The following is a 115,343-nucleotide window of genomic DNA, read 5'->3' as shown; positions in this document are numbered from 1 at the left end:
TTATTTGCGATAATGATATCGGCAGCAGCGAGTTGATCGCGGAAATTATCATTATTGACTGCCCGCTCATCAAGCAACTGGCGTGGGTCAAGCAGACACAGAGTGGCGTTGAGTACAATCCATGGCTGGTAAACTTCGGCAGTCAACATATCGAGGATTTGTTTTGGGTGACCAAGTCCTGTGGGTTCGATGAGCAGACGATCAGGTTTACCCTGACGAAGTAAAGTATTGAGCCCTACCTGCATCGGCAGTCCGTTTACACAACACATACAGCCACCGGGGATTTCTTTCAGCAAAGCACCGCTGTCGGCTAATAACGAGCCGTCGATTCCGACTTCACCGAATTCGTTGACCAGCACAGCCCATTTTTCATGCTCGGGCTTATTGGCAAGTAAATGCAGAATGGTAGTGGTCTTGCCGCTACCGAGGAAACCGGTAATCAGGTTGGTTTTAGTCACAAGTGCTCCGGACGGGTTAAGTGAACCTTACGTAATGTTCAATTATCACTATCCTGAACAACAATTACCAAAAAATGAAGTCCGAACGACTCCACATCCTTGTGAAGCGGGGTTAAAGGCATTGATTGTTAAATTAAGCGACCAAATCTGCGACCGCGGCTTTCGCACCTTTGCTGCATAAGTCATTCCACGCAGCGGTAATGCGCGCGACGAATTGTTCATCAGCAGGCAGGTCGGTTCCAAAGATTTCACGCAGACTGAGCAGGGCATGAACTCGCTCATTAATAGAGCTGTTTGCAACCAGCGTTTTAATCTTTTCTGCTAACGGGTCGCGAATATCAATTTCATGACCCGCATCGTCTGTGCCACTGACATAACGCATCCAGGCGGCAATTCCCAAAGCCAGGCATGGCCACTCATCGCCTTGTTGCAGATGCCAGCGCACACTTTCTAGCATACGCTGTGGAAGTTTCTGGCTACCGTCCATTGCGATTTGCCAGGTGCGATGTTTCAGTGCCGGGTTGTCAAAACGCTCAAGCAGGTTATGGGCATATTGCTGTAGATTTACACCTGTAACGCGCAGTGTTGGCGCTTGCTCTTGCATCATCAAACGGTGTGCCGCCTTACGGAAATGCTCATCTGCCATGCAGTCATTGATATGCGCATAGCCTGCGAGGTAGCCGAGCCAGGCGAGGAATGAGTGGCTGCCGTTCAACATACGTAATTTCATTTGTTCCCATGGCATCACGTCGTCAACCATTTCGACGCCTACTTCTTCCCACGCTGGGCGGCCTGCAACAAAGTTATCTTCAATGACCCACTGGATAAATGGCTCGCCCGCAATGGCACAGGGATCTTCCACGCCCAGCGTGTCAGTGACTTCTTGCAATGATTCAGGTGTCGCCGCAGGGACAATTCGATCAACCATGGTGCCAGGGAAGGTGACATGCTCGCGAATCCAGTCCGCTAATTCCTGGCTGCGCGTTTCCGCCATGCCAATGACCGCATTGCGTACGACGCGGCCGTTGTCGGGAATGTTGTCGCAAGAAAGTACGGTAAATGGGCGTAGCCCACGTTCGCGGCGGCGATTCAGAGCTTCCACCAAAATGCCCGGAGCTGAGTGCGGTTCTTCAGGGTTTTGCAGGTCGTGAATAATGCGCTCGTTATTGCTATCAAGCTTGCCGGTTGCCGGGTCAATGCAATATCCCTTTTCAGTCACGGTAAGAGACACAATCGCGACCTGGGGTTCGCAGAACTTCTCAATAATCGCATCCAGCCCATCAAGTTTTGCATTCAGGCATTCGTTAACCGCGCCGACAATAATCGCCTGGTTGCCATCGCGACCTTTTTCCAGCACGGTGTATAAATGATCCTGCGCACGTAACGCGCTCATCAGCTTATCACCGCTAAACAGGCTAATTTCGCAGATGCCCCAGTCACCCCCTAATTTATTGAGTACTCGATCCGTCAACAGCGCCTGGTGTGCGCGATGAAACGCACCAAAACCAAAATGAACAATGCGGGTTTTTAAAGCCTTGCGGTCATAAAGAGGCTGTTGAATATCGACAGGTAACGTGGCTGAAGCAATTGTGTTCATAAAATGCAAATCCTGGTTAACTAATTAGTAACATTGCCCAGTCTAAAGTTATATGACAACAAATCAAATTGGTGTGCTGTCTTTATCCCTTTAATGTGAGCTGGATCAACCAATATCACCGCAAAATTTGACCAGAAAGAAGAATCCGGTATGGTAGTAGTCAATACAGCATTATAGAATTGGTATGACAACTTAACTGAGGAACTGTCGATGGAACAAACATGGCGTTGGTATGGCCCGAAAGACCCGGTATCTCTGGATGATGTGCGTCAGGCGGGCGCGACCGGTGTCGTTACTGCTCTGCATCACATCCCAAATGGTGAAGTCTGGCCGGTTGCTGACATTAAAGAACGTCAGGCGGTGTTGGCAGCAAAAGGGCTGACCTGGTCAGTGGTAGAAAGTATTCCGGTGCACGAGGAAATTAAAACGCATACCGGTGACTACGATAAACATATCGCAAACTACCAACAAAGCATTCGTAACCTGGCAGAATGTGGCATCGACACCGTGTGCTACAACTTCATGCCGATTCTGGACTGGACACGTACCGATCTGGAATATGAATTGCCAGATGGTTCGCGCGCACTGCGTTTTGACCAAATTGCTTTTGGAGCATTTGAACTGCATATCCTCAAGCGCAAAGGTGCTGAAGCGGATTACAGTGAAGACGAACAGCGTCAGGCGCTGGACTACTTCAACAATATGTCTGATGCCGAAAAAGAAAAGCTGACCCGCAATATCATTGCTGGTTTACCCGGTGCGGAAGAGGGATACACCCTTGACCAGTTCCGTGCACGTCTTGCTGAATATGACGGCATCAGTAAAGAACAGCTGCGTGAAAACATGGCGTACTTCCTGCGTGCAATTGTTGCGGTAGCCGAAGAGGCCGGTGTGCGCCTGGCAGTTCACCCGGATGATCCACCGCGTCCAATCCTGGGCCTGCCGCGTATCGTTTCTACTATTGAAGATATGCAGTGGCTGAAAGAAACTGTCGACAGCATTTATAATGGCTTCACCATGTGTACCGGTTCTTACGGCGTTCGTGCTGACAACGACCTGGTGCGGATGATTGAAACTTTTGGTGATCGCATTCACTTTACCCATCTGCGCGCAACCTGCCGCGAAGATAACCCGAAAACCTTCCATGAAGGCGCACACCTGCAAGGTGATGTGAACATGGTTGCAGTGGTGAAAGCGATTCTGACTGAAGAACAACGTCGTAAAAACGCCGGCGATCTGCGTCCGATCCCGATGCGTCCGGATCATGGCCACCAGATGCTTGACGATCTGCACAAGAAAACTAACCCAGGTTATTCAGCGATTGGTCGTCTGAAAGGCCTGGCTGAAGTTCGCGGTGTGGAACTGGCGTTGAAACAAACCATGTTCCCGGATTTGCTGAAGTAAGCTGAACATTGATGTAAAAAACGCGCCTTCTGGCGCGTTTTTTTATGGTTGCTACAGGAATCTATTTATACAGACCCAGGTTACCCGTGAGTCTGGTGATTTTTTTCTTCGGCCCAATTAACCCAATAGCTACCAGTTCAATATGATTGCTGGGTACCGGGGATTAAAGAAATGCAGAGTAAGTTTGTGCTAAAGGAGATTAAACCTTTGGTAAGCTATCCTATTAAGAAATAACAGAAATAATTTTTCCCAAAATACAAACCCGCCGAAGCGGGTCTGAGATCTTGTCGGTTAAACCGCAAAACACTTATTAGTCTGCACGACCCATAGAACGCTTTTCAGCGATATGAATGCGGATCTTCTCACCCGTCACCATATATTCTGGAACCTGAATAACCAGGCCAGTAGACATTGTTGCAGGCTTGGTACGGGAGCTTGCTGACGCGCCTTTAATACCTGGAGCGGTTTCGATAATTTCCAGATCCACAGTTTGTGGCAGTTCAAGGGCGAGCAATTGACCATCCCAGGTAAGAACCTGCATGTCCGGCATACCGCCTTCTGGAATAAATTGCAGCTCTTCTTCAATCTGATCTTTGGTGAAGATATACGGTGTGTAATCTTCTTTATCCATGAACACGTATTCGTTGCCATCAATATAAGAGAAGTCAACGTAACGACGGGTCAGAGTGATGGTGTCGACAATATCGTCACCTTTGAAGCGCTCTTCAACTTTCTGGCCAGTGCGGACATCAGAAAAACGCATTTTATAAAGCGTTGCTGCGCCACGTGCGCTGGGTGCCTGGATATCGATATCTTTAACAATCAGCAGCTTGCCGTTGTAATTCAGTACCATACCCTTTTTGATTTCGTTAGCTCTTGGCATCGATGTTTCCTGTAAAAAATTGAGGAGCGAAAATATTGCGTCAAATTACTCGGGAGGCGTCTTTCAGGCAAGCGGATTTCATTGCAGATAGTGCATAAATCTACGTAGTAAAGCCGCGCTCCTGCTGCTACAGTCCTGATTCTTGTCAGCCCACCGGAGTATTGTTGATGGACTGTCGTCCCGATTGCGGCGCGTGTTGCATCGCACCTTCTGTATCAAGTCCTATTCCCGGCATGCCAGGTGGCAAAGCTAATAGTCAATTATTCACAGTATAAAAGTCATTGATTGTGATTGGTGAGGAGCTTCCTGGCTTTCTGTGTCCTGGATACGGTAGATAGCGGCTTTAGCGCCCTGTTGCTGTCGTTTACTAATTAGAGTGCACTGGTAGAGGTGTTTGATGGAATGCCGTATTGACTGCGGAGCTTGCTGTATCGCTCCGTCGATTTCAAGTCCGATCCCAGGAATGCCGCAGGGAAAACCAGCTAATGTGAGATGTGTCCAGCTTGCGGATAATTTCATGTGCAAGATCTTCACTTCACCGTTGCGCCCGAAGGTTTGCGCGAGCTTACAGGCTAGTCGCGAAATGTGTTTCACTCATCGTGATGATGCTATGACCTACTTGATTAATCTGGAAGCAGATACATCACCTTAATCTCGGTAACTTTTTGTGGTCAAAATACGAACGATTGTTGATACCGACAACGAGAGTAAAAGCTTCAGTTGAAAATTCTTCGGCAAAATTCTTAATTTACGGCTCCTTAAATATCCCTTATGGAAGAGGGGGTAAAATCGTGTAACTATTCGGCAGTTTGCGTTAAGTGCATCATGATTTTTATCATGAAACCATCAGTCTGATGGCTAAGGAAGGCATGTTGACAACTCAATTTGAAACACTGGTCGGTTACTCGCTGGGTATCTGGAATGGCGATTTCTCGGCGGATGTGTTGCGCTTTCGTGGACGCGAAGCGTTAAGCGAGCCGTTTCGCTGGGTGATTGAATTCACATCGCCCCAGGCCAACATCAGGCCCGAACAGGCGCTGATGAAGTTTGCCAGTTTCAGGATGCGTGACGGGAAGAATGTTCATGGCATCATTACCCGGCTGGAATGGCTGTCCACAAATGCCGATGAATCCCACTACCGCATCACCCTCGAATCCCGACTCGCTTTATTTTCCCGTACTCGTCGTAGTGCCATTTATTCCGAACAGTCTGTGCCGCAGGTCGTTGAACAGGTGCTTCGTGCGCATGGGCTTGAAGGGCCGGATTTTGAATTTCGCCTTTCGTGTGAATATCCAACACGCGAACTGATAACCCAGTGGCGTGAAACAGACCTGGAATTTATCCAGCGTATTCTTGCGGAAGTGGGGATCTGGTTCCGTTTTGAAATGAATGCCGCAACGGAAATGGAAATCGTCATTTTTGGTGATAGCCAGTTGCAGTATGTGTTTGATATGAAACTGCCTTATGGTGAGCTGTCCGGGCTTTTTGACGGTGCGCGTGATTCGGTCTGGGGTGTGCGTAGCTGGCATAACGTAGTGAGTGGAACGGTGCAGACGAAACACTATAACTACCGCACTGCTTCAACACCGATGGATGCCACCGTTTCTGTACGTAATGATGCTGTCACGACAGGTTCACAGTACCGCTACGGTGAACCGTATCTGGACGCGGGTGATGATACCGACCCGGAACCAGCCACTGAAAGCGGTGCTTTCTACGCGCGTCTCGGTCATGAGCGTGAGCTGAATAAATCGGCCCGTATCCACCTGTTCAGCAACGCTTCCCAGCTCAGCCCCGGCCAGGTGCTGGAGCCGCAGGGTGACGTCGTCCCGGCGCTGAAAGAAGGCGTGATAATGACGCTGGTGACGTTTATCGGCTCCCGCGATTCACGGCTGCATGTCTCTGTCTGGGGCCAGCCTTACACCGAACGTTACTGTTTCCGCCCGGTGTGCCCTGAGCGCCCGGAAATCCACGGCACACTCCCGGCCAGAATCGAGAGCCGTGAGAAGGGGGATATCTACGCTCACCTGGATGAGACAGGTCGCTACCGGGTGAAACTGGATGTGGACCGGGAAGGGACTGAACGGGGCTACAGCTACCTGTGGCTGAGGATGGCAAAGCCGTATGCCGGTGACACGCTCGGCTGGCACACGCCGCTGACCGACGGCACGGAAGTGGCGATAGCCTACAGCAACGGGGATATAGACCTGCCGTACATTGCGTATGCGCTGCACGACTCCGCCCACCCGGACCATGTGACCCGCGATAACCATACGCGCAACATTCTTCGAACCCCGGCGAACAATAAGCTACGCATGGAAGACAAGCGCGGCGAAGAGCATATCAAGCTGGCGACGGAGTCGGAGAAAACCCAGCTCAACACCGGGCACCTCGTGGATGCACAGGGCAAACCCCGTGGCACCGGCACCGAACTGCGCACGGACGGCTACGGTACGCTGCGCGCGGCAAAGGGGCTGTTTATCAGTGCAGACGGGCAGGCCAACACGCAGGGCCAGGTGCTGGATATGGACGCGGCGCTGAAGACCATCGACCTGCTGCAACAGCAACTGGCACAACTGGCCGCCGCCGCAGAGCAGGCCGAAGCGCTGAAGGCGGACATCGACAGCCAGATACAGATGTTTGAACAACGCCTGAAACCGCTGAATAAGATCCTGCACTTCTCGGCACCGCAAGGGGTGGCGGTGACCAGTGGACAACACCTGCAAATGACGGCCAGCAAAAACGTGGCTGTCAGTGCCGGGGGCGATATCAGCGTGGGCGTGATGGGTAACCTGACGGCCCTGACAGGGGAAAAGCTGGGGATGTTTGCGCGCAGCGGGGCGATGAGCCTGAAAGCGAGCGAAGGCCCGGTAGAGGTGCAGGCCCAGAACGGCAACCTGCGGCTGCTTGCGGAGAAGAAACTGACGCTGAGCAGCACCGAAGACATTCTGTTTGCGGGTAAGAAGCGCATCACGCTGATTGGCGGGGGCGGCAGTTACCTGAAGATAGAGGCGGGGAAGGTGGAATACGGCACGACAACCCAGTACCTGCGCAAGGTGAAGCGGACGGTGAAGGGGGCGAAAAATGACATGCCGTTTGAAGCTGTTGCCGGGAATGGTATTTGCCTTAGCTGCCTGATGAAGGCGGTGATGAATGGTGACACTTTTGTCGTAAGAGGGGAGTCATGAGCAGTCTTAGTTTTCGCCTCGCAGCACAACACCTGATTCATTCCACAAAATTGACATTATTTTCCCTGGTGGACGGTCTGCAATACGAGCGGCATTTTGGTGAAGAACTGTCTGCACAACACGCTGCCATACCCTTGTTTGATACCTGGCCTGATTCACGCATCGCGTTTGCCGGACCGTGGATTATTCAACTGTGTGAATCGATGGAAATCAGAGAAAAATTGTGCACTCTGGAGGTGGCGTTGCCTTCTGTGTCATGGATATTGTCGCCTTTGAGACTGAGTGACCTGGCTTCGCATTTTAAGAAAAATATGAACATCGGGCTGCCTAATGGACGTACTGCTTTATTGCGTTTCCAGGACCCCCGTGTACAGGTTCGTTTAGGCGAAATGCTGGATAGCCTGCAACACCAAGAACTCACAGATTCAGTGCAGGAATGGCTGACGACAGTGGGCGACCGCGTCTGGTCATTTAAACAAAGGGAATTCATATGCTGAAACTGTCTGAAGAACAGTGCGCCAGTGTTGACAGAATGGAAGATGATGATTTTGTCAGAGATACGGCGCAAAAGATAAAGAAAAGATTCCCGATGATTAACGAACCGGATGAGACTTTCCATGCTCGTCTGGGTAACGCGTTGGATTACGCAAACACGCTGCCGCTGAAAGAAAAAAATGTAAGACGTGATTTTTTAATGCTGGAAGCGTTCTATCCGGGCTTTTACCAGAAACCCGAGGTGGATAAATGGCTTAGAACCCCGAACGGTTATTCGGTTGACCAGCGAGTGGAAGATTTTAAGCATGTGATGATAAACAGGGAAAGGAGAGGACTTTAATGGTCTGGGTTGGTGTGGGTACAGGAGCGGCGGCAGGGAGTGTCGGGGTCGCAGGTGGTGCAGTGGGTTCATCCTCTCATCCCGGGAAGGGAAATGATGGGGGCTGGGATGATTATATGTCTTATCCTGATTCAGGCAGTACGCAGTATCAGCATAACGGAGGGTTTGATTATCAGGGAAAACTTTACGATCCGATCCTGGACGAACCCATGGTAGTCAGTGCAGAGACGCACGGTGATTATTGGGAAGACGATATGGATTACTCTGAATCCGTGAGCTATGAAGGCGTCGATACCAAAATAGGGGCACATACAAAGACAGATGAGAAAACTTGTGAGGGCTGCCCCCCGGAAGGAAAAGTGTTGCCTATGGTGAGGCGTTGTTCCCGCTAGAGTGTGGTGACTATCAGTTACCAGACACGGGTCTGCGGTACATTTTATAATCCAGAAACGAAGCAGATCCAGGAGTTTAAGTACTGCGGTGTCTCATTTGATGGCTGGAAGGATAAGTTGTGCCAGTTCTGGGAGGCTAAGGCGCGGTATGATCAGTTTTTCAGGGCTGATGGACGAAAAAAAGAATGGTGGACTGGTGACACCAGTGCGATTAAACAAGCTGCTCGACATCAGGCAGTTGCAACCGTCAATCCCCCTTTGAAAGTTATGTGGATTTTCATGCAACCCATAAGTGCTAAATACTTTACAGTCATTTTCCAAAGTATGCATGACATTATAGTTCGTTGGGAACCATAATTATGAATATTGATATGTCAGTTAATTATTCTTTTAGAGTTGGTTCAGGGAACATTACTTTTGAAAAAATCATTGAACAGTTTTCATTTTTGGTAATAGAATCAAATGGTTTACTTGGTAAATGCTATGAATGGTATGAAACTGGGTATTCGAAAAAACAAGCTTTGTCACGCATAGCATTTGAGAAAAATAGAATTAGTGAAAATACATATTTGAAATGGGAAAGAAAATATAAAAAGGATTCTCCTCTTTTTGTTGAAAGTATCTGGGATGGTAAAGGTGATTTCAGTAGTTCAATAAATTATCGGAAAATGTTTTTTGATCAAATTAATCGGGCTGATGTTGAATTGCATTTGGTGTCTCAAAACGAAAACATTGATGTGGAACGTTTTATTGAACTAATCACAAATATTGCATGTTATTTAGATTGCTCATATATTAATGCTGATAGCAAAGGTTATCGTTTCTTTGATAAAAATGTTTTCCCAGATCGGTTAAGTGTAGGATGGATGCTATATATCCCTCATGTGCTCTTGCCTGAATTAATTCCCGAGGCTGCCAGAGTTGTCCCAGTTATGGATGGTGAAAAACAAAAAGGAACAATTATTGTTTCAACCGAAGAAATATTCGATGGGAATAATAAAGAACATATAGGTAAAGCTAACGACATAGAAATAAAACTTTTGGATCTTGGGTTATTACCGTTGATGACAGAACTTTAATCGAAGCTTATCACCCGGTGGCGGGAAACGGATCTTGAGTTTGTCCAGCGCCTGCTGGCGGAAGTGGGTATCTGGTTCCGCTCAGAGATGCAGGCGGCGACGGAGCAGGAGACGCTTATTTTTGCCGACAGCCAACTGGGTTACCGGTTTGATGTGCGCCTGCCGTACAGCGAGCCGTCGGGCCTGTTTGACGGGGCGGCAGAATCGGTGTAGGACGTGCGCACCTGGCACAATGTGGTGAGCGGCAGTGCCGCGATGCGCGATTACAACTACCGCACCGCCACCACGCCGCTGGATGTCAACGTGTCGGTGCACAGTGACGCGGTGACAACGGGTGAACAATATCATTACAGCGCTCCGTATCGGGAAGCCGGGGATGACAGCGACCAGGAGCGGAAAGCAGTGCGTTCTACGCCCGCATCCACCTGTTCAGTAACGCTTCGCAGCTCAGCCCCGGCCAGGTGCTGGAGCCGCAGGGTAAGGTGATTCCGACGCTCGAAGCTGGATTTCGATCGTAATAACAGCGAGCCGGGTTATGCGTACCTGTGGTTGAGGATGGCAAAACCGTATGCCGGTGACACTCTCGGCTGGCACACACCGCTGATCGATGGCACCGAAGTGGCGATACGCGCACAGGTAACATAGACGACAGTCGGCGTAATGACTCGAGTGGGCGGGATGCTGGCTGCGAACCCGATGGTTGTCTGGGTTTGAGTACTGTATTCCGCCCTCTACATTCCGGCAACGGGTGCGCGCAAACTGGTGGTGCGGCTCCGGCCCTTGATCAGCCACCATACTGGTCAACCCGATCCCGGAAAACCAGGCGAGAGCACCATGCCACCGTTCCCGGATGAGAAGAATTTCAACGACTATATACTGGTGTTTCCTGCGGATTCATGGGTTAAACCGATTTATGTTTATCTCAAGTCTGCGAGGGATGAGCCGGGAACAGCGGCCGGGAAAGGTGAGGTGTTATCGGGAACAGGTAAATGGCTGGAAGCTGCCAGTACAGATCTGGGAGCTCCCGTACCAGCGCAGGTTGCAGATAAATTGCGGGGTAAAAAACTCAGTAACTTTGACCGGTTCAGGGAAGCATTTTGGCTTGCTGTGGCAGAAGTTCCCGAGCTAATGAGTCAATTTAAGAGAGCAAACCAGACCATTATTAGAGGAGGTAACGTGCCGATATCTATCCCATCTGAGCATGTTGGTAATAGATTCAAAATACACTACAGGGCTGATACTCCATGTGTTCAGCTTGGGCGCAGATATGCGTTGTAAAATCTTTCTGTCGCCACTAAGGCCTAAGGTTTGCGCGAGTCTGCAAGCCTCCATGGAAATGTGCGGCACGACGCGCCAGCAGGCCATGGATTATTTGATTTATTTTGAAGCCGCGACAGCCCCTTAAACGTCTTTAATTTTCACCATGCAATAAGCGGTGATAGCAATCATGCCAAGCGCGATATAAAACACGGTGTGGTAGTTCCAGATTTCGGCGACTACTCCTGCCATCGATCCAGCAATAATCCAGCCAACACGCGTCGTATTGGTATATAGCGTGGTAGCCGCTCCCGCCTGTCCTGGCATTAAATCCTGAAAATACAACATCCCAATACCCGCAAGAATGCCGATGAAAATAGCGTTCAGCAGTTGCAGGCCCAGCAGCATGAATTCGTTATGCAACGTCAGCATGCCAATGTAGAACATCAGGCCTGCGACTCCTGCAATGCGCATTAGAAAACGCTTACCGAAACGTTTGGCGTAATAGCCCGCGATAAGCATTGTTGGGATCTCAAGCCCGGCAGCTGTTCCCATCATCACTCCCGCCAGCTTCTCTGGCAGATGCAATTCATTAATGATGTAAAGCGGCATATTAATGATGTAGAGACTGTTACAGCCCCACATCATGGTGCAGGCAACGAACAGCAGCAGGGCATCACGGCGGTTACGACGCGGAGCTTCAAGTGTGGTGGATTTAGTTACTACCTCTTTACGCATTGATGGCAGGAGCAGCCGTACCATCACGCTGCAAACCACAAATGCAAAGGCCGCGCTCAGATACATGGTGGTAAAACCAAAACCCAAAGCCAGTGCGTAAGCGATAGGTGGGCCAATCACCCATGCAAGCGAGACCTGCGCCCGCAAAATTGAGCTGAACATCACCGCTTCACGGCCCGTGCGGTCAGCGTGTTCGCGCGCCAGGGCAAACATCTGCGGGTTAGCAGTGGAACCAAAGCTGCTGAGGAAAACACCGACAAACAGCAACACAAAATAGTTACGGTTCCACGCAAACAGCACACAGGCTAACGCGCCTAACAAACAGCAGACAAAAATAAGCGATTTACGATCGCCTTTTCTATCAGAGCGCCCTGCAAGAAACTGGCTGACCAAAATACCGATGACAGCGCTGCCGGTAAAAAAGAAACCTACCATCGCAGGACGAACATGTACCTCTTCCGTTAAAAACAGGCTCAAAGTTGGGGTTTGTAACGCCCCCGCAATTCCGGTTAAAAAAGCTACAATCAAAAAGGCGGAAGAAGTTAAGTCAAGGGGCTTGCGTGTTGCTGCTATGGGGGAGTTTTGCATGCTCTCAGTGTCGGGTGGTCAATGAACGCGCGGAGTTTACGCGCCTTGCCTGGAAATAAACAGTTGTTCAAATCAAAAGCGACACGAAAAGTTAAAACGCTGTTCCTGGTTATGTTCAGCAAAAGCTGACGCTTTTAAATTTTGTGCTGAACGTAACGTGATGCTGCTCACTTTTTCGATTTGGATGGGAGAAAAAATGTGCGTAACCTCTAAATTCCGGTAACGAAAATACAACATATCTTGCCTGAATCGCGGAGGTTCTCCACACTACTTGAAACGTTTCAGCGTCGTCTTATTTAGTTTCAGGAGTGGGATGGCGCATTTTTTCTCATTGCAGCTGAATCGTTTCAATTCAGCAGGAGAGGAGAACCATGTTCCAGTTATCTGTGCAGGATATTCATCCGGGTGTAAGTGCCGGAAATAAAGAAGAAGCCATACGTCTGGTTGCCGCTGCGCTCGCGCAGGCAGGGAACGTGAGTATTGGCTATGTAGAAGGTATGCTGGCTCGCGAGCTGCAAACCTCCACTTACTTGGGTAATGGTATTGCCATCCCACATGGCACTACCGATACCCGCGATCTGGTACTGAAAACCGGCGTGAAGGTATTCCAGTTCCCACAAGGAATTGAATGGGGTGAAGGCCAAAAAGCTTACGTTGTGATTGGCATTGCCGCTCGTTCTGACGAACACCTTGGTTTGCTGCGCCAGCTGACACATGTGCTCAGTGATGACGAAGTTGCTGAACAACTCAAAACCGCTACTTCAGCAGAAGAGCTTCGCGCATTGCTGATGGGCGAAAAACAATCTGCATCTTTGCTGTTTGATAACTCATTATTGGCGTTAGATGTGACCGCCACCGACCTGATGACGCTTCAGGCTTTAAATGCCGGGCGCATTAAACAGGCGGGTGCTGCCAACTCAGCTTTTGTAAGCCACGTAGTTTCCAGCAAACCACTCTATCTCGGGCAGGGAATCTGGCTTAACGACAGCACCGAAGGCAACCTTGCCAGTGCTGTGGCAATCAGCCGCCCAGTATCAGCTTTTGAAGCTGACGGCCAACCGGTATCGCTGTTGATGACGGTTGCAGTGGCCGACGACCAGCCCTTGCAAGTTCTCAATCGCCTGAGTGATATGTTGATAAACAACAATGCTGACCGTTTGCTGAATGCTGATGCGCCTGGGTTGCTGACGCTGCTGACCACTGATGTCCCAGCGGAACAAAATAGCCTGAGTGCAGATTTCCAGATTCGCAATGAACATGGTCTACACGCCCGTCCTGGTACGGTGCTGGTGAATACCATTAAACAATTTAATAGCGAGATTACCGTGACAAACCTTGATGGAACCGGGAAGCCAGCCAATGGTCGCAGCCTGATGAAAGTCGTCGCTCTGGGCGTGAAAAAAGGCCACCACCTGCGCTTTACGGCAACTGGTGACGATGCTGAACTTGCGCTGAAAGCCATTGGTGAAGCGGTTGCTGCCGGTCTTGGTGAGGGGGCAGCATGAGTCGTCGTGTCGCAACAATTACGTTAAACCCGGCTTACGATCTGGTTGGTTACACCCCGGAAGTTGAACGTGGTGAAGTTAACCTCGTACGCACTACGGGCCTGCATGCCGCGGGTAAAGGGATTAACGTTGCTAAAGTTCTTAAGGACCTTGGCATCGATGTCACGGTAGGTGGGTTCCTTGGTAAAGATAACCAGGATGGTTTCCAGCAACTGTTCAGCGAATTGGGTATTGCCAACCGTTTTCAGGTGGTGCAAGGCCGTACTCGCATCAATGTAAAACTGACTGAGAAAGATGGCGAAGTTACCGACTTTAATTTCTCAGGATTTGATGTGACTCCTGCAGATTGGGAGCGTTTTGTTGCTGACTCCCTGAGCTGGCTTGGTCAGTTTGACATGGTGTGTGTCAGTGGCAGTTTGCCTGCGGGCGTTTCACCTGATGCTTTCACTGACTGGATGAAGCGTCTACGTAGCCAGTGCCCTTGCATCATTTTCGACAGCAGCCGCGAAGCATTGGTCGCAGGTCTGAAAGCCGCACCATGGCTGGTTAAACCAAACCGCCGCGAGCTGGAAATTTGGGCTGGTCGCAAATTGCCAGAAATGAAAGATGTGATTGAAGCCGCCCACGCGCTGCGTGAGCAAGGAATTGCTCATGTGGTGATTTCGCTGGGTGCCGAAGGTGCACTTTGGGTTAACGCATCGGGTGAGTGGATAGCGAAACCGCCAGTATGCGAAGTCGTCAGTACCGTTGGTGCGGGGGATTCTATGGTCGGCGGGCTTATCTACGGCCTGTTAATGCGTGAATCCAGCGAACATACCCTGCGTTTAGCGACGGCAGTGGCAGCGCTGGCGGTAAGCCAGAGCAATGTCGGAATTACAGATCGTACTCAACTGGCGGCCATGATGGCTCGTGTTGATCTGAAACCATTTAACTGACAGCAGGAGAGGAACTATGAAAACGCTGCTGATTATCGAACCAGGTCTTGGGCAAGCTCGTGCGTACCTTGCGAAAACATTGCTGGGTTCAGCCGCGCAAAAAGCGCGCTTGCAGATTATCGACAATCCTAACGATGCCGAAATGGCGATCGTTGTGGGAACTGCTATTCCTGCCGATAGTTCGCTGAATGGCAAAAAGGTCTATCTGGGTGATATTGACCGTGCAGTTCAGCATCCGGAACTGTTTTTAGGTGAAGCGAAAGATAAAGCGAAGCCTTATACCGCTCCAGCGAGTGCTGCACCGGTCGAGTTGGCTAAAGGGCCGAAACGCGTTGTAGCGGTAACCGCTTGCCCAACGGGTGTGGCGCATACCTTTATGGCTGCTGAAGCGATTGAAACCGAAGCGAAAAAACGCGGCTGGTGGGTTAAAGTTGAAACCCGTGGTTCCGTTGGCGCAGGTAATGCGATTACACCAGAGGAAGTCGCGGAAGCCGACCTGGTTATTGTTGCGGCCGATATCGAAGTTGACCTGGCAAAATTTGCGGGCAAACCGATGTATCGCACTTCAACAGGCCTGGCACTGAAGAAAACAGCGCAAGAACTGGATAAAGCAGTTGTTGAGGCTAAACCTTTCGAAGCGACAGGGCAGAGTGCTGCCAGCGCCAAAGAAGGGAAGAAAGAAGGGGCAGGCGCTTATCGTCACCTGTTAACCGGTGTTTCTTTCATGCTGCCGATGGTGGTCGCGGGCGGTCTATGTATCGCGCTGTCGTTCGCTTTTGGTATCGAAGCATTTAAAGAGCCAGGTACGCTGGCCGCAGCATTGATGCAAATCGGTGGTGGTTCAGCCTTTGCGTTGATGGTGCCGGTTCTGGCGGGTTACATCGCGTTTTCTATCGCTGACCGACCAGGGCTGACGCCGGGTCTTATCGGCGGTATGTTAGCCGTGAGTACGGGTTCTGGTTTTATCGGCGGGATTATTGCGGGCTTCCTCGCAGGCTACATTGCTAAGATGATTAGCACTAAGCTGAAACTGCCACCAAGCATGGAAGCACTGAAACCAATCCTTATCATTCCATTGTTCTCAAGCCTGATTGTGGGTCTGGCGATGATTTATCTGATCGGTACGCCGGTTTCGAAAATCCTTGAAGGTCTGACTCACTGGCTGCAAACCATGGGCACTGCGAATGCGGTACTGTTGGGCGCAATCCTTGGCGGTATGATGTGTACTGATATGGGCGGGCCGGTTAACAAAGCGGCTTACGCATTTGGTGTCGGGTTACTCAGCACTCAAACTTACGCACCGATGGCTGCCATTATGGCTGCAGGTATGGTGCCGCCGTTGGCGATGGGTCTGGCAACATTTATTGCGCGTCGTAAATTCGACAAAGCTCAGCAAGAAGGCGGTAAAGCAGCGATGGTTCTGGGTCTGTGCTTTATTACCGAAGGGGCTATCCCGTTTGCAGCGCGTGACCCAATGCGCGTTCTTCCTTGCTGTATCATTGGCGGCGCGGTGACTGGCGCAATCTCCATGGCAGTAGGCGCTAAACTGATGGCTCCCCATGGCGGATTGTTTGTTCTGTTAATCCCAGGTGCGATTACCCCGGTTGTGGGTTACCTGATTGCGATAATTGCAGGAACATTGCTGGCGGGTCTGTCTTATGCCTTCCTGAAACGTCCGGAAGCAGAGTTAGCAGCTAAAACGGCCTAAAATTTTGTCATCACTCTAAAGCTCCCTGCATTTGCTGGGAGCTTTTTTTTGTCTATGCCTCGGCAGTTTCACGCTGCTGAGCTTTCAACCAGGCTATCTCTTCAGCCCAGATATCCGGGTTCGTCGTTTCCAGGATTAGCGGAATCCCATCGAAACGGTTATCACGCATAATCCAGGCAAACGGCGTGTGGCCAATATTGCCTTCACCCAGACTGTTATGGCGGTCGACACGGCTCCCAAAAGCACTTTTCGCGTCATTAAGGTGCATGCCACATAAATACTCGAACCCAACAATTCTTTCGAATTCAGCAAAGGTATTTTCGCAGTCTGCTTCGGTGCGCAGGTCATAACCCGCTGCAAAGGCGTGGCAGGTATCAATACACACACCGACACGGGATTTGTCTTCTACGCCATCAATAATCGCGGCCAGATGCTCGAAACGAAAACCGAGATTGCTGCCCTGGCCTGCTGTGTTTTCAATCACCGCAGTCACACCTTCGGTTTTATCCAGCGCGATGTTTATCGACTGAGCAATGCGGGCAAGGCACTCTTCTTCAGGGATTTGCATCAAGTGGCTGCCAGGGTGGAAGTTCAACAGCGTTAAACCCAGCTGCATGCAACGTTCCATCTCATCAATGAAGGCTTCACGGGATTTTTCCAGCGCTTCCTCAACCGGATGACCAAGGTTAATGAGATAGCTGTCGTGGGGGAGGATTTGTCCAGGCCCGTAATGATACTTTTCACAGGCCCGTTTGAAATTGCTGATAACTTCGTCAGTGAGCGGAGCTGCACGCCACTGGCGTTGGTTTTTGGTGAACAGGGCAAAAGCAGTGGCTTCGAGTTCGTGCGCGCGAATTGCGGCATTTTCCAGACCACCTGCAGCACTGACATGTGCGCCAATAAACTTCATCATTCTTACTCCTGTCAAAACCCGCTATCGGGAAACGGACAATGATAGCGGGTTAGACAGTAATTTTCCGTACCTCTTTATGCCATCAGGTGATGGATACCAAGGTTAATCGCGCCACCGCCAACAATCAGCCAGATAAATAGCACCAGAGCCATCAGCAGCGGGCGTACACCGGCTTTTTTCAGCGCGCTGAAATGAGTGGTTAAACCCAGAGCCGCCATCGCCATTGCTAGCAAGAAAGTATCCAGTGTTATCAAAGCATTGACCGCCCAGGCTGGCAGTAAGTGCAGTGAGTTAAACATCGCAACCACTATAAACAGCACCGCAAACCATGGAATGGTGATTTTGCTTTTCTGCGCCTGACCCGCCGGAGCCAGTTGTTTGACACGAGCTGCCAGGAAAATCAGGAATGGAGCCAGCATCATTACGCGCAGCATTTTCGCAATGACTGCGGCATTTTCAGTTTCAGGGCTGATTGCATGCCCTGCAGCCACTACTTGTGCAACTTCATGCATGGTTGAACCGGTGTAGATACCAAAAGCCTCCGGTGTGAACCATTGTGTAACATACGGATAAATCATTGGATAAATAAAGATTGCCAGCGTACCGAAAATCACCACCGTTGCGACCGCTACGGTGACTTTACTGGCTTCCGCTTTTACAACCGGCTCGGTTGCCAGAATCGCCGCAGCACCGCAAATACTGCTGCCGGCACCAATTAACCAACTGGTTTGTTTATCCAGGCCAAACACTTTCTGACCCAACCAGCAGGCGAGGGCGAAGGTGCTGGTGAGTGTCAGAACATCAATGATGACACCGCTGGCGCCGACATCCGCAATCTGCGAAAACGTCAGTCGAAAGCCATATAAAATGATCCCAAGGCGCAACAGATGTTGTTTGGCAAACAATACACCGCCATCACAGTGTTGCCAGATTTTCGGGTAAAGCGTGTTGCCAATCACCATCCCGCACAGAATCGCGAGCGTTAAGGCACCGAGCCCAAGACCTGCAACGGAAGGAATATTCCCCAACCAAAGCGCCAGTGCAGTAATTGCACCTGCAAGCAGCAGTCCTGGCAGGAAATGCCACAATGTATGTCGATGAGTGGGAATTGATAACGTAGCCATAACCTTCTCCTTTGTGTTGGCAAAAGAGTAAGTCCTGGTGGCTTAAAAATAAAATTGATTATATATTTATAACCAATCTGAATAAGTGTTAAGGCGTGTCCACTATGCATATCACACTGCGGCAACTTGAAGTCTTCGCTGAAGTCCTCAAAAGCGGCTCTACTACTCAGGCTTCGCAAATGCTGGCGTTGTCTCAGTCTGCGGTAAGTGCGGCGCTGTCCGACCTCGAAGGGCAGTTAGGCGTGCAATTATTCGATAGGGTAGGTAAGCGCCTGGTTGTCAATGAACATGGCCGTTTGCTGTATCCGCGCGTGGTGGGGTTGCTGGAACAGGCAACAGAAGTCGAACAACTGTTTAAAGAGGATAATGGTGCTATTCGCGTTTATGCCAGCAGCACGATAGGCAATTACATTCTGCCGGAAATGATTGCTCATTATCGCCGCGATTTTCCAAATCTCCCGCTGGAAATGAGCGTTGGCAATAGCCAGGATGTGATTAACGCAGTTGCCGACTTCCGGGTTGATATTGGTCTGATTGAAGGGCCGAGCCATATGACCGAATTGGTGACCGAGCCGTGGCTGGAAGATGAGCTGGTCGTGTTTGCGCCGCCAGACGCGCCGTTATTACAGAAACCCGTCACGCTGGAAAGCCTGGCTGAACAGCCGTGGATCTTACGTGAAAAAGGCTCTGGTACGCGCGAAATCGTCGATTATCTGCTGCTTTCACATCTGCCGCAGTTTCATCTTGGGATGGAGCTGGGGAATTCAGAGGCGATTAAACATGCGGTGCGCCATGGTCTTGGCATCAGCTGCTTGTCGCGTAGGGTGATTGCCGAGCAGCTTGAGTCCGGCACGCTGGTGGAAGTTGCGGTGCCGTTGCCCCGGTTAACGCGCACGCTGTACCGTATCCATCACCGTCAAAAGCATATTTCTAACGCGTTGCAGCGCTTTTTACGCTACTGCGAGGAATGAAGCGGCGCAAGGCCATGCTCCCGGCAAACTTCTGGCGCGCGGGCGTAGGTCCTGGTCTGTGGGAGAAAAGAATAAAATGTGCCTTCGTAGCGCAGTCCCAACGCTGCGGTCATTTATCATGTCTCAGCCAGTCCGGGCTGCTCATCGTAGGTTTTGCTAATAATCGAGTGCCGATCATGAAGCTCTCTTATAACGCGGCATTTCTGCTAGATGAACAAGGATGATTTGTTACAATCGCGCCTCATTTTTACGAAGGACCGCAATTTTCTATGGTTTCTCAAGATAAGACAACACAAGTGCCAGGCTTACGCCGTGAGTTAAAAGCGCGCCACTTAACGATGATCGCCATCGGCGGTTCTATCGGAACCGGGCTATTTGTTGCCTCTGGTGCAACCATTTCTCAAGCGGGCCCTGGCGGCGCGTTGCTCTCCTATATGCTGATTGGTCTGATGGTGTACTTCCTGATGACAAGCCTCGGCGAACTTGCTGCGTACATGCCGGTTTCAGGCTCCTTTGCCACTTACGGGCAACAATACGTTGAAGAAGGCTTCGGTTTCGCACTGGGCTGGAACTACTGGTACAACTGGGCGGTAACTATCGCTGTTGACTTGGTCGCATCACAATTGGTGATGAACTACTGGTTCCCTGATACCCCGGGCTGGATCTGGAGTGCATTGTTCCTTGGCATCATGTTCTTGCTGAACTACATCTCTGTTAAAGGCTTTGGTGAAGCAGAATACTGGTTCTCACTGATTAAAGTGACCACGGTTATCATCTTTATCATTGTCGGCTTGATGATGATCCTCGGCATCTTTAAAGGTGCGCAACCTGCTGGCTGGAGCAACTGGGCAATTGGTGATGCGCCGTTTGCTGGTGGATTCTCCGCAATGATTGGTGTCGCGATGATAGTCGGCTTCTCGTTCCAGGGGACTGAGCTGATTGGTGTTGCTGCAGGTGAATCTGAAGACCCTGGCAAGAACATTCCACGTGCTGTGCGTCAGGTGTTCTGGCGTATCCTGCTGTTCTATGTGTTCGCGATTCTGATTATCAGCCTGATCATTCCTTACACCGATCCGAGCCTGCTGCGTAACGATGTAAAAGATATCGGCGTGAGCCCATTCACACTGGTATTCCAACATGCTGGTCTGCTGTCTGCAGCGGCGGTAATGAATGCCGTTATTCTGACTGCGGTACTGTCTGCGGGTAACTCCGGGATGTATGCATCCACTCGTATGCTCTACACCCTGGCTTGCGATGGCAAAGCACCACGCATTTTCTCTAAGCTCTCCAGAGGCGGTGTGCCACGTAACGCACTGTATGCAACTACTGTTGTAGCGGGCTTGTGCTTCCTGACTTCTATGTTCGGTAACCAGACAGTTTATCTGTGGTTGCTTAACACCTCAGGTATGACTGGCTTCATCGCCTGGTTAGGTATTGCGATCAGCCACTACCGTTTCCGTCGTGGTTATGTGAAACAAGGTCTTAGTCTTAACGATTTGCCGTATGTTTCTGGCTTCTTCCCGCTGGGGCCAATCTTTGCCTTCGTACTGTGCCTGATCATCACGCTCGGCCAGAACTACGAAGCATTTCTTGCCGATAAAATCGATTGGGCAGGCGTAACGGCTACCTATATTGGTATCCCATTGTTCCTGGCAATCTGGTGGGGCTACAAGATTACGAAAGGCACTCGTTTCGTGAAGTATGAAGAAATGACGTTCCCGAAAACGTTTAAAAAGTAACTTTGAAGGGCGCGATTATCGCGCCCTTTTTTATCCCTTCTCGCATCATCCTTCTGCATTAATCCCTTTCGAGACATTACAAACATTAACAATTTGATTGATAACCATTCTCGTTTAATTTATGGTGTCGCCACGCTTTACCACGGCTGGATGTCGATGAGTACAGCGCGCAGTTGTTTGCCAAAGTAGCCAGCAACGCATTAAGGAATGTGAGCGCAATCCATCGTTTTTGTTTGCCATTCACCTCATGGAGAAAGGAATGTTAAGGTTGAATCCCATCGTCCGGGGAGGACTTTGCGCGTCGATAATCAGTGTTGCGTTTCCGGTTATTGCCGAAGAACGCGAAGACACCATGGTTGTTACTGCTTCTGCGACTGAGCAAAACCTCAAAGATGCTCCTGCCAGTATTAGCGTCATCACCCAGGAAGACCTGAAAAAGAAACCGATCCAGAATTTGAAAGATGTCTTGCAGGAAGTCCCGGGCGTGCAGCTCACTAATGAAGGGGATAACCGCCAGGGCGTCAGTATTCGTGGTCTGGACAGCAGCTACACACTGATTCTGGTTGATGGCAAGCGGGTGAACTCGCGCAACGCAGTATTCCGCCACAATGATTTTGACCTTAACTGGATACCGGTTGATGCCATCGAGCGTATCGAAGTGGTGCGCGGGCCAATGTCTTCGCTCTATGGTTCGGATGCGTTAGGCGGTGTGGTGAACATTATTACGCGCAAAGTTGGCAAAGCCTGGCATGGCACCGTAACGGCGGATACCACCATTCAGGAAAAACGCGATCGCGGTGATTCCTATAACAGTAACTTTTTTGCCAGTGGCCCAATCATTGACGATCTGCTTGGGGTGAAAGTTTACGGCAACCTCGGCAAGCGCGAGAAAGATAAACAAGAGACTTCCAGCACTAGCGCAACAGGTGAAACTCCGCGTATTGAAGGTTTTACCACCCGTAGCGGCAGCGCTGAATTTGCCCTGACACCAACAGAAAACCAGGACATGAGCTTTGGTTATGGTTTTGACCGCCAGGACCGTGATTCGGATTCGCTGAACAAAAACCGCATGGAGCGCCAGGATTACTCGATTTCCCATAATGGACGTTGGGATTACGGCAACACCGAACTGCGTTTCTATGGCGATAAGATTGATAACCTCAACCCAGGCAATAGCTCGCCAATTACCTCGCGCAATAACAGTCTCGACGGCAAACTGGTTCTGCCATTGGGCGAAATTAACCAGTTACTGACCTTCGGCGGGGAATGGCGACACGATAAGCTGTCAGACCCGGTAAACCTCACGGGTGGCAATAGCTCTGAAACGTCTGCCAGCCAGTATGCATTGTTCTTAGAAGACGAGTGGCGAATTTTTGAACCGCTGGCGTTGACTACCGGCGTGCGTATGGATGATCACGAAACCTACGGCGATCACTGGAGCCCACGCGCATACCTCGTGTACAGCGCGACAGATACCATCACCATGAAAGGTGGCTGGGCAACGGCATTTAAAGCACCATCGTTACTACAACTTAGCCCGGACTGGACCAGTAACTCTTGCCGTGGCTCTTGTAAGATTGTCGGCAGCCCGGATCTGAAACCTGAAACCAGTGAAAGCTTCGAATTAGGGTTGTACTACTCAGGTGATGAAGGCTTGCTGGACGGGATTTCAGGCAGCATCACTACCTTCCAGAACAACCTTGACGATATGATTGATATCAATCGCACACCGAACCGTGCACAGGCACCGTCGTATCCAAACTTTGTTGGTTTTGACAGTGCGGGCCGCCCAATCTTCAAATACTACAACGTTAATAAAGCACGCGTTCGTGGTGTTGAAACCGAGTTGAAAGTGCCGTTCAGCGAGCAGTGGAAACTTACACTGAACTACACCTATAACGATGGCCGTGATTTGAGTGGTGGTGGTAACAAACCGCTGGCATCTCTGCCATTCCACACTGCTAACGGAACGGTGGATTGGGCACCATTAGATGACTGGTCATTCTATGTTTCCGCGAACTATACCGGTGAGCAACGTGCTACAACCGACGGCTCACCAACACCTGGTGGTTATGTAGTGTGGAACACAGGTGCCGCGTGGAAGGCGACGAAAAGCATCAAGCTACGTGCAGGGGTGATGAACCTCGGTGATAAAGATCTGAGTCGTGACGATTACAGTTACAACGAAGATGGTCGTCGTTATTTTGCTGCGGTGGATTACACGTTCTGATTTTACCCTAACCCTCTCCTCAGGGAGAGGGCCGGGGTGAGGGCATTAATTACGCCAAATGCTCTGCATGGAAACGCAGATGGTCTTCAACAAACGATGCAATAAAGTAGTAACTGTGATCGTAACCCGGCTGCACACGCAGCGTTAACGGCCAGTTTTTCTGGCGTGCTACTTCAGCAAATTGTGCCGGTTGTAGTTGATCTGCAAGGAACTGATCCGCATCACCTTGATCGATAAGCACTGGAATGGCGTTGGTACTATCAGCCTGCATCAACAAGCAGCAGCTATCCCATTCGCGCCATTTCTCTTCGTCTGCACCTAAATAAGCATTAAAGGCTTTTTGGCCCCACGGCACGCGCGTTGGGTTTACGATCGGCGCAAAGGCCGAAACGGAGCAATAACGACCTGGGTTTTTCAATGCGATGCTTAATGCACCGTGGCCACCCATTGAATGCCCAAAGATAGAGGCTTTCTCGCTGATGCTGAAGTTATTGGCAATCAGCGTTGGCAGCTCATCATTAATGTAGTCGTACATCCGAAAATGGTCAGCCCACGGCTGTTCAGTGGCATTGAGGTAAAAACCTGCACCCTGACCAAGATCGTAGCTTTCATTATTCGGCACATTTTCACCACGTGGGCTGGTATCTGGCATTACCAACACAATCCCTAATTCAGAAGCGACACGCTGCGCTCCTGCTTTGGTGGTGAAGTTCTCATCATTGCAGGTCAAACCGGACAACCAGTACAGAACCGGTGGAGGTGTGGTGCGAGGAGTTGGCAGAAAAATACTGAATGTCATTGGACATTTCAGTACCGCAGAATCATGGCGCCAGCGCTGTTGCCAGCCTTCAAAACATCGGTGTTCTTCGAGGAGTTCCATCCAGAGGCCCTTAATTATATTCAAGATCAATGAATAACTTTCACTTCTCCCCAGTCTAGCCATGCGGCATCATGCTGGCAACGAAATCGCAACATTTGGGGTGATAGTGGCGGCACGTATCGCGTTGACTGGGTTTCTGGTGTTGGTGGTTGCAATGGGCATTGGCCGATTTGCATTCACACCGCAAGTCCCATTAATGATAACTGAAGGGCAACTTACCTTAACCAGTGTGGGTTTGGTAGCAGCGATTAACTACCTCGGTTATCTTGCTGGCGCATGGGATGCCATGCGCGCACACCGGCGGGTAGAGTTGCGTTTGCACGCTGGCGTCTGGGGAGCGGTCATCCTGACGCTGCTTTCTGCTACCGTGGATGCAGCCTTGTGGCATGCGTTGATTCGTTTTCTGATTGGTTGCGCCAGCGGCTGGGCGATGGTGTTAATCGCCGCCTGGTGCAATGAGCAGCTGGCGCATTTAGGTAAGCCAGGGTTAAGTGCTGCGGTGTTCGCAGGCCCTGGCGCTGGAATATTTATCAGCGGTTTGATGGCGGTGGCAATCCATAGTTATGGCTTATCAGCAAGCTATGCCTGGCTTGTTTATGGCGCTTTGGCGCTGCTGTTTATTGCATTAATTGCCCGCAACCTGCCGGGCAAAGGGGAGCTGCACCGCCCGGAAACGGCACCTGAGCCATTGGTATTAACGCCGCAACTTAAACGCCTGGTGTGGAGCTATAGTCTGGCTGGATTTGGTTATATTCTGCCAGCCACATTTTTATCGCAGATGGCCAGCGCACGTTTTCCTGGCAGCGCGTTTGCGCAGTTTGTTTGGCCGATATTTGGCGGAGCGGCAGTGTGCGGTATTTTGCTCGGCATTGCCGCGCGTCAAAAATTGCAAAGCTATCAACGCCTGGCACTTGTTTTGTGGTTACAAGCGCTTGGGGTATTCGCCTCAGATATGATTCCCGGTATGACCGGGTTGGTTTTAGGTTCGCTGCTGGTGGGTGGTGGCTTCTTATGTGCGGTGCAATTATCGCTACTTTATGGACGCGAACTGGCACCTGAACACACCCGTTATATGGCGGGATTACTGACTACCGGTTATGCGATGGGGCAGTTAGTTGGGCCAATGCTCTCGGCATTATCGACCTCGCTCACCGGACAGCTTGAGCCTGCGCTATATGTTGCGGGCTTGGCCTTATTAGTCGCAGGCGGTTTGGTCTGGCGAAGGTATTGACGATTTCAATAATTATTTAGGGCAATTAACGTTCACACTACTGGATTATGCGACTGTGCTCACGCACAATGAGCACACACTTTGCCCCATGTAGGGCCGAGGTCAGCCACACCTGCAGGAGAAAATAACATGTCATCACTAAGACCAGAAGCCGCATTGGTTCATGAAGCATTGGTTGCACGCGGCCTGGAAACGCCACTGCGCCCACAACTGCGTGAGCTCGATAACGAAACCCGCAAACGCGAGATTGCCGGGCATATGACGGAAATCATGCAGTTGCTGAATCTTGATCTCAGCGACGATAGCTTGATGGAAACCCCGCATCGCATCGCTAAAATGTATGTCGATGAGATTTTCTCCGGCCTTGATTACGCTAACTTCCCGAAGATCACCGTCATTGAGAATAAGATGAAGGTTGATGAGATGGTCACCGTGCGCAACATTACGCTCACCAGCACCTGTGAACACCATTTCGTGACTATCGACGGTAAAGCGACAGTGTCATATCTGCCGAAAGACACCGTGATTGGCTTGTCGAAAATTAACCGCATTGTGCAATTCTTTGCGCAGCGTCCGCAGGTTCAGGAACGCTTAACACAGCAAATCCTGATTGCACTGCAAACCCTGCTTGGCACCAACAATGTGGCGGTATCTATTGATGCAGTCCATTATTGTGTGAAAGCGCGTGGTGTGCAGGATGCTACTAGTGCGACGACAACCACGTCTTTGGGTGGATTGTTTAAATCCAGCCAGAATACTCGCCAGGAATTCCTGCGCGCAGTGCGCCATAACTAACATTAACCAGGTAGGATGTATGAGTAGAAACGTTACGCTGGATTTTGTCCGTGGCGTCGCTATTCTCGGCATCCTGATGCTTAATATCGTGGCCTTCGGTTTACCGAAGGCGGCGTACCTTAATCCAGCCTGGTCCGGCTCTGCTACTGCCCACGATGCCTGGACCTGGGCGATTTTAGATCTTTTTGCCCAGGTAAAATTCCTTACTCTGTTTGCTCTGTTGTTTGGTGCTGGTTTGCAGATGTTATTACATCGCGGCAAGCGCTGGATTCAGTCACGTCTGACGTTATTAGTTCTGCTCGGTTTCATGCACGCTATTTTCCTTTGGGATGGCGATATTTTGCTGGCCTACGGTTTAGTGGGGTTAGTGTGCTGGCGTCTGATTCGTGATGCGCCGGGTAATCGTTCATTATTTAATACTGGCGTTATCTTATATCTCACCGGTATTGGCGTGCTGTTATTGCTAGGATTTATTTCCGGTGATGCACCAAATCGCTCATGGATCCCCGATGCCGCAAATTTGCAGTATGAGCAGTGGTGGAAGCTTAACGGCGGGACTGAGGCCATTAGCAATCGCATTGATTTGCTCTCATCAAACCTCGTTGCTCTGGGCGCGCAGTACGGTTGGCAACTGGCGGGGATGATGCTGATTGGCGCGTCATTAATGCGCAGTGGCTGGCTGCGAGGGGAATTTAGCCTGCATCATTATCGCCGCATTGGCGTGTGGCTGATTGTGGTTGGGATGCTAATTAACATTCCTGCGATTTATGCCCAGTGGCACCTTGGCTGGATGTATCGCTGGTGCGCTTTCTTGCTGCAAGCACCGCGGGAATTGAGTGCACCTTTTCAAACGATTGGCTATGCAGCACTCGCATTTGGCTACTGGCCACAGTTGTCGCGCTTGCGTCTGGTGAATGCGATAGCGCATGTCGGGCGAATGGCATTGTCGAACTACTTACTGCAAACAGTTATTTGCACCACCTTCTTCTTCCGCATGGGCTGGTTCATGAAGTTTGACCGTCTGAGCCTGTTGGGGATTGTGCCTTTTGTCTGGGCAATCAATATCTTATTCTCTATGCTCTGGCTGCGTTACTTCCGTCAAGGGCCGGTTGAGTGGCTCTGGAGACAACTAACCGCACGTGCTGCAGGGGTATCACTGAAGCATCCAGCAAGATAATGATATACATCACAAACGTTAACGATATGTATGTAAGCGTTTTCATTGATGTGATCATCCTCACGTAGTCATTCCCAAGTCGCTGCCAGAATAGCCACCTTGCCATATACAGGGTGCATTCATGAGACTAATTCCTCCTTCGCCTGGTGATAAATATGATCACCATTCGTGACGTTGCCCGAATCGCCGGCGTCTCCGTGGCGACCGTATCCCGTGTACTCAATAACAGCGCGCTGGTCAGTGCTGATACCCGTGAAAGTGTGATGCAGGCAGTGGCGCAATTGGGCTATCGCCCGAATGCTAACGCTCAGGCTCTGGCAACGCAGGTCAGCGATACTATCGGTGTAGTAGTGATGGATGTCTCCGATCCATTTTTTGGCGCATTGGTCAAAGCGGTGGATGTTGTGGCACAGGAGCACAACAAATATGTGCTCATTGGCAACAGCTACCATCAGGAAGAAAAAGAGCGTCATGCTATTGAAGTATTGATCCGTCAACGATGTAACGCATTGATTGTTCATGCTAAAGCACTTGGTGATAAAGAGTTGGCCGAGTTCCTCGATCACATTCCAGGCATGGTGCTGGTTAACCGCATTGTTCCGGGGTACGAACATCGATGTGTCGGGCTGGATAATGTCAGCGGTGCTTTGATGGCAACAAGAATGCTGTTTAATCAAGGCCATCAGCGCATCGGTTATCTGGCATCGAGCCATGCAATTGAAGATAACGCGCAGCGTCGGGAAGGATGGCTGCGAGGCATGAGTGAGCAGGGGATCGTACCGCCCGAAAGCTGGGTAGGTGTGGGTTCACCCGATATGCAAGGTGGTGAAGCGGCAATGGTCGAGTTATTAGGCCGCAATCTGCAACTTAGTGCGGTATTTGCCTATAACGACAGCATGGCTGCAGGTGCGTTAACTGCGTTGAAAGACAATGGCATTGTCGTGCCACATCATGTCTCTGTGATTGGCTTTGATGATATTCCTATTGCGCGTTACACCGATCCGCAACTCACAACGGTGCGCTATCCCATTGTTTCAATGGCAAGACTGGCCACTGAACTGGCATTACAGGGTGCGGCAGGAACGCTCGATCATGGTGCAACACACTGTTTTATGCCGACTTTAGTTCGCCGCCATTCTGTTGCTCCACGGCAAATTGCGGCACCGATCACTCTCTGAAAAAAGTCTTTTATGTAACCGGTTTCAATTTGTGAGTAAATTCACAGTTAATTAACAATGCGATGACTATGATGTCAGCGTCTTATCAGCTGAAACTATATGTAACGGTGAATAATCAGTTTACGTATAGGTATTCGGCAAAAAACTATCAATAAAAGCTGTTATGGAACGTTATTGAACACGGAAGAGTTTTTTAGAACAGAAAAATTTTCGGCATTCAGTAACGTTTTTGTAACAACGCTGCCTGCCTGAATACCCCTAAGAACTACCCTGCAAAAAAACCGGAGATACCATGAATAAGAAGGTTTTGACCCTGTCCGCCGTTATGTCTTGCATGTTGTTTGGCGCAGCCGCTCATGCAGCTGATACCCGTATTGGCGTGACCATTTACAAATATGACGATAACTTTATGTCAGTGGTTCGCAAAGCGATTGAGAAAGATGCAAAAGCTTCGCCAGACGTAGAACTGCTGATGAACGACTCTCAGAATGACCAGTCCAAGCAGAACGATCAGATTGACGTGCTGTTGGCAAAAGGCGTGAAAGCACTGGCAATCAACCTGGTTGACCCGGCTGCTGCTGGCACTGTTATCGAAAAAGCACGCGGCCAGAACATTCCAATCGTGTTCTACAACAAAGAACCTTCTCGTAAAGCGCTCGATAGCTACGACAAAGCTTACTACGTCGGTACTGACTCTAAAGAATCAGGCATCATTCAGGGCGACCTGATTGCAAAACATTGGGCAGCTAACCCGGCCTGGGACCTGAACAAAGATGGTCAGATTCAGTTCGTACTGCTCAAAGGTGAACCAGGTCACCCGGATGCTGAAGCGCGTACTACCTACGTTATCAAAGAGTTGAATAATAAAGGTCTGAAAACCCAACAGCTGCAGTTAGATACTGCAATGTGGGATACCGCTCAGGCGAAAGATAAGATGGACGCATGGTTGTCTGGCCCGAACGCTAACAAAATCGAAGTGGTTATCGCCAACAACGATGCGATGGCAATGGGTGCAGTTGAAGCGCTCAAAGCGCACAACAAATCTTCTATTCCAGTATTTGGTGTAGATGCCCTGCCAGAAGCGCTGGCACTGGTTAAATCTGGCGCAATGGCCGGTACCGTTTTGAACGATGCTAACAACCAGGCAAAAGCAACCTTCGACCTGGCTAAAAACCTGGCTGCTGGTAAGCCTGCCGCTGATGGCACTAAGTGGAAAATCGAAGACAAAATCGTTCGTATCCCATATGTCGGCGTTGATCAAAGCAACCTGGCTGAATTTACGGGTAAATAAGTATTCTTCATACTTCGAGCCGCTGATGCGTTAACTGCATTCGCTCACCCCGGTCACTTACTTGAGTAAGTTTCCGGGGATTCACGAGCTTGTCGCCTATGCGCAATTCGAATTATTTTGGATATTGTTTTAACGGTGTCGAGTCGGACGTAATTTGCGTTCGGCTCAATCCACTCAGTGACACTATTGGAACCGTAATTATGGTCGACAATATTACAAATCAGTCGTCGGAATATTTGTTGGAAATGACCAACATTAATAAATCATTCCCCGGCGTTAAGGCATTGGATAATGTTAATTTAAAAGTCCGTCCTCATTCTATTCACGCATTAATGGGTGAAAACGGGGCTGGTAAATCAACGTTATTAAAATGTCTTTTTGGGATCTATGCCAAAGATTCCGGCAGCATCCTTTTTCAGGGAAATGAAGTTAATTTTTCCAGCACCAAAGAAGCGCTGGAAAATGGTATCTCCATGGTGCACCAGGAACTTAACCTGGTTTTACAACGTACCGTAATGGATAACATGTGGCTGGGGCGTTACCCAACTAAAGGTGTATTTGTTGATCAAGACAAAATGTACCGTGATACCAAACATATCTTTGATGAACTGGATATTGATATTGACCCACGTGCCCGCGTTGGTACGTTGTCAGTTTCACAAATGCAGATGATCGAAATCGCTAAAGCGTTCTCTTACAATGCCAAAATCGTCATTATGGATGAGCCAACATCCTCACTGACAGAAAAGGAAGTTAACCACCTTTTCAAAATCATTCGTAAATTAAAAGAACGTGGTTGCGGCATTGTTTATATCTCTCACAAAATGGAAGAGATCTTCCAGTTGTGTGATGAAATAACCATCTTGCGTGACGGACAATGGATTGCCACCCAGCCATTAGAAGGGCTGGATATGGACAAAATCATTTCCATGATGGTTGGGCGCTCTCTGAACCAACGCTTCCCGACAAAAGAGAACGTGCCGGGTGACGTGATTTTGGAGGTGCGTAATTTGACTTCGTTGCGTCAGCCTTCGATTCGTGATGTCTCCTTCGATTTGCATAAAGGGGAGATCCTCGGTATTGCCGGCCTGGTTGGTGCAAAGCGTACTGATATCGTTGAAACGTTATTTGGTATCCGCGAGAAATCTGCCGGAACCATTAACCTGCACGGTAAAAAAATTAATAACCATTCGGCGAATGAAGCGATTAACCATGGTTTTGCGTTAGTGACTGAAGAGCGTCGCTCGACGGGGATTTACGCTTATCTGGATATCGGTTTTAACTCGCTGATTTCTAATATTCGCAATTATAAAAATAAAGTTGGCTTATTAGATAATTCACGCATGAAAAGTGATACCCAATGGGTAATTGACTCAATGCGTGTAAAAACACCTGGTCACCGTACTTCCATTGGTTCGCTATCTGGTGGTAACCAACAGAAAGTTATTATCGGGCGTTGGTTATTAACACAGCCTGAAATCTTAATGCTGGATGAGCCAACTCGTGGAATCGATGTTGGTGCTAAGTTTGAAATTTATCAGCTGATTGCTGAACTTGCTAAGAAAGGGAAAGGAATCATTATTATTTCGTCCGAAATGCCGGAGTTGTTAGGGATTACAGATCGTATTTTGGTAATGAGTAATGGCCTTGTTGCCGGAATTGTAGACACTAAAACAACCACGCAGAACGAAATATTACGTCTTGCGTCAGTGCATCTTTGATAATTTAGGGGCTATTGAAAATGAGTGCGTTAAATAAGAAAAGTTTTCTAACTTATCTGAAAGAAGGCGGCATTTATGTCGTTTTGCTGGTGCTGCTGGCAATTATTATTTTCCAGGATCCGACGTTTTTAAGTTTACTCAACTTAAGTAATATTCTGACCCAATCCTCCGTGCGTATTATTATTGCACTGGGTGTAGCTGGGCTGATTGTGACCCAGGGTACTGACCTTTCTGCTGGTCGTCAGGTGGGGCTTGCGGCAGTAATCGCGGCTACACTGCTGCAATCAATGGATAACGTTAATAAAGTTTTCCCTGACATGCACAGCCTGCCTATCCCGATGGTACTGCTGATCGTGTGCTCTATCGGTGCGGTCATTGGCCTGGTGAACGGAATTATCATCGCCTACCTGAACGTGACGCCGTTTATCACCACTTTGGGTACCATGATTATCGTTTATGGCATTAACTCCCTTTATTACGACTTTGTCGGAGCATCGCCGGTTTCTGGTTTTGAATCGCAGTTCTCGACGTTTACCCAGGGCTTTATTGCATTAGGTAGTTTCCGGCTTTCCTACATAACCTTCTATGCGTTATTTGCTGTGATGTTCGTCTGGGTACTGTGGAACAAAACTCGCTTCGGTAAGAACATCTTCGCTATCGGTGGTAACCCGGAAGCGGCTAAAGTTTCAGGCGTTAACGTTGCACTGAACCTGATCATGATTTATGCGTTGTCAGGTGTGTTCTACGCCTTCGGTGGGATGTTAGAAGCAGGTCGTATCGGTTCTGCAACCAACAACCTCGGCTTTATGTATGAACTCGATGCGATTGCGGCGTGCGTAGTTGGTGGCGTGTCGTTCAGCGGCGGTGTGGGTACGGTTGTCGGCGTGGTTACCGGTGTCATCATCTTTACGGTAATCAACTACGGCCTGACGTATATCGGCGTAAACCCTTACTGGCAGTATATTATCAAAGGCGCGATTATTATCTTCGCAGTAGCTCTGGATTCCCTGAAGTACGCGCGTAAGAAGTAATATTCATTGTTTTACCAAGACCCGCACAGGAAGATATGTGCGGGTTTTTTTATGCGTTTTGGCTTGCCTCTACTTCTTATCTTTCTTCTGCAATTCCAGTAACTGTTCTGGTGTTACCGCCGGGTAAGCTTGTGCATCTTCAGGAACTTCGTGCATTGCAGGAATGGGGACTAGCGGCCCAAGGAAACGTGGCTCCCGCTTGAAGATATACAAATCTGCCAGTGCACCTAAACGCGCACCAAACTCTCTGATACGTACAGTCATCATATTTTTCGGTGATGGCACTGCATAACACTGCGCCTGAATCCCCATATGCAGGGCGATAAACAGTGCGCGTTCGCAATGGAAACGCTGGGTGATAATAATAAAATCATTAGTATCAAACACTTTTCGGGTACGAACGATTGAATCCAGAGTACGAAAACCTGCGTAGTCCAGCACGATATCGGCAGGATCAACGCCACCGGCAATCAGATCTTTACGCATGGTCATCGGTTCGTTGTAACTCTGCAGGGCGTTATCTCCGCTTAATAGCAGATAGTTCACTTTGCCGCTGTTATAAGCATTTAAAGCACCCTGAATACGGAATTGATAGTACTGATTAATCACGCCAGTGCGGTAATACTTGGCAGTTCCCAGCACCACACCGACCTGGCGGTACGGTAAATCCTGAAGTTCGTCGTAGACGTAAGGCGCTGTTTTCCAGCTTATCCAGCGGTCAAGACATAGCGCAGCTATCACAGCCAAGCCGATGATGACCAACAGGCTATAAAACAAGCGCTTCAACATGGGCTTGCAGCTCAATAAAGGGATGAAATTTTATTCAAGGCTACTTTACCTGGTGGTTAAGAGCAAGATTCGTGGAGTTGGTTGAATTAAAATTCGCCAGAACGGGCGCATTTACGCCCGTTCTGTGGTTTCTAGCTTAGAAGTGCACGGTCGATATTCAGGCAGCCCAACGCTTTCAGGGTTGCGGCAGTGGCATCCCACTGCGTCAATGGCGCATCGGCTTTTTCTGCAAGGATCGCTCGCTGAATTTCATTGTAGTCATAGCCTGAGAGGCTAAGCAGATTCAATGCAGCTTGCAGTGGCGGCAGGGAAGGGTTGAATGCTGCGTTTTCAGCATAACTTCCTTTGAAAATCGTTCCGTCGCGCATTTCCAGTGCAACACCAGAAGGCGCATTACTGTATGGCGCATGGCTGCGGTTTGCTGCTGCAATAGCCGCCTGACTTAGCTGGTCACCGTGCAGTGCAAAGCCATGATCCATTGCGTCAAGCAGTAATGTTTTGATTTCTAAATCGCGAGGACCAAAGGCATCTGGCAAATAGTCGCCGAGGGTTGCAGGCTTACGACCTGGAAGGTTAATGCGCAATGCCACGCCGCTGTTCAGTTCATTCATAAACTGGCGGCAGTGCCCACATGGCGTGTAGTTAACGGTAATTGCTGCAAGGGCTTTTTCATCGCGCATCCACGCGTGAGTAATCGCGCTTTGCTCGGCATGAACGGTCTGCTGCATGGTGGAGCCAAGAAACTCCATATTGCCGCCAAAATAGAGATTACCGCTTACGCCACGCGCCACTGCACCAACATAGAACTGAGATAAATCAGCACGAGCACAAGCGGCAGCAAGTGGCAGCAAAGCGAATGCCAGTGCATCGTCATCAAGGCCAGTCTGGGCTTTCAGTGAATCGACTTCCGTTGCACTAAACATTGCCGGGAAGTGAGAATCAGCTATCAAGGGTTGCAAAGCGGCTTGCAAAGAAGCCGGGAGCTGTGCGAGAGCAGCCTGAAAACGTGAGCGCATAAGTAGTAGCCTCATAACAAGTAATTGAACCGCAGTTTACGGGTCTGTATGGGCTTTATATGTGATCTTTATCTAATTACAAATGCAACATATGAAATAAAGAACAAAATTGCGCGATCTCTCGCAAGTTTTAACCAAACACAGCCAAAATCACCGGGAATAAGAACGGAGCAACCAGGGAAGTGATGATGCCGCAAATTACCAGTGCCAGTGAGCTAAAAGCACCTTCCTGAAAATCCATCTCAGCACATCGTGCGGTACCCAGCGCGTGGGAGGCAGCCCCCATCGATAAACCGCGAGACGATTTGGTTTTAATACCCATCAGATTCAAAATGCTATGACCGAATACTGCGCCCAGAATCCCCACGAAAATCACGCATACGGCGCTAATTGCCGGGATGCCGCCAATACTGCCACCCACAGCCATGGCAATCGGTGTTGTAACAGACTTAGGTAATATTGACGCTGCTATTTGCGGTGTGGCACCCATTAATAATGCAATGGATGTACCGGTAATCATCGCCACCATGCTGCCAATAAAACAGATGGTGATAATGGATTTCCAACGTGCACGAATCTGGTGAAGCTGTTCATACAGTGGGAACGCGAGGGCCACTACAGCCGGTTGCAGCAAATCGTTCAGTACTTTACTGCCGGCAAAATAGTGATCATAAGGTGTGCTGGTAAACACCAGAATAGGGATGATAACAATCATCGAAACCAGTAGCGGGTTCAGCAGCGGTGACTTATAACGCATTCCGATTTGGCGGGCGAGAAAGAAAGTCACCACCGTTAAAGGTAAAGACCACCAGATATGATGCATCATTTTGTTTTACCCTCACTTTCACCCACAACTTTACGTTCGCCGTGCACCAGATGAGAGCTCCAGCTCACGATGACTAACACCACTAAGGTACTGATAAAACAGGAAACCACCACCGGGCCAAATTGCTGCTTGATCACATCGACATACTGCATAACGCCCACGCCAATCGGTACAAAGAGAAGCGCCATATAACGAATCAGCAGATGGCAACCTGGCTTAACCCACTTCGCTGGCATGATTTGCAGAGACAGCAAAATAAACAGGATTAACATGCCGATAATGCTGCCGGGGATGGTGATTGGTAGCAGTGAAGAGATGGCGATGCCAGCATATAAGCATATGTAAATTAAAATAAAAGATCGCAGGTAGTGCCAAATTACGGTGAGCAAGTTACGCATGGTGATTACCCTTTAAGAAACGCATTCATCATACAATTAAAGCTTAAAATGTGCTACCGATCACATCATGAATTATGAGCATACCAAATATTCCTCAAAGGAACTTTCCAGAATGTTTTGGGCATTCTTACAGCATCATGTTTTGCAGGCATAAAAAAAGCGACCCGCAGGTCGCTTTTTTGCTCAAGCAATGGATTAGTTCAGGCGAACCGGCATACCGGAACGGCCCAAAATAGCCTGGTCAACCACGGCGCTATCAACATCAGGCTGAGCAGTAATCGCGGTCACATTGCTTTTCAGCGTGATTGGCACGATTTCAGTCGAGTTGAACTGCTCTTCAGTCGTAGACAGCGGGTTGTGTACTTCAATGTAACGCGAACCATCTGGCTCAACAGTTGCTTTCACTGGTTCATTGATGAACTGAACACGAGTACCGACCGGCACTTTCTCGAACAGGAACTTGATGTCTTCATTACGCAGACGCACACAACCGTGGCTTACACGCAGGCCGATACCAAAGTTAGCGTTGGTACCGTGAATTGCATACAGGCGGCCAATGTACAGTGCATACAGACCCATTGGGTTGTCTGGGCCAGCTGGAACAACGGCGGGTAATGGAGTACCTGCAGCGATGTATTCCGCATGCATTTTCGCAGTCGGGGTCCAGGTCGGGCCTGCTTTCTTACGTTCTACTTTGGTCGTCCAGTTCAGTGGGGTGTCTTTACCCAACTGGCCGATACCGATTGGCAACACGATTACCGTGTTAGTACCCGCCGGGTAATAGTAGAGGCGCATTTCAGCACTGTTGATAACAATGCCTTCATGAACGGTATCCGGCAGGATGAGCTGCTGAGGAATGTTCAGGATAGTGCCTGGTTTTGGCAAATACGGGTCAACGCCTGGGTTTGCTTCCAACATGTTGGAAAGGCCCATTTGGTAACGCGCTGCATATTCTTCCAGCGGTGCGGTGCTACCTTCAGGAATGGTGACAACCTGGTTTTGACCAATCAGACGGCTGCCATCGGTTGGCAGAGGATAGGTCACGGCAGAAGCTGTTTTGCTAAAAGCCACAACAGCCACAAATGCCAGTAAAATTGTGCGTAGTTTCATATTCATGTTATGCAATGTATTTATGGCCATGCAGGCTAGTTAGTGAAGAAACGGAGCGAATTGAGCGCGCATTATATGTGCATTCCCTCAGCCTGGGAAATCAGATGTGGATTAAATCACACTTTTTTGCACATTGATTATTTTATCGCCAGCGCACAAGCAGAGCGATCTGCACGTTGAGTTATGGCATAATGTGCTCGATTTCACATATTACAAACTTTCTATTACCAGGACATCTCTGTGCTAGTTTCCAGTAACGTCACAATGCAGTTCGGCAGTAAGCCGTTGTTTGAAAATATTTCTGTCAAATTTGGCGGCGGCAACCGTTACGGCTTGATCGGCGCTAACGGTAGCGGCAAGTCTACCTTTATGAAGATCCTCGGTGGCGATTTAGAGCCAACGCTGGGTAACGTTTCACTTGATCCGAACGAACGCCTCGGTAAGTTGCGTCAGGATCAATTTGCCTTTGAAAAATTCACCGTTCTCGACACGGTTATCATGGGCCATGCTGAACTCTGGGAAGTAAAAGAAGAGCGCGACCGCATTTACGCGTTACCAGAGATGAGCGAAGAAGACGGCTACAAAGTAGCTGACCTGGAAGTCCTTTACGGCGAGATGGACGGTTACACCGCTGAAGCTCGCGCAGGTGAACTGCTGTTAGGCGTAGGCATTCCTGTAGAACAACATTACGGCCCGATGAGCGAAGTGGCTCCTGGCTGGAAACTGCGCGTGTTGCTGGCGCAGGCACTGTTCTCAAACCCAGAAATCCTGCTGCTTGATGAACCGACGAACAACCTGGACATCGACACCATTCGTTGGCTGGAAACCGTGCTCAACGAACGTAACAGCACCATGATCATCATTTCGCACGATCGTCACTTTCTGAACATGGTTTGTACTCACATGGCGGATCTGGACTATGGCGAACTGCGTGTTTATCCAGGCAACTACGATGAATACATGACAGCAGCAACACAAGTACGTGAACGTCTGTTGTCTGATAACGCGAAGAAAAAAGCGCAGATTGCTGATCTGCAATCCTTCGTTAGCCGCTTTAGCGCCAACGCGTCTAAATCTCGCCAGGCGACTTCTCGTGCTCGCCAGATTGATAAAATCAAACTGGACGAAGTTAAAGCATCCAGCCGTCAGAACCCGTTCATTCGCTTCGAGCAGGACAAGAAACTGTTCCGTAATGCGCTTGAAGTTGAAGGTCTGGCGAAAGGCTTTGATAATGGCCCGCTGTTCAAAGGCGTTAACATGCTGCTGGAAGTGGGTGAGAAACTCGCCATTCTGGGTACCAACGGCGTGGGTAAATCCACGTTGCTTAAAACGCTGGTTGCTGAACTGACTCCAGATGCAGGTACTGTGAAGTGGTCTGAGAATGTGCAAATCGGCTATTACGCACAGGATCACGAATACGAATTTGAAAATGACCTGACGGTGTTCGACTGGATGAGCCAGTGGATGCAAGAAGGTGACGACGAGCAAGCGGTGCGCAGCATCCTTGGCCGTTTGCTGTTCAGCCAGGACGATATCAAAAAGCCTGCGAAGGTGCTGTCCGGTGGTGAGAAAGGCCGCATGCTGTTTGGTAAATTAATGATGGAACGTCCTAACGTTCTGGTCATGGATGAACCGACCAACCACCTGGATATGGAATCCATTGAATCGCTGAACATGGCGCTGGAAATGTACCCAGGTACGCTGATCTTCGTTTCTCATGACCGTGAATTTGTTAGCTCGCTGGCAACCCGCGTGATTGAGATTACGCCAGAGCGCTTGATTGACTTTACCGGTGGCTACGAAGATTACCTGCGTAGTAAAGGGATTGATGGTTAAAAGAAATAACCGCCGGATTCGGCGGTTTTTTTTGGTGGTAGAGATGTCGGATGGCGCTTCGCTTATCCGACCTACAGAGCAGCGTAGGGTGGATAAGCGAAGCGCCATCCACCACCTGTTATCTACAGCGCCCAGCTATCCTGCACTTTCCCGTTAACGACCAGGCGACGCTTCTCACCTGTCGGCAACGTCAACGCCAACTCTTTCCATGCTGGGAAGTAATCACCTTTGCGGGTGAACTCCACGCGGATTTCCTCTGCCGTACAGCGAATTTCCCAGTTCAGCCACAGCGCATTGCCTTGCTGATAACCCCATGACTCGCCGTCATCTTCAAACAGGCTACCGTGAGAAACACCGGTGCCTTGCAGCGGATACACTTTCAGCTCGCGTACATTGTCCTCGCTCGCTTTCACATGCGTGATGCGTGCTGAATGGGGTAATGCAGCACCAGCGCGAACCAGCAACGGCAAGCGTTCGAGCGGAGCATCAACCACAATAGTCTGCCCGCCGCTATACCACTGACCGGTATAGTAGTCGTACCATCCCGCGCCATTTTCAGGCAACCAGACTTCGCGCTCACGTTGACCTTCTTCCACCACGCTTGCCACCAGCAAATCGCGACCCAGCATAAAGTCGTCACACTCTTCGAAGGTTTTCGCATCGTGCTCGTGATCGAGGAACGTCGGGCGAAGCATCGGCTCGTCGTCTGCATGGGCCTGCCACAGCAGGGTGTAGAAATATGGCAACAGGCGATAACGTGTTTCGATGGCACTGCGAATGGCCGGAGTCACAGACTGGTACATCCACGGTTCGTTGACGGTTTGATCGTCATTCCATGAGTGAATAGTGAAACGCGGGTGCATCACGCCGTTTTGAACCCAACGCACAAACAGCTCGGCTTCTGGTTTGTCACCGGAAAAACCGCCGACATCGTGTCCCACGTTATACAGTCCAGACAGGCTCATGCCCACGCCCATGCGGGTGTTATAGCGCAGCGTATTCCAGTTAGTGCGGTTATCGCCGCTCCAGGTTTGCACGTAACGCTGCATCCCGGCGCAACCGGAACGGGAAATCAGATACGGGCGTTTTTCTGGGGCAAACTTCTGCTGTGCTTCCAAAGAGGCGCGCATCATCAGTAGTGGCATCACGGGGCGGATATTTTTTATAGCGATCTCTTCGCCAAAACCATGGCAGCGTGCTTCGCCATCCCACACTTCGTATTCGTTATTATCATTCCAGGTAGAATCGATACCCATTTCCAACAACTGTGTGGTGACGCCGTTCTGCCACCATTTCACCGTTGCCGGATTGGTGAAATCAAGGTGCGAACCTTCATCATCCCAGAAGACTGATTTTTCGGGACTATCCTGCTCGGAATCTTTAATAAACAGACCTTGCTCAACCACTTCCTGATAACGCGGGTGATCCTGCAACAGGCAAGGTTTAATGTTCGCCGCAAGCTTAATGCCTGCGTCGTGGAACGACTGGCTCATCACTTTCGGCTGTGGAACCTTGTCGTAGTTCCAGTTGAACACGTAACGCTTGTTGTTAATCGAGGTATAACCCGATGATAACTGGAACGAATCGCATGGAATTGCATGTTCGTTGCACAGTTTGATAAAGCTCATCAGCTGGTTTTGCGCATCAGGTGCATCGGTGTAATGCATGGTAGAGCCGCTGTAACCGAGGCTCCATTTCGGGCCAAACAGCGTTTTACCCGTCAGTCGCACAAACGCTTTGGTGACATCCAGCACTTGCGGGCCGAGGAAGATGTAGTAATCCACATCACCAGATTCAGCCTGCCAGCGGCGATAGGGCAGGTGATAGTTGTCAATCTCATTACCCAGATCCAACCAGCAGTTACTCAGGTTGTCGTAAAACATCCCGAAGCTCACATCCGGACGGCGCGTGATAGTAAATGGAATATGTTTGTACAATGGGTCTGTTGATTCTGCGTTATAGCCCATTGCGTCCAGGTTGCGCATTTCATAACGCTTACCGGTACGTTGAAGTGGACCCGCTTTTTCACCTAAACCGTAATACTGCTCTTCTTTATAACGACGTTGATAATGCGCCACACCATCACCATGTGCGTTGAGCAAATAAGCGCTCGTTGGGCGGTCACTTGCCAGGAATTGCCATTCGGCGGCTTCGTTCTGATATTCCCACTCCAGCCACAATGGTTGGTGAACGGTCACACGCAGTTTATCGGTGCTGATGCGCAGCGTATCGCCGAGTTCTTCTATAGTGAAACCCGGCAATGCAAAACCTTCCAGACTTTCGCGGTTACGCCCTTCCCATGGCACATCATTTTCTGGTGCGATACTCCACGTACGGTTAAGCGCCAGTTTGTTTTCGCGTTTAATCAGCACGCGGAACATGCCTTGTTCCAACACAAAAAGGTTCAGGCGGTGCTTCCCATCCACGCTCAGTTCCACATGGTTGGCATCAGACATCAATAGTGTCCAGGTCTTCAAAATTTTCATCATTCACAATCCGTTTCAGGCACGCTTGGTGCGGCGTTCAGCAATAAAAGAAACCAGGAATACAGCGCCAATCAGGTCAAAGAAACCCATGGCGATAAAGAGAGGGTTGTAGCCAATCTTGTCGGCGGTAACACCGATCAGTAGTGAGAACAAGAAGCTGGCAATCCAGGCGGCAGAACCACGCATACCGTTGACTGTGGCCATCTGGCCTTTATCAAAGGAGTCCACCACGAGTGCACTCAACATGCAGGAGATTATCTGGTGCCCGAAGCCGCCGATAGAAATCAGGGCGATGGTGACGTACGGATCTTTAGTGATGGCAACCAGTGCCAGAGAAATCATCAGGAACGCACCGGTAACCGAACTTGCCACGATGGAGTTTGTGCGGGAGCAACCAAACCAGCGGGTATAAAGCCTGGTGAGATAACCACTTGCCACACTACCGAGGTCGGCTGCGAGGAATGGCAGCCACGCAAACATGGCAATTTGCTTGAGGTCCATACCGCGTTCGTTTGCCAGATACAGTGGAACCCAGAAACTCAGTACCGCCCAGGCGGGTTCAGCCATAAATGCCGGAATCGCAATACCGTAGAAACGTTTGTTTTTGCCAACTGTTTTCAGTGCAGTCAGGAAAGGTAATTTCACCGCGGCGGGTTCGTTATCCTGCTTAATGAATGCCAGTTCATCTTTGCTCAGATTCGGGTGTTGTTCAGGATTGTGGTAGAACAACCACCACAAAATAACCCATAACATCGCCAGCACGCCGGTAAACATAAACGCGCCCTGCCAGCCGAATGAGGCATGAGCAAAATAGACAATTGGCGGTGCCAGCATGGCACCAATAGAGAACCCAACGCCCGCCCAACCCGCGGCGATCGGACGCTCTTTTTTCGGGAACCATTCGCCAATAGTTTTGGCATTAGCCGGTGTTGCTGCGGCTTCCGCACCCCCCATAAAGAAGCGCAAAATAGCCAGATGCATCCAGCTGCCAGCACCCGCGTGCATCACGCAGACGATAGCCCATATACTCGCGCAAATCAGGAAGCCGAGTTTCAGACCGATGACGTCAATCAACCACCCACAAATTGGCTGGAATAGGGTATAGGCAAGCTGGAATGCCGCGACAATCCATGAATATTGCTCGGTGGTAATGCCAAGACTGGTTTTTAGCTCAGGGGCCAAAATACCCAGTGAGTTACGGGTAATGTAGTTAACGGTAACGCCTAACAAGAACAGTACCAAAACCCACCAGCGCAGGTTACGGATAGTACGTTTGGCCTTAACGGCGGTGACTCCTGGGTTGATGCCATGACTCATTGTCGTTCTCCACGTAGAAGCAGTGTCTATCGAAAAAGTGAACAATCCCTTGATTGCGTAAACTTGTATCCATTTGATTAATAATTATTTTATTTGCTTCTTGCCGCGAAGAGGCAGGTGCAGTTGCGGCAATGGAGAGAGCGTAAAACAGTTATAAAACGCTCAATAGCGACTTTCATGCAAAAATTTTCATATGAAAGAAGAATTCGTGCGTTCGTTAACGAAAATGCCTGCGATTAAGCCATACACTTTATCGTGAAAATTTTTTCATGAGCGAAATGGGCGCAGATCACAAAATGAGTAAAAAGCTAAAAATCGCCGAAATTGCTGCCGAAACCGGGCTTTCAATCAGCACCGTTTCACGCGTTCTGGCTGGGAAATCGAACACCAGCGAACAAGCCCGCCTGCAAGTACTGAACTGCGCTGGGCAAAAAGGTGTACTTGCAGGAATGGCTGCGGGGCGCATGTTACTTAACAGTTTGGTTGTTTTTGCCCCGCAGCGTGCGTTCGATGAGCGGTCTGATGTCTTTTATTATCGCGTTACACAGGGGGTGAGTAAGGCGCTGGCACCGCATGAAGTTAGGCTGCGTTATTGCGCTCTGGAAGAAAACGACAGCGACGCCAATATGTTTCTAAGCAAAATGAATGAAGCGGAGACGGAAGCGGCGATCTTATTAGGTATTGATGATCCACACATCCACGATCTGGCGTTCGATCTGGGTAAGCCCTGTGTGTTAATCAACTGCCGCGATCGCAAAATGCGGCTTCCTGGCGTTGCACCCGATCACCAACTGATTGGCGACTATGCGGCAAGCTACTTATTTGAGCAAGGACATAAAGCGGTGCTCAATTTGCTCTGCCTGCGTCGCTACACAATGGAGTTACGTCTGGCCGGGATTCGTGATGCCTGGGATGCTAACAATCTGCGATTTGATGACACGCAGCATTTGATTACGGCGCAGAATTTCAGTGCTAAAGAGAGTGAAAGATTAATCAGTGAGTTTCTGGAAAAGACGCCTCGCCATCAGCTGCCAACCGCCTTGTTAGTCGGTGGTGATTTTATGGCCGCAGGGGCAGTAAGCGCACTTCAAAATGCGGGATTACGCGTACCGCACGATATTTCGGTGATGAGTATCGACGGTTTTAATCTGGCTGCTATTCATGATGTGCCGCTGACCTCGGTTCATGTCCCGCGTGACCAGCTTGGCGAAGAGGCTGTGCATATACTTCAGCAGCGTTTAATCCGCCCGGATGCACCGGTCGGTAATTTACTGCTCAATGGCATGCTGGTGGTGCGAGAGTCAGTGCGCCGTATTCGCCCAAACAAGAGCCATACGGCGGTCAGTAGCGTGGGACTTTATGATGAGTGAGTTCCACACACCTCACACTGAGGATTACGCGGCAGTTTCATCTCGCGGAACTGGCAGGTCATCGCGTCGTACATCACGATTTTTCCGGCTGCTGGCGTACCGTAATTCGCCAGCAGTTTAATGGCTTCCATCGCCTGTAACGAACCAATCACGCCCACCAGCGGAGCCATTACGCCTGCTTCCACACAGGTCAGCGCGTTTTCACCAAACAAGCGGCTCAGGCAGCGATAGCACGGCTCGCCATCCTGATGAGTGAATACGCTGATTTGCCCTTCCATACGAATGGCCGCGCCACTGACCAGTGGTTTCTTCAGCGTAAAGCAACACTGATTGAGCTGATTGCGGATCGCCACATTATCGGTACAGTCCATCACAAGATCGTGGCGGGCAATCAGCTCCAGCAGTTGCGCTTCGTCTAACAGCGCGTTGACCGTTTCTAATTGAATATGCGGATTAATTGCCGCCAGCGCATCGCGTGCGGAATCCACTTTTGGCTGCCCGATTGTGGCATCATGATGCAGAGTCTGGCGCTGCAAATTGGACAGCGCGACAGTGTCAAAATCCAGCAATGTCAGGTGCCCGACTCCCGCCGCGGCAAGATATGGGGCGGCAGCACAACCAAGCCCGCCAAGCCCAACAATCAGAACATGCGCGGCTTTCAACGCTTCCTGCCCGTCAAAATCAAAACCGCGCAGAATAATCTGGCGGTTATAGCGCAGCATTTCCTGATCGCTTAATTCAGCGCTCATCCTTAGCCTCCGAACAGGTGGTTGAACGGTTCAACCTCAACCCAATCGCCTGCGTCAACATTCCCACGTTCACGTTCCAGCACGATAAAGCAGTTGGCCTGGCTGAATGAGCTAAAAATATGCGAACCCTGGTGGCCGGTACTCAGCACTTCTAATTGCCCATCTTCACCTGTGCGCATGATGCCGCGCTGGAAATCGAGGCGGCCCGGTGATTTTTTCAAACGCCCAACGGTGCGAGCACGCTGGCGTGGCGGCAGGGCATTTCCTTGCTGACCACTTAATTTGGCTAATAGCGGCTGCACGAGTTGATAGAAAGTGAGTGCCGCAGAAACCGGGTTACCCGGCAGGCCGCAGAACCAGCTGTTTTTCAGGCGACCAAATGCAAAAGGTTTGCCCGGTTTAATCGCCAGTTTCCAGAAGCCAACTTCACCTAACTCTTCAAGCAATTGCCTGGTGTAATCCGCTTCACCGACTGAAACACCACCGCTGCTGATAACCACATCGGCCTGGCTGTCTGCTTCGATAAATGCGGCGCGCAGGGCTTCTGGGTCATCACGAATAATCCCTAAGTCGATAACGTCACAGCCCAACTGTTCGAGCATGATATGCACCGCAAGACGGTTGGTATCGTAGATTTGGCCTTCACCAAGTGGCGTGCCTGGCAGTTGGAGCTCGTCGCCAGTTGAGAATACAGCGGCGCGAACTTTGCGCAGCACAGCAACATCAGCAATACCCAGAGAGGCAATGAGCGGTAACTCGGCAGCTGTCAGCTTTTTGCCTGCCGGTAATACACTGGCGCCCTGGCGAATATCTTCACCACACAGACGGACGTTTTGTCCGTTTCTTACATCTTCATTAAAGCGCACGCCGCTTTCGGTGACTGTGGTTTCTTCTTGCATCACAACCGCGTCAGTTCCCGGCGGGACCGGTGCGCCGGTCATAATACGGATGCAGGTACCTTCAGGCCACTCGCCAGTAAAAGGCATTCCGGCAAAAGCTTTCCCCGCGACAGGCAACGCTGTGCCCAGCGCGATATCTTTCAGGCGCACCGCGTAACCGTCCATCGCTGAGTTATCAAACCCCGGAACATCAATTGGAGATGTGACAGCGTGCGAGGTAATGCGCCCGCAAGCCTTTAGCAAAGGGATAGACTCAGATTCAGTGACAGGAACAATGCGTGACAACATCTGTTCCATTGCGGTTTCAAGGGGGATAAGCCCGGCGGTAAATTCCATGAAAGCTCCTGCGGCGCGGGAAAAATATGTCGGACATTATGGCAGAGAAACGGCCGTGGCTGAATGTCCCATTGGGAGTAATCGACCAGGCCATTTTTCTTTACATTACATTTACATCTTTCTATATTCAAAAATCGTATTAGTTAACAGTCACTATTCTGATATTTATAGCTTTCGTAGTTTCCGTAGGTCGGATAAGCGAAGCGCCATCCGACAACGCAACGGACTCCGAGAATACAACGAACTCTGACAAGGCAATGTCGAAATGAGCAAAGCAGTAATCGCGATTCACGGTGGCGCGGGAGCCATCACTCGTGCGCAACTTAGCCCCGAAAAAGAGCTGCTTTATATCAAAGCATTATCGGACATTGTTGAGGCGGGTCAGGCATTGCTGGCCGCTGGAGGCAGTGCGCTGGATGCCGTCACCGAAGCCGTGCGGTTACTCGAAGAATGCCCGCTATTTAACGCCGGCATCGGTGCAGTGTTTACCCACGACGGTACCCATGAGCTCGATGCCTGCATCATGGACGGCAATACCCTTGAAGCAGGGGCGGTGGCGGGTGTTAGCCATATCCGCAACCCGATTCTTGCCGCACGCAAGGTTCTGGAGCACAGCCCACATGTGTTGCTGATTGGAAGTGGCGCGGAAAATTTTGCCGAGCAGCAGGGTCTTGAAGCGGTTTCCCCGGATATTTTCTTTACTCAGGAGCGCTGGGATCAACTCCAGCGCGCCCGTGCAAATCAGCAAACCGTTCTGGATCACGATGGCGGCGAGCCAATTAATCCGGACACCAAATTTGGTACCGTCGGCGCTGTCGCACTCGATCAATACGGCAACCTTGCCGCCGCAACTTCTACTGGTGGCATGACCAACAAAATGCCAGGCCGCTTCGGCGATTCTCCGATTATCGGCGCTGGTTGTTACGCCAATAACGCAAACGTTGCGGTCTCATGCACCGGAACCGGCGAAGTATTTATGAAGACGCTGGCGGCTTACGATATTGCGGCTCTGATGGAATATGCAGGTCTCAGCCTGCATCAGGCGACAGAACGTGTGGTGATGGAAAAACTCCCGGCGCTAGAAGGCAGCGGCGGAGTGATTGCCATCGACAGCGAGGGCAATGTGGCACTGCCTTTTAACAGCGAAGGGATGTATCGCGGCTACGGTTACGTAGGCGATGCTCCGAGCGTCGGAATCTATAGCAGCCAGGAGCATTGATGCCCCATAGTCACGAACTGCCCGATGATGAAGTGCTATCTGTCAGTGCACTCAACGTTAGCTTTCGCCAGGAAAAAGTCGATACCCAGGCGGTGTCTGGCCTGTCATTTACGCTAAAGCGCGGTGAAACACTGGCGATTGTCGGGGAGTCTGGCTCAGGAAAATCCGTCACTGCATTGGCGTTAATGCGTTTGCTGGACAAGTCTTCGAGTATTGTCGAAAGCGAAAAAGTCCTGTTGCGCCGCCGAAATGGCCTGGTCATTGAACCAGCAGAGTTAAGCTCATCGCAAATGCGCCATGTGCGCGGTGCGGATATTGCAATGATTTTTCAGGAGCCGATGACCTCACTAAATCCGGTGTTCCCGGTCGGTGAGCAAATTGCCGAATCTATTCGTTTGCATCAAGGGCTTGATAAACACGCGGCGATGGAAGAAGCGCGCCGTATGCTCGAACGTGTGCGGATACCAGAGGCGAAAGCCATTTTAGGGCGCTATCCGCATCAGCTTTCAGGGGGCATGCGCCAGCGAGTGATGATTGCCATGGCGCTCTCATGTCGCCCGGCGGTGCTGATTGCCGATGAACCGACTACGGCGCTGGACGTCACCATCCAGGCGCAAATTCTCCAGCTTATTCGCGTCCTGCAAGATGAAATGCAAATGGGGGTGATTTTTATCACTCACGATATGGGTGTGGTGGCGGATATCGCCGACCGCGTTCTGGTGATGTATCGCGGTAATGCGGTCGAGATGGGAACTGTCGCGCAGATTTTTAATGCGCCGCTGCATCCGTACACCAAAACATTACTGGCTGCGGTGCCACGTCTTGGCGCAATGAATGGGCGCGATTTACCCTGTAAGTTCCCACTGATCAATCCAGATAATCCAGAGCAACAAGAACCCGAAACTGAGCAAGACACCGTTGCGCCAGGGGCTGTGCCAATCCTTAAGATCCGTGATTTAGTGACGCGTTTTGATATTCGCAGCGGCATTTTTAACCGCGTCACCAGCCGGGTTCATGCAGTGGAAAAAGTGAGTTTTGATTTATGGCCTGGCGAAACGTTAGGGCTGGTGGGGGAGTCGGGCAGCGGTAAATCCACGACCGGGCGCGCATTATTACGGCTGGTGGAAACCCAGGGTGGCAGCATTCACTTTAACGGGCAGCGCATCGACACGCTTTCCAATGCAGACATGCAGCATGTACGCAAAGACATCCAGTTTATCTTCCAGGATCCGTACGCCTCTCTCGACCCGCGCCTGACGGTGGGCTATTCGATTATGGAACCGTTACTGGTGCATAACGTGATGCCCAAAGAGCAGGCTCAGCAACGTGTAGCCTGGTTGTTGGAGCGTGTTGGTTTGCTGCCTGAACATGCCTGGCGTTATCCGCACGAATTTTCTGGCGGCCAGCGCCAGCGTATTTGCATTGCACGAGCGCTGGCACTTAATCCCAAAGTAGTGATTGCCGATGAGTCTGTCTCGGCATTGGATGTCTCAATTCGTGCGCAAATCATCAACTTATTACTCGATCTACAGCGCGAATTTGGCATTGCCTTTTTGTTTATTTCTCATGATATGGCGGTGGTGGAGCGTATTTGCCATCGCGTGGCGGTGATGTATCTCGGGCAAATTGTTGAAATTGGCCCACGGCGTGCGGTGTTTGAAAACCCGCAACACCCCTATACCCGAAAATTAATGGCAGCGGTTCCGGTCGCCGATCCCGCACATCGTCGTCCAAAACCGGTTTTGCTTTCTGATGACATCCCCAGCACCACGCATAAGCTGGGATATGAACCGCACGTTGCAACGCTTGTGAATGTCGGGCCTGGGCACTTTGTTGCCCGGCCACAATAATAATCAGGAGAACACAATGACCGTATTCGAGAGTAAAAAGTGGCTGTTGGCGGCAGGGCTTGCGACCTCTGTCATGGCGGCCCCGGCATTTGCGGCAAAAGATGTGGTGGTTGCCGTTGCATCCAATTTCACTACGCTTGACCCATATGATGCCAATGACACGCTTTCGCAGGCAGTGGCGAAGTCGTTTTATCAAGGGCTGTTTGGCCTTGATAAAGAGATGAAACTGCAAAATGTGCTGGCAGAAAGCTACACCGTTTCTGACGATGGGCTGGTATACACCATCAAACTGCATCCAGGTGTTAAATTCCAGGATGGTACGGATTTCAACGCCGAGGCGGTAAAAGTGAACCTTGATCGCGCCAGCAATCCGGAAAACCATCTCAAGCGCTATAACCTGTATAAAGCGATTGCAAGCACCGAAGCGGTTGACGCCAACACGGTAAAAATCACCCTCAAACAGCCGTTCTCTGCATTTATAAATATTCTGGCCCACCCGGCAACGGCGATGATTTCCCCGGCTGCATTGAAAAAATACGGCAAAGAGATTGGCTTCCATCCGGTGGGCACTGGCCCATATCAGTTTGACACCTGGAACCAGACTGACTTTGTGAAGGTGAAGAAATTCGACGGTTACTGGAAACAGGGCCTGCCTAAACTGGATACCATCACCTGGCGTCCGGTGGTCGATAACAACACCCGTGCGGCCATGCTGCAAACCGGCGAGGCGCAGTTTGCCTTCCCAATCCCTTATGAGCAGGCGGGTGTGCTTGAGAAAAACGACAAGCTGGAACTGGTGGCGTCACCCTCCATCATGCAGCGTTATCTCAGCATGAACGTGACGCAAAAGCCGTTTGATAACCCAAAAGTACGTGAAGCGATTAACTACGCGATTAACCGCCAGGCGCTGGTGAAAGTGGCGTTTGCCGGATATGCCACACCAGCTGAAGGGGTGGTGCCGCCGTCTATCGACTTTGCGCAGAAGTACAAACCCTGGCCGTATGATCCGGCAAAAGCGCGTGAACTGCTAAAAGAAGCGGGTTACCCGAACGGTTTCGAAACCACCTTGTGGTCATCGCACAACCACAGCACCGCGCAGAAAGTGTTGCAGTTCACTCAGCAGCAACTGGCGCAGGTGGGTATTAAAGTGAAGGTCACGGCGATGGATGCCGGGCAGCGTGCTGCGGAAGTGGAAGCCAAAGGGCAAAAAGAGAGCGGTGTGAGAATGTTCTACACCGGTTGGTCGGCGTCGACGGGCGAAGCGGATTGGGCGTTGTCGCCGCTGTTTGCTTCATCCAACTGGCCGCCAACGCTGTTTAACACCGCGTTCTACAGCAACCCACAGGTGGATAAAGACCTGGTCGAAGCGCTGAAAACCACCAATCGTGATGATAAAGCGAAGCTGTACAAAGACGCGCAGGACACCATCTGGAAAGAGTCTCCGTGGGTGCCGCTGGTAGTTGAAAAACTGGTTTCCGCACATAGCAAAAACCTCAGCGGTTTTTACGTGATGCCGGATACCGGGTTTAGTTTTGATGACGCGGATTTGAAGTAGCAGCAGGTTTTTCGTTGTAGGGTGGATAAGCGTACGCGCTATCCACCGGGAATATGGCGGGTGGCGCATGCGCTTACCTGCTCTACGTTAACGGAGTGAATTTGTTTAACTACTTCCTCAAACGCCTGCTGGGCCTGATTCCCACGCTGCTCATCGTCGCAGTGCTGGTGTTTCTGTTCGTCCATATGTTGCCAGGTGACCCGGCTCGCTTGATTGCCGGGCCGGAAGCTGATGCCACCGTTATCGACATGGTGCGCAAGCAACTGGGCCTGGATCTACCGCTGTGGCAGCAGTTTTTGCATTATATCGGCAACATTTTGCAGGGTGATTTTGGCACATCAATGGTTTCGCGCCGCCCGGTTGCTGAAGAGATCGCCAGCCGCTTTATGCCGACCTTCTGGCTGACCATCACCAGTATGGTTTGGGCGGTTATTTTCGGCCTGTTCACCGGCATTATTGCTGCCGTCTGGCGCAACCGCTGGCCGGACCGTTTAAGTATGACCATTGCCGTTTCCGGTATCTCTTTCCCGGCATTCGCACTTGGCATGTTGCTGATGCAGGTTTTCTCCGTCGAACTGGGCTGGCTGCCGACGGTGGGCGCGGAAAGCTGGCAACATTACATTCTGCCTTCGGTGACGCTTGGCGCAGCGGTGGCGGCGGTGATGGCGCGCTTTACGCGAGCCTCGTTCGTGGATGTGCTGCAAGAAGATTACATGCGTACCGCACGCGCTAAAGGCGTGAGTGAAACGCTGGTCGTTATCAAACACGGGCTGCGTAATGCAATGATCCCGGTTGTCACCATGATGGGCCTACAGTTCGGCTTTCTGCTTGGCGGCTCAATTGTGGTCGAAAAGGTATTTAACTGGCCGGGCCTTGGGCGCCTGCTGGTGGATTCGGTTGAGATGCGTGATTACCCGGTGATTCAGGCGGAAGTATTGCTGTTCTCGCTGGAATTTATTGTTATCAATTTAGTGGTGGATCTGCTCTACGCCGCCATTAACCCAGCTATCAGGTATAAGTAAGGATGCGACTCTTTAACTGGCGACGCCAGGCGGTACTGAATACGATGCCGGTAGTTCGGCCAAACCAGGTGCGCACGCCCTGGCACGAATTTCTGCGCCGCTTGCGTAAGCAACCTGTGGCAATGTTTGCTGGGATGTTCGTACTGTTCTTGATTGTTATTGCTCTGATTGCGCCGTGGATTTCCCCATTCGATGCGGAAAACTATTTTGATTATGACCGGCTCAACGATGGCCCGTCGGTGATGCATTGGTTTGGCGTGGATTCGTTAGGGCGAGATATTTTCAGCCGCGTATTGGTAGGTGCGCAAATTTCGCTAGCAGCGGGTGTATTTTCTGTATTAATCGGCGCGTTGATTGGTACTTTCTTCGGTTTACTGGCGGGATATTACGAAGGCTGGTGGGACAGGGTGATCATGCGCATCTGCGATGTGCTGTTTGCCTTTCCGGGGATTTTGCTGGCGATTGCTGTGGTAGCGGTGATGGGCAGCGGGATGTCGAATGTGATCATCGCCGTCGCCATTTTTAGCATCCCGGCTTTTGCTCGCTTGGTGCGAGGCAATACGCTGGTGCTTAAACATCAAACCTTTATCGAATCGGCTCGCAGTATCGGTGCCTCGGATGCGACCATTATTTTCCGTCATATTCTGCCGGGGACGGTTTCGTCGATTGTGGTCTATTTCACCATGCGTATCGGCACCTCAATTATCTCCGCCGCGAGCCTGTCATTTTTGGGTTTAGGTGCACAGCCGCCAACGCCGGAGTGGGGGGCAATGTTGAACGAAGCGCGCGCCGATATGGTGATTGCACCGCACGTCGCGATTTTCCCGAGTCTGGCAATTTTCCTGACGGTGCTGGCGTTTAATTTGCTGGGAGATGGGCTGCGCGATGCGCTTGATCCGAAGATAAAAGGGTAATTTCAAAGAAAAAAGGCGGATGATGCGTACGCTCATCCGCCCTACAACTCTATTTCGTAGGTCGGATAAGCTTAGCGCCATCCGACATTCAGAAATTAAACCACTGAACCCCACAGGTCATATTCGTCCGCGTTTTCAACCTTCACGCGCACCACATCACCTGGTTTCAATTTGGTTTCGCCATTCAGATAAACCGCGCCGTCGATTTCCGGAGCATCAGCCATACTACGACCAATTGCGCCTTCTTCGTCAACTTCATCAACGATAACCAGAATTTCGCGACCCACTTTTTCTTGCAGGCGCTCAGCAGAGATCTGCTGTTGCAGCTGCATGAAACGGTTCCAGCGCTCTTCTTTTACTTCTTCTGGCACAGGATCAGCCAGTTCGTTGGCGGTCGCACCTTCAACCGGGCTGAACTTGAAGCAGCCAACACGATCCAGACGCGCTTCTTTCAGGAAGTCGAGCAGCATCTGGAAATCTTCTTCTGTTTCGCCAGGGAAGCCAACGATGAAGGTAGAACGCAAAGTCAGATCCGGGCAAATCTCACGCCATTGCTTAATGCGCTGCAACTGGCGATCAACGCTACCAGGGCGCTTCATCAGTTTCAGGATACGCGGGCTGGCGTGTTGCAGAGGGATATCCAGATACGGCAGGATTTTACCTTCCGCCATTAATGGAATCACATCATCAACGTGCGGATATGGGTAAACGTAGTGCAGACGCGTCCAGACGCCGAGTTTAGCCAGTTGTTCACACAGGCTAACCATGCTGGTTTTCACCGGCTCACCGTTGTAGAAACCGGTACGATGCTTAACGTCCACGCCGTAAGCTGAGGTATCCTGAGAAATCACCAGCAGCTCTTTCACGCCCGCATCAACCAGACGTTTCGCTTCTGATAGCACATCGCCAATCGGACGGCTGTCCAGATCGCCACGCATAGAAGGGATGATGCAGAAGGTGCAACGGTGGTTACAGCCTTCGGAAATTTTCAGGTAAGCGTAGTGACGCGGAGTCAGCTTCACGCCTTGTTCCGGCACCAGGCTCAGGAACGGGTTGTGTTTTGGTTTCGGCACATAGTGGTGAACGTGCTGCAAAACTTGCTCGTAGCTATGCGGGCCGGTGATTTCCAGAACTTTAGGGTGCACTTCGCGGATTTGATCTTCTTTGGCCCCTAAACAGCCGGTCACAATCACTTTGCCATTTTCGTTCAGCGCTTCACCGATCGCTTCAAGCGACTCTTGTACGGCACTGTCGATAAAGCCACAGGTGTTAACGATAACCATATCGGCATCATCATAGCTAGGCACTACATCGTAACCTTCGGTGCGCAGCTCAGTCAGAATTCGTTCAGAATCGACGAGGTTTTTTGGGCAGCCGAGGGAGACAAAGCCAATACGGGGTTGTTGCATGGGTTGTACGCTCACAAAGTAAACAGAAAATAAAAACCGGCCGATTCTACACGGGTTTTGGGCGTGGCTCTACTGGTTGTTTTTCCCGGCACACAAGATGAAATTTCAGAATCATTGAAGTGCCTTAGTTTTTGCTTACCTGAGGCGCTGGTTCTATTATCTTCCCGCTCGCCTTAAACATCCGCCCTACTAATAGAGATAATATTTAATGCGCAAGATTTTAGCCCTTACCGGACTGCTGGCTGCGGTTGCATTGCTTTCTGCCTGTAATGTGATCCCAACCCCTCTCAATACACCACCTGCGACGGCGCAAAAGTTTGTTTGTGGCGGTGAAAAAATCGCGATAGATGGCGACTACGCCTGGTATAACGGCGATCGTTACTCCTATCAAAGTATGAGCGGTGGGCAGGCATTTTATCGCTACCACAGCAGTAATTTCGGCCTGAAAAAAGTCGGTGAAAAACGCACGATGCTCGTTGGTCTTGATGCAAAACCTTGTGTGGCGGCAAACTAATTGATGAATTCGCCCCGTCGCCTGAGTACGCTGCTGCTCGGTTTTATGTTGGCGGGATGTGGAACGCTGTCGAACGTTGCTCCTGAGGCTGAAGTGCCGCAAAAAGCCCAGCGAGCCTGCGGTGAGCCCGCAACGCGTGATATCAACCAATGGTTGCCTGCCATGGTTGAAGAGCAATCACCCGGCATGGTGGTGGGGGTGATTGATGCCAGTAATCAGCGCCATTACTGGCATTTTGGCGTCACCGATGCCGGGCACAATAAACCTGTCAACGAACATACTTTGTTTGCCGTGGGTTCGTTAAGTAAAGGGATGACTGCAGAGGCGACTGCGGTGTTAGTGGCGCAAGGGCGCTTGCACTGGTCAGATACGCTTGAAACGTTGCTGCCACCATCGGTGGCGTTAAGCCGTGATGCGAAAAAAATTACGCTGCTTCAACTGGTGACGCATACCTCTGGTTTGCCACGGCAAAACATGGACTTGCCAATGCTGACTGCTTTTATTCGTTATCTTGGCAACGGTGAGAATTTCTACTCACATCTCGATAGTGATGATGTTGTCGCAGACCTGGCTGGATTTAGCAAACCGGGCAATGCCGAACCGCGTTACTCAAACCTGGGTTATGCCGTGCTCGATTATGTTTTGCGCTACCAGACCGGGCAGCGAGCTGACCAACTGGTGCAATCTGCCATCTTTGATCCTCTCGGGATGCATAACAGCAGTTTTACCCCGCAAAAACTGAAAAGCTATCCGCTACGGGCTATTGGCCATGCGGGCAGCCAGCCGAAATTTATCCCACGCGGGCAAGTGGTGCCTGACTGGCAGTTCACCGGCAATATGCTTGGCGCGGGTGGTTTGTATACTGACACTGCCGATTTACTGACTTTTGCCGCCGCGCATCTTGCCAGCACTGGCGATGCTACGCTTGATAAAGCGATTCACGATACGATGCAGATCTATTATCCACGGGATAAAGAAGCCGCCAATATTGCCTGGGTGACAGATACTTATGGCGAGCAATCCATCACTTATCAGGTGGGATATATTGGTGGGTACTCCAGCTATATAGGTATTGATCGCGTGAATCATTTTGCTGTTGTGGTGCTGCAAAACAGTTTCACCTGGCAAAATAACCTTGGGCACAGTGTGTTACGACAAATGCTTGAGGAACAACGCCAGGCTGCGACCTGTAGTGTCAATCCCGCTGCGTAATCCTTTGTTTCACCGCGATTGTTAGCCATTGTAAAGGTTATTGCCGGGGATCAAAAAACACGGCAAAAAAGACCGGTCAGCTTAAAATTTATCCATACTATAAGTGTGTGTTATCGATTCAAACCACATGGAGGATAAATGCATGACTGGGGAGCCACTCAAACGAGATCTCTTGAAAAAGATGATTATCGCCAAAATAGACATCGCCGCTTATCTCTCTTTGAGAAAAGCCAAAGGCTATATGTCTGTGATTGAAACTGAGCATCTGCGCGATAACTTGTTCGACTTGTCTTCTGAGTATCGTGAGAAGGCTTTACGCCTCAAATTCCACCTTGCAGCGCAAGAAATGGAAAGTATTAATCAGGGTATGAGTGCGGTGTGTTCTGCCGGAGTTTGCCTGATGACCGGGCGCCATGATTGCCCACAATATATCGCCATCGATGCCGAAAAACTGGAAAGCTGTCTGTCTGAACTTTCTGCCAGCCTGAAAGATATTATGGGCCACCAACTGGCCGTAGAGTCGTGATATATGGGGGAGGAGACTCCCCCAATTTAAGTTTTTGTAAAATTGCCATCCTACCAATCCTGGAAGACTAACCTTATCGGGTATACCGATAAGGAGAAGGTTATGCCACGGTCGCCATTACGCTCATTCATCGCCGCAACATTATTATTTTCAGCAAGCTTCAGTTGGGCTGCGGAGGTCAAAGTTGAGGTGCTGCAAAGCAAGCTCGACCACCCATGGTCTTTAGCTTTTTTGCCTGACAACAAGGGGATGCTTATCACACTGCGTGATGGGCAATTGCGCCGTTGGCAGCCGGGTGAAGGGCTCAGTGACCCGATTTTTGGTGTGCCGAAGGTCTGGGCGCATGGGCAAGGTGGGTTGCTGGATGTGGTTCTGGCACCGGACTTTGAAAACAGTCGCCGTATCTGGCTGAGTTTTGCGGAAGGCAATAGTGATGACAAAGCGGGTACTGCCGTGGGTTATGGCACGTTGAGCAGCAATATGCAGCGGCTGGAGAATTTCAAAGTGGTCTTCCGCCAGACTCCAAAACTCTCAACCGGCAACCATTTTGGCGGGCGCATGGCATTTGATGGCAAAGGCTATCTGTTTATCGCGCTCGGTGAGAATAACCAGCGCTCTACCGCTCAGGATCTGGATAAACTTCAGGGCAAATTAGTACGCCTGACGCAAGACGGTGAGGTGCCACAGGACAATCCATTTGCAGGTAAGCAGGGAGTTCGTGGCGAAATATGGTCTTACGGGCACCGCAACCCACAAGGGCTGGCGTTTAACCCTGCCAATGGTGAGCTGTGGCTCAATGAACACGGCCCACGTGGTGGCGATGAAATCAACGTATCTCAGCCCGGTAAAAACTACGGTTGGCCGCTGGCAACCTGGGGCATTAATTATAGTGGTTTACCGATTCCTGAAGCCAAAGGCGAAATTGTGGCAGGCACTGAACAGCCGGTTTATTACTGGAAAGTTTCCCCGGCGGTGAGCGGTATGGCGTTTTACAACGCTGACAAATTCCCACAGTGGAAGGGAAAACTCTTTATTGGTGCGTTGAAAGAGAAAAACCTGATTGAGCTGACGCTTGCTGGCGATAAGGTCACGGAACAGAAGCGGTTGCTGGACGACCACGGGGCGCGTATACGTGATGTGCGCGTCGGCCCGGACGGTTATCTTTATGTCCTGACCGACGAATCTGACGGGCAATTACTAAAAATTAGCCCTTGATAAACAGGTTTTGTAGGGTGGATAAGCGATAGCGTCATCCACCATTGACACAGGGTAGTCGGATGTCGCTACGCTAATCCGACCTACGAAAAAGCAATATCAGCAGTCTCATCCGATTAGCGTTTTTAGCTCAAAGGAATCATCACGACTTTCTTGAATGCCGGGCGCTGGGTCAGTTGCTGATACCAGCGTTGCAGATTGGGAAAATCATTCCATTGGATGTCGAGATTAAGCAGGTTGTAAGTGCTCGGACCAAGCGCAATATCGCCGGCACCGAACTCATCACCACCTAGCCACGGCTGTTTCGCCAGTTCGGCATCAACCATGGCAAACAGCGTGTTGCACTGCGCGATGCTATCGGCTATCAATTTTTCATCGCGTAATTCAGGCGCTGTTCGTACCAGGCTGAAAAACACGCCCCGATGTGGGCCTGCGAGGGCGGTTCCTGCCCAGTCCATCCACTTTTCGCCGCGTGCTCGGGCGGCGGGTTCAGCAACCCACAACGACTCTTTACCATATTGCGCAGCCAGATAACGCACGATGGTATTGGATTCCCATAATGTCAGATTGGTTGCATCATCATGAATGCAGGGCACCAACGCATTAGGGTTCATCGCCAGATATTCAGCATCATGCGTTTTACCAAATTTCCCACCTGCCGGAATTGAGTGATACTCCACGCCTAACTCTTCCAGGCACCACAGCACTTTCTTCACATTAGTCGAATTGTCTCTGCCCCAAACTGTGATCATTTTGTTTCCTCATTGTTAGTTTGCACTTCAGTATGCCGTGCGCTGGTGAAGAAAACAGCACGTAAGCTCAACAGCAGCTAAAAAACTCGACAACGTGGCGGCAAGTCACGCAGTTATCGAATAAACTTAAAAAACTTTACCAATGCTTTGTTTCTTTAAGCGGATTCACACGTTAGCTTACTGGCAACTTGATGATTAAGTAACGGCGTGCGTCGTGACTTTTATAGAATGGATACTGGGTGGTGTTATGAAAACTTTGCAAATCCCTGCTTCGCTTCGAGCATTACTGGCGGGAACAACCCTGCTGTTGGTAGCCGCGCCTGCGGTTAGTGCAGAACAGACTGCTGATGCACCGCAAGTAGATGCTAAAGCGTGGATCTTAATGGATTATGCCAGTGGCAAAGTTCTGGCTGAAGGCAATGCCGATCTACAACTGGATCCGGCAAGCCTGACTAAACTGATGACCAGTTATGTGGTTGGGCAGGCGCTCAAGGCGGATAAAATCAAGCTGACGGATATGGTCACCATCGGCAAAGATGCCTGGGCCACCGGCAATCCGGCTCTGCGTGGCTCGTCGCTGATGTTCCTGAAACCGGGCGATAAAGTCTCGGTCGAAGATTTGAATAAAGGTGTCATCATTCAGTCAGGTAACGATGCCAGCATTGCAATTGCTGATTATGTGGCAGGCAGCCAGGATTCGTTCGTCAGCCTGATGAACAACTATGCGCAAAAACTGAATCTGACCAACACCACCTTTAAAACCGTACATGGCCTGGATGCACCAGGGCAATTCAGTACCGCACGCGATATGGCGCTGCTCGGCCAGGCGTTGATTCATGATGTGCCAGAAGAGTACGCCATCCACAAAGAGAAAGAGTTCACCTTTAATAACATCAAACAGCCGAACCGTAACCGCTTGCTGTGGAGCTCAAACCTTAACGTTGATGGCATGAAAACCGGCACCACTACCGGAGCGGGTTATAACCTCGTCGCTTCCGCGACTTCGGGTGACATGCGTTTGATCTCCGTGGTGCTGGGCACTAAAACCGATCGTATTCGCTTCAATGAAAGTGAGAAATTGCTGACGTGGGGTTTCCGCTTCTTTGAAACCGTTACACCGATTAAACCGGATGCCACTTTTGTCACGCAACGCGTATGGTTTGGGGATAAAAGCGAAGTGAATCTGGGGGCCGGTGAAGGTGGCTCTGTCACGATTCCTCGTGGCCAGTTGAAGAACCTGAAAGCAAGCTTCACGCTGACCGAACCGCAGCTGACCGCGCCGTTGAAGAAAGGCCAGGTGGTTGGCACCATCGATTTCCAGCTTAATGGTAAATCAATCGAACAGCGCCCATTGATGGTAATGGAAGCAGTGGAAGAGGGTGGTTTCTTTAGCCGGATGTGGGACTTTGTGTTGATGAAATTCCATTCATGGTTCGGCTCCTGGTTCTCTTAATCCCTTCTTCATACTTCGAGCCGCATTTGCGGCTCGAAGTATTTTGGGCAGAGCTTATTTATTACCACTCGAGCTGAATACTCTCCGACGCGGCAAATTCAATAAATGCCGCATCGGGTTGTTGATTACTGATAATCAAATCAAAAGCAGCAAGCGGCCCCATACAGGCTGCACGTACTTTGCCAAACTTACTGTCGTCCACGACCAGCACACGCTGCTGCGCCATCGCTAATGCCCAGTGTTTTACCGGCAGCTCGTCGAGATTAAAACAGGTAGCTCCGTGGCGAGTATGAATGCCTGCTGCTGAGAAGAAGGCGATATCCGGGCAGAAATTGTTCAGACACTCCTGGAAGTTAATAGGCTTGAAAATCGCATTGCTGGCATGAAACTCGCCCCCGCTCAAAATCACCCGGCAGCCGGGTTTATCCTGTAGCGCCAGAAAGGTGTTTAATGAGTAACACACCCCGGTAAATTGCAGTTCATCGTCCAGTGCTTCAATGATGTAAGGCGTGGTGGTGCCGCAATCAAAAAATACCGTCTGATGTGGGCGAACCATTGCTGCAGCAAGGCGCGCAGCATGGCGTTTCTCGTCAATACGGCGGGTTTTCTGATCGCTTAACAAATAATGGTTGGCGGTGACGCTACGCGGTTCGAGCACCACATAGCCGCCCAATAACACCACGGGACCGGGTTCACTGTTGAGATCGCGGCGAATGGTCATTTCAGAGACACCGAGTAGCGCGGAAGCCTCTTTAAGATGAATTTTGTCGCTGCGTTTAAGCGCCTGAATCAGGCGGTTGATGCGTTCGTCGCGCCGGGTTTCCATGATGCCCTCTGAATATGAAAAACCCGGCATCGCCGGGTTTCGATTAACGCATCTTACCTTTGCAAAAACAGTTAGTCACGCACCCAGCCTTTGCGGATAGGCAGGGCAAAACAGAATCGATAAGCCTGATGCAAGCGGGCGTGAAGTTGCACCCCGAACCAGTTCCATGCCATTTGCGCCAGTAAACAAGAACACAGACCCACCAGCAAACCGCCGAGCATATCCAGCGGCCAGTGCACACCGAGATAAACACGTGACCAGGCAATCGCACAACCAATTACAAATAACACCACACCCGACCACACGCGGTGCCAGAACAAAAACGCCAGTGCGAAGGTGAAAATCACCGTGCCGTGGTCACTTGGGAATGAGTCATCCGGCGCGTGGTGCAGGAAGTTATAGCCGAACCCTGTCACGAACGGGCGGTCATGCGGAAAGCTATGGCCAATAATCCACGACAGCGAAACGCTGATGAGGATCGCCAGCGCAGTCTTAATCACCACCGCGCGCTGGGCGCTCATCTGGCGGCGTTGCCCCCACAGCCACAGAATGGCAATCAACAACGGCACAATATTAATTAAATCTTTAGCAATAAAAATGGCAAATGTAATCAACCATGCAGGAGAATCAGGTGTGGCATTAATCAACAAAAAAAGTGCCTGATTGAGTTGTTCGATCATATCTACTTTGGTTCCTTTATCAGCCGGTTGGAAATGATGCCGTACACCCTGCATCGTGACCATAGGACGACAGCCTACTTTGAGCTTCTTAAGAAAACCTTAAACAACCGAACGATTGCTCTGCTTAAATAACAATTCACTATCTACCGCGAAGGCAATTTATTACACTTCCTGCGTTTTTCTTCTCTCTTGAGTTACTCATGCAAAATAATAAACGACTGGGTCGCCAGGCACTGCTATTCCCGCTGTGCCTGGTGCTCTATGAATTTTCTACGTATATCGGCAACGACATGATCCAGCCAGGCATGCTGGCGGTTGTCGAACAATACAACGCGGGAATCGAATGGGTACCGACCTCCATGACCGCGTATCTGGCGGGAGGTATGTTCTTGCAGTGGCTGTTGGGGCCATTGTCGGATCGTATTGGCCGCCGTCCGGTGATGTTGACCGGCGTGGTGTGGTTTATCGTGACTTGTCTCGCAACACTTCTGGCACAAAACATTGAGCAGTTCACTATCCTGCGTTTCTTGCAGGGCGTTAGCCTGTGCTTTATTGGCGCGGTCGGTTACGCGGCAATTCAGGAGTCTTTCGAAGAGGCGGTGTGTATCAAAATCACCGCGTTGATGGCGAACGTTGCGCTGATTGCACCATTGCTCGGCCCGTTGGTTGGGGCTGCATGGATTCACTACGCGCCGTGGGAAACGATGTTTGTGTTGTTCGCGGCACTGGCAGCTTTCTCATTCTTCGGTCTGCATCGTGCGATGCCGGAAACTGCAACGCGTTTAGGCGAAAAGCTCTCACTGCGCGATTTAGGTCATGACTACAAGCTGGTGCTTAAGAACGTTCGCTTTGTTGCCGGATCGCTGGCCATTGGTTTTGTTAGCTTGCCGATTCTGACATGGATTGCGCAATCGCCGATTATCATCATTAGTGGTGAAAAGCTTTCAACCTATGAATATGGATTGCTGCAGGTCCCCATTTTTGGTGCGCTGATTATGGGTAACCTGGTACTGGCACGTTTAACGTCTCGTCGTAGTGTACGCTCGCTGATTATTCTTGGCGGCTGGTGGATTGTACCTGGACTGGTTGTTGCCGCCGTGGCGACCGTGGCTTCTTCACATGCTTATTTGTGGATGACGGCCGGGTTGAGTATCTACGCATTTGGTATTGGCCTTGCTAACGCAGGCCTGGTGCGGCTGACATTGTTTGCGAGCGATATGAGCAAAGGCACTGTTTCAGCGGCGATGGGAATGTTACAGATGCTTATTTTCACCATCGGCATTGAAGTCAGTAAACATGCTTATCTGCTTGGTGGTAATGGCTGGTTTAGCCTGCTGAATTTGCTGGGCGGAGTTATCTGGCTGGGTTTAATGTTTGTATTCTTGAAAGATAAAAGTGTGGGTAATCGGACGGACATCTAGCTTTATCTGTTGGATGACGCTTCGCTTATCCAACCTACAACTTATCCCCCTATCACAAGCAAAAAAATACCCCGGCATGCCGGGGTATTCTCTTTTATTGATATGCGATTACTTAACCGCCATACCTGCCTGAGCACCGCTATCAGGGCTTAACAGGAAGATATCTTTCCCGCCAGGGCCTGCAGCCATCACCATCCCTTCAGAGATGCCGAAACGCATTTTACGCGGTGCCAGGTTGGCCACCATAATGGTCAAACGGCCTTCCAGTGCGGCTGGGTCCGGGTAAGCAGAACGAATACCGGAGAATACGTTACGTTTCTCACCGCCAAGATCCAGCGTCAGGCGCAGCAGTTTGTCGGAGCCTTCAACAAATTCAGCTTTCTCAATCAGCGCCACACGCAGATCCACTTTTGCGAAATCATCGAATGCGATGGTTTCACCAATCGGGTCATCAGCCAGTGGGCCAGTTACCGGAGCAGCTGCCGCTTTCACTTCTTCTTTCGACGCTTCAACCAGCGCTTCAACCTGTTTCATTTCAATGCGGTTGTACAGCGCTTTGAAAGTATTCACTTTATGGTTCAGCAGCGGGGTGTTAATGCTGTCCCAGGTCAGCTCGCAGTTCAGGAAGGCTTCTGTACGTTCAGCAAGCGTTGGCAGAACCGGTTTCAGCCAGGTCATCAGTACACGGAACAGGTTGATACCCATGGTGCAGATGGCTTGCAGGTCGGCATCGCGGCCTTCCTGTTTTGCCACAACCCATGGAGCCTGCTCATCAACATAACGGTTTGCAACGTCAGCCAGCGCCATAATTTCACGCACGGCTTTACCGAATTCACGGCTTTCCCAGGCTTCACCAATTGACTGTGCTGCATCGGTAAAGGTTTTGTACAGTGCTGGGTCAGCAATTTCAGCAGACAGTTGGCCATCAAAACGCTTGGCGATAAAGCCTGCGTTGCGTGATGCCAGGTTAACCACTTTGTTGACGATGTCGCTGTTCACACGCTGCACGAAATCTTCCAGATTCAGGTCGATATCGTCGATACGGGAAGATAGCTTCGCGGTGTAGTAGTAACGCAGGCTGTCGGCGTCAAAGTGGTTCAGCCAGGTGCTGGCCTTAATGAACGTACCGCGCGATTTAGACATCTTCGCGCCGTTTACCGTCACATAGCCGTGAACAAACAGGTTGGTTGGCTTGCGGAAACCGCTGCCTTCCAGCATGGCTGGCCAGAACAGGCTATGGAAATAAACGATATCTTTACCGATGAAGTGATACAGCTCAGCGGTGGAATCTTGCTTCCAGTATTCGTCAAAGCTCTCGGTGTCTCCGCGTTTGTCGCACAGGTTTTTGAATGAACCCATGTAGCCGATTGGCGCGTCGAGCCAGACGTAGAAGTATTTGCCCGGTGCATCAGGAATTTCGAAGCCGAAGTATGGCGCATCGCGAGAAATATCCCACTGTTGCAAACCAGACTCGAACCACTCCTGCATTTTGTTCGCCACTTGCTCTTGTAGCGCACCAGAACGAGTCCAGGCTTGCAGCATTTCGCTAAACGATGGCAAATCAAAGAAGAAGTGCTCGGAATCACGCATCACCGGCGTTGCGCCAGAAACCACAGACTGCGGGTTAATCAGTTCGGTTGGGCTGTAAGTTGCGCCACAAACTTCGCAGTTATCGCCGTATTGGTCCGGTGCTTTACATTTCGGGCAGGTGCCTTTTACAAAACGGTCAGGCAGGAACATGCCTTTTTCCGGGTCGAAAAGCTGAGAAATAGTACGGTTTTTAATAAAACCGTTCTCTTTCAGACGGCCATAAATCAGCGATGCCAGCTCGCGGTTTTCGTCGCTATGCGTGGAGTGGTAGTTATCATAGCTGATGTTAAAGCCAGCAAAATCAGTCTGATGCTCCTGACTCATTTCGGCAATCATCTGCTCTGGTGTAATACCTAACTGCTGTGCTTTCAGCATGATAGGTGTACCGTGTGCATCGTCCGCGCAGATGAAGTTGACCGTGTTTCCGCGCATTCGTTGGTAACGGACCCAGACGTCAGCCTGGATGTGCTCCAGCATGTGACCAAGGTGGATTGAGCCGTTAGCGTACGGAAGTGCGCACGTTACCAATAATTTTTTCGCGGTATGAGCCATAGTAGAAATTGCATCTTCTAAATAGAAAAGGGCCTTAGATGTTAACTGAGAGCCGCCTTGTGGTAAACCACACAAGCTGAACAAGGAAATTTTATCGTGCCGGATGGCATCTGGTATGCTTAACAAACTGCATCATCTGTTAAAAAAACAATAAGGAGCCGGGATGAATTCGCAATCCCCGTCAAGTCGTTCCCCCGAGCAGCTACGCGCTATGGTCGCCGGGACACTGGCCAATTTTCAGCACCCAACCCTCAAACATAATCTGACCGCGCTTAAAGCACTGCATCATGTCGCAATGTTAGACGACACGCTGCATGTTGAGCTGTTGATGCCATTCGTTTGGCGCAGTGGTTTTGAAGCCCTGCAAGAGCAGTGCAGTTCGGATTTGTTGCGCATTACTGGGGCGAAAGCGGTGGACTGGAAACTCAGCCACAACATTGCCACCTTAAAGCGTGTGAAAAATCACCCCGGCATTAACGGTGTGAAAAACATTATTGCGGTGACTTCAGGCAAAGGCGGTGTTGGCAAGTCGAGTACTGCTGTGAACCTGGCACTGGCGCTCATCGCCGAAGGGGCGAAAGTCGGGATTCTGGATGCGGATATTTATGGCCCGTCTATCCCAACGATGCTGGGGGCAGAACACGAACGCCCAACTTCACCTGACGGCACGCATATGACCCCAATTCTGGCGCATGGCCTGGCGACCAATTCAATTGGTTATCTGGTCACTGATGAAAACGCCATGGTGTGGCGCGGCCCGATGGCCAGCAAGGCACTGTTGCAGATGCTGCAAGAAACCATGTGGCCGGATCTCGATTATCTGGTGCTGGATATGCCGCCGGGCACCGGTGACATTCAACTGACGCTTGCGCAGAATATTCCAGTAACGGGTGCTGTTGTGGTGACCACGCCGCAAGATATTGCATTGATCGACGCCCGTAAAGGCATCGTGATGTTTGAGAAAGTCGATGTGCCAGTGCTGGGTATCGTTGAAAACATGAGCATGCATATTTGCAGCAACTGTGGTCACAATGAGCCAATTTTCGGCACTGGCGGGGCGCAGAAACTGGCGGATCAATACCACACCAAATTACTGGGCCAGTTGCCGTTGCACATTACTTTGCGTGAAGATCTTGATGCCGGTAAGCCAACGGTGATCAATCGTCCGGAAAGCGAGTTCACCGCGATCTACCGTCAACTGGCGGGTAGCGTCGCAGCGCAGCTTTACTGGGAAGGTGAAGTGATCCCTGCGGATATCTCGTTCCGCGCCGTGTAAATCAATATGTCGGGTGGGGTTTACGCCTGCCCGACAAACACACCCCCATCCTTGTCCTAATTTCTGCTTTCATCCCCACTAAATCAAAAATTATTGAAACCCTTCAAAGAAAGTTAAGCCGCCAACGTGTATGTTACGCCGCCTCTGAGACTCAATGGCGAGCGCAATGTACGAGTTTAACCTGGTGTTACTGCTCCTTCAGCAGATGTGCGTCTACCTGGTTATCGCCTGGTTGATGAGTAAAACTCGGCTGTTTATCCCGCTGATGCAGGTCACAGTACGTTTACCGCACAAATTACTTTGCTACGTTACTTTCTCTATCTTTTGCATTATGGGCACCTATTTTGGCCTGCACATTGACGACTCCATCGCCAATACACGTGCGATTGGCGCGGTAATGGGTGGGCTGCTCGGTGGGCCGCTGGTTGGCGGGCTGGTGGGTTTAACCGGCGGGTTGCATCGGTATTCAATGGGGGGAATGACGGCGCTAAGTTGCATGTTTTCCACCATTGTTGAAGGGCTGCTTGGCGGGCTGTTGCACCGTTTGTTGATTCGTCGTGGGCGTAGCGATTTGCTGTTTAATCCCTTGACCGCAGGTGGCATTACGCTGCTGGCGGAATTCTTCCAGATGGGCATTATCTTGCTGATTGCTCGCCCGTTTGCTGATGCGTTGAATCTGGTGAAAAGCATCGCTGCTCCGATGATGATTACCAACACCGTGGGTGCCGCGTTATTTATGCGTATCTTGCTCGATAAGCGAGCGATGTTTGAGAAATACACTTCGGCATTCTCGGCAACCGCATTAAAAGTCGCGGCCTCCACAGAAGGGATTCTGCGCCGGGGTTTTAACCAGGAAAACAGTATGAAAGTGGCGCAGGTACTCCATCTGGAGCTGGATATCGGAGCCGTTGCTATTACCGATTGCGAGAAGCTGCTGGCGTTTACCGGAATCGGTGCCGACCACCATTTACCAGGTAGCCCAATCTCTTCTGAATATACCTGGCAGGCAATTGAACGCGGTGAAGTGGTATATGCCGACGGCAATGAAGTGCCTTACCGTTGTTCGCTGCACCCGCATTGCAAACTGGGTTCGACGCTTGTTATCCCACTTTACGGTGAAAATAGCCGCGTGATTGGCACGATCAAACTGTATGAAGCAAAGAACCGCTTGTTTAGCTCGATTAACCGCACGCTGGGTGAAGGCATCGCGCAGCTTCTCTCTGCGCAAATCTTAGCGGGGCAATATGAACGACAAAAGCAGATGCTGACGCAGTCAGAGATCAAGCTTTTGCACGCGCAGGTGAACCCGCATTTTCTGTTTAATGCATTGAATACGCTGGTGGCTGTTATCCGTCGGGATAATGAACAGGCATGTCAACTGGTGCAATATCTCTCGACCTTCTTTCGCAAAAACTTAAAGCGCCCAAGCGAGATAGTGACTCTTGCCGATGAAATTGAGCATGTGAATGCTTATCTGCAAATCGAACAGGCGCGTTTTCAGTCACGATTACGCGTGCAACTGAATGTGCCTCAGGAGCTGTCGCAAGTGCAGTTACCGGCTTTCACGCTACAACCCATTGTTGAAAACGCCATCAAGCATGGCACTTCGCAGTTGCTTGGTGTCGGGGAGGTGACGATTAATGCCTGCCAGAATGGGGAGTATTTGCAGCTTTCTATTGAAGACAACGCAGGTTTATATCAGGAAAAAAACACATCCAGCGGGCTTGGGATGAGTCTTGTTGATAAACGTCTGCGCGCCCGTTACGGCGATGCCTGCGGTATTAAAGTGGATTATGAGTCAGACCGATTTACCCGTATTACCCTACGTTTACCTCTGGAGGAAACCCCATGTTAAAAGTGCTGATTGTCGATGATGAACCGCTGGCGCGTGAGAATTTACGCATCATGCTGCAAAACGAACCAGACATTGACATCGTGGGGGAGTGTGGCAATGCGGTGGAAGCCATTGGCGCGGTGCATCGCTTGCATCCGGACGTGGTGTTTCTTGATATTCAGATGCCGCGCATCAGTGGGCTGGAAATGGTAAGCATGCTTGATCCTGAACAGCGCCCCTACATCGTATTTCTTACCGCCTTTGACGAGTACGCGGTGCGGGCTTTTGAAGAACATGCGTTCGACTATTTACTTAAACCAATTGACAGCAAACGGCTTGAGAAAACCCTACAACGTTTGCGCCATGAGCGCGTCGATCAGGATATGACACTGCTTGAGCCAAACCAGGAAGATCTTAAATTCATTCCTTGTACCGGGCAGAGCCGGATTTACCTGCTACAAATGGAAGAGGTGATGTACGCCAGCAGCCGTATGAGCGGGGTATATGTCACCAATGCGCAGGGAACTGAAGGTTTTACTGAGCTGACGTTGCGCACGCTTGAAAGCCGCACGCCGCTGGTTCGCTGCCATCGACAATACCTGGTCAATATGGTGCATCTCAAAGAGATCCGCTTTGAGGATGGCGGGCAAGCCGAGTTGATGCTGCGCGACGGGCAGTCTGTCCCGGTAAGTCGTCGCTACTTGAAGAGTCTCAAAGAGGCTTTAGGGCTTAAAGCGGTGTAGTATTTATGTCATTACCGCCACATCCCTATATACTGCCCGCTTTCAAGATTTGGAACGAGAGAATCACCACTATGATGAATAACGATGTATTACGCAGCGTGCGTTACATGCTGAATTTGGGCAATGACGATATGGTGAAAATTTTCGCCCTGACCGACACTGCCGTTACCACTGAGCAAATTGTTAGCTGGACTAAAAAAGAAGACGAAGAGAACTTCAAACTTTGCCCTGACATTCTGATGGCCAACTTCCTTAACGGGCTGATCTATTTCAAACGTGGCAAAGACGAAAGCAAGCCTGCGCCAAAAATTGAACGCAAGATGACCAATAACATCATCCTGAAAAAACTGCGTATTGCGTTTGATTTGAAAACCGACGACGTGCTGGAAATTCTGACCTCACAAGAATTCCGTATCTCTATGCCAGAAATCACCGCGATGATGCGCGCACCAGAGAATAAAAACTTCCGCGAATGTGGTGACCAGTTCCTGCGTTATTTCCTGCGCGGTTTGACTTCACGCGTACACGTAGCGAAGAAGTAAGATTTATTGCGGTGGATGTCGCTTGCGCACATCCACCCAAAAATTATCCCCGCGCTTCATTCTTCTGCTTCACAATATCTGCCATCACCGCCAGCGCAATTTCTGCAGGAGTTTTGCTCCCCAATGGTAAGCCTATAGGGGCATGGATGCGTTGTAACTGAGTCGGGTTTAATTCCGCTATTTTCTGCAATCGTTCCAGCCTTCGCGCGCTGTTCTTCTGCGAACCCATCGCGCCAATATAAAATGCAGGCGTGTTCACCGCCTCCATCATTGTCAGGTCATCCATCCGCGGATCGTGCGTGAGCGCGACAATCGCCGTATTGGCGTGGCAACTATGTTGCTCAAGATAATTTGCCGGGAACTGCCTGAGCAGAGTAATACCTGGTTTAAGTTGGGCGGCGAAATTCTCTAAGGCGTCGGGTCGATTCTCACAAACCAACACTTCAAAACCCAGCGCACTGGCAAAATCGGCGCAGTACAACGCAACGCTTGAGAGCCCGGCAATCAGTAAACGCGGTGCGGCGGCAACATGCACCGTAATCTGCTGCCCGTTGCGTTCAACCTGAGTGATATCGGCAAATTCGGTAACTTCCAGGTGGCGGCAAGGCTCGGGAAGCGTCAGGCGTTTCTGCAAGGCAAAATGACCATTCAGTGCAGCGGCCATCTTTTCCAGATACATAATATTGCCAGGGGTGGCAGGGAGATATTCGACCAAAATATCCAGCACGCCACCGCACGGCAGCGCAATACCCGGCTCCAGCCCACCTTCGCCATAACGTACAATCTGGCTGGCTTGCTGGTATTCACCTTGCGCAATCCGTTGTAAAAAATCCTCTTCTACACAGCCCCCGGAAAGTGAACCGCAAAAGCGATTGTCGGCTGTTGCCACCATTAACGCTCCAGGTGAGCGGGGTGAAGAACCGTAGGTATTTAAAACCGTACATAACCAGACGGGTCGTTGTTCCAGCCATTCATGAGCCTGGTTAATCACACTAATATCAAGGTGTTGCATGATTATTCACTCCTTTGAACCAGTTGTGATGGGAGATCAATATCGCGCTGGGAATCGGCATCTTCAATTTCGATGAGGTGCACTGACTCGCCACGTAACAATTCACGCGCGCCGTTGTCACCGTTTAACTGACTGAGTTTGCTATACCACTTACGGTCGAAGGCCACCGGATGCCCCGGCTGCGTGCTAACGCATGGTCGCACCAGCGTGTGAGATTTCAGTGCCTCTGCCACCGCCACAAACACCGCCGGTGGAACAAAAGGCATATCCGCCAGATGAATCAGCCAGGCTTGCCAGTTCGACGTTGCGCGAACACCGGCAGCGATTGACTCACCCAATCCAGAACTTTCAATCAGTGTGACGGGAATCTGCTGCGCGCGGCACAACGCTTGAACCTGGCTGTTTTCCGGGCGCGTCACGACATGCACTTGCAGGCCGGAAGTCAGCGCATTACATAGCGTTTGCGCAAACACGCTGCTGTTGTTGAGCAACGCGTTAAGTTTATTGCCTTCGCCGCCCGCTTCTGTGAAGCGTTTTGCACAGCCTGCGGCGGCAATAATGATGCCCGCTTTCATGTTCAGGGGGATTCCTCACTGCCTTCTTGATTACGCAATATGATGAGTAATTTGCGCAACAATGTTTTTTTTATGAAAATGAGATGTTAATTCTCACATGATTTAGCTTAAATATATATACTTATATTCACTACGGAAATGTATAAAATCTACGCATAATTGTTTGAAAAAAAGACAATAATAATTTTAAATGGGATGTTTTATGAGCAATTTTAATCCATCACGGCGCAGTTTTATTAAACGCGCGGTGGTCGCCGGAGTCGCGGTGTATCTTGCCCCTCTCTATAGCCGTGCTTATGCCGCGCTGTTTGAACAAAAAATCCTTCACTCACCGAACTGGGATGCCAAAAACAAGCGCATCCGTTTCCGAATCGACGGCAAATCAAAAGTGATGGGGCAGAAAGTCTTTGCCCGCGATATTCGCGCGGTAGACATGCCTCACTGGCCGCAGAAACAGGCTCACGCCTTTATTCTGCGCACCACAAAAGCCGACAGGCTATTTAGCGGTATCGATCTTTCTTTATTGGGTGATAACCTGAAACCGGATCGCATCGTCACCGCCGAAGATCTGGCGCGTGATGGCCTGGCATTCCCGGCGTTCTACGGCGAAGACATGCTGCTGCCAACCGGTAAAACGCCGGCCTATCTCGGCCAGGCGGTTGCCATTCTGATTTACCACGATTTTGCCCGTTTCCGCTTTGCCAAAGATAAACTGAAATTTAAAGACGAAGTGATTCAGTACGGTGCGCAAACCGGCCCGCTGGAGCGTGACCCGTGGGGCACCTTCCGCTTTGTGCGCGTCGGCGGCGCGACGTCACAAGACGACGATCATTTCTCCAGCCTGAAAGACATGCCGATTTTCCCGGTGTCGATGAGAAAGCATTTGCCCGTTTGGCCTGAAGGGCGCGAAGGCGGCAAGCTGGATCAGGAAGGTATGTATTACGCAGGCATGATTGCCGATGAACTTAAGAACCCGCCGGAAGACTGGCTGGTGCTTCAACGCCGCTACACCACACAATCTATCGACACCGCTGCCCTTGAGCCGGATAACGCCAACGGCTGGTTCGATGAAGCCACGCAAACGCTACATATGGTGGTGCCGACGCAGTCCCCGCAGGAAGTGGCTGACGAAATGCCGCGTATGCTGGCAAAACGCACGCAGCCGGTAAAACAACTTATTCTCCATCCATGTTACACCGTGGGTTATGGCTCCAAAGATCACTACAACTTCCCGTATTATGGCGCGGTTGCCGCGATGTATGGCGACGGTCACCCGGTGCGCCTGGCGAACGACCGTTACGAGCAGTTCCAGAGCGCACTCAAACGCCATGCGTTCGACATGAATTACACCATTGCGGTAAATAAAAAGACCGGCATCCTGCAATCATTTTTAGGTGATATGACCGCTAACGGCGGCGGACGCAGCAACTTTACCCCGTCGGTTTCAATGGTGGGCGCAACGGCTGCACAATCCATTTATTACTTCCCGAAAAGCGATTTGTCGGCAGTCGGTGTGGCGTCCCGCGCTATCGATGCGGGTTCAGCTCGCGGTTACGGCACGCTGCAAAGTATGGCCGCCACCGAAATGATGGTGGATGAAATTGCTGAAAAGCTGGGAATTGACCCGATTGAATTCCGTATGCGCAACGCGCTGAAATCAGGCATGAAAAACACCCAGGGTGCGATTCCTGCTGGTGCGATACGTGTAGATGAAGTGCTGGCGAAAGCGGCGAAAAATGAAATCTGGCTCAAACGTGCTGAACGTAAAGCCGAATTTGAAATGAAAAACCCAGGTAAGCGTTACGGTGTGGGCTTTGGCTGCGTGCAAAAAGACTTTGGTACCGGTGCTGAAACCTCCTTTGCGCGTGTGGAAGTGGCGGCTGACGGGCGTATTTCGCTGTACCACAGCGGTGCTGAAATGGGCACTGGTATGTCAACATCACAATCGGTGCTCTGTGCACAATGGTTGGGTAGACCGGCAGACGAAGCGCATTTCTCCGTCACCGACTGGAGTTCTCTGCCAGTTGTTACCAGCGGCGACCCGTACATTATGTCTCAGGAAGAGCAGGACAAACTGGCTGCTAATCCATCCTGGTCTCCGTCGTACTGCTCGCCATCAAGTGCCAGTAACTCGGCGTATTACTTCTCACACAGCACGCGCGAAGCGGCACGTTTAGTGTTTGAACAAGGCTTATGGCCGGCGGCAATGGCTATCTGGTCCACCGGCATCGGTGGTGGCCAGGCTGCACCGCTGGTGGTGCGCATTGAAGATGCTCGTTGGGTGGAAGGTGGTTTAACCGCTGCTGGTATGGAAATTTTAAGCCTTGAACAGGTGGCGAAAAAAGCCCATGAAATGGGGTTAATGACTGGCGCCGCAGTCCATGTCTTTAACCGCTGGCAGTGGGCGGAAGCCGATTTCACCTTTAACCAGCAAAGCAAACGCCTGCCGATTGATGCCCTGGCGGTGCGCTACGGCAATGGTGATTTCGCCACACTTTCGCGCACACATGTTTATTACCCGCCAACGCAGCGCAACAATGCTGCGGTGACCTACTACAGCGCCGTCGGCACGCTGGCGGAAGTAGCGGTAAGCCTCTCCACCGGCGAAGTGGAACTGCTCAACCATCACTCAATTATGGAGTGCGGCAATTTAATTGTACCGGAACTGGTCTCCGGGCAGCTGCAAGGCGGCCTGGCGATGGGTATCGGCCATGCGTTACATGAATATTTACCTCTCTACGAAGACGGACCCGGTAACGGAACATGGAACTTCAACCGTTATCACCTGCCGCGTGCCAGTGATGTGGCAGTCTGGAAACAGACTGGCGATATCCTGCCCGCGCTTTCGGAAACCGACCCACCAAAAGGCATGGCTGAAGTCGTGATGATCCCGGTTGTTGCCGCGATTGTGAATGCGATTGCTGATGCCACAGGCCATCGTTTCCGTGATTTGCCCGTCCGTGCTGAAAAAATTCGTGAGGTATTACCATGAGCATCAAAACTAAACCAATGACCCTGACCATCAATAACAAACCGTATGGCCCAATTGATGTGCCAGAAGGGTTGATGATGATCGATTTCCTGCACGAATATGTCTATCTGACTGGATCACGTCTGGGCTGCGGGCAGGGCATTTGCCACGCGTGTGTAGCGATTGTTGATAACCCAAGCGGCACCAGTGAAGAAGTGCGCACCTGCATCACCGGAGCTCATTTCTTTAACGGTAAAAAAGTCCGCACCGTTGAAGGCCACGCTAAAGTCGATGATCAGGGCGAAGTGGTTGAACTGTCGCCCATTCAGCAGTCATTCCTCGACCACTACAGCTTTCAGTGCGGCTACTGCACGCCGGGCTTTGTGAACGCAGCGACGATTTTCGTTGAGAAACTCAAACGTGAGCCTATCGAACGTGACGAATTAGAAGGGGCGATTTCACATGCGCTGGAAAATCACATTTGCCGCTGCACAGGCTACGTGCGTTATTACGAAGCGGTGCGCGACGTGGTGCTGAAAACACCGGGGCTGGTGAAGGAGGCGGTGAAATGAAAAAGCGTCTCGCGCTGATTGTGCTGGCTATTGTGGTCATCATTGTCGCCATTTTGTACTGGCGAGAATACCGCACGTATGACGGGCCGGTGCAAAAAGTAACCGCCAGCAAGGAGCAAATCGAACGCGGCAGTTATCTGACAAAAGCTGCCGACTGTGCAGCTTGCCACACAGCTTCTGGCGGTGCTCCGCTGGCGGGGGGCTATCCGCTGGAATCCCCATATGGCACGATTTACGGCAGCAACCTGACGCCTTCTGCCGATTACGGTATTGGCCGCTGGACGAAAGATGATTTCTACAAAGCGCTGACCGAAGGCGTTACCCCAACCGGGCGTCACCTGTTCCCGGCCATGCCGTACACCTCGTATAAAAATATTTCGCGCAAGGATTCCGACGATATTTATGCTTATCTCATGACGCGACCGGCAGTAGATGTTAAGACGCCTGATAACGAAATGAGTTTCCCGTTTAACCAGCGTATCGCATTGATTGGCTGGAATATTATGTTCCATGACAAAGATCCGCTTCCGGCGATTTCTACCGGCAACTCAGCCGACTGGCATCGTGGGCGTTACCTGGCTGATGTGCTTGGGCACTGTGGCGAATGCCATACTGAACGCGGGTTATTGGGTCAAATGAAGCTCGATAAAGCGATGCAGGGCGGGGAGTTAGGGCGCTTTATGGCACCTGACATCACACCAAAAGCGTTAGCGCAACGTGGTTGGACGCCGCAGGATGTACAGCAATTCCTTACCACTGGAATTGCACCGCAGGGCAGCGCGTTTAGCGAAATGCATATGGTGGTTGATCTGAGTACTCAGCATCTGACGCCTGCCGATCAAAAAGCGATGGCGACATATTTGATGGGCGAAGCACCTCCGGCGGCAACCCCAGCGAAACTCGGCCAGGGTAACGAAGCCGGGCGAATGACATATCTTGACCAGTGTGCTGGTTGTCATGCTCGCGAAGGTGAGGGCAAACCGCACGTTGCAGTGTCGATGCTGAACAACGCAACGCTGCGCCAACCGGATGCTAAAAACCTGATTGTTTCGGTACTTGATGGCCTACCTGCGCAGAACTTCCCGAATGGAGAAAGTATGCAAAGCATGCCGGGCTTTGGCGAGCGTCTGAACGACGAACAAGTGGCCGAACTGGTGAATTACCTGCGCGTAACATGGGGTGGTTTACCGGGGGATGTGACAGCCGAGCAGGTGAAAGCGCTGCGTCCAGAGAAGTAATGTAATGCGGCGGATGGCGCTTTCGCTTATCCGCCCTACATTCAGTTGCCGTAGATCGGGTAAGGCGTAAGCCTCTACCCGATATTTTGAAAAGTAAAACCGCTCACCCCAGCAATCGAACCGCTTAACTCCCCATTTAACCGCTCACTAAAACTCCCACCTGTTGCTTCTTAAACCCATGCCAGCATAGCGCTGAACTTTTTATCTTTGGCAATGGAGTGGGTTATGCAACACGCACTAACTTTTGTTATCGCGACTTTGTGTATTCTGACCATCTGTTATCGTCTTTACGGGGTGTTTTTCGTCCGTAAAGTTCTGAATGCTGATGACTCAGAAATCACACCGTCACATATTCTTGAGGACGGCAAAGACTACGTCCCGACAAAAAAATGGGTTAACTTCGGCAGCCACTTTGCTGCAATCGCGGCGGCGGGGCCGTTAGTCGGCCCGGTTCTGGCGGCACAATACGGTTATCTGCCGAGCTTCTTATGGTTGCTTATCGGTTGTGTGGTGGGCGGCGCGGTGCATGACACCGTGGTGCTTTTCGCCTCGATGAAACACCGCGGGAAGTCACTCTCAGAAGTGGCAAAAGCGGAGCTTGGCCCGGTGGCAGGCTGGTGTACCGGGCTTGCGATGCTGTTCATCATCACCATTACCATGGCGGGTTTGTCGATGGTGGTAGTGCATGCACTCGAACGTAACCCATGGGGTACTTTCGCGGTGTTTATGACTATTCCTGTGGCGATTTGCGTCGGGCTTTGGGAGCGTTATACCGGCAGTATGCGTGGTGCGACCTGGGTGGGGATTATTGTTATTTTCGCTTGCGTGATAATTGGCCCGTATATTCAGGAATCTTCATTTGGTGAGTGGCTGAGCCTGCGTGCCTCAACAGTAAGCCTGGTCCTGCCTTTCTACGCATTCTTTGCCACCGCGCTGCCTGTCTGGATGCTGCTGACACCACGTGGTTATCTCTCAAGCTTTATGAAAATCGGCGTGTTCGGTGCGCTGGTCGTGGGTGTGGTTTTCATTAACCCGGAAATTCAGTTCCCGGCGGTAACGCAGTTTATCCATGGTAATGGCCCTGTGCTGGCAGGTCCGGTGTGGCCGTTTATCTCTATCACCATCGCCTGCGGCGCAATTTCCGGTTTCCATGCATTTATCGGTTCCGGTACGACGCCTAAGCAAATCGACAAATGGAACGATATTCTGCCCGTTGCTTTTGGTGCGATGCTTGCGGAATGTGTTGTCGGCGTGATGGCGCTCATCGCTGCCACCTCGTTACATCCTGCTGACTACTTTGCCATTAACTCCTCGCGTGAAGTGTTTGCTGGCCTTGGTATGGATGTGGTGAATTTGCCGCAACTTAGCGAATCTATCGGTCTTGACCTCTATGGGCGTACTGGTGGGGCGGTAACACTTGCTGTTGGTATGGCCGATATCTTTACGCGTATTCCGTGGTTCAGCCACCTGGCATCCTACTTCTTCCAGTTTGTAGTAATGTTTGAAGCGGTATTTATTCTGACAGCCGTAGACTCCGGTACTCGCGTTGCGCGTTACTTGCTGCAAGATTTCCTCGGCGATATTTGGCCTCCGCTCAAACGCACTAACTGGATGCCTGGTGCCATTGGTTGCAGTATCGTCGCTTGTCTATTGTGGGGCTATCTGCTGAACTCAGGCGATATCAACTCAGTGTGGGCATTGTTTGGCGTATCTAACCAGCTAATGGCTTCAATCGGTCTGATGATTGGTGCAACCATTATTCTGCGTATGTCAGAAAAACGCTGGTACGTGCTGACCTGCCTGGTGCCACTGTCTTATCTGTATGTGACGGTAAACTACGCAGCTTACTGGATGGTGAAAAACGTCTATTTCAACAGTGCAGCCAAAGGCTTCAACATCTTCAACGGGACGATTTCAATAGTGATGGTGCTGTTGGGGCTGGTGATTATGGTGGCGTCGATTCAACGCTGGTTTGTGCTATGGCGCGCTCGCGGGAATGATGAGCCGATTGAATTGCTGTCGTAATTATCGATGTTCTGAAAGCCGGTCCTCCGTGACCGGTTTTTTTTATTCTACTGTTACAGAAGAAACGTAATCTGCACGGTACTGAATTTTTACACGTTTGCCGTCGCGGGTATATTCGGTGTACGGGTAAACCTCTTTCCAGCCTTCAGCCAGCAATTTCTTTTCTACGCCAGAGGTGTTCAGGCCTTTAAGATCCTGAGCTTTCAACGCTTGTTTGCTGTTGGTTGTTGCAGTGCTTGCAGCTTGTACAAGCGCACCATGCGCATGTTGTTTAGCCCATTCAGCGGAAACCTGGTTTTCTGAACGGGTAAAGCTCAGGGTATAACCCGCGCCTTTCCACTCAGCGAAATCAGGATTGTTGATAGTGCGGGTAGCTTTCTTACCGTTGATGGTGACCTGGTTATTTTTTACTGCCACTTTTACTGGAGCGCCTGCGCCTTGCCAGTTGCCGTTGGACAGATCCAGCGCCATTGCTGCCGGGGATAATACTAAACCGCCCACCAGGGCTGCTACGATTACGCTGATTTTGCTCATCATTAACTCTCTTATTGAATAATTACCTTCACACTATTCACTGATTGTGAATATACGAAGTGGAATATCTACGGAGCGAGATAATGCGACCGACGAGCCTCCATAATGTTGACTTAAATCAATTTACTGAATGAGATAAAGCTGAGTTATTTAGTGTGATTATGTTTTGTGCTCTCTTTGATGGAGGCGCTTACGCATGAAACGCCACTGACTGCTAACAATCAGCGGCGTTTCGCGTTATTCCGCTACCGCCACTTTCGCTGGCTGCTCAAGGATCATTGTTTGCGTCTGGCTAAGGCTAATGCCTGCCGCGCGCAGCATTTTGAGGATCTCATACAGCAAATCGCTGCGCGTTGAACTCACCATTCGCGGGCTATTCACATAACCGGTAACGCTCAGCACAATCCCGGTAGGCCCCAGTTCTTTAAAGCTGACTGAGGGCTGAGGGTTTTCCAGAATTGATTCATGCAGGTTATACGCTTCGAGCAGTAAATTACGCACCTGCTCAGGGTCGATATCCAATGGGAAAGTCAGAGATATCGTTGCTACACCCTGCGCATTTCCCATCGTGGCATTACGGACGTTTTGCGAAATTAGCTGTGAATTCGGCACAATAACCGTGGATTTGTCGCCTAATTGAATTTCGGTCGCACGTACGTTGATGCGGCGAATATCGCCTTCCACGCCGCTTATACTCACCAGATCGCCCACTTTTACCGGACGCTCGGTCAACAGAATCAAACCGGAAATAAAGTTCTTCACAATTTCCTGCAAGCCAAAACCGATACCGACCGACAGGGCGCTGACTATCCATGCCAGTTTGTTCCATTCAATACCGAGCATCGACAACGTGAGCATAATAATCAGCACGTAACCGACGTTGGTGAACAGTGTGACCAGCGAAGCACGCAGGCCACGGTCCATATTTGTTTTTGGCAGGAAATCGTTATCGAGCCAGCGGCGTGTGGAACGGAGTACATACCAGCCCACCACCAGACACAGCACCGCATTAAGTGCATGTGCCGGGATGATGTTCATCCCTTCGAGGCCTTTGCCGCCCCACATATCCGCGATTTTCGTCAGCAGTTCCATCGGCGTTGTGGTACCGAAGGTGCCGTTAAGCAGGGCTACCGCAGCCATCACCAGCAGTGATGTTTTCCCAACCGCTGAGAACAACGTTGCGGCAAGTGACAGATGGCGATCGTTGAGACTCAGCGTGCTTTTAAGGATTTTCCCGCTGTGTGTTGACGGGGAGAAGACCGCTTCACACAAGTCCACTACAAAGTGAATCAGCAGATACAGGCTGCAAACCACCAGGCCAATCCACAACAATTCAAAGGTGACGAAACGGGCCAGTGGAATGTAGCCAATCAACAGTGCCAGCAGGATAACAAAAGCGGTAAGGCTGATGACGAGATGAATGAGGCCAGCAACGGTAGAACGCGCTTCTGTTTGTTCACCTTCAGCACGCATTTGCCTGCGTATCCGGTTGACGCGAACAGGTGCAATCAGGCAGTTGAGCGCAACCAGTAAAGCGGCCAGGCCATTACCAAATAATGTGGCATCGATGCTCGCTCCAACCAACGAGTTCAACTGCTCGATGATCCCGAAGATAAATATGAAGGCTGCCAGTAAAATCGGGAATGACGCAAGCGTTTTTGCCAGCGGGTCGGCAATACCCGGCAGACGCCATGAAGGATGGCTATTAGAGAGTAATGCGATGCCAAGACCGGCAATCACCGCGGAAAAATAGGTCAACTCGACCAGTTGTCCGGCAAACTCATTAACCCAGGGTGAGGTATCAGGCAGGCGCGTGAAGGTGTAGCACAGCAACTGCATGCTGATACCCAGCGTCAGTGTGGTACTTAAGGTTGTGAAGCAGGCGAGGAAACTGCGACGAAAACGGCCTTGCGGCAGCCAGCGTGGCAGAACCCAGTTCATTGGTTTATCCAGCCCGAAACGACCAAATACTCCAATCCCCAGCGCTAATAACAGATAGATAGCGGTACCTGGTCGCCATCCCTCGCTCCAGGCCTGGTCCCATGCATCACTGATCTGAGTGCCAAATTCACCGAAGCGTGCAGCGTCTTTGTCGTTGGGTTCAAAAACGGGTGACCAGAATTTTTCACCAAGAATACTGCCGGTATTTAGGGCAATTTGTGTTTTTAGCGCATCACGGCGCAATCCAGAGATTTGCGAAGAGAGGTTTTGCGCGGCAACTGCAATGGCTTTGGTTTGCTCGATTTGTGTGGTGAGCAAGGTTTTACTGCTGTTTAGTTGTTTGCGTTGACTAACAACTTGCGGCGTTTCAGCCAGTGCCCCTGGCGCCGGTGCCGGCCCAAGAACATCCAGTTGTGCCTGTACCTGCGTTAATTGCGGTGCCAGTGCAACGGCAAGCTTATCGGCTTCACTCACCAATTTTTGTGAATCGTCATTTAGACTGGTGAATTGTTTATCAGTTTTTGCCGTGGATACTCGCTGCTTGAGTGAATCCAGGCGCTTTTGCAACGCGGGAATTACCGTGCTGGCATTGATCTTAACCGGTTCTTCAGTGGCTGTTTGCCCGGTAGAGTCATCCGCATGAGACGTAAAAGGCATCACCATTAAACAAGACAGTAATGCCAGCAGCAGCGGCATTTTTAACATTTTTGGTATCATCAGGGCAGATCCAGTGAATCATTAAATTAGCGGCTTAAAAACAATTTGCTAAGAATATCTTGAATTGGCGCTAAGTGTACCAGGTTTTATCTGCTTCATTCACCAGGAGCACTCTTCATGGTGCTTCTTCGTTGGCATCACTCACCGATCCGAAAGTCACAGGCCGATATCTTAGAACTTAATAGGACATTACTGAGATGAGATAAAGGTTTTTCACATGTTATTAAATATTTATTTAACTTAAATTATTCATCGTCGAGGAGATGGTGTTTTAAATATTAATTTAGACTTCATTGATGACGATAAATAAATGTCTCCTTAAGGATTGAGGGGAGGGGGTTGACTATCTACGGCCCTGGTTATTCACTGGAATAATGAAGGATGCATTATTCAAAAAGGGTAATTAAATAATTAAAGGAATCTCGATGAAATTCAGCAAAATTGCGTCCTCTTTGGTTGCAGGTATTGCATTAGTAAGCGGTGCAGCACAGGCCGATGTAGTCACTGTAAATGGCGGTACGGTTCACTTTAAAGGTGAGCTGGTGAATGCGGCCTGTGCGGTGAGCACGCAGTCTTCCGATCAAACGGTGAAACTGGGCCAATACCGTACGGCGGCGTTTACTAAAGTGGGTGACACCTCCGCGCAGATCCCATTCACCATTGTGCTTAACGATTGTGACACCACGGTCTCCACCCTGGCTTCTGTCTCATTCTCAGGCCAGACAGACGGCACCGACCCTACGCTTCTGGCGGTTAACTCGAGTGACAACAGCACCACGGCAGGCGGCGTCGGTATCGAAATCCTCGATAGCAAATCGAAAGTGTTGACCCCGGATGGTTCTGTCTTCTCCACCGCGCAGACACTGATTGACGGGACGAACACCTTGCCGTTCACCGCACGCTATAAATCTACTGCAGCCATCGCAACAGCAGGCCAGGCCAACGCTGATGCGACATTTGTAATGAAATACGAATAATCAAATTTTGTAGGGATAACGCAAGCCTCAGAAATGAGGCTTCTTTTATTGACGAACAGAAATTTATTATTCCTGAATTGAACATTTTAATAATAGTAATAATGATGGTGCGGTGTGATGACGACTTTATTTAAACAAGGCTCGGCCATAATGTTGTGCCTGTTAATGCTGTGCTTTAATGCTCAAGCTGCCGGGGGCGTTGCTCTGGGTGCGACACGGGTTATTTATCCTGCCGAGGCAAAACAAACCTCGCTCTCAATTAATAATAGCGATAATAAAGAGCGTTTTCTGGTGAACTCGTGGATTGAAAATAGTGCAGGTGCCAGAGATAAAAGTTTTATTGTCACGCCTCCGCTTTTTGTTAGTGAGCCATCGAGCGAGAACACACTGCGTATTATTTACGCCGGGCCACCGTTGCCAACAGACCGCGAAACTATTTTCTGGGTGAACGTGAAAGCGATTCCTTCGGTCGATAAAAATAATCTCGACGGCAGCAACGTACTGCAACTGGCAATTTTGTCGCGCATCAAGCTGTTTGTGCGCCCTAAAAACCTGCAAATGCAGCCAGAAGAGGCGCTGAAGCAACTGCGCTTTAGTCGCAACGGCAAGCTACTGAGCATTCACAACGCGTCTCCTTATTATGTCAGCACCGTCAATCTTAAAATTGGCAACGAGAAACTGGCTAATACCCTGGTGGCGCCAAAAAGTGTGTCGCAAGTGGCGGTTTCGCCCGCGCTAAAAGGTGCTATCTACTTCCAGACCGTCAATGACTATGGCGCGGTGACACCTGTGCAAGCGGGCGTAATGTTGTAATGCAGGTAATTTGCGCAATAAGGATATCTGGCAGATGATCAACAAGTCAGTCACCCCGCTTGCAGCGATGATAATGGCCGCGCTGTGGCCAGTAATCAGCTCCGGGGAAAGCTACTTTAACCCTGGGTTTTTGTCGGTAGAAGATGCTGCGATGGCGGATTTGTCGCGTTTTGAAAAAGGCAGCCATCAGGCACCGGGTGTTTATCGCGTGGACATCTGGCGTAACGTTGAATTTATCTCGACCCAGGATCTCCGTTTTATTGCCAGCGATGCCAGTGGCGGAAAAGCAAAATCGAGCGGCCTGGTGCCGTGCCTGGACACTGACTGGTTGAAGCGCCTGGGCCTGAACATGCTCGCTTATCCGGCGCTTGCGAAGTTTAAGTCCGGGGAATGTGTGCCGCTCGCGTTGTTGATCCCTGATTCTGAGACGAATTTTGATTTTGCCAAACTACGCCTGGATATCAGCTTGCCGCAGGCATCGCTGCTTAACAGCGCCCGGGGCTATATACCGCCGCAGGAGTGGGACGAAGGGATTCCGGCTGCGCTGCTCAATTACAGCTTTACCGGCAACCATGGCAGCGACGACGATAACTATTATTTAAGCCTGCAAAGTGGCCTGAACTACGGAGCCTGGCGGCTGCGTAACAGCGGTGCCTGGAACTACACTCGTGGAGATGGCTACCACGCTAACAGCTGGAACAACATTAGCACCTATGCGCAACGGACGATTATTCCACTCAAAAGCGAGCTGGTATTAGGCGACAGCAACACGGGTAGCGATGTGTTCGACAGTCTGGGATTTCGCGGGGCGCGCATCTATTCGGCTGACAGTATGTACCCCGACAGTCAGCAAGGTTACGCGCCAACGGTACGCGGTATAGCGCGTACCCACGCCAAAATCACCATTCGCCAGAACAGTTTTGTGATTTACCAAAGCTACGTTTCACCGGGTGCATTTACCATCAGTGACCTGAATTCCACCTCTTCCAGCGGCGACCTGGAGGTCACTGTCGAAGAAAAAGATGGTACCCAGCAAAAATACACTGTGCCTTATTCCACCGTTCCGTTATTGCAACGGGAAGGGCGGCTGAAGTTCGACCTGGTAGCCGGGGATTTCCGTAGCGGAAGCAACCAGCAGGATACGCCATTCTTCACCCAGGCCACGCTGAATGCGGGTTTACCCTACGGTTTTACCGCCTATGGTGGCACTCAGCTTGCCGAAGACTACACCTCCGTTGCGCTGGGGGCCGGGAAAAACCTCGGGGAGTGGGGGGCGCTTTCAATGGATATTACCCACGCCCGCAGCCGACTTGCAGATGACAGCGAGCATCAAGGCCAGTCGCTACGATTCCTGTACGCCAAATCCCTCAGCGGTTATGGCACTAACTTCCAGTTGTTGGGTTACCGCTATTCCACGCGTGGTTTTTATACGCTTGATGAGGTGGCATACAAAAATATCGAAGGCTACGAATACGCAGACGAAACGGATGGTGGACGCAAAGATGAACCGGTTGTGCAGAGCTACCACAACTTGCGTTACAGCAAGCGCGGGCGATTTCAAATCAACGTTTCTCAATCACTGGGTGATTACGGGTCACTCTATGTTTCAGGCAGCCAGCAAACTTACTGGGAAACCAGCCAGAACAACACCTGGTATCAGGCCGGATATGCCAGCGGCTGGCGCGGGATCAGCTACTCACTCTCGATGTCGTGGAGCAAATCCGTCGGGATCGCCGATAGCGATCGCATTATGGCCTTTAACCTTTCGGTGCCATTTAGCACCTTGCTGGGGCATGGTTATTCGCGCACAAGCACCATCGACCGCGCTTACGCCACTTTTGCTGCCAGTAACAACGCCAATGGCGATGCCACCGTGCAAACAGGTATCGGCGGCACATTACTTGAAGACCGAAACCTTAATTACAGCGTCACTCAAGGTCACAGCAACACTAACGGTTACAGCGGAAGTGTCACGGCTAACTGGCAGGCTACTTACGGCACATTGGGGCTGGGCTACAACTACGACCGCGACCAACACGACTACAACTGGCAGGCTTCGGGCGGCGCGGTGGGGCACGCCGATGGCATCACGTTTAGCCAGCCGCTTGGTGACACCAACGTGTTAATCAAAGCGCCGGGAGCAAGCGGGGTTGGCGTCGAAAACCAGACCGGGGTGAAAACCGACTGGCGCGGATACGCGGTAATGCCTTACGCCACGGTATATCGCCACAACCGTATCGCTCTCGATACCAACACCATGGATAACCACACCGACATTGAAAACAACGTCAGCAGTGTGGTGCCTACGGAAGGCGCATTGGTGCGTGCGGAATTTAAGGCGCACGTGGGCGTGCGGGCAATCATCACCGTAACTCGTGGTGGGCGAGCGGTACCGTTCGGCTCTGTGGTGCGCGAAGAAACCACGGGCATCACCAGTATGGTCGGCGATGACGGGCAAATTTACCTCAGCGGCTTGCCACTCCAGGGAAAGCTGCTGATTCAGTGGGGCGAGGGCAAAGGATCACAGTGTTTCGCACCATTTACCTTACCGCCTGAAAGCCTGACTCAGGCGATCGTCGTGGCGAGTGCGACCTGTTCATAGGATTCAGGGATCTGTTTATGAAATTGATGACATCTTTAGCAGGGGTGGCGCTATGGGTATGCGCGCTCCCGGCGTTTGCCACAGTCTGCCAAAACAGCAATGGCGTGCCAGCGGACATTTTTTACGATCTGTCTGACGTCTTCACCAGCGCAAACAATAACGTCGGGCAAATCATCACCCTCGCGGAAAAGTCGGGCTGGATCGGTGTCAATGCCACTTGCCCGCAAGGAACCACCGGAGATACCACGATGCGCAGTTACGTGAGTACCTTGCCGGTGCAAGAAGTGATCGGCGATTACCAGTACATCAAGCTCAATGATTATCTCGAAGGGGCGATGAGCATCACGGACAGCTACGCCGGACAATTTTACCCACCGCGCAACTATATTCAGATGGGAATCCATGACAACGTATCCAGACAGCAGCCGTTTCCGGTTGAGGATTCTAAGCTGATTTTTAAACTCAAAGTGACACGGCGCTTTATCAATATGGTGCCAATTCCACGGCAGACCATGTTTACGGTATATGTGACGACGCGAAACACCGACCCGCTCACCACTCCGGTTTATACCATTAGCTACAGCGGCAAAATTGAAGTGCCACAAAGCTGTGAAATCAACGCAGGGCAAATCGTTGAATTTGATTTTGGCGACATTGGTGCTGCGCTATTCAGCCAGGCCGGAGCCGGGAATCGACCGCAAGGTGTAACACCGCAAACCAAAACCATCGCTATTAAATGCACCAATGTGGCGGCGCAGGCCTATCTTTCTCTGCGGTTAGAAGCGGAGAAAGCGTCCGGTAATATGATGGTTTCCAATAATAACGATCTCGGGTTTATCGTCGCCGATAGCGGCGGAACGCCATTTATTCCTAATAACGTGGGCAGTAAAATCAATTTCCGTCTCGACGATGCAGCTGCAGCGCAAGTGGGGATTCGGGCCTGGCCGGTAAGCGTGACAGGGAACAAACCGGCAGAAGGGCCATTTAGTGCGCGGGGCTATTTGCGGGTGGATTATGACTAAAATTGCGATGCTGCTGTGGTTGGCAGCAAGCCTGGCGAGTCATGCTCAGGCCGACACTTCGCTCGGCGCTATCAATATAGAACTGCGTGGCAACGTGGTGGATTTCAGCTGCTACGTCGAAATGGGGGATGACAATAAAACAGTGCAGCTTGGGCGTTGGCCGACCAAACAACTGCGTACCGCAGGCAGCACTACGCAAAGCATACCGTTCACGTTGAAGCTTAACGGCTGCCCACAGGGTGCTGCGTCAATCACCTTTTCTGGAAAGCAAGCCACAGGCAACGCCGGTTTACTGGGGCTTAATAACACGAGTGGGGCGACAAATGTGGCCGTAGAGTTGCGCGATAAAGATAAAACCCGCCTGCCCCTTAAGCAGGCAAGCCAGGATGTGCCAGTCGATGCCAACGGAAATGCGGAATTAACCTTTTTTGCAAATTACATCGCGCTCGCCGATAACCCACAAGCCGGGCAAGCCGACGCCGATGCCACGTTTATGATTAATTATTATTAGAAAGCCTATTCGGCATCGTTAAAATAAATAAAAACCGGGCACCAACCCGGTTTTTTAATTTAAAATAGTGATGGGGTGCGCAGTTATAATAATCCTTTTACTCGGGCGTAATCGATAAGTTCGACAATCGATGAGACATGCAGCTTGGAAAATATATTAGATTTATGCGCGCTGATGGTTTTGTTACTCAGCAGAAGTTGTTCGGCAATTTCCTTATTGGATAAACCATTCGCCAGGTAACGTAATACGGTTATCTCTCTGTTTGATAATGGCGTATCGTCAGTAACTCCGTTGCGTGAACCCGGATTACTGATTAACTCCAGCGTTTCAGAGGGGAAAAATGAATACCCTGAAAGCAACATCTCCACCGCATGATAGATATCCTCCTGCTCCTTCCTTTTACTGACAAACCCATTTGCCCCGGCCTGAATAGCACGGCCCGCATAAAATCTCTCAGACTTTGCAGATAAGAACAGTATGCGAGTGTCGGCCTGTATGCTCTTGATTCTTTTTAATAAAGTGAAGCCATCAATGGACGGCAGTTCAATGTCGAGAATCACCAAATCGACAGGATTGGAGTGCATGTAGTTAACCACCTCCCGGCTGTCGTCGGTTTTCATCACCACATCAATATTTTTATTTTTCTGTAGCAGTACCTCTATCGACATTCTGACAATAGGGTGTTCGTCCATAATAATTACGGATGCAGGTTTCATATTCTTGCCTCTAATTTTTGAGGAACATATCGCATTGACGTAAAGTCACTGGCGGCGAAAGTGAAAAGGTGTTTCACTATTTCGTATTTTATAATGTATGCAAGATGCTCCCTTGAACTTAAAAACTTCCTTCATATGTACTATTTTCTAATGGCTGTGGGTAAAGTGAAAATAATTATTTCAATAAGAAAATCAACCTGTTCATTTTAGATAAATGACCAGGTTGATTATACAGCCATATTATTTGAGAAAAAGACCACTGTTATGCTCAGGGAATAATGCTGTGATTAAATTCTAATTAAAATGGTTAATTAATTGTTATTTGGGGCATGCACCTGTGTTAAGCGAAATATTCGGGAAAAAAGATTGTTTTGAACATGAAGAATAGTGTGAAGTCTCGAATGTTTCTTATTTGTTACCCATGGCGCAGAATGATTGCGTGATTAATCGTCGGAAAGAGGCATAGCTTGTGGGAAACTGATTATCCAGGAATAGTTGTAATTGTTAACAGGCCGATCTAATTTAACAAAATTGTAGCATTGAAAATAAGCCGTTTCCTGGCTTTCACTCGGAAGGCGGTTAGTTTGCGGGGCTACACTTTACCGGATGACGCACAGGACAATTTATTCAGCAAATGTATCAGTGACTTGTTGTTTCCGACGCCAATACGAGCGGCAATCCGCCCAAGGGTGTAAACCACAGTGTGGTAGGGTTTGTTAAATGAAGCGGCAATGCTTTTCAGCGACTCTCCCTTTGCTACTGCCAGCAGAATATTCCATTCACGCTTTGAAAATGGGACTGAGGGCGACCCATCCTGAGCAATGGACCAATCCTGCCTGGCTCGCTTCTGAGTCAGCAGAACAAGCAGATCGCTAATTCTCAGTCGCCGCTCCACCACAGGGAAGATTGATGCCGCATCGATCAGTCGGGCGACTTCAATACAACGGCAGGCAGTCAGTTGGATCATATTCAGGTGTGGCCAGGTTTTTTGCCATTGCCTGATCATATTTAGCACATCAATTGCTGGCTCGTTTACGCCATCGAGATCGATGAACACTCGCGGTTGTGGGGTTTGTTTAAGCATCGCTTCAGCTTCCTCCAGGTTTGCGCAGACGTGAGTTCGCTGGAACTTAAAAAAGTACTCAGTCAGTGCCAGTGATAAGTAGTAGTCATTGGTCACGAGGATAATATCGAGTGGTTCCGGCAACTGCTTTGCATACATTTTTTGTTGTAGAGACTCAATGCGATCAAAGACAATCGGGGCCAACCGGCTATGAAAATGTGTTAGATCGCCATTTCTGATGCGTCGAAATCTACGTTTGCGCGCGGCTATGTACAAATCTTCATTAACCCGCAGCGCGAAGAAAAGGTCTGTGAATAGCAATTCGGGCGTGAGTCAGTGGTGCATCAATCATAATTTCCATATTTTTTCATCAACAGCACCTGTCAGTGCCAAATAGACTCTCTGTCAATACTACTGATAATCGTAAGTTAATTTTATATAGCTTACGATTATATTGTTGTAATAAATACTGACATGAAAAAATTAGGCTAGATATTAGAATTAACTTAAATAAATATAAGGGGTTTCTTAAAATAATAACCAAGGGAAGGGAGGCTGTTATTTATCCAGGCGGTTACCACCTGGATATAAATGCCTATAATAAGGATGGCGTGAAATTTGGTTTAGGGTTCATTTTTTGGCAAGACAGGTATTCCTGCCATTGATTGCGCCCATTATTTTTTGCTTGATACAAAGCCAGGTCAGCATATTTGAACAACGTCTCATATTTCTGCCCTTCAGACCAGGTAACCATCCCAGCGCTGATCGTAAGCGGAAATGGCTCATTATCAATAGTAAGCGGGTTTTCGGACAGTTCATTAACAATGGTAGCCGTTAATTCCTGGTGGTTTATCTCAGGAGTTTTAGCGAGCAACAGGGCAAACTCTTCACCACCCACGCGTCCAAATAATTGACTGTCCGGGATAACCTGTTTTAACCTCTTACAAAAGGCAACGAGAACTTTATCGCCTTTTTGATGCCCCCATACGTCATTTATTTTCTTAAAGAAATCAATATCAATCAAAACCATTGAACAGATATCTCCCTTCTTCAATGACGAAGTGAGAGCTTCAGCAGCTTTAGTAAATGCCCGACGATTGAGAATTCCGGTCAAATCATCATGATTAGCAAGTTGGGATAATTTAGAAAAAAGTTTATCTCGTTCAGAAATAGCAACCGCAATGGTAAGCGCACAAAGCGCCAGCACTGCAACAATCGTCCTGACAGCAGAGATGTAGATATTCTCTGAAAAATGGAGATAACCATGGGTAGAGTGAATGATCCACATAAAAAAGAATGCACCATTCATACTAATACCAAATGTTGTTAGAAATAGATTTCCTGAAAGCGCCAGCCATATTATGGTTGGAATAATCAGTATTGATGCCATCAAGAAATATATCTTATCCTTTATAAAAATGAAGGCGAATAATAACAAAATAGACGGGATAATATGTAGAAATACATCTAGCAAATCCTTGTCGAAAGATTTAAGTATTCTCGGCGCCGCCAAAATGACTGGTAAAAACACAATGAAATCAAGAGATTCGTTTAAATACCAGTAAAATGCTGTTTGTAAAAAAGCATTATCATACAGAGTAAATAATGCCAGCGAGCCTACTAAAGATCCTATAATAAGAGCGGGTTGGCAGAGTAATAACCATTGCGGGACGCTATGCAAGCTACCAAGCCATTCGCCTTCTTCTGTACGCATTGCAAAACGCTGTAGTGTTATATAACCTATTGAAATTGTTATGATGTTGGCAGTGGTCATTAGCAAAACCTGATTAAGGTTTGTACCGATTAATAAATCTGGCAATACCATACCGGCGCAACAAATTAAATAATGCCGCCAGTTAACATTTTCATAAAAGCGTAATAATACGCCAATGGTTATAGCATTGGTCAGCCAAACTAAAGAGAATGGGCCGTGAACTCTTTCAATAATACCTATGACGGTTGTCAGTGTAGTGACTATAAATAAAGTTATCATTGGATAAAATTTATAGAAAAAGTTCTTCAACGTAAGTATCATACCAAGCCACACCCTAATCTAACTATCAATGAAATAGAGCTACATATAAATTCGATAATTTATTAATTACGACCACAGTGACTCAATTGGGACCGGTTTCCCGGTATGATATCCCTGTAACCACTCTACTTCCATCGATATAAGCATCTGTTTTATTTCTTCATTTTCAACAAATTCTGCGACAACTTGCAGACTTTTAAATTTAGCCGCTTCACAAAATGACATGACTATTAGTCGATCAAACTTATCGTTAACAACATTACGAATGAAGGATCCATCTATTTTCAGTATGTCGACTTCTAATGTCTTTAGACGAGAGTAACTGGATGCTCCTGTACCAAAATCATCAATCGCAATTTGGCATCCTAATCTGCGTAGCTCTTGCAATACACTGGATGCATTAATACTATCGATAATATCTGATTCTATAATTTCAAATATTATGCGATCAGGACGTATTAAGTAGTTCTTTAAAAGAGTATTCAGCCTATCCAGAAAATCTTTTCTGCTTAGGGACTGAGGTGTCAAATTGATGGAAAAACGAGTATCAGATTTAGATTGATCGAGGGATTGCATAAATTGAAATGTTTGCTCAATGACAGTCAGATCCACTTCCGCAAGCAGTCCTGCCTCTTCAGCCACTGGCAAAAAAGTATCCGGGAAGAATATTTTGTTATTGATAGTCTTCATGCGAATAAGAATTTCATAATACTGGCTGCTGTTTTTAGTTGAAACTATTGGCTGGGCAACGAGCATAAATGATTTACGATCTATCGACTTTTGCAGAAGATGGCGTATAGCACCTGAACTGATGGCCTGATCGCCGTGATGCGAGACATTAAGTGCTTTTGCTTTACCTTGCTTTAGCGATTCATAAGTACGTGCATTAAGCTGGCCCACGACATAAGAGAGATTATTGATACATTTTCCGTATGCCATGTACGCCATGCCAAAATTGAGACCCAGCTCCATTTCTTCCCACGAAAAACGAAAAGATGACATCGCTTTATAGTAAGGGTGGATAATATCGTCATCGACTTTATTCAGGCGTAGAAGAAGTCCATACCCTGGGCTGTAATACATTTTTTCATTATCCATAAGCAATGGGCTTAAATAAGAAAAAACAGCTTTAACGAATTCGAAGCGAAATATTATCCCATGGGTTTGTGTTAGAGTATTTAACTCAGGGCATTGAATAATACACAACCCAGCGTGTGGGTAACGAATGATATCATTTTTTAAAGCAAGAAGATTAGGTAGCCCTGTGTGTGGTTCTGATAAAGAAATTCGTTTGAGGCTTCTGATATGCTTTAGAATGCGCGTAACCAATACCCCAACAATAACAATTGTCAGGGAAAAGGTAAAAATCATAGAGCACGTTAAAGCCAAATGGCTTACATAATGGTTAAAAGTAAATTCATGATCTATTGATATATAATTATTAATGTAGTCACTCAATAAAATGAGCATGACTACCCAAAGAGGGGACATTAGTGCATGGCCGAGACAGATTGCTCCCCAGAGCATCACCGGTAAAAGCCATACGATAGTGTAATCTGTATATATTAAGCTATCGCCATGTACATAAATCAGGCAATACATAATTCCGATTACTAACATTGCCCAGAGTAATTGATAAATTGCACGTGGCCCAGAAACAATTAATTCTTTCAACTTTTTCAGGTAGTTGAAAAACCATAGTGGCTGGTAACAAGCTCTGAGAATGAGATAGCAAAATGGAGTGCCTGTAATACAGGATGTCAACATCCATTGAATATTAATGAGAGTGGGGATACTTAAAATATTTATTTCTGATATAAAATTAAACTTTAGTAATAAAAACTGTTGAAAGAGTGTAAAAATAAGGGTGTTAAAACATATCAACCACAGTATGCGCTGGGCGCTGAGGCTACTACGTCCGAAACTGACGGCCCCACGCTTACCAGTGGCGTAGAAATAGACTTTTGTGCTGATTAAAGCCGCTGTGAGTTGAGATATTGTATCAAGGACCTGGGGTAAAGGCTGTGTATGAACACGATACAGGGCAAACAGAATAAGAACCGGAATTGCCTTTTTGTTGTACAAAATAAGTAATGCGGAAATTACGGGCAACGTGAGGTCGTAGAGCCTGATAGTTGTACCAGAAATCTCAATGCTATTACTCAGTTTATCCGCAAATGAGTACAGAAGAACAAATGAAAAGCAGAGTGTGATGTACTTTTTTAGGTTTTTAGGGCGAGCTAAATACATCAATGGAAAATTCCGCCACTGATTAACCACTGTACTTTTGTTGATCCTGGAGTTTCTGTTAGCTAACTCATTTTCCATGACCACAGGTTTGTACATTTTTTCAAGAAAACTTCTAAGCCCCATGCTACTTACTCACAATGGTTTACTTTTCGTTTATATAAAGTCTAATGATAGCCATGAGGTTTTTAATCTTATCCGTGATTCATCCAACAAACACTAAACCAATAATTTGCTATTAATTTTCATATGGATTTTAGTGACGAGTCAAATGAAATGTATGATTAGACAAAAACAATATGTTATTAACATGCTATGAATGTTGTTTATGGTGTTCTCATGTTTGTTTATGGTTTAAAAATCGATCGTTGTATTTGCATTGGGTGATAGTGTGTGTATAAGTCAGGAAATTGGAAATGTATCTCGTAATAGGAGTCTATGCTGGAAGGTTTGTAGTTCAATACATTCTTCAAGCCACCCAATGTAGTGGGCGACTAACTATTTATCGTTCTGCACTTGAACAATCATCAAATTGCGTTAAGGCTTTATCCATTTCTTGTGAATAAGGGCTTTGTAAGTTTAACTTTAAATAAGGAATTGGTTTATTAAACCAGATGTCATGAATTTTTCCAAAATCAGGTGATTTTCTTATTTTACAAAGACTCTGATTTACCAGTGACTTAAATTCTTGGTCATCGTGCGGTAGTAATATGACAAAGAATTGTGGTTTTCCAACCCCTTTATCACTAATTGAAAATGAAGTTTTATCGCTCTGAGCCTCAATGATTTCTTTTAATGAAATGTCGTTGATAAAGGCAGCGGATGTTTTTCCATTGCGCATCAGCTCAAAAGCTTTTTCCATGGTCGGAGTAGTAATGACGAATAAATTGAGACCCAACTCACGATTGGCCTGGTTAACAGCAAGGGCATCAACCGATCCCGATGTCACACTAACAGTGTGCCCGGCTAATTGATCAATAGATGATATATTTTTGTTCTTTAACGTTGCGAATCGTGTGTATGAATAAGTATAGGGGATTGAATAGTCTGCAATCGTTTTCCATTCAATGACGTTAGCATTAACGGAACAGATCATATCTACCTTCTTTTCACGCAATAAAGCATCTCTGTCTGGTAGATATTTGTTATCAATATAATTAATTTTTAAGTCAGGTATATTCAGATGTTTACTAATATCACTAACAATAACGTTGCATAAATCAATGACATACCCAACAACTTTGCCATCCGATGCTGCATAAGAAAAAGGTGGAGCATCACGATAGGCGATGTTTATTTGATGAGTTTTTGTGATGCTCTCTATCGTCTTTGATTGTTGGGCTTGAGCCACAGAGACAAACAGACCAGAAACAATAAAAACACATGTAATTAACCAATTGAATATTTTTGCAATACTGTTTTTATTAGTTGAAATTTTGTTTTCGATATTCATACAGGATGTTGGGTTTATGTTTTTTTTATAAGAAAAGATCAAAGGCAAATATTTGTTGCTAGTTATACACATAAAGCATGCTGTTGCCAATTTCATTATATCGAACAAGGTAGAGTTGATGTTTTTTTCAGTATATTTTAAATACATTGCGATCATTTAATGATCAAGTTGTTTCAGTGTATTAACAGCTATTGGCAAAATTAAAAGCTCCATAGAAATAATTTTGACTGGTTGGTCAAAAATAACGACTGGTGAATTTGTTAACTATAATAAATTAATTTTTTAGATTTATGTTAATAGGTTTTGAGAGAGTATTCTCATTAATAGTCAAATCCTGATAAAGATGATGCCAGGGAAAGTTGGTCATCATTTCACTGGGGTCACGGACATTAAGAACTTGTCTGTCAGACTTTCCGCTGGCATTATCCTGAACAGCTATTAACGGGATGTTACTCGCAAGTAGTTGATTTTGATTTAAATGACTCGGGGTGCCCTTCTTTGTGAAGGCTGAGAAATACCCGTACCACCTGATCTGGATAATGCCAGCGTAGGGAAGTCAGATGCCTGCCATGGCATCCCTTCTTCACGCCGGGCAGGAGCTTTCAATATGCAGCCTGACCTGCTACCCGGCCACCTTGCCGCGTCGGTTTTACATAATTTACGTCAAGTCTCTCCTTTAGTTCATTGCATGACTAACGATGTGGTGCAGAGTTTTACCGCCAACGTTTTGCTCGCTATTGGTGCGGCTCCTGCGATGGTCATTGAGCCAGAAGAAGCCGCACAATTTAGCCCTATAGCCTGCGCTCTACTCATCAACATCGGCACACTTACTTCTGAGCGTAGCGTTGCGATGCTTGCAGCTATTCATGCCGCTAACCAATCTTCAACCCCCTGGGTTCTGGATCCCGTAGCCGTCGGCGGCCTGGATTTTCGTACACAATTTGCACGCACCATTCTTGAATTAAAACCGGCCGCCATTCGTGGTAATGCGTCGGAAATCATGGCTCTTGCAGGTGAAACTGGTGGCGGACGAGGTGTGGACAGCACTGAAGAGGCGCTTTGCGCACTACCCGCCGCTCTCAAACTTGCGCAGATGACTGGTGCAATTGTTGCAGTTACAGGTGAAGAAGATTATGTCACCGATGGCGAGAATGCCTGGAGCGTTGCCGGTGGTGGTGCGTTGATGACGCGTGTTGTCGGCACCGGATGCGCACTTTCTGCGGTTGTGGCTGCCTGTTGTTCATTGCCTGGCTCCCGGCTAGATAATGTTGCTTCCGCCTGCCAGTTTATGAAATGTGCTGGCGAGCAGGCAATTGCTGCAAGCCGTGGGCCCGGTAGTTTCATTCCAGCCTTTCTGGACGCGCTTTACGCACTTAATGCGGAGGCCCTGATATGAAAGGAGTAAAACGCATTAATGCGCTCACTATTGCTGGAACCGACCCGAGTGGTGGTGCGGGTATCCAGGCCGACCTTAAAACGTTCTCGGCATTGGGTGCGTATGGCACTAGTGTCATTACCGCGCTGGTTGCACAAAATACGCGAGGAGTGCAGTCGGTTTATCGTATCGAACCTGAATTTGTCGCAGCCCAACTTGACTCTGTACTGAGCGATGTTCGCATCGACACCGTCAAAATTGGCATGTTGGCAGAAACAGATATTGTTGATGCTGTGGCCGAAAGGTTGGCATTTTACAAAGTGAAAAACGTGGTGCTTGATACGGTAATGCTGGCGAAAAGTGGCGACCCGTTGCTTGCCCCTTCGGCGGTAGAAAGTTTACGCCGCAGGTTATTACCGCAGGTGGCATTGATTACCCCGAACTTACCCGAAGCGGCAGCTCTGTTGAATACGGCGCAAGCTTGTAATGAACGTGAAATGAAAGAGCAGGGAGATGCATTGCTAGGAATGGGATGCAAGGCCGTGCTGATGAAAGGCGGCCATCTTGATGATGCTGAAAGCCCTGATTGGTTGTTTACCCAAAGTGGAGCACAACGTTTTACTGCGCCACGTGTGCAAACGCGTCATACGCATGGTACGGGTTGCACATTATCCGCAGCTCTTGCGGCACTTTATCCACGCAACAACGACTGGCCTCAAACTATCACAGCGGCGAAAAAGTGGCTGTCTCAGGCATTAGAACAGGCGGATTCGCTGGAGGTTGGGCAAGGAATTGGGCCAGTGCATCATTTTCACGAGTGGTGGTAATGGAGTAAATCTCCGCCGGGTATAAAACGTTACACCACAAAACAAACCGAAAGTGCTCCCGTAGGTGGCGAATACTGTCAGTCACGGCCAGGATTATGTCTGCCTGTTTTAATGAAAGCAGGCTAGGAGAATCCATCCTCAGCGGGCAGGGTGCTCGCTGAATTTACGGGAGCGTATTATGACTGATATTGCACAGCTGCTTGGCAAAGATGCCGACAGCTTGTTACAGCATCGTTGTATGACTATTCCGGCAGACCAGTTGTATCTGCCTGGTTCGGATTATGTAGACCGCGTTATGGTGGATAACAACCGCCCGCCTGCGGTGCTACGAAACATGCAAACGCTGTATAACACCGGGCGGCTTGCTGGCACTGGTTACCTTTCTATTTTACCGGTCGATCAGGGTGTGGAGCACTCCGCCGGGGCATCTTTTGCGGCAAACCCTCTCTATTTTGATCCGAAAAATATTGTTGAGCTGGCGATTGAAGCTGGCTGCAACTGTGTCGCTTCAACTTATGGTGTGCTGGCATCGGTATCACGACGTTACGCGCATCGCATTCCTTTCCTCGTCAAACTTAACCACAACGAAACGCTCAGTTACCCAAATACTTTCGACCAGACGTTATATGCAAGCGTCGAGCAGGCTTTCAATATGGGGGCGGTGGCAGTAGGGGCGACCATTTACTTTGGTTCGCCAGAGTCACGTCGCCAGATTGAAGAGATTTCAGTGGCGTTTGAGCGCGCACATGAACTGGGGCTGGTCACTGTGCTTTGGGCATATCTACGTAACCCGGACTTTAAAAAAGACGGTGTGGATTACCACGTAAGCGCCGATCTAACTGGCCAGGCAAACCATCTGGCCGCCACGATTGGCGCGGATATCGTGAAGCAGAAAATGGCGGAAAATAATGGCGGCTACAAGGCGGTAAACTTTGGTTATACCGATGACCGTGTGTACACCAAACTGACCAGCGATAATCCGATTGACCTGGTGCGTTACCAACTGGCCAACTGCTATATGGGCCGCGCAGGGTTGATTAACTCGGGTGGTGCCGCTGGAGGTGAAACCGATCTGACAGATGCTGTGCGTACCGCAGTTATTAATAAGCGTGCGGGCGGCATGGGGTTAATTCTGGGCCGCAAAGCCTTTAAGAAATCCATGTCTGAGGGGGTTAAGTTGATTAACGCTGTGCAAGACGTGTATCTGAACAACAAAGTCACTATCGCCTGATTTTCTGCGTATTCCTGGCGGGTTAGCACATGCGACACCCGCCAAAAACTTCCCCGCCTCCATCAGTTATCTTCATCACAATTCCATAACATTTTGTGAAAAGCATCACGCCCTCCTGGACATATGTCCAAATAATGACTCGTATTTAAGCACCTTTGAACGAGGCGAAGGTGATTTTTTACGCATACAGTAAGTGCTGAAACGCTGTTTTAAATTAACAAAGGGACAATAACAGCCGTGAAAATAGAATCCGTGAACGTAACCGTTTTTACTTACCCAACCCGCCGAGTTTCTGACAGTGCAGGCCACTCTCATCCTGGCCCGGAAAGCCTTGCGAAAATGGCAATGCTGACCATTACCACAGATGAAGGGGACTGCGGCTACTCTTTCGCGCCGCCAGAAGTGGTGCGCCCATATGTAGTAAATGCATTCTTCCGCAAGGTATTGGTTGGGCAAGACCCATTTAACCGCGAACGCATCTGGCAGGATCTGGTGCACTGGCAGCGCGGTAGTGCGCACCAACTCACCGAGCGCGCACTCTCGTTTGTTGAGCAAGCATTGTGGGATTTAATTGGCCGCAAACTGAAAGTGCCGGTCTACAAATTGCTTGGCGGTTTCCGCGACAAAGTGCCAGCTTATGGCAGCACCATGTGCGGTGATGAACTGGAAGGGGGATTATCCACGCCAGACGAATTCGGCCAGTTCGCAGAAAAGCTGGTTGCTCGCGGCTATAAAGCCATCAAACTTCACACCTGGATGCCGCCGGTTGCCTTTGCACCAGACCCAAAAATGGACGTCAAAGCCTGTGCCGCCGTGCGCGAAGCCGTGGGACCAGACATCGATTTAATGCTCGATGGCTACCACTGGTACAGCCGTAGTCAGGCGCTGTACATCGGCAAGGAGCTTGAAAAACTCAACTTTGCCTGGTTCGAAGAACCCATGGAAGAAGAGAGCATGGCGTCCTACGTCTGGCTTTCTGAGAACTTATCTATTGACGTTGTTGGGCCTGAAAGCCTTGGTGGCAAGCATCACAGCCGCGCGGACTGGGTGAAAGCAGGCGCGTGCGACATTCTGCGCGCCGGTGCCAATGGCGTTGGAGGTATTTCACCAACCATGAAAGTGGCGGCACTGGCTGAATCTTTCGGCATGGATTGCGAAGTTCACGGCAACGGCGCGGCAAGCCTTGCTGTAGTCGGGGCGATACGTAACTGCCGCTGGTATGAGCGCGGATTACTGCACCCGTTCCTCGAATATGACGAACCTGCCGCATACCTGAACAGTATCGTTGACCCGATGGATGCCGACGGTTTTGTGCATTTGCCGCAGCGGCCGGGGCTTGGTGAAGATATCAATTTTGAATATATAGAAACACATACCATCAGCCGCGACTGACCCGTCAGGGTCTTTTCATCGCTGAACAATAATAAGCCCGGCGCAAGACGCTGGGTCATTCTTACCCTACAAAATGGTATCTATCATGAATCGAAGCTCCCGACTGGGGGCGTGGATTCTCACGCTCCTTTTCATGTTCGGTAGTGGCTCGGCTGTGGCGAAAACGCCACCTGACCAGCTGATCATCGGCATGAATATGAATAACCTGCTTACCCTCGACCCGGCTGCAATGACCGGTAATGAAGTGGTGGGGCTGGTCGTCAATCTTTATGACCCGCTGGTGGAATTAGATCCGGCGAAACTCACCAACGTGCGCCCGGCACTGGCAACCTCCTGGGATATCTCGGAGGACGGCAACCGCCTGACGTTCCATCTGCGCGATGGCGTGAAATTTCACTCCGGTAATCTACTCACCGCAGACGACGTGGTGTGGTCAATGCGCCGCGTTTTGCATCTCAATCTGGCACAGGCATCAGTATGGAAATCCTACGGTTTTAGCAAAAAGGACATCGATGAGCATGTGAAAGCGCTCGATGATTCAACGGTGGAAATCACGCTACCAAAAGCGAATGACCCGCAGCTGGTTATCTATTCCCTGGCGGCACTCGGAAGTGTTGTTGTACTGGACAGTAAAACGGTAGAACAGCATGTACAAAATGACGACTGGGGCAACCGCTGGCTGACGACTAACGAAGCGGGTTCCGGGCCATTTAGCCTTGAGGTATGGCAGGCCAAAGATGTATTGCGTATGAAGCGCAATCCGGATTACTGGCGTGGTGCCCCTAAACTCTCCCGCGTGGTATTCCGTCACTTCCAGGAATCGCAAACTTTACGCCTGATGATTGCCAAGGGCGATCTGGATATTGCCAGCAACATGGCGGTATCTGACGTGAACGCCTTGCGAAAAGATCCCGATTTGACCGTCGATGCAGTTAAGAAAGGCACGATTTATTATGTCGCCATGAGCATGAAAGAGCCGCATTTCGCCAACCCAAAAGTGCGTGAAGCGGTGCGTTATCTGATTGATTATCAGGGTATCAATAAAGCATTGATGCCGGGATATGGCGTGTTGCATCAGCGTCCAATTCAATCAGGAATGCCTGCAACGCTGCCAAATCCTGGTTATGCACTGGATATTCCACGGGCGAAAAAACTGCTGGCGGAAGCGGGCTATCCGGACGGATTTGATACCACGCTACGTGTGCTTGCGGATCAACCATTCCTTAACATCGCCATTGCGGTGCAGTCCACGCTGATGCAGGCGGGAATTAACGCGAAAATCGTCACCGGAACGGGCAACCAGATTTACGGCGCAATGCGCGAGCGTAAGTTCGACATGTTGGTCGGGCGCGGCGGCAGTGGCGTAGAACCGCATCCGCATTCCAGCCTACGGGCACTGGTTTACAATCCGGATAACAGTGACGCTGCGCGTCTGACTAACTTCCAGGGCTGGCGTACCAGCTTCTATGACAAAACGCTGAACCAGCAAATCGACAAAGCGCTGGTGGAGCGTGACCCAACTAAGCAGCGTGAAGAGTATCAGGCGATTCAGACCCGTTACGACGAGTTGATCCCGGCATTATTGCCGCTTTCACAAATGGTGGATTCGGTGGTGGTGCGCAACGAAGTGCAGAACTACCAGCCGCATCCGTCGGCCACTACTTTCCTGCGTGATGTTTATAAAACGTCTGTTGGGGAGGAAAAATCATGAGCATGATCCTGTTAGCGCCAGGTGGTCGTGCCCGGCGTTTCTCAAAACGATTAAGCCAGGTCGTCGTCACTTTGTTTGGTCTGCTATTGCTGACCTTCTTTATTGGCCGTGTTATGCCAATCGACCCGGTGCTGGCGATTGTCGGCCCGGATGCTGACCAAAGTACTTACCAGCAGGTTTACCACCAGCTTGGCTTTGACCAATCGCTGGCAACGCAGTTTTGGATTTACCTCGGCGGCCTGCTGCATGGTGATTTGGGCAATGCGCTGCTGACCGGGAAACCGGTGGTAGACGACATTCTGCGCGTGTTCCCGGCGACGCTTGAACTGGCGACGGTGGCGATAATTGTCGGTGCGGGTCTGGGCATTCCGCTGGGCGTTTGGGCTGCTGCTCGTCGTAACAGCGTGGTGGATTACGCGGTGCGCATTATCAGCCTGGCCGGGTATTCCACGCCGATTTTCTGGGTAGGGATGATGGGATTGCTGCTGTTTTACGCCTGGCTCGGTTGGGTGGGCGGCGCGGGGCGTATTGATTTAGGGCTGGATGGTTTAGTGCCGCGTCGCACCGGGTTGTTATTGGTCGATTCATTGCTGGCGGGCAACAGCGCGGTGTTCTTTAACGCACTCAATCACCTGATTCTTCCGGCCTCTCTTTTGGGCTTCCACTCGCTGGCCTACATCAGCCGAATGACGCGCAGCTTTATGCTGGCGCAGCTGTCGCAGGAATTCATTATTACTGCCCGGGTGAAGGGACTAACTGAACGCCTGGTTATCTGGAATCACGCATTCCGCAATATCCTCGTGCAGTTGCTGACGGTGGTCGCACTGGCCTATGGCTCGCTGCTGGAAGGCGCGGTGCTAATTGAAACTGTCTTCTCGTGGCCGGGCTTTGGGTCCTATCTCACCGGCAGTCTGCTGCTGGGTGATATGAATGCGGTGATGGGCTGTGTGCTGGTGGTTGGGGTGATCTTTGTGTTGCTGAATCTGCTGTCCGACATGCTGTACCAACTCTTTGATCCGAGGACAAAATCATGACTGTCTCCTTTGGAACACCTCAACTCACCGCTGCCGATGAGCGTTCATTACGCTTTAAACGAGCCGGTCTACGAGCGGTTGGGTTTATTGGCAAAATGGCACGTAACCCGCTGACGGCAATTGGTGGAGGGATTGTTTTCCTGTTGTTGCTGGTGGCAATTTTTGCCCCGTGGATAGCACCTTATAACCCGCTGGTGCAGGATCTCAATCGCGCGCTCACTGCGCCAAACGCCACACACTGGTTTGGCACCGATGAGTTTGGCCGCGATATTTTTAGCCGCCTGGTTTATGGCTCACGCATTACGCTCTACATCGTGCTACTGGTGTCGATAACCGTTGGCCCGCTGGGTTTACTGCTCGGTGTGACCGCCGGATATTTTGGCGGCAAAGTCGATATGGTATTGATGCGTGTAACCGACATCTTCATTTCGTTCCCAAGTCTGGTACTGGCGCTGGCGTTTGTCGCAGCACTCGGCCCCGGCCTTGAGCATGTTGTGATAGCCATTACGCTCACGGCCTGGCCGCCAATTGCCCGTCTGGCACGCGCGGAAACCCTCTCTTTACGGCAAGCCGACTTTATCTCTGCTGTTCGTCTGCAAGGTGCTTCGCCGCTGCGTGTGCTGTGGCGCCACATTGTGCCGCTGTGCATGCCGTCGGTGATTATCCGCATCACTATGAATATGGCGGGCATTATCCTGACCGCCGCCGGGCTTGGTTTCCTCGGCCTTGGTGCACAACCGCCAGAGCCAGAGTGGGGGGCGATGATCTCCAGCGGGCGCACTTACATGATGGAGTGCTGGTGGGTAGTAACGATTCCGGGGCTGGCAATTTTAATCAACAGTCTGGCATTCAACTTCTTGGGAGATGGCTTACGTGACATCCTCGATCCTCGCAGCGAATAATTCGCCGCAACTACTTGATGTGCGCGACTTGAATGTGACGTTCGTTAATGGTCGCCAGCAAACCCACGCGGTGCGTGGCGTTTCATTCCAGCTCGGGCGCGAGAAACTCGCCATCGTAGGCGAGTCCGGCTCCGGGAAATCCACTGTGGGCCGTGCGTTATTGCAGCTCCACCCTAAAAAAGCGCGAATCACCGCCGAGTGTATGCAATTTGGTGATGTTGATCTGCTCAATGCTACTGACGCACAAATGCGTAATGTGCGTGGCAAACGTATTTCAATGATTATGCAAGACCCGAAATATTCGCTAAATCCGGTGATGTGCGTTGGCGATCAAATTGCTGAAGCATGGCTGACTCACCATCGTGTCGGGCAAAAACAGGCGAAACAGAAGGTGCTGGAGATGCTGGAAGTGGTGCGTATTCGCCAGCCAGAACGCGTCTACAACCTCTATCCGCATGAGGTTTCCGGCGGCCAGGGGCAGCGGATCATGATTGCCATGATGCTGATCACCGACCCGGAAATGGTGATTGCCGATGAACCGACGTCCGCGCTGGATGTTTCGGTGCGTTTGCAGGTGCTGGCGCTGCTCGACGATCTGGTGCAATCCCGTGGACTGGGGCTGATTTTCATCAGCCATGACATTAACCTGGTGCGCAGTTTCTGCGACCGCGTGCTGGTGATGTACGCCGGGCGTGTTGTGGAATCTATCGCCGCGAAAGACCTGGATAAGGCGCAGCATCCTTACACCCAGGGGCTTATCAGCGCATTGCCGGATATGGATATGCGCCGGGCACATCTACCGGTTCTACAGCGCCAGGCTAGTTGGCTAACGGAATAAGGAGCAACGTATGTCATCCATGATTGAAGTCAGCCAGCTTAATTTAACCTTTGGCGAAGGGGCGAAAACTAACCAGGTGTTGTTCGATGTGAATTTTAACGTTGGGGAGGGTGAGATTTTTGGTCTTGTAGGGGAGTCGGGTTCCGGGAAAACCACGGTGCTGAAATGCCTGGCAGGGCTATTTACCCACTGGCAGGGAAAACTGGTGATTGATGGGACGGAGCTTGAACATCGTATCAGCCGTGAACGCTGTCGGATGGTACAGATGGTATTTCAGGATCCGTATGGATCTTTGCACCCGCGCCATACCATCGGCGATATTCTGGAGGAGCCACTACAAATCCAGGGATTCACTGATCGCGACCGGCGTATCAATATGATGCTGGATAAAGTGGGTTTAAACCGCGCGTTTCGTAGTCGCTATCCGCATCAGCTCTCCGGTGGGCAGCGCCAACGTGTGGCGATTGCACGTGCGCTGATACTTGAACCGGAGGTGCTGCTGCTAGACGAGCCTACTTCAGCATTGGATGTTTCGGTGCAGGCGGAAATTCTCAATTTACTTTCGGATTTACAGCAGGAATCGAAACTCACCTATTTAATGGTGACACACGATTTAGGCGTCATTGCACATTTATGCCATCGCGTGGGGGTAATGCAACATGGTCGTATTCTTGAGGCATTAAGCACCGATGAATTAATCAGCGGTGCTGCACGGGTGCCTTATACGCAAATGCTGGTTAATGCCAGCCGCCAATATAGCCGCGAAATGGCAAACCAGGTGGCGAAGTTTTAATTAAGAATTGCTTTCAGAATTACCGTGCGTCAGGCAAACCCTGACGCATTTTTATATTGTTAAGATTAATAATTCTGCACCTTTCAATCCCCGCACTCAGTTCTCATAACCTCCCATAACTGAATGAATTTTATGTAATCATTGATTATTATATAAGATATTTTCCTTATATGGGAAAGGTGTAAAAGATTATTCAGAAAACAAATCTAGGAATTTTCCTAAGAAGCAATAATATGACCATACCTTCTGCAATGTTTCTGCTTAGGGTTATATATCTCATTCTCAACTGCTTAACCTTATCTGTTTATTTATCAGTAACAGACTTATTTGCTCTGGGATTCCGCTTTGCACGATAAGGACGAAAGCAACACAACAAGGATTACAAGATGAAAGCATTATTACCCGTAGTATTCGGCACGGCAGCTTTATTAAGTGGTGCGGCCTTCGCGGAATCAACAAATACCATTACCTTTAAAGGTGAGATCACTGAACAAACCTGTTCGGTGACCGTTAACGGTTCAGATGCACACCCTGTCGTACTGTTGCCTACCATCTCTAAAAGTGAACTTAAGGACGCTGCTTCTTCGGCAGGGCTGACCACGTTCACCATGGGCGTTAGTGGATGCAGTGTAGACAGCTCCACATTAGAGATTAAAACCTTATTTATTGGCACTAACGTCACCAGTAGTGGAAACCTTGCAACCAGCGGTTCGGCTACTAACGTTGAGCTGCAATTGCTAACAGATGCCTCGGGCAGCACGATTATCGACCTAAGTAACCCAATGGCTGTTGCCGGGATATCTATCCCGGCAGGGGAACAGTCCGGTGAACACGACTACGCCGTGCGCTACTTCTCGCCAACCGGCAATGCTACCGCGGGTGATGTCGTCGCCGCAGTGCAGTACGCGATTTCTTATCTTTAATAGTGCACGGCGTAGGGGATGAAACATGAGTTTAGGGAGAAGTTTGCTTACGTTTGCACTCGTCGGTACCTGTTTAAGCAGCCAGGCAAGTGTGGTGATGACCGGCAATCGTGTGGTGTATCCAGCGGATGCTAAGCAAGTTAGCGTGCAGTTAACCAATCAGGATGACTTTCCGAATGTCATGCAGGCTTGGCTGGACAGCGGCGATGAGCAGTCAACACCACAAACCGCGCGAGCACCTTTTATGCTGACTCCTCCTATGTTTCGCATGGCCGCGCACAGCGGCCAAACCTTGCGCTTACAGTTTACTGGCGCGGATTTGCCAAAAGATAAAGAGTCGGTGTTCTGGCTCAATATCTTGCAAATCCCGCCAGTGGCTAAAGGAAGTGAAGCATCTAATCAGATGATCGTGATGCTGCGCAGTCGTATGAAAGTGTTCTGGCGTCCCGCTGGTTTACAAGGTTCACCGAACGAGATGAACAAAACGACAACCGCTTCGGTTTCAGGCCGCAAACTGAGTCTCACCAACAACAGCGGCTATTACGCATCGATTGCCCATGTGGTGGTGACGATTGCCAATAAACCCGTGAAGCTGGGTGGCGAGATGATTGCCCCCGGTGCGACAAAAGCATGGCCCTTAGTCGGCACACCGATGGGTGACAGCGTGCAGATGACATGGATTAACGACCAGGGCGCTTATCTGAGCGGAGCACTTCCACTGAAGCATTAGCGGCTTTGCAGGGAAGCAAAATACTATGGAAAAACATCACTGGCTGAGCCTTTGCTTGCTGGGTGGATGGGCATTGCCATTCGTCTCGCAGGCAGAAAACTACACCTTCGATGAAGCCTTATTGTTGGGGAGCGAATACGGACAAGGGCTTGCCCGCTTTAACAGCGAGGCTTCGGTGGCACCGGGTCAATATCTGGTTGATATCTGGCTAAACGGGCGTTTTATCGCCCGTGAAGGAGTGATGTTTCGTAGTGAAGGCGAGGATGTGGCGCCTTGTTTGCCGTTGGTTTTTTATGAACAAAATGGTGTGCTGGCATTAAGCACGCCCGGCAGCGAAAGCTGTTTAAGTCCCGCGAAACGCGTCGCAGGGGCAAGTTATGTATTTGATAACGCACTATTACGGCTGGATGTTGCCATTCCTCAGGCTGAAATGGTGCAGGTGCCACACGATTACGTCGCCCCCGAGCAATGGCAGGCGGGGGAAAGCCTGTTATTTACCAACTACAACAGTAACTTTTATTACAGTGATGCGGGTGGAAGCCAGAGCGAATATGGCTGGTTGGGGCTGACGTCGGGTATTAACTTTGGTTTATGGCAACTGCGCCAGCAATCCTCAGCAAGCTATAGCCGTTATGGGGATAAGAAACGCTACCAGTGGGATAACTTACAAGTCTGGTTACAACGCCCGGTCGCAGCGCTGCAAAGTACGTTAAGTGCAGGCCAAAGTTATAGTGGTGGCAACCTGTTTAGCAGTATGGCGTTTACTGGCGTCAAACTGGAAACCGACCAACGGATGTGGCCTCAATCCCGACAAGGATACGCACCAGAAATTCGCGGCACGGCGGCAAGTGCCGCGCGTGTGGTGGTCAGTCAGAATGGGCGTACCTTGTATCAAACTAACGTTGCGCAGGGGCCGTTTGTGATTAACGACCTTGCCAGCACGGCCTGGCAGGGGGATTTGCAGGTTGATGTGATTGAAGCCGATGGCAGCCGCACCCAGTTTACGGTTCCGTTTTCAGCACTACCGCTCTCTTTGCGTCCCGGGGTCTGGCGCTATAACGCAGTTATAGGGCGAGCGCGTGATTATGATACGGATGACAACTGGTTCGGTGATTTAACCCTTGAACGCGGTATTGCCAATAGCCTGACGGCTAACGGTGGCATTCGCCTGGGGAAAGAGTACGCCTCCACGGTACTGGGTGGGGTCTGGGCTTCAGAGCTTGGGTCGATTGGTGCGGATGTGACGGCGTCATCCGCGCAGCTCCCGGAAGGTAAACAAACGGGCTGGCGTACCCAGCTATCCTGGAGCCGTTCATTTAACGGAACCGGTACCAACGTGGCACTGGCAGGCTACCGCTATTCCACTGCTGGATACCGTGATTTCAGTGATGTGTTGGGTGAACGAAATGCCGCTAAAAACAGTGATATCTGGCGTTCAGATACGCTTTCGCAGCGCAACCAGTTTACAGCCACCGTTAACCAGCAATTGGGGGACTATGGCTCGATATGGCTTTCCGGTTCGGTGATGGATTACTACGGAGAGCGTGGGCGCAATACACAGCTTCAGTTTGGTTATGCCAATCAGTGGCGACAAATAAGCTACAACCTGTCCGCGAGCCGCCAGCAAACATTCTGGCGTGATAACTCAAGACATGCAGATGGGCAGCCAGGGCAGAATGCCAGACATGGGCAGACGGAAAATATTGTCACGCTGACATTCTCCGTACCGCTGAGGTTTGGTAAGGGTGAAGATTATCTCTCGCTTTCAACTAGCCATAGTAAAACCAGCGGCACGAGTTATCAGGCATCGCTGGCGGGTTCTGTCAGTGAGGATGATAGCGCAAGCTATGCCGTTTCTGCGGGATACCAGAACGCATCGGGCGAGGCTGCACAAAAGAACTGGAGCGCCTCGCTGCAAAAAATGACCTCGTTTGGCACCCTGAATGGCAGCTATTCGCAAGCAGAAAACTATAAGCAATGGTCGGGCGGAATGCGTGGTGCAGTGGTTGTGCACCGCGGCGGCGTTACGCCTGGGCCCTGGCTTGGTGACACCTTTGCGCTGGTAGAGGCTAAGGGAGCCGAAGGGGCTCGCGTGAATAATGGCCAGGGGGCAGCCATCAATGCTCAAGGCTTCGCTCTCGTGCCGTCGCTAACACCCTATCGTTTTAATAATGTTCAGTTAGACACACGTAACATGGCGGCAGACATTGAGCTTGAGGATAACCAACAACGCGTTGCACCGTATGCCGGAGCCGCAGTGAAATTATCTTTCTCAACGACAAAAGGAACCGCGGCGCTGATTGATGTCACTCCACGCCGCGGCTCGCTTCCTGCAGGAGCGGAAGTCTTTGATGAACACAATCAGGTTGTTGGGATGGTGGGGCAGGCAAACCAGGTTTATGCCCGTTTACCGGCAACGCAAGGAGAGCTAACGGTGCGCTGGGGCGAAGGTCCTAAGGAAAGATGCGCATTTAAATATCAGTTAACAGATGACCACCCTCAGCAGGCGATGATCGCGCTAACTGCCCAGTGTTTGGCTGCGTAAGGAAACCATAAAGTGAAAACCAGGACAAAACTCGCGATCGTCATACTGATGATGTTAAGCGCTACGGCACAGGCGGCCTGCGAATACATTATCTACCCATATACCGGTGCGAACAGTCAATTCGGCTCACATCGCCTGAGCTCAGCAAGCGATGGCAAAACGAGTTCATGGCGCGGTAATGGTGGAGCAGATGGTTGGAACGGTCAGCTTACCGGGGTGAGTAAATCAATTGATGTCAGCAGCAATAATATTTTTCAACCGCCGGGCACGGTACTGGCAGCAGGTGGGGGGATTCCTTTCACCCAATATGCACGCAAAGGTGGGTGGGATCCTGAAATGGTGTTTTTCCGCTGTACGCCGGATACCGCGGGCCAACTTTATCAGGCGTTTTCCACCAACGGGGATGATGCCTATGCCGGATGGTATGAAGCGCAAGATGTGCCGGGGGCTTATCTGACGTTTGCCAAAAATGTGGCGATGCGTATTACGCTGGAAGCGACCGGACAGGTATTCACAGATATCTGGCAGCAGGTCGCAATGACTAACCTTGATACTGATAAAGATGGCAACTTTTTAATTAAAGCCAAAAACTTTTCGCCGATTCGAGTGGAGCTGATGAAAACAGCGGATACGCGATATTTTATCAGCTCGGCTGCGACTTACACTTTTGCTGGGGTAAACCCTAACGCTTATGTTGTGTTTCGCGGGCCAGGAATTGACTCGAATGGCATCAAAGTGGGCCAGGCGCATCGCAATAGCAACTGGGCTGGCTGGTATGCCGACTGGCCATCGGTGATTAGCCTCTACAATAATGGGATTACCGTGCGGCGAGGAGCGATTTGCCAGGTGACCCATTTCACACCTTTTGTGCAATTACCTCGAGTAAGTGCTGCGGATATCAGAGCAGGGCGTAGCGTCAGTGCACCTTTCTCACTCGAGTTTGCTTGCGAATCCAATGTGGTTTCAGGGGTTGTCACCAACAAGCAGAATGTAGCACTCGGATTTCTGGCTCCGGAGGCGAATGTCCTGGCCGCACAAAAATATGGTCTGACGAGCGGGAGCGCTGTGACTCACTTACTTGATGATGCTTATGGCGCACCGGGTCATGCGCGGGGGGTTGGCGTCCGGATATTGCGCAATGGTATCCCGATGAACTTCTTGACCACCGACGTCGGTGGAACAGGCGCAAACGCCGGTTGGGTGCCTGTTCTGGGGGGCGCTCAGGTAAAAACTGGAACCCAGAGCGGTGTTGATAGTTACCACGAAACATTTGAAGCGCGTCTTGAACGTTTCGCAAGTGATCAGCTGGAAGCAGGGAGATATCAGGCTCATGCCCAAATCCTTATGCGCCTTCAGTAGAATGCTGTTTTTGTGGTTATGTTTAGCCTTACCCCTACAGGCGGTGGTTAACCTGAGTGCCACGCGGGTGGTCTTTGACAAGGCGGCGGCGACCCAATCCATTACGCTTGCTAACAGTGCCGATTATCCGGTGATTGTGCAGGCATGGATTGACGATGGTGACCCTCAGGGTATCCCGCAAACTGCCGAATCGCCGTTTGTAGTATTGCCGCCCATTTTTCGTCTGGCGCCGCTTGAGCAGCGTTCTATCAGGTTGCTAACCAGCGGTAAAGGTTTACCAAATGACCGTGAGTCGCTGTTTTGGCTAAATATATATGAGATCCCGCCTAATCAGTCAGCGGCGCAAAATGAAAAAATCCTGCTGGCATTTCGTACGCAATTAAAGGTGTTTTGGCGACCATCTGGAGTGGGGAAGCTAACTGAGGACGCGGGGCATCAATTACGTTTTGCGCGCTCGGGTGAGGGCGTGACGGTATCCAACCCTACACCCTGGAATATCTCTTTGGCGGAGGTGGAAATAGCCGGGCACTCTGCTTCGGGAATAACTTTAAGCCCTTTTTCGCAGCAGCAGCTCTTTACGTTTAATAAGGTAGATTTACAGGACGGTGTAGTTAAATTTGTCATAATAAACGATGAGGGAAATCAGTGGGGTTATGCTTTGCCGATCAAATAAACGGATCTAATAAGTCTCTTATACCCCCCGAATCTGAATACGTAAGGAATCGCGTGAATAAACAAATAATCTTGAATGGCGTGGCGGCCTTTCTACCTGAAAAACACAGGATTATCGCTATTAATAGCGACCAGCCACCTCTATCACTGAGTATACCTGCGAGCAGATGCCTGGCGTTGTTGGTTAATTATCAAGGGGAAGTGGTTCTTCGGGAGCGATTTTTCCATGAAGTCTGGGTGAGTAATGGAGCCCAGGTAACCAATAATACCTTCTATCAAAATATTTCCCTTTTGCGCCGGGCATTTAAAGAATTTGGCCTTAATGAGGACTATATCGTCACCGTCCCGAAGGTCGGGGTCAAACTTGAAAATACATTGAAAATAACCTGCAGTGAGGAAGGCGAAAACATTGCTACGGAGCTACCACAACCTTCTGCGCCTGAACGAACACAGCCGCGTAAGGTTGTGCGCCGTTTGTCTTCTTCGCTCATCAGGGGATGGTTTGGTATCAGTGCAATGGTGCTAGCACTTAGTTTAAGCGGGGCATTTTTAACCTGGCAAGCCAGTATGGATAACCGTTTCAAAGAATTTAAACCACTAATTACTCAGAGTAACTGCAGTTATTTTGTAAATTCCGATACCACTGACTACAAAAAGCATCGCTTATTTTCGCGTGACTTTAAATTGAATTGTGAACATTTTCATTATGTCTATTTAACGGCTTATAACAATTTTGCCCGTTTTTCAGCTGTGGCTTGTGAACGTCCTTTTAGTACCTGGCGAAAGAATTACTGCGTCACGCATTATGTTATAACTGATAATGGAGATGCGTTTGAAAAATAATACTTCATGGTTATTAGTAGGCTTGCTGATTATCGCATCCTGTATCGCAACGGTTAAGGTATATCTGTATTGGAAAAATACGCATTTTAGCTGCACTGGGGAATTAACCCTTCATCGTAAAGATAATGTTGCAAATGTTACGATGCAATATGTTTTTAATGGTGATGCCGGGGCGGTGTTGCTACGGGGTGAAGTTATATCGAACAACACTCTGGTTGAACAAGTGAATCAGAATGTATTTTTTGATTTTCAACGTAAGGGAAATGATTATTTTCTCATTTCAAAGTCAGTGACGGATTCAACTGGAAATCAAACGGATGTCTCATTATTAAAGAGAACATTCCCGCTTTTCTATTTAGAACCTGATGCGAAGTTTTTTCTAAATATCAAACAATTGACGGGCTCCAGCTGGCTTTTTACAACCAGCCGATCGCCTTCTTTGTTATGCAGTAAGTAACTCGTCAGCCTAAGAGCGGGCAGTTTGGCGGCAGACGGCAATTCAGCGCATTAGGATGGATATCGATGCGGAACTTCTGGCTGGTCAGTGGCTCGCCATCAAGGTTAAAAGTAATGTCGTGCGGGGCGGTTATCTCAAACCAGGATGAACGCGCATCAATAATATTCGGGCTGTCGTCCGGGCGTGTGAGCGTGTTAAAGATGGCGGGCAGCAGCTCTTCGCCAGTAAAAATACGCAACTCAAGCAACCCGTCGTTGATCAGCGCCTGCGGGCAAAGTTCCTGGCCACCGCCAGCCTGACGACCATTGCCGATACCAATAACCAGCGCATCGCCTTGCCATTCAAAACCCTCGCCGCGAATTTCACAGCGGTCCGGTTTCAGGGTATCCATCCGAATCAGGCCGTGAACAAAATAGGCGATGCCGCCGAGTGCCGCTTTCAACTTTTCCGGCGTTTCAGTGGTGATTCGTGTACCAAAACCGCCGGTCGCCATATTGATAAAAAAGTACGACTCATTCACTTGCACCAGATCTATAGCCACGCCTTTGCCGACAATCGCCAGCTGCAAAGCTTTGTCCAGCTCTTCAGGAATACCGACGCTGGTGGCAAAATCGTTCGCGGTGCCTAACGGCAAAATCCCCAGCGCCGGACGGCGTTCAGGCGCAAGCTGCGCCAGCGCGGTTGCCACTTCGTTTATCGTACCGTCACCGCCACCTGCAATGACTGTCGCAGCCCCCATCCGCGAAGCTTCTTCAACATAACGAATAGCATCACCTTTTTCCCAGGTAACACGGATATGTAACGTGTATCCCTCATCACGCATCACGTTGACCGCACTACGTAAAATGTCGTTGTCGGCACCTTTGCCGTTAAGGATCACGAACGTTACAGGAAACTGCTCCATGGCATACCTCTGGAAATGTAGTTGAATTCTAAGTGTATCTTATGCGGGGGATTTGGGGGTAAGAACAGGCTGAGTCTGCGGGGTTTGGCATATTCCATCGCATCGCCTCCGTGAATGGCAAAAACGATAGCGGTAATACCCACTGATAGATAATGGATATAAGCGTTCAATTATCCCTTATTGATCGATCGCGCCGATCAATTCGTGTGATGATATTGCCCTGGTGTTTGTACGTCTTTTAATCAGGCGTTATGATGCGGTTCCCTAAGTTAAATGGACTTAAATAATGGATACTGTTGAAGAACTCGGCGGTACTTATTTTTATCATGGGCAAGCGAACCTGACGCCTGGCGAATTGTTTGACGTGATCTTCTTAGAACAATTTTGCGATGAGTTGGGAATCGGCATTGAGTCAGGGGCTGCTATTCTTGCGGGTCAACCATGGATAAAAACCAGGACAAAACCCGGTACAGCAATCAAAGGTACAAGCGTTGTTTCAAAGTATGGGCGAATGCTTTTGAGGGATGCGCGAACGCCTTTTGGGATCAGGGTTCCTACACCTGTTGGATTCAGGATGCAGAAAACGAATAAGCTTGCAGCCGTTATTGCTCGTTATGTTCCCTGGCTTGGATGGATTGGCCTGATCAATGCGATTTATGAGGTGTCACGGAAAACTCAGAACAAATACAATCTGATTGCCCGACCAAAAGACCGCATACAATGGACTTATTTCTGATGACGATACAAGACGAAGTATTAGCGATGTTCAGGGAGGAGATTCCAGGGTATTTAGATAAACACCGGAAAGAAATCCCTCTGGAATTTGACTCAGATTTGTTTGATTCACCTGGTGACGACTTTGAAGACGCTATAAATAAATATCAGGAGATCTTCAAAGTTGATCTGTCTGCTGTCGATTGGGCTTGTTATTTTCCCTGGGAAAATACTCCGCTATTTACCCGATGGTTTAAAGCAAAAAGAGTCGAAGTGGAGAAAACCAGAAAGCCTTTAACGGTTGAAATGTTTGCTGAATCGGCTGCGGCGGGGCGATGGTTACATGATTAAGGGGCTTAATAGCCCCTTTGCTTTATGCTGTTTGACGATCATTCCATGAGTCGGAATAAATAATATTTCCGTCGTTATGTTTCCAGGTTATTTTTTCATAGCGCAGCTCTACGGTTTCAAGATGATTACTGTTGCTATCTTCTGGAGATGCCATAGTGGGGGAGATTGAAACAACACGAACGCCTTCAAGCATCATATTAAAATATTCAACTTCCTGACCCGCGTCGTTGATGTGATACCACTTAATTTCAGCTGATTCCAGATTCTGACCTGTTGCTACAGCTTTGTAGATATAAGGGCTGGAGCAGTCGAAATCTTTTACGACAAGCATGGGCGAGTGCATTCTTGTGCCGGTTACTTTCCCGGTTGCATTGTCGGTCGGGATCATCAAATTATGATGAAAACCTTTTACTTCAATACTGTACTCACGCCCTTTGACGTCAACGCCACCTTTTATGAGTGCACCACCGTCATCTTTTAGCCATAAATATGCGGGTATTGCCATAGCACTATTCCTTGTTTGTTAACTGAAATTATCATAATAAAATAACCGTCTCGTACTTCAACATCTATAGATAATTCGTTTTTTATTTAAGGAAATATATTTACATTCACTCAGGGAATGAATTAACCCTTTTATTCATAATAAAGATAAATACACCTGTTATGTCCTGTACTATCCATCAGCCAGGTCTGGGGCGCGTAGATCTCTACCCGAAAACATCGGTCGCGGTATCAGGATTTAAACGCGTCAAAGATGAGCTGGAGGTGATGTACTCACTCAGTACCAGCGGCTTCACGACATCCTTAGTGCTTGAAGTCAAATTCTTTTATACCCACAAAAAAGAAGGCCTGCGGAAGGGAGATTCCACAGGCCAATGAGGTGGTTCCTGGTACAGCTAGCATTTATGGGTTATGTTTTTCAGCCCGGCGATAATAACCGTATACAGCGAAGCGGTATGTGATCGGTTTCTAAGAAATGTCCTGGCGTAAAAAATAACTTAAATTAACTATTTAGCTTGTTGATCGCGTGAGGTTTAGCCTGCCAGATTGCGCATCAGCAACGCATAATCCAACGAGACATCTTCTGGCACAGGCATCCATACGGTGTGACCATCGCCAGGAGCCACTTCAATCGGCTGCGATTTGGTATTTTCCAGCACTTCAAGCGTGAAGGTGACGTTACCTTGCGGCGTCATTAACTCCAGGCTATCGCCAAGCAGGAATTTGTTCTTCACTTTTACTTCTGCCAGGCCGTTACGGCGTTCGCCGGTAAATTCACCGACAAATTGCTGGCTTTCAGAAACCGAGTGGCTGTACTCGTAGTTCTGATAAGAATCATGATTATGGCGACGCAAGAAACCTTCGGTATAGCCGCGATGCGCCAGCCCTTCAAGTGTAGACAGAAGAGTCGGGTCGAATGGCTTGCCTGCGGCTGCATCGTCAATCGCACGGCGATAAACCTGAGCAGTACGTGCACAGTAGTAATAGGATTTGGTGCGGCCTTCGATTTTTAACGAGTGCACGCCCATTTTGGTCAGGCGTTCGACGTGTTCAATGGCACGTAAGTCTTTGGAGTTCATGATGTAGGTGCCGTGTTCGTCTTCGAACGCCGTCATGTATTCGCCAGGAC

Annotated in this window: 99 protein-coding genes, 6 pseudogenes and 1 riboswitch (2 of these 106 cut by a window edge); of the genes and pseudogenes, 71 read left to right on the top strand and 34 right to left on the bottom strand. The window is 49.8% G+C overall.

What is annotated here, in order from left to right; all coding sequences use genetic code 11:
* On the bottom strand, positions 1 to 458 hold the 5' end (the start) of the coding sequence (locus M979_RS10610) for a CobW family GTP-binding protein (RefSeq protein WP_064554909.1). Its footprint begins 523 nt before the window's first position; only the first 458 of its 981 coding nucleotides appear in the window; the start codon lies at positions 456 to 458; its stop codon lies beyond the left edge, outside the window.
* Between the two features lie 133 nt (positions 459 to 591).
* Complete coding sequence (locus M979_RS10605) at positions 592 to 2,055, bottom strand: mannitol dehydrogenase family protein (RefSeq protein WP_064554908.1); 1,464 nt, start codon at positions 2,053 to 2,055, stop codon at positions 592 to 594.
* A gap of 210 nt (positions 2,056 to 2,265) precedes the next feature.
* Here M979_RS10605 and uxuA point away from each other — a divergent pair, with 210 nt between their 5' ends.
* Entirely contained in the window at positions 2,266 to 3,459 is a 1,194-nt protein-coding gene (gene uxuA, locus M979_RS10600) for a mannonate dehydratase (RefSeq protein WP_064554907.1), read from the top strand.
* Positions 3,460 to 3,520: 61 nt separating this feature from the next.
* On the opposite strand, the pseudogene M979_RS22515 reads toward uxuA, so the two are convergent.
* A pseudogene (locus M979_RS22515) lies at positions 3,521 to 3,622 on the bottom strand (DUF2000 family protein); the annotation flags it as partial.
* Between M979_RS22515 and M979_RS23810 the strand changes: the two are divergent.
* Positions 3,613 to 3,693: pseudogene (locus M979_RS23810) on the top strand (Lrp/AsnC family transcriptional regulator); the annotation flags it as partial. The pseudogenes M979_RS22515 and M979_RS23810 overlap by 10 nt on opposite strands.
* Positions 3,694 to 3,769: 76 nt before the next feature.
* Here M979_RS23810 and yeiP read toward each other — a convergent pair.
* Positions 3,770 to 4,342 carry an elongation factor P-like protein YeiP gene (yeiP, locus tag M979_RS10595; RefSeq protein WP_034458679.1) on the bottom strand — a complete coding sequence of 191 codons (573 nt, stop codon included), beginning with the start codon at positions 4,340 to 4,342 and terminating at the stop codon, positions 3,770 to 3,772.
* 167 nt (positions 4,343 to 4,509) lie between these two features.
* Between yeiP and M979_RS24035 the strand changes: the two are divergent.
* The 11 genes and pseudogenes from M979_RS24035 to M979_RS23605 form a co-directional block, all read left to right on the top strand.
* Positions 4,510 to 4,590 (top strand): annotated as a pseudogene (locus M979_RS24035) (YkgJ family cysteine cluster protein); the annotation flags it as partial.
* Between the two features lie 149 nt (positions 4,591 to 4,739).
* Positions 4,740 to 4,994 (top strand): YkgJ family cysteine cluster protein, encoded by a 255-nt coding sequence (locus tag M979_RS22505; RefSeq protein WP_072009446.1) that lies wholly within the window; start codon positions 4,740 to 4,742, stop codon positions 4,992 to 4,994.
* 217 nt (positions 4,995 to 5,211) lie between these two features.
* Positions 5,212 to 7,530 (top strand): type VI secretion system Vgr family protein, encoded by a 2,319-nt coding sequence (locus M979_RS10590; protein WP_064554906.1) that lies wholly within the window; start codon positions 5,212 to 5,214, stop codon positions 7,528 to 7,530.
* Positions 7,527 to 8,027, top strand: coding sequence for a DUF4123 domain-containing protein (locus M979_RS10585; RefSeq protein ID WP_051880714.1), 501 nt, complete (start codon positions 7,527 to 7,529; stop codon positions 8,025 to 8,027). The genes M979_RS10590 and M979_RS10585 overlap by 4 nt, the downstream gene beginning before the upstream one ends.
* The gene (locus tag M979_RS10580) at positions 8,021 to 8,365 is read left to right on the top strand and encodes a hypothetical protein (RefSeq protein WP_034458677.1); all 345 of its coding nucleotides are present in this window, start codon (positions 8,021 to 8,023) and stop codon (positions 8,363 to 8,365) included. Before M979_RS10585 ends, M979_RS10580 begins: the two co-directional genes overlap by 7 nt.
* The gene (locus M979_RS23805; protein WP_245164720.1) at positions 8,365 to 8,757 is read left to right on the top strand and encodes a hypothetical protein; all 393 of its coding nucleotides are present in this window, start codon (positions 8,365 to 8,367) and stop codon (positions 8,755 to 8,757) included. Before M979_RS10580 ends, M979_RS23805 begins: the two co-directional genes overlap by 1 nt.
* Positions 8,758 to 8,763: 6 nt before the next feature.
* On the top strand, positions 8,764 to 9,114 hold the full coding sequence (locus M979_RS23800; RefSeq protein ID WP_245164719.1) for a Tox-REase-5 domain-containing protein: 351 nt from the start codon (positions 8,764 to 8,766) through the stop codon (positions 9,112 to 9,114).
* Positions 9,115 to 9,116: 2 nt separating this feature from the next.
* On the top strand, positions 9,117 to 9,836 hold the full coding sequence (locus M979_RS10570; protein WP_245164717.1) for an Imm52 family immunity protein: 720 nt from the start codon (positions 9,117 to 9,119) through the stop codon (positions 9,834 to 9,836).
* Between the two features lie 3 nt (positions 9,837 to 9,839).
* Positions 9,840 to 10,463, top strand: a pseudogene (locus M979_RS23010) (contractile injection system protein, VgrG/Pvc8 family); the annotation flags it as partial.
* A gap of 207 nt (positions 10,464 to 10,670) precedes the next feature.
* Positions 10,671 to 11,009: pseudogene (locus M979_RS23960) on the top strand (S-type pyocin domain-containing protein); the annotation flags it as partial.
* Positions 11,010 to 11,069: 60 nt separating this feature from the next.
* Positions 11,070 to 11,241 (top strand): annotated as a pseudogene (locus tag M979_RS23605) (YkgJ family cysteine cluster protein); the annotation flags it as partial.
* Here the strand turns inward: M979_RS23605 and setB are convergent.
* Positions 11,238 to 12,419 carry a sugar efflux transporter SetB gene (gene setB, locus M979_RS10560; protein WP_064554904.1) on the bottom strand — a complete coding sequence of 394 codons (1,182 nt, stop codon included), beginning with the start codon at positions 12,417 to 12,419 and terminating at the stop codon, positions 11,238 to 11,240. The pseudogene M979_RS23605 and the gene setB sit on opposite strands and share 4 nt — an antisense overlap.
* Positions 12,420 to 12,790: 371 nt before the next feature.
* Here setB and fruB point away from each other — a divergent pair, with 371 nt between their 5' ends.
* Genes fruB through fruA form a run of 3 tightly spaced genes read left to right on the top strand, consistent with a single transcriptional unit; the run spans position 12,791 to position 16,567 of the window.
* On the top strand, positions 12,791 to 13,924 hold the full coding sequence (fruB, locus tag M979_RS10555; protein WP_034458669.1) for a fused PTS fructose transporter subunit IIA/HPr protein: 1,134 nt from the start codon (positions 12,791 to 12,793) through the stop codon (positions 13,922 to 13,924).
* The gene (gene fruK / locus M979_RS10550; RefSeq protein ID WP_064554903.1) at positions 13,921 to 14,859 is read left to right on the top strand and encodes a 1-phosphofructokinase; all 939 of its coding nucleotides are present in this window, start codon (positions 13,921 to 13,923) and stop codon (positions 14,857 to 14,859) included. The genes fruB and fruK overlap by 4 nt, the downstream gene beginning before the upstream one ends.
* A gap of 16 nt (positions 14,860 to 14,875) precedes the next feature.
* Entirely contained in the window at positions 14,876 to 16,567 is a 1,692-nt protein-coding gene (fruA, locus tag M979_RS10545) for a PTS fructose transporter subunit IIBC (RefSeq protein WP_034458665.1), read from the top strand.
* Positions 16,568 to 16,619: 52 nt separating this feature from the next.
* Here the strand turns inward: fruA and nfo are convergent, their stop codons facing one another.
* Together nfo and M979_RS10535 are read right to left on the bottom strand one after the other, a co-directional pair.
* Positions 16,620 to 17,477 carry a deoxyribonuclease IV gene (nfo, locus tag M979_RS10540; RefSeq protein ID WP_064554930.1) on the bottom strand — a complete coding sequence of 286 codons (858 nt, stop codon included), beginning with the start codon at positions 17,475 to 17,477 and terminating at the stop codon, positions 16,620 to 16,622.
* Between the two features lie 77 nt (positions 17,478 to 17,554).
* On the bottom strand, positions 17,555 to 18,604 hold the full coding sequence (locus M979_RS10535; RefSeq protein ID WP_034458663.1) for a YeiH family protein: 1,050 nt from the start codon (positions 18,602 to 18,604) through the stop codon (positions 17,555 to 17,557).
* Positions 18,605 to 18,708: 104 nt separating this feature from the next.
* On the opposite strand from M979_RS10535, the gene yieE reads away from it, so the two are divergent.
* From yieE to cirA, 3 genes are all read left to right on the top strand, one after another.
* Positions 18,709 to 19,575, top strand: a complete 867-nt coding sequence (gene yieE / locus M979_RS10530; protein WP_064554902.1) for a DNA-binding transcriptional regulator YeiE — start codon at positions 18,709 to 18,711, stop codon at positions 19,573 to 19,575.
* 269 nt (positions 19,576 to 19,844) lie between these two features.
* Positions 19,845 to 21,314 carry an amino acid permease gene (locus tag M979_RS10525; protein ID WP_064554901.1) on the top strand — a complete coding sequence of 490 codons (1,470 nt, stop codon included), beginning with the start codon at positions 19,845 to 19,847 and terminating at the stop codon, positions 21,312 to 21,314.
* A gap of 259 nt (positions 21,315 to 21,573) precedes the next feature.
* Positions 21,574 to 23,544 carry a catecholate siderophore receptor CirA gene (gene cirA, locus M979_RS10520; protein ID WP_064554900.1) on the top strand — a complete coding sequence of 657 codons (1,971 nt, stop codon included), beginning with the start codon at positions 21,574 to 21,576 and terminating at the stop codon, positions 23,542 to 23,544.
* Positions 23,545 to 23,593: 49 nt separating this feature from the next.
* Here the strand turns inward: cirA and fghA are convergent, their stop codons facing one another.
* Positions 23,594 to 24,424, bottom strand: coding sequence for an S-formylglutathione hydrolase (fghA, locus tag M979_RS10515; RefSeq protein WP_064554899.1), 831 nt, complete (start codon positions 24,422 to 24,424; stop codon positions 23,594 to 23,596).
* Positions 24,425 to 24,530: 106 nt separating this feature from the next.
* Between fghA and M979_RS10510 the strand changes: the two genes are divergently transcribed.
* The 7 genes from M979_RS10510 (at position 24,531) to mglC (ending at position 32,848) form a co-directional block, all read left to right on the top strand.
* Positions 24,531 to 25,655: a YbfB/YjiJ family MFS transporter gene (locus tag M979_RS10510; protein WP_064554929.1), complete on the top strand. Its 1,125-nt coding sequence runs from the start codon at positions 24,531 to 24,533 to the stop codon at positions 25,653 to 25,655.
* A gap of 129 nt (positions 25,656 to 25,784) precedes the next feature.
* Entirely contained in the window at positions 25,785 to 26,450 is a 666-nt protein-coding gene (gene folE, locus M979_RS10505; RefSeq protein ID WP_034458653.1) for a GTP cyclohydrolase I FolE, read from the top strand.
* A gap of 19 nt (positions 26,451 to 26,469) precedes the next feature.
* The gene (yeiB, locus tag M979_RS10500) at positions 26,470 to 27,627 is read left to right on the top strand and encodes a DUF418 domain-containing protein YeiB (protein WP_064554898.1); all 1,158 of its coding nucleotides are present in this window, start codon (positions 26,470 to 26,472) and stop codon (positions 27,625 to 27,627) included.
* 155 nt (positions 27,628 to 27,782) lie between these two features.
* Entirely contained in the window at positions 27,783 to 28,805 is a 1,023-nt protein-coding gene (gene galS, locus M979_RS10495) for an HTH-type transcriptional regulator GalS (protein WP_064554897.1), read from the top strand.
* A 292-nt stretch (positions 28,806 to 29,097) separates the two neighbouring features.
* Positions 29,098 to 30,096 (top strand): galactose/glucose ABC transporter substrate-binding protein MglB, encoded by a 999-nt coding sequence (mglB, locus tag M979_RS10490; RefSeq protein WP_034458647.1) that lies wholly within the window; start codon positions 29,098 to 29,100, stop codon positions 30,094 to 30,096.
* 200 nt (positions 30,097 to 30,296) lie between these two features.
* On the top strand, positions 30,297 to 31,817 hold the full coding sequence (gene mglA, locus M979_RS10485) for a galactose/methyl galactoside ABC transporter ATP-binding protein MglA (RefSeq protein ID WP_034458645.1): 1,521 nt from the start codon (positions 30,297 to 30,299) through the stop codon (positions 31,815 to 31,817).
* A 20-nt stretch (positions 31,818 to 31,837) separates the two neighbouring features.
* Positions 31,838 to 32,848 carry a galactose/methyl galactoside ABC transporter permease MglC gene (gene mglC / locus M979_RS10480; protein ID WP_064554896.1) on the top strand — a complete coding sequence of 337 codons (1,011 nt, stop codon included), beginning with the start codon at positions 31,838 to 31,840 and terminating at the stop codon, positions 32,846 to 32,848.
* Between the two features lie 69 nt (positions 32,849 to 32,917).
* Here mglC and sanA read toward each other — a convergent pair whose 3' ends face one another.
* The 5 genes from sanA to ldtB form a co-directional block, all read right to left on the bottom strand.
* Positions 32,918 to 33,637, bottom strand: a complete 720-nt coding sequence (gene sanA / locus M979_RS10475; RefSeq protein WP_034458641.1) for an outer membrane permeability protein SanA — start codon at positions 33,635 to 33,637, stop codon at positions 32,918 to 32,920.
* A 131-nt stretch (positions 33,638 to 33,768) separates the two neighbouring features.
* Positions 33,769 to 34,653 (bottom strand): cytidine deaminase, encoded by an 885-nt coding sequence (gene cdd / locus M979_RS10470; RefSeq protein ID WP_064554895.1) that lies wholly within the window; start codon positions 34,651 to 34,653, stop codon positions 33,769 to 33,771.
* A gap of 130 nt (positions 34,654 to 34,783) precedes the next feature.
* Positions 34,784 to 35,479 (bottom strand): CidB/LrgB family autolysis modulator, encoded by a 696-nt coding sequence (locus tag M979_RS10465; protein WP_064554894.1) that lies wholly within the window; start codon positions 35,477 to 35,479, stop codon positions 34,784 to 34,786.
* Entirely contained in the window at positions 35,476 to 35,877 is a 402-nt protein-coding gene (locus M979_RS10460; protein ID WP_034458636.1) for a CidA/LrgA family protein, read from the bottom strand. The genes M979_RS10465 and M979_RS10460 overlap by 4 nt, the downstream gene beginning before the upstream one ends.
* Before the next feature lie 195 nt (positions 35,878 to 36,072).
* Positions 36,073 to 36,993 (bottom strand): L,D-transpeptidase, encoded by a 921-nt coding sequence (gene ldtB, locus M979_RS10455; protein ID WP_034458635.1) that lies wholly within the window; start codon positions 36,991 to 36,993, stop codon positions 36,073 to 36,075.
* A 234-nt stretch (positions 36,994 to 37,227) separates the two neighbouring features.
* Between ldtB and M979_RS10450 the strand changes: the two genes are divergently transcribed.
* Positions 37,228 to 38,823 (top strand): ABC-F family ATPase, encoded by a 1,596-nt coding sequence (locus tag M979_RS10450; protein ID WP_034458634.1) that lies wholly within the window; start codon positions 37,228 to 37,230, stop codon positions 38,821 to 38,823.
* A gap of 122 nt (positions 38,824 to 38,945) precedes the next feature.
* On the opposite strand, the gene M979_RS10445 is transcribed toward M979_RS10450, so the two are convergent.
* Both M979_RS10445 and M979_RS10440 read right to left on the bottom strand, forming a co-directional pair.
* Positions 38,946 to 41,309: a glycoside hydrolase family 31 protein gene (locus M979_RS10445; protein WP_034460066.1), complete on the bottom strand. Its 2,364-nt coding sequence runs from the start codon at positions 41,307 to 41,309 to the stop codon at positions 38,946 to 38,948.
* 15 nt (positions 41,310 to 41,324) lie between these two features.
* Complete coding sequence (locus tag M979_RS10440) at positions 41,325 to 42,626, bottom strand: MFS transporter (protein WP_064554893.1); 1,302 nt, start codon at positions 42,624 to 42,626, stop codon at positions 41,325 to 41,327.
* 296 nt (positions 42,627 to 42,922) lie between these two features.
* Between M979_RS10440 and M979_RS10435 the strand changes: the two genes are divergently transcribed.
* Entirely contained in the window at positions 42,923 to 43,996 is a 1,074-nt protein-coding gene (locus tag M979_RS10435) for a LacI family DNA-binding transcriptional regulator (protein WP_064554928.1), read from the top strand.
* Here the strand turns inward: M979_RS10435 and moeB are convergent.
* The gene (moeB, locus tag M979_RS10430; RefSeq protein WP_064554892.1) at positions 43,984 to 44,745 is read right to left on the bottom strand and encodes a molybdopterin-synthase adenylyltransferase MoeB; all 762 of its coding nucleotides are present in this window, start codon (positions 44,743 to 44,745) and stop codon (positions 43,984 to 43,986) included. The genes M979_RS10435 and moeB overlap by 13 nt on opposite strands.
* A 2-nt stretch (positions 44,746 to 44,747) precedes the next feature.
* Positions 44,748 to 45,980 carry a molybdopterin molybdotransferase MoeA gene (gene moeA, locus M979_RS10425; RefSeq protein WP_064554891.1) on the bottom strand — a complete coding sequence of 411 codons (1,233 nt, stop codon included), beginning with the start codon at positions 45,978 to 45,980 and terminating at the stop codon, positions 44,748 to 44,750.
* A gap of 265 nt (positions 45,981 to 46,245) precedes the next feature.
* Here moeA and M979_RS10420 point away from each other — a divergent pair, with 265 nt between their 5' ends.
* The 5 genes from M979_RS10420 (at position 46,246) to gsiD (ending at position 52,540) form a co-directional block, all read left to right on the top strand.
* A complete protein-coding gene (locus M979_RS10420) occupies positions 46,246 to 47,199 on the top strand; it encodes an isoaspartyl peptidase/L-asparaginase (protein WP_064554890.1) in 954 nt (317 codons plus the stop codon).
* On the top strand, positions 47,199 to 49,049 hold the full coding sequence (gene gsiA / locus M979_RS10415; RefSeq protein WP_064554889.1) for a glutathione ABC transporter ATP-binding protein GsiA: 1,851 nt from the start codon (positions 47,199 to 47,201) through the stop codon (positions 49,047 to 49,049). Before M979_RS10420 ends, gsiA begins: the two co-directional genes overlap by 1 nt.
* 16 nt (positions 49,050 to 49,065) lie before the next feature.
* The gene (gene gsiB / locus M979_RS10410; protein WP_064554888.1) at positions 49,066 to 50,604 is read left to right on the top strand and encodes a glutathione ABC transporter substrate-binding protein GsiB; all 1,539 of its coding nucleotides are present in this window, start codon (positions 49,066 to 49,068) and stop codon (positions 50,602 to 50,604) included.
* Positions 50,605 to 50,705: 101 nt separating this feature from the next.
* Positions 50,706 to 51,626, top strand: a complete 921-nt coding sequence (gene gsiC, locus M979_RS10405; RefSeq protein WP_034460062.1) for a glutathione ABC transporter permease GsiC — start codon at positions 50,706 to 50,708, stop codon at positions 51,624 to 51,626.
* A gap of 2 nt (positions 51,627 to 51,628) precedes the next feature.
* Positions 51,629 to 52,540 carry a glutathione ABC transporter permease GsiD gene (gene gsiD, locus M979_RS10400; RefSeq protein WP_064554887.1) on the top strand — a complete coding sequence of 304 codons (912 nt, stop codon included), beginning with the start codon at positions 51,629 to 51,631 and terminating at the stop codon, positions 52,538 to 52,540.
* A gap of 95 nt (positions 52,541 to 52,635) precedes the next feature.
* Here the strand turns inward: gsiD and rimO are convergent, their stop codons facing one another.
* A complete protein-coding gene (gene rimO / locus M979_RS10395; RefSeq protein ID WP_034496944.1) occupies positions 52,636 to 53,949 on the bottom strand; it encodes a 30S ribosomal protein S12 methylthiotransferase RimO in 1,314 nt (437 codons plus the stop codon).
* 208 nt (positions 53,950 to 54,157) lie between these two features.
* Between rimO and M979_RS10390 the strand changes: the two genes are divergently transcribed.
* From M979_RS10390 to M979_RS10375, 4 genes are all read left to right on the top strand, one after another.
* The gene (locus tag M979_RS10390) at positions 54,158 to 54,463 is read left to right on the top strand and encodes a hypothetical protein (RefSeq protein ID WP_064554886.1); all 306 of its coding nucleotides are present in this window, start codon (positions 54,158 to 54,160) and stop codon (positions 54,461 to 54,463) included.
* Between the two features lie 3 nt (positions 54,464 to 54,466).
* Entirely contained in the window at positions 54,467 to 55,675 is a 1,209-nt protein-coding gene (locus M979_RS10385) for a serine hydrolase domain-containing protein (protein ID WP_064554885.1), read from the top strand.
* A gap of 142 nt (positions 55,676 to 55,817) precedes the next feature.
* Positions 55,818 to 56,201 carry a biofilm formation regulator BssR gene (locus tag M979_RS10380; protein ID WP_034458593.1) on the top strand — a complete coding sequence of 128 codons (384 nt, stop codon included), beginning with the start codon at positions 55,818 to 55,820 and terminating at the stop codon, positions 56,199 to 56,201.
* 102 nt (positions 56,202 to 56,303) lie between these two features.
* Entirely contained in the window at positions 56,304 to 57,416 is a 1,113-nt protein-coding gene (locus M979_RS10375) for a PQQ-dependent sugar dehydrogenase (protein ID WP_064554884.1), read from the top strand.
* 125 nt (positions 57,417 to 57,541) lie between these two features.
* On the opposite strand, the gene M979_RS10370 is transcribed toward M979_RS10375, so the two are convergent.
* A complete protein-coding gene (locus M979_RS10370; protein ID WP_064554883.1) occupies positions 57,542 to 58,168 on the bottom strand; it encodes a glutathione S-transferase family protein in 627 nt (208 codons plus the stop codon).
* A 247-nt stretch (positions 58,169 to 58,415) separates the two neighbouring features.
* On the opposite strand from M979_RS10370, the gene dacC reads away from it, so the two are divergent.
* Positions 58,416 to 59,621, top strand: coding sequence for a serine-type D-Ala-D-Ala carboxypeptidase (gene dacC / locus M979_RS10365; RefSeq protein WP_034458587.1), 1,206 nt, complete (start codon positions 58,416 to 58,418; stop codon positions 59,619 to 59,621).
* Between the two features lie 61 nt (positions 59,622 to 59,682).
* On the opposite strand, the gene deoR is transcribed toward dacC, so the two are convergent.
* Together deoR and ybjG are read right to left on the bottom strand one after the other, a co-directional pair.
* Positions 59,683 to 60,447 (bottom strand): DNA-binding transcriptional repressor DeoR, encoded by a 765-nt coding sequence (deoR, locus tag M979_RS10360; protein WP_034458585.1) that lies wholly within the window; start codon positions 60,445 to 60,447, stop codon positions 59,683 to 59,685.
* A gap of 71 nt (positions 60,448 to 60,518) precedes the next feature.
* The gene (ybjG, locus tag M979_RS10355) at positions 60,519 to 61,127 is read right to left on the bottom strand and encodes an undecaprenyl-diphosphate phosphatase (RefSeq protein ID WP_064554927.1); all 609 of its coding nucleotides are present in this window, start codon (positions 61,125 to 61,127) and stop codon (positions 60,519 to 60,521) included.
* A gap of 200 nt (positions 61,128 to 61,327) precedes the next feature.
* On the opposite strand from ybjG, the gene M979_RS10350 reads away from it, so the two are divergent.
* Positions 61,328 to 62,548 carry an MFS transporter gene (locus M979_RS10350; protein WP_064554882.1) on the top strand — a complete coding sequence of 407 codons (1,221 nt, stop codon included), beginning with the start codon at positions 61,328 to 61,330 and terminating at the stop codon, positions 62,546 to 62,548.
* Between the two features lie 108 nt (positions 62,549 to 62,656).
* On the opposite strand, the gene metG is transcribed toward M979_RS10350, so the two are convergent.
* Positions 62,657 to 64,690 carry a methionine--tRNA ligase gene (gene metG, locus M979_RS10345; RefSeq protein WP_034458581.1) on the bottom strand — a complete coding sequence of 678 codons (2,034 nt, stop codon included), beginning with the start codon at positions 64,688 to 64,690 and terminating at the stop codon, positions 62,657 to 62,659.
* A gap of 163 nt (positions 64,691 to 64,853) precedes the next feature.
* Here metG and apbC point away from each other — a divergent pair, with 163 nt between their 5' ends.
* The 4 genes from apbC (at position 64,854) to M979_RS10325 (ending at position 69,085) form a co-directional block, all read left to right on the top strand.
* Positions 64,854 to 65,966: an iron-sulfur cluster carrier protein ApbC gene (gene apbC, locus M979_RS10340; RefSeq protein WP_034458580.1), complete on the top strand. Its 1,113-nt coding sequence runs from the start codon at positions 64,854 to 64,856 to the stop codon at positions 65,964 to 65,966.
* 166 nt (positions 65,967 to 66,132) lie between these two features.
* Positions 66,133 to 67,821 carry a sensor histidine kinase gene (locus M979_RS10335; RefSeq protein WP_034458578.1) on the top strand — a complete coding sequence of 563 codons (1,689 nt, stop codon included), beginning with the start codon at positions 66,133 to 66,135 and terminating at the stop codon, positions 67,819 to 67,821.
* Positions 67,815 to 68,543, top strand: coding sequence for a two-component system response regulator BtsR (btsR, locus tag M979_RS10330; protein ID WP_064554881.1), 729 nt, complete (start codon positions 67,815 to 67,817; stop codon positions 68,541 to 68,543). The genes M979_RS10335 and btsR overlap by 7 nt, the downstream gene beginning before the upstream one ends.
* A 71-nt stretch (positions 68,544 to 68,614) precedes the next feature.
* Positions 68,615 to 69,085 carry a YehS family protein gene (locus tag M979_RS10325; protein ID WP_034458574.1) on the top strand — a complete coding sequence of 157 codons (471 nt, stop codon included), beginning with the start codon at positions 68,615 to 68,617 and terminating at the stop codon, positions 69,083 to 69,085.
* A 43-nt stretch (positions 69,086 to 69,128) separates the two neighbouring features.
* On the opposite strand, the gene M979_RS10320 is transcribed toward M979_RS10325, so the two are convergent.
* Positions 69,129 to 70,097 (bottom strand): XdhC family protein, encoded by a 969-nt coding sequence (locus tag M979_RS10320; protein ID WP_064554880.1) that lies wholly within the window; start codon positions 70,095 to 70,097, stop codon positions 69,129 to 69,131.
* Positions 70,098 to 70,099: 2 nt separating this feature from the next.
* Positions 70,100 to 70,672 (bottom strand): nucleotidyltransferase family protein, encoded by a 573-nt coding sequence (locus tag M979_RS10315; RefSeq protein ID WP_064554879.1) that lies wholly within the window; start codon positions 70,670 to 70,672, stop codon positions 70,100 to 70,102.
* A gap of 202 nt (positions 70,673 to 70,874) precedes the next feature.
* On the opposite strand from M979_RS10315, the gene M979_RS10310 reads away from it, so the two are divergent.
* From M979_RS10310 to M979_RS10295, 4 genes are all read left to right on the top strand, one after another.
* Positions 70,875 to 73,664: a xanthine dehydrogenase family protein molybdopterin-binding subunit gene (locus tag M979_RS10310; protein WP_064554878.1), complete on the top strand. Its 2,790-nt coding sequence runs from the start codon at positions 70,875 to 70,877 to the stop codon at positions 73,662 to 73,664.
* The gene (locus M979_RS10305) at positions 73,661 to 74,215 is read left to right on the top strand and encodes a (2Fe-2S)-binding protein (RefSeq protein WP_034458566.1); all 555 of its coding nucleotides are present in this window, start codon (positions 73,661 to 73,663) and stop codon (positions 74,213 to 74,215) included. The genes M979_RS10310 and M979_RS10305 overlap by 4 nt, the downstream gene beginning before the upstream one ends.
* Positions 74,212 to 75,453, top strand: coding sequence for a cytochrome c (locus M979_RS10300; RefSeq protein ID WP_064554877.1), 1,242 nt, complete (start codon positions 74,212 to 74,214; stop codon positions 75,451 to 75,453). The genes M979_RS10305 and M979_RS10300 overlap by 4 nt, the downstream gene beginning before the upstream one ends.
* Before the next feature lie 225 nt (positions 75,454 to 75,678).
* Positions 75,679 to 77,478: a carbon starvation CstA family protein gene (locus M979_RS10295; RefSeq protein ID WP_034458562.1), complete on the top strand. Its 1,800-nt coding sequence runs from the start codon at positions 75,679 to 75,681 to the stop codon at positions 77,476 to 77,478.
* Between the two features lie 42 nt (positions 77,479 to 77,520).
* Here M979_RS10295 and M979_RS10290 read toward each other — a convergent pair whose 3' ends face one another.
* Together M979_RS10290 and M979_RS10285 are read right to left on the bottom strand one after the other, a co-directional pair.
* Positions 77,521 to 78,012, bottom strand: coding sequence for a hypothetical protein (locus M979_RS10290; RefSeq protein WP_064554876.1), 492 nt, complete (start codon positions 78,010 to 78,012; stop codon positions 77,521 to 77,523).
* 237 nt (positions 78,013 to 78,249) lie between these two features.
* Positions 78,250 to 80,658: a DUF3772 domain-containing protein gene (locus M979_RS10285; RefSeq protein WP_064554926.1), complete on the bottom strand. Its 2,409-nt coding sequence runs from the start codon at positions 80,656 to 80,658 to the stop codon at positions 78,250 to 78,252.
* Between the two features lie 437 nt (positions 80,659 to 81,095).
* On the opposite strand from M979_RS10285, the gene fimA reads away from it, so the two are divergent.
* The 5 genes from fimA to sfmF all read left to right on the top strand — a co-directional run bounded on the left by fimA (position 81,096) and on the right by sfmF (position 86,595).
* The gene (gene fimA, locus M979_RS10280) at positions 81,096 to 81,647 is read left to right on the top strand and encodes a type 1 fimbrial major subunit FimA (RefSeq protein ID WP_034458558.1); all 552 of its coding nucleotides are present in this window, start codon (positions 81,096 to 81,098) and stop codon (positions 81,645 to 81,647) included.
* 117 nt (positions 81,648 to 81,764) lie between these two features.
* The gene (fimC, locus tag M979_RS10275) at positions 81,765 to 82,460 is read left to right on the top strand and encodes a type 1 fimbria chaperone FimC (RefSeq protein WP_064554875.1); all 696 of its coding nucleotides are present in this window, start codon (positions 81,765 to 81,767) and stop codon (positions 82,458 to 82,460) included.
* Between the two features lie 34 nt (positions 82,461 to 82,494).
* Positions 82,495 to 85,062 (top strand): fimbrial biogenesis usher protein, encoded by a 2,568-nt coding sequence (locus M979_RS10270; protein ID WP_064554874.1) that lies wholly within the window; start codon positions 82,495 to 82,497, stop codon positions 85,060 to 85,062.
* Between the two features lie 17 nt (positions 85,063 to 85,079).
* Positions 85,080 to 86,084 (top strand): type 1 fimbria D-mannose specific adhesin FimH, encoded by a 1,005-nt coding sequence (fimH, locus tag M979_RS10265; protein WP_064554873.1) that lies wholly within the window; start codon positions 85,080 to 85,082, stop codon positions 86,082 to 86,084.
* A complete protein-coding gene (gene sfmF, locus M979_RS10260; protein WP_064554872.1) occupies positions 86,077 to 86,595 on the top strand; it encodes a fimbria assembly protein in 519 nt (172 codons plus the stop codon). The genes fimH and sfmF overlap by 8 nt, the downstream gene beginning before the upstream one ends.
* 83 nt (positions 86,596 to 86,678) lie before the next feature.
* Here the strand turns inward: sfmF and fimZ are convergent, their stop codons facing one another.
* From fimZ to M979_RS10235, 5 genes are all read right to left on the bottom strand, one after another.
* A complete protein-coding gene (gene fimZ / locus M979_RS10255) occupies positions 86,679 to 87,311 on the bottom strand; it encodes a fimbria biosynthesis transcriptional regulator FimZ (protein WP_034458550.1) in 633 nt (210 codons plus the stop codon).
* A gap of 592 nt (positions 87,312 to 87,903) precedes the next feature.
* Positions 87,904 to 88,518, bottom strand: coding sequence for a helix-turn-helix transcriptional regulator (locus M979_RS10250; RefSeq protein WP_167350273.1), 615 nt, complete (start codon positions 88,516 to 88,518; stop codon positions 87,904 to 87,906).
* A gap of 451 nt (positions 88,519 to 88,969) precedes the next feature.
* On the bottom strand, positions 88,970 to 90,409 hold the full coding sequence (locus M979_RS10245) for a GGDEF domain-containing protein (protein ID WP_034458546.1): 1,440 nt from the start codon (positions 90,407 to 90,409) through the stop codon (positions 88,970 to 88,972).
* 66 nt (positions 90,410 to 90,475) lie between these two features.
* Positions 90,476 to 92,659 (bottom strand): EAL domain-containing protein, encoded by a 2,184-nt coding sequence (locus tag M979_RS10240; protein ID WP_167350272.1) that lies wholly within the window; start codon positions 92,657 to 92,659, stop codon positions 90,476 to 90,478.
* A 499-nt stretch (positions 92,660 to 93,158) separates the two neighbouring features.
* Positions 93,159 to 94,265, bottom strand: a complete 1,107-nt coding sequence (locus M979_RS10235) for a transporter substrate-binding domain-containing protein (RefSeq protein WP_064554870.1) — start codon at positions 94,263 to 94,265, stop codon at positions 93,159 to 93,161.
* A 318-nt stretch (positions 94,266 to 94,583) separates the two neighbouring features.
* Positions 94,584 to 94,680, top strand: a riboswitch (TPP riboswitch).
* 36 nt (positions 94,681 to 94,716) lie between these two features.
* Between M979_RS10235 and thiM the strand changes: the two genes are divergently transcribed.
* From thiM to M979_RS10155, 16 genes are all read left to right on the top strand, one after another.
* Positions 94,717 to 95,505 (top strand): hydroxyethylthiazole kinase, encoded by a 789-nt coding sequence (thiM, locus tag M979_RS10230; protein WP_064554869.1) that lies wholly within the window; start codon positions 94,717 to 94,719, stop codon positions 95,503 to 95,505.
* Positions 95,502 to 96,311 (top strand): bifunctional hydroxymethylpyrimidine kinase/phosphomethylpyrimidine kinase, encoded by an 810-nt coding sequence (gene thiD / locus M979_RS10225; RefSeq protein ID WP_064554868.1) that lies wholly within the window; start codon positions 95,502 to 95,504, stop codon positions 96,309 to 96,311. The genes thiM and thiD overlap by 4 nt, the downstream gene beginning before the upstream one ends.
* 178 nt (positions 96,312 to 96,489) lie before the next feature.
* A complete protein-coding gene (gene fbaB / locus M979_RS10220; protein WP_064554867.1) occupies positions 96,490 to 97,542 on the top strand; it encodes a class I fructose-bisphosphate aldolase in 1,053 nt (350 codons plus the stop codon).
* A gap of 237 nt (positions 97,543 to 97,779) precedes the next feature.
* Positions 97,780 to 98,934 (top strand): mandelate racemase family protein, encoded by a 1,155-nt coding sequence (locus M979_RS10215; RefSeq protein ID WP_064554866.1) that lies wholly within the window; start codon positions 97,780 to 97,782, stop codon positions 98,932 to 98,934.
* An 85-nt stretch (positions 98,935 to 99,019) separates the two neighbouring features.
* The gene (locus M979_RS10210) at positions 99,020 to 100,645 is read left to right on the top strand and encodes an ABC transporter substrate-binding protein (RefSeq protein WP_064554865.1); all 1,626 of its coding nucleotides are present in this window, start codon (positions 99,020 to 99,022) and stop codon (positions 100,643 to 100,645) included.
* Entirely contained in the window at positions 100,642 to 101,679 is a 1,038-nt protein-coding gene (locus tag M979_RS10205; RefSeq protein ID WP_064554864.1) for an ABC transporter permease, read from the top strand. Before M979_RS10210 ends, M979_RS10205 begins: the two co-directional genes overlap by 4 nt.
* Positions 101,676 to 102,581, top strand: a complete 906-nt coding sequence (locus M979_RS10200) for an ABC transporter permease (RefSeq protein ID WP_034458530.1) — start codon at positions 101,676 to 101,678, stop codon at positions 102,579 to 102,581. Before M979_RS10205 ends, M979_RS10200 begins: the two co-directional genes overlap by 4 nt.
* Entirely contained in the window at positions 102,553 to 103,419 is an 867-nt protein-coding gene (locus tag M979_RS10195) for an ABC transporter ATP-binding protein (RefSeq protein WP_064554924.1), read from the top strand. Before M979_RS10200 ends, M979_RS10195 begins: the two co-directional genes overlap by 29 nt.
* Before the next feature lie 19 nt (positions 103,420 to 103,438).
* Complete coding sequence (locus M979_RS10190; RefSeq protein ID WP_034460049.1) at positions 103,439 to 104,212, top strand: ABC transporter ATP-binding protein; 774 nt, start codon at positions 103,439 to 103,441, stop codon at positions 104,210 to 104,212.
* Positions 104,213 to 104,598: 386 nt separating this feature from the next.
* Positions 104,599 to 105,135: a fimbrial protein gene (locus tag M979_RS10185; protein ID WP_064554863.1), complete on the top strand. Its 537-nt coding sequence runs from the start codon at positions 104,599 to 104,601 to the stop codon at positions 105,133 to 105,135.
* Between the two features lie 25 nt (positions 105,136 to 105,160).
* A complete protein-coding gene (locus M979_RS10180; RefSeq protein ID WP_064554862.1) occupies positions 105,161 to 105,865 on the top strand; it encodes a fimbrial biogenesis chaperone in 705 nt (234 codons plus the stop codon).
* A 25-nt stretch (positions 105,866 to 105,890) separates the two neighbouring features.
* Positions 105,891 to 108,410 (top strand): fimbria/pilus outer membrane usher protein, encoded by a 2,520-nt coding sequence (locus tag M979_RS10175; RefSeq protein ID WP_064554861.1) that lies wholly within the window; start codon positions 105,891 to 105,893, stop codon positions 108,408 to 108,410.
* A gap of 12 nt (positions 108,411 to 108,422) precedes the next feature.
* A complete protein-coding gene (locus tag M979_RS10170; RefSeq protein WP_245164715.1) occupies positions 108,423 to 109,769 on the top strand; it encodes a fimbrial protein in 1,347 nt (448 codons plus the stop codon).
* Entirely contained in the window at positions 109,708 to 110,442 is a 735-nt protein-coding gene (locus tag M979_RS10165) for a fimbrial biogenesis chaperone (protein WP_167350271.1), read from the top strand. Before M979_RS10170 ends, M979_RS10165 begins: the two co-directional genes overlap by 62 nt.
* A gap of 53 nt (positions 110,443 to 110,495) precedes the next feature.
* Complete coding sequence (locus tag M979_RS10160; RefSeq protein ID WP_064554859.1) at positions 110,496 to 111,284, top strand: winged helix-turn-helix domain-containing protein; 789 nt, start codon at positions 110,496 to 110,498, stop codon at positions 111,282 to 111,284.
* Positions 111,274 to 111,741, top strand: a complete 468-nt coding sequence (locus tag M979_RS10155; RefSeq protein ID WP_157093229.1) for a hypothetical protein — start codon at positions 111,274 to 111,276, stop codon at positions 111,739 to 111,741. Before M979_RS10160 ends, M979_RS10155 begins: the two co-directional genes overlap by 11 nt.
* 4 nt (positions 111,742 to 111,745) lie before the next feature.
* Here the strand turns inward: M979_RS10155 and yegS are convergent, their stop codons facing one another.
* On the bottom strand, positions 111,746 to 112,645 hold the full coding sequence (gene yegS, locus M979_RS10150; RefSeq protein ID WP_064554858.1) for a lipid kinase YegS: 900 nt from the start codon (positions 112,643 to 112,645) through the stop codon (positions 111,746 to 111,748).
* A gap of 286 nt (positions 112,646 to 112,931) precedes the next feature.
* Here yegS and M979_RS10145 point away from each other — a divergent pair, with 286 nt between their 5' ends.
* Positions 112,932 to 113,381 (top strand): STM2901 family protein, encoded by a 450-nt coding sequence (locus M979_RS10145; RefSeq protein WP_064554857.1) that lies wholly within the window; start codon positions 112,932 to 112,934, stop codon positions 113,379 to 113,381.
* Complete coding sequence (locus tag M979_RS10140; protein ID WP_064554856.1) at positions 113,366 to 113,710, top strand: DUF1493 family protein; 345 nt, start codon at positions 113,366 to 113,368, stop codon at positions 113,708 to 113,710. Before M979_RS10145 ends, M979_RS10140 begins: the two co-directional genes overlap by 16 nt.
* 22 nt (positions 113,711 to 113,732) lie before the next feature.
* Here the strand turns inward: M979_RS10140 and M979_RS10135 are convergent, their stop codons facing one another.
* Positions 113,733 to 114,215: an Hcp family type VI secretion system effector gene (locus tag M979_RS10135; RefSeq protein WP_064554855.1), complete on the bottom strand. Its 483-nt coding sequence runs from the start codon at positions 114,213 to 114,215 to the stop codon at positions 113,733 to 113,735.
* A gap of 161 nt (positions 114,216 to 114,376) precedes the next feature.
* Here M979_RS10135 and M979_RS23005 point away from each other — a divergent pair, with 161 nt between their 5' ends.
* On the top strand, positions 114,377 to 114,592 hold the full coding sequence (locus M979_RS23005) for a hypothetical protein (RefSeq protein WP_425338131.1): 216 nt from the start codon (positions 114,377 to 114,379) through the stop codon (positions 114,590 to 114,592).
* A 155-nt stretch (positions 114,593 to 114,747) separates the two neighbouring features.
* Here M979_RS23005 and trhP read toward each other — a convergent pair whose 3' ends face one another.
* Positions 114,748 to 115,343: the 3' portion of a prephenate-dependent tRNA uridine(34) hydroxylase TrhP gene (gene trhP / locus M979_RS10130; RefSeq protein WP_034458514.1), read on the bottom strand. Its footprint extends 739 nt past the window's final position; only the last 596 of its 1,335 coding nucleotides appear in the window; its start codon lies beyond the right edge, outside the window; it ends in the stop codon at positions 114,748 to 114,750.

The sequence above is a fragment of the Buttiauxella noackiae ATCC 51607 genome (assembly GCF_001654865.1).
Lineage (GTDB): Bacteria > Pseudomonadota > Gammaproteobacteria > Enterobacterales > Enterobacteriaceae > Buttiauxella > Buttiauxella noackiae.
The sequence above is the reverse complement of the archived record's forward strand: the minus strand, read 5'-3'. Positions and strand labels throughout refer to the sequence as shown.

What these genes read in the sequence shown, in the direction of transcription:
- M979_RS10605 (WP_064554908.1), bottom strand. Translation starts at nt 2,055, where the DNA reads ATGAACACAATTGCTTCAGCCACGTTACCTGTCGATATTCAACAGCCT.
- uxuA (WP_064554907.1), top strand. Translation starts at nt 2,266, where the DNA reads ATGGAACAAACATGGCGTTGGTATGGCCCGAAAGACCCGGTATCTCTG.
- yeiP (WP_034458679.1), bottom strand. Translation starts at nt 4,342, where the DNA reads ATGCCAAGAGCTAACGAAATCAAAAAGGGTATGGTACTGAATTACAAC.
- M979_RS22505 (WP_072009446.1), top strand. Translation starts at nt 4,740, where the DNA reads ATGGAATGCCGTATTGACTGCGGAGCTTGCTGTATCGCTCCGTCGATT.
- M979_RS10590 (WP_064554906.1), top strand. Translation starts at nt 5,212, where the DNA reads ATGTTGACAACTCAATTTGAAACACTGGTCGGTTACTCGCTGGGTATC.
- M979_RS10585 (WP_051880714.1), top strand. Translation starts at nt 7,527, where the DNA reads ATGAGCAGTCTTAGTTTTCGCCTCGCAGCACAACACCTGATTCATTCC.
- M979_RS10580 (WP_034458677.1), top strand. Translation starts at nt 8,021, where the DNA reads ATGCTGAAACTGTCTGAAGAACAGTGCGCCAGTGTTGACAGAATGGAA.
- M979_RS23805 (WP_245164720.1), top strand. Translation starts at nt 8,365, where the DNA reads ATGGTCTGGGTTGGTGTGGGTACAGGAGCGGCGGCAGGGAGTGTCGGG.
- M979_RS10570 (WP_245164717.1), top strand. Translation starts at nt 9,117, where the DNA reads ATGAATATTGATATGTCAGTTAATTATTCTTTTAGAGTTGGTTCAGGG.
- setB (WP_064554904.1), bottom strand. Translation starts at nt 12,419, where the DNA reads ATGCAAAACTCCCCCATAGCAGCAACACGCAAGCCCCTTGACTTAACT.
- fruB (WP_034458669.1), top strand. Translation starts at nt 12,791, where the DNA reads ATGTTCCAGTTATCTGTGCAGGATATTCATCCGGGTGTAAGTGCCGGA.
- fruK (WP_064554903.1), top strand. Translation starts at nt 13,921, where the DNA reads ATGAGTCGTCGTGTCGCAACAATTACGTTAAACCCGGCTTACGATCTG.
- fruA (WP_034458665.1), top strand. Translation starts at nt 14,876, where the DNA reads ATGAAAACGCTGCTGATTATCGAACCAGGTCTTGGGCAAGCTCGTGCG.
- nfo (WP_064554930.1), bottom strand. Translation starts at nt 17,477, where the DNA reads ATGAAGTTTATTGGCGCACATGTCAGTGCTGCAGGTGGTCTGGAAAAT.
- M979_RS10535 (WP_034458663.1), bottom strand. Translation starts at nt 18,604, where the DNA reads ATGGCTACGTTATCAATTCCCACTCATCGACATACATTGTGGCATTTC.
- yieE (WP_064554902.1), top strand. Translation starts at nt 18,709, where the DNA reads ATGCATATCACACTGCGGCAACTTGAAGTCTTCGCTGAAGTCCTCAAA.
- M979_RS10525 (WP_064554901.1), top strand. Translation starts at nt 19,845, where the DNA reads ATGGTTTCTCAAGATAAGACAACACAAGTGCCAGGCTTACGCCGTGAG.
- cirA (WP_064554900.1), top strand. Translation starts at nt 21,574, where the DNA reads ATGTTAAGGTTGAATCCCATCGTCCGGGGAGGACTTTGCGCGTCGATA.
- fghA (WP_064554899.1), bottom strand. Translation starts at nt 24,424, where the DNA reads ATGGAACTCCTCGAAGAACACCGATGTTTTGAAGGCTGGCAACAGCGC.
- folE (WP_034458653.1), top strand. Translation starts at nt 25,785, where the DNA reads ATGTCATCACTAAGACCAGAAGCCGCATTGGTTCATGAAGCATTGGTT.
- yeiB (WP_064554898.1), top strand. Translation starts at nt 26,470, where the DNA reads ATGAGTAGAAACGTTACGCTGGATTTTGTCCGTGGCGTCGCTATTCTC.
- galS (WP_064554897.1), top strand. Translation starts at nt 27,783, where the DNA reads ATGATCACCATTCGTGACGTTGCCCGAATCGCCGGCGTCTCCGTGGCG.
- mglB (WP_034458647.1), top strand. Translation starts at nt 29,098, where the DNA reads ATGAATAAGAAGGTTTTGACCCTGTCCGCCGTTATGTCTTGCATGTTG.
- mglA (WP_034458645.1), top strand. Translation starts at nt 30,297, where the DNA reads ATGGTCGACAATATTACAAATCAGTCGTCGGAATATTTGTTGGAAATG.
- mglC (WP_064554896.1), top strand. Translation starts at nt 31,838, where the DNA reads ATGAGTGCGTTAAATAAGAAAAGTTTTCTAACTTATCTGAAAGAAGGC.
- sanA (WP_034458641.1), bottom strand. Translation starts at nt 33,637, where the DNA reads ATGTTGAAGCGCTTGTTTTATAGCCTGTTGGTCATCATCGGCTTGGCT.
- cdd (WP_064554895.1), bottom strand. Translation starts at nt 34,653, where the DNA reads ATGCGCTCACGTTTTCAGGCTGCTCTCGCACAGCTCCCGGCTTCTTTG.
- M979_RS10465 (WP_064554894.1), bottom strand. Translation starts at nt 35,479, where the DNA reads ATGATGCATCATATCTGGTGGTCTTTACCTTTAACGGTGGTGACTTTC.
- M979_RS10460 (WP_034458636.1), bottom strand. Translation starts at nt 35,877, where the DNA reads ATGCGTAACTTGCTCACCGTAATTTGGCACTACCTGCGATCTTTTATT.
- ldtB (WP_034458635.1), bottom strand. Translation starts at nt 36,993, where the DNA reads ATGAATATGAAACTACGCACAATTTTACTGGCATTTGTGGCTGTTGTG.
- M979_RS10445 (WP_034460066.1), bottom strand. Translation starts at nt 41,309, where the DNA reads ATGAAAATTTTGAAGACCTGGACACTATTGATGTCTGATGCCAACCAT.
- M979_RS10440 (WP_064554893.1), bottom strand. Translation starts at nt 42,626, where the DNA reads ATGAGTCATGGCATCAACCCAGGAGTCACCGCCGTTAAGGCCAAACGT.
- M979_RS10435 (WP_064554928.1), top strand. Translation starts at nt 42,923, where the DNA reads ATGAGTAAAAAGCTAAAAATCGCCGAAATTGCTGCCGAAACCGGGCTT.
- moeB (WP_064554892.1), bottom strand. Translation starts at nt 44,745, where the DNA reads ATGAGCGCTGAATTAAGCGATCAGGAAATGCTGCGCTATAACCGCCAG.
- moeA (WP_064554891.1), bottom strand. Translation starts at nt 45,980, where the DNA reads ATGGAATTTACCGCCGGGCTTATCCCCCTTGAAACCGCAATGGAACAG.
- M979_RS10420 (WP_064554890.1), top strand. Translation starts at nt 46,246, where the DNA reads ATGAGCAAAGCAGTAATCGCGATTCACGGTGGCGCGGGAGCCATCACT.
- gsiA (WP_064554889.1), top strand. Translation starts at nt 47,199, where the DNA reads ATGCCCCATAGTCACGAACTGCCCGATGATGAAGTGCTATCTGTCAGT.
- gsiB (WP_064554888.1), top strand. Translation starts at nt 49,066, where the DNA reads ATGACCGTATTCGAGAGTAAAAAGTGGCTGTTGGCGGCAGGGCTTGCG.
- gsiD (WP_064554887.1), top strand. Translation starts at nt 51,629, where the DNA reads ATGCGACTCTTTAACTGGCGACGCCAGGCGGTACTGAATACGATGCCG.
- rimO (WP_034496944.1), bottom strand. Translation starts at nt 53,949, where the DNA reads ATGCAACAACCCCGTATTGGCTTTGTCTCCCTCGGCTGCCCAAAAAAC.
- M979_RS10390 (WP_064554886.1), top strand. Translation starts at nt 54,158, where the DNA reads ATGCGCAAGATTTTAGCCCTTACCGGACTGCTGGCTGCGGTTGCATTG.
- M979_RS10385 (WP_064554885.1), top strand. Translation starts at nt 54,467, where the DNA reads ATGAATTCGCCCCGTCGCCTGAGTACGCTGCTGCTCGGTTTTATGTTG.
- M979_RS10380 (WP_034458593.1), top strand. Translation starts at nt 55,818, where the DNA reads ATGACTGGGGAGCCACTCAAACGAGATCTCTTGAAAAAGATGATTATC.
- M979_RS10375 (WP_064554884.1), top strand. Translation starts at nt 56,304, where the DNA reads ATGCCACGGTCGCCATTACGCTCATTCATCGCCGCAACATTATTATTT.
- M979_RS10370 (WP_064554883.1), bottom strand. Translation starts at nt 58,168, where the DNA reads ATGATCACAGTTTGGGGCAGAGACAATTCGACTAATGTGAAGAAAGTG.
- dacC (WP_034458587.1), top strand. Translation starts at nt 58,416, where the DNA reads ATGAAAACTTTGCAAATCCCTGCTTCGCTTCGAGCATTACTGGCGGGA.
- deoR (WP_034458585.1), bottom strand. Translation starts at nt 60,447, where the DNA reads ATGGAAACCCGGCGCGACGAACGCATCAACCGCCTGATTCAGGCGCTT.
- ybjG (WP_064554927.1), bottom strand. Translation starts at nt 61,127, where the DNA reads ATGATCGAACAACTCAATCAGGCACTTTTTTTGTTGATTAATGCCACA.
- M979_RS10350 (WP_064554882.1), top strand. Translation starts at nt 61,328, where the DNA reads ATGCAAAATAATAAACGACTGGGTCGCCAGGCACTGCTATTCCCGCTG.
- metG (WP_034458581.1), bottom strand. Translation starts at nt 64,690, where the DNA reads ATGGCTCATACCGCGAAAAAATTATTGGTAACGTGCGCACTTCCGTAC.
- apbC (WP_034458580.1), top strand. Translation starts at nt 64,854, where the DNA reads ATGAATTCGCAATCCCCGTCAAGTCGTTCCCCCGAGCAGCTACGCGCT.
- M979_RS10335 (WP_034458578.1), top strand. Translation starts at nt 66,133, where the DNA reads ATGTACGAGTTTAACCTGGTGTTACTGCTCCTTCAGCAGATGTGCGTC.
- btsR (WP_064554881.1), top strand. Translation starts at nt 67,815, where the DNA reads ATGTTAAAAGTGCTGATTGTCGATGATGAACCGCTGGCGCGTGAGAAT.
- M979_RS10325 (WP_034458574.1), top strand. Translation starts at nt 68,615, where the DNA reads ATGATGAATAACGATGTATTACGCAGCGTGCGTTACATGCTGAATTTG.
- M979_RS10320 (WP_064554880.1), bottom strand. Translation starts at nt 70,097, where the DNA reads ATGCAACACCTTGATATTAGTGTGATTAACCAGGCTCATGAATGGCTG.
- M979_RS10315 (WP_064554879.1), bottom strand. Translation starts at nt 70,672, where the DNA reads ATGAAAGCGGGCATCATTATTGCCGCCGCAGGCTGTGCAAAACGCTTC.
- M979_RS10310 (WP_064554878.1), top strand. Translation starts at nt 70,875, where the DNA reads ATGAGCAATTTTAATCCATCACGGCGCAGTTTTATTAAACGCGCGGTG.
- M979_RS10305 (WP_034458566.1), top strand. Translation starts at nt 73,661, where the DNA reads ATGAGCATCAAAACTAAACCAATGACCCTGACCATCAATAACAAACCG.
- M979_RS10300 (WP_064554877.1), top strand. Translation starts at nt 74,212, where the DNA reads ATGAAAAAGCGTCTCGCGCTGATTGTGCTGGCTATTGTGGTCATCATT.
- M979_RS10295 (WP_034458562.1), top strand. Translation starts at nt 75,679, where the DNA reads ATGCAACACGCACTAACTTTTGTTATCGCGACTTTGTGTATTCTGACC.
- M979_RS10290 (WP_064554876.1), bottom strand. Translation starts at nt 78,012, where the DNA reads ATGAGCAAAATCAGCGTAATCGTAGCAGCCCTGGTGGGCGGTTTAGTA.
- M979_RS10285 (WP_064554926.1), bottom strand. Translation starts at nt 80,658, where the DNA reads ATGTTAAAAATGCCGCTGCTGCTGGCATTACTGTCTTGTTTAATGGTG.
- fimA (WP_034458558.1), top strand. Translation starts at nt 81,096, where the DNA reads ATGAAATTCAGCAAAATTGCGTCCTCTTTGGTTGCAGGTATTGCATTA.
- fimC (WP_064554875.1), top strand. Translation starts at nt 81,765, where the DNA reads ATGACGACTTTATTTAAACAAGGCTCGGCCATAATGTTGTGCCTGTTA.
- M979_RS10270 (WP_064554874.1), top strand. Translation starts at nt 82,495, where the DNA reads ATGATCAACAAGTCAGTCACCCCGCTTGCAGCGATGATAATGGCCGCG.
- fimH (WP_064554873.1), top strand. Translation starts at nt 85,080, where the DNA reads ATGAAATTGATGACATCTTTAGCAGGGGTGGCGCTATGGGTATGCGCG.
- sfmF (WP_064554872.1), top strand. Translation starts at nt 86,077, where the DNA reads ATGACTAAAATTGCGATGCTGCTGTGGTTGGCAGCAAGCCTGGCGAGT.
- fimZ (WP_034458550.1), bottom strand. Translation starts at nt 87,311, where the DNA reads ATGAAACCTGCATCCGTAATTATTATGGACGAACACCCTATTGTCAGA.
- M979_RS10245 (WP_034458546.1), bottom strand. Translation starts at nt 90,409, where the DNA reads ATGATACTTACGTTGAAGAACTTTTTCTATAAATTTTATCCAATGATA.
- M979_RS10240 (WP_167350272.1), bottom strand. Translation starts at nt 92,659, where the DNA reads ATGTATTTAGCTCGCCCTAAAAACCTAAAAAAGTACATCACACTCTGC.
- M979_RS10235 (WP_064554870.1), bottom strand. Translation starts at nt 94,265, where the DNA reads ATGATCGCAATGTATTTAAAATATACTGAAAAAAACATCAACTCTACC.
- thiM (WP_064554869.1), top strand. Translation starts at nt 94,717, where the DNA reads ATGCAGCCTGACCTGCTACCCGGCCACCTTGCCGCGTCGGTTTTACAT.
- thiD (WP_064554868.1), top strand. Translation starts at nt 95,502, where the DNA reads ATGAAAGGAGTAAAACGCATTAATGCGCTCACTATTGCTGGAACCGAC.
- fbaB (WP_064554867.1), top strand. Translation starts at nt 96,490, where the DNA reads ATGACTGATATTGCACAGCTGCTTGGCAAAGATGCCGACAGCTTGTTA.
- M979_RS10210 (WP_064554865.1), top strand. Translation starts at nt 99,020, where the DNA reads ATGAATCGAAGCTCCCGACTGGGGGCGTGGATTCTCACGCTCCTTTTC.
- M979_RS10205 (WP_064554864.1), top strand. Translation starts at nt 100,642, where the DNA reads ATGAGCATGATCCTGTTAGCGCCAGGTGGTCGTGCCCGGCGTTTCTCA.
- M979_RS10200 (WP_034458530.1), top strand. Translation starts at nt 101,676, where the DNA reads ATGACTGTCTCCTTTGGAACACCTCAACTCACCGCTGCCGATGAGCGT.
- M979_RS10190 (WP_034460049.1), top strand. Translation starts at nt 103,439, where the DNA reads ATGATTGAAGTCAGCCAGCTTAATTTAACCTTTGGCGAAGGGGCGAAA.
- M979_RS10185 (WP_064554863.1), top strand. Translation starts at nt 104,599, where the DNA reads ATGAAAGCATTATTACCCGTAGTATTCGGCACGGCAGCTTTATTAAGT.
- M979_RS10180 (WP_064554862.1), top strand. Translation starts at nt 105,161, where the DNA reads ATGAGTTTAGGGAGAAGTTTGCTTACGTTTGCACTCGTCGGTACCTGT.
- M979_RS10175 (WP_064554861.1), top strand. Translation starts at nt 105,891, where the DNA reads ATGGAAAAACATCACTGGCTGAGCCTTTGCTTGCTGGGTGGATGGGCA.
- yegS (WP_064554858.1), bottom strand. Translation starts at nt 112,645, where the DNA reads ATGGAGCAGTTTCCTGTAACGTTCGTGATCCTTAACGGCAAAGGTGCC.
- M979_RS10145 (WP_064554857.1), top strand. Translation starts at nt 112,932, where the DNA reads ATGGATACTGTTGAAGAACTCGGCGGTACTTATTTTTATCATGGGCAA.
- M979_RS10140 (WP_064554856.1), top strand. Translation starts at nt 113,366, where the DNA reads ATGGACTTATTTCTGATGACGATACAAGACGAAGTATTAGCGATGTTC.
- M979_RS10135 (WP_064554855.1), bottom strand. Translation starts at nt 114,215, where the DNA reads ATGGCAATACCCGCATATTTATGGCTAAAAGATGACGGTGGTGCACTC.
- M979_RS23005 (WP_425338131.1), top strand. Translation starts at nt 114,377, where the DNA reads ATGTCCTGTACTATCCATCAGCCAGGTCTGGGGCGCGTAGATCTCTAC.